We start from the raw sequence: 108871 nt of genomic DNA on the forward strand, positions 1-108871 counted from the left end.
AGGCCGCGGCGGGCGTCGCCGCCTTCGACGATGGGGGAGAGGTCAAGAACTGAGAACGGGGTCATGACGCCTAGATCGGGGCTGTGCGTCGCGGTTCAAGGGCGCGGGGTGCGGAACCGCAACCGGGTCGGGCGCTTTAAGACTCGAATCCTCATTACGGAGACCTTCGCCATGACGGACATCGATCCCAACAAGCCTGACGTGGATTGCGACGACGCAAGAGAGGCCGCCGACATGGGCGAAAAGCCGGATCTGGGGCACAAGGCGGACACGCTGATCGACGCCTTGGACGGGAGCGATTCGGGATCGGACACGCGGGCAGGATCGCTGCGGGGCGGATCCGCCTCGGGATCCGACGACGATCCCGATTCGCGTGAGATCAACGCGACCTTGGCGCAAGAGGGACGCGAGTCGGCCGACCCGGACTCACCGTCGGACGCAGACCCAGACGCCGTCGAGGGATCGGGCCGTCGTTTCGACGGTTCCGGCGGTGATCCGGCGGAAGGCGCGCGCGGCGACTGACGACGGCGCCTTGCTGACGCCGCACGCATGCGCCACGGTGGCGCTTCGACCAAATAGGTCTAGGGACGATCTCTCGATGACGCTTCGTTGGGCGGCAGCTGCCGCCGTGGTTCTTTTCTGTATCGCCGGATGCGACCGCACGGCCGAGCCGGCCGACGCGAAGCAGGCGCCCGATGCGGGCGCGCCTGTGGCGGTCGAGGAGACGCCGACGCCGGATCGTGTCGCGCCGTCAGACGACGCGTCTGTTGCGGCCGCACCTGCGATCGACGGCGCGCCGGCTTTCGCTGCGATTTATCCAGGCGCACAGGTCGATGGACAGCCGCTGCTGGCGGGCGGCGAAGCGGGCGCAGGCGGTCTGGTGACCTTCACCACCGACGCCTCGCCGGATCAGATCGTGGCCTTCTATCGCGAGCGGGCGGAGGCGGCTGGGCTGCGATCCGTCACCGGCATGAACCAGGGTGAGGCGCGGGCCTATGGCGCGGCGGGCGACCAGGCCAATGGGCCGTCGCTGCAGGTCGTGGCGGCGCCGACGGATGCGGGCGCGACCTCGGTCCAGCTGGGCTGGAGCGCAGGTCAGTGAGGCCGGTCGCCGCCCTGGGCGCGGCGACGGCGATCCTGCTGGTCGTCGGTTGCGCCGGCGCCTCGAAACCGGTCGTGACGATGCCGACTGAGGGATTTCTGGCCGAGGGGGCGATCGCGCGGCTGGCCGAGGCGGTCCCGCCGCCGCCTGCGGTCGGGTCGACCCAGGACCTGGCGGACAAGGCTGCCTCCGCGCGCTATGTCGCCCTGGAAGACAGTGATCGCTGGCTGCTGGCGACCTCCCATGCGGAACTGCGTCCGCCCCTGGCCCTGCAGCATTTCGACTGCGCTTTGGGCGTGCGACTGGGGTCGGCCGAGACGCCGGCGCTGGATCGGCTGATGGCGCGCGTGTTTCATGACGCGAACAGCGTGGCGGAACGGGTGAAGGCGCGAGCGGCGCGGCCTCGGCCCATCGGCGACGATCCCAACCGGCGCGCCTGTCAGGTCGTGAACGCGGCCGCGCGAAAAAGCGCCTCCTATCCCTCCGGCAGCGCCACCGTGGGCGCGGCCTATGGAGAGGCCTTCGCCGCGCTGGAGCCGGATCGGGCCGAGGCCGTGCGACGGATCGGCCATCAGATCGGCGTCAGCCGCCTGATCTGCGCCATGCATTATCCGACCGACGTGGCTGTGGGCGAAGAGATCGGCCGGGCCGTCGTCGTCGAGGTCGTGCAGACACCCGCCTTCCAGGCGGACGTCGCTGCAGCGCGAGCGGAACTGGAGGCCGCCCGTCGCAGCGGCCTGACCAACCCCGGCTGCGCGGCCGAACGCGCGGCCCTGGCGACCGTCCTGCCCTGACATGGCGCTGTGGCTCGCCCTGTCAGCCCTGGCGTTTCAGGCGTCGCCCGCCGACCGGCCCTGCACCGCGCAGGAAATCCGCGACCTGACCACGCCGTCGGACCGACCCTATCGCCTCAGGTGCCGCGCCGAACTGTCGGGCGTGGATATTCGTCGACGTGTCCTGATTGAGGGGGCGGAGGCGTCGGGTGCGTCGCTGGACTGCGGCGGGGGCGCCGTGCGGGCGCCCGGCCCGGCGACGACCGCTGCGCCGACCGTCGCCGTCTGGTCGCGGCAGGAGGGAGACCAGTGGTCGCGGCCGATCGATGTCGCGGTGCGCAACTGCACCGTCGTGGGCAATGTGCGCATCTGGGGCATGGGCGCCGGCGGGTCGATGCGCGACCTGCTGGCCTCGTCGCGCACCGCGAGCCATACGAAGGCTGCCCAGTCCGCGGCGCCGATCCGGGTCACCCTGGACCGGGTGCGGTTCGAGGGCGTGGGGACCATACCCCTCTATGTCGGGCCGGGGGTGACGCGCACGACGGTGACGCGGTCGACCTTTTCCGGCCGTTCGACGTCCACCGCCGTCTATCTGGACGCCGAAAGCGCGGGCGCGCTGATTCAGGACAATGATTTCGACATCCGCACCGGGCGCGAGCAGATCGCCGTGGACGGCTCGGGCGCCAATCGAATCGTCGGCAACCGGCTGGCCCTGGGCGGCAGGGGCGGGGTCTTCCTGTATCGCAACTGCGGCGAGGACGGGGTGATCCGGCACCAGACGCCGTCATATAATCAGATCACGGACAATGTCTTCACTGGGGCCGGCTGGCTGCGTCCGCGCGCGGTGGTGATCGGCTCACGCGAGGGCGGACGGCCCTATTGCGGCGACGACCGGGGCTGGCCGTTCGGCTCCAGCGTAGACAACGGCGACGGGGCGACGGGCAATGTGACGGCGCGCAACATCGTCCAACGGTGAGGCCTTTGGGCCGCACTTGCGCAAGCTCGCGGTTCGAGGCTGACTGAGCGCCTGATCGATCGGGGGATTTTGAGTATGCGGCTGGTTCTGTTTCTCGCGTCTCTTATCGCCGCCCTGGGGCTGGCCGTGATCGCCAGCCAGACGCCCGCGCCTCTGCCGGCCTCGACGCCCGCCGTCGGCTTTTCCGCCGAGCGGGCCGTGGTCGATGTGCGCCGCATCGCGCGCGCGCCCCATCCTGTCGGATCGGCCGAACATCAGCAGGTCCAGGCCTATCTGGTCCAGCGGCTGGCCGTGCTGGGGCTGCAGCCCAGCCTGCAATCCGGCGCCCTGTCGCCTGCGGCGGTGGCGCGGATCGTGAAGGATGGCGGCGACGCCAGCGCGCTGAGAGCCGTCAATATCGTGGGGGTTCTGCCGGGACGAGATCCTGGCCTGCCCGCCGTCGCCCTGATGGCCCATTACGACAGCGTGCCGAACTCGCCGGGCGCCGCCGACGACGCCACCGGCGTTGCGTCGATCCTGGAAGCCGTGCGGGCGATCAAGGCGCGGGGCGGGGTGGACAGGACGCTGGTCGTCCTGCTGACCGATGCGGAGGAGCTGAACCTGGACGGGGCGCGGGCCTTCTTCAGCGAGCATCCGTTGCGCGACCGCATTGGCGCCGTGATCAACCTGGAAGCGCGGGGCGGCGGCGGGCGCGCCATGATGTTCGAGACCGGACCCGGAAACGCCGAAACCATCGCCCGCTACGCCCAGGCGACGCGCAAGGCGACCGGGGGGCCGTCCAGCAACGCCCTGGCGATCTTCATCTATCGGCTGATGCCCAACGGCACGGATTTCACGGTGGCGGCGGGCCGCGAACTGGCGGGGATCAATCTGGCCTTTATCGGCCGCCCGGCCCAGTACCATTCGCCGTCCTCGACGCCCGACGCGCTGGACCAGGGCAGTCTGCAACATATCGGATCCCAGGCGCTGGAAACCGCCGACGCCTTCCTGCGCGCGCCGAGCCTGCCGCAGGCGACGCAGAATGCGGTCTATGCAGATGTGTTCGGCCTGTTCGTCGTGCATCACCCGCCGGTCGTCGGCTGGATACTGCTGACCATCGCCGGTCTGGCGACCGCCTTCGCCGCCTGGGGCGCGCGTCATGCGACGGGGATGAACGCGATGTCGGTGGTGCGGGGCGCGATGGGTGGCCTGTGGCTGCTGGCCAGCGCCGTGGTCGTGGGCCAGGCCGTGCGGGTGCTGGCCGGGCCGGTCGGCAGCCGGATCGATTCGGCCGAGACCTATTACACCCTGCTGCGCCGACTGCCGGTGCTGGAGATCGGCGTGGCGCTGGCGGTTGCGGGGCTGGTCATGGCTTTGGTTGCCGGACGGGGGCGGATCGGCCGCAGGGTCACGGCCGGGGTCGTCGCCGTCGCGGCGGTTCTGGCGACGGCACTCGGCGGTTTCAGCCCGCTGGTCGTCGGCGCGGCGGTGGTCGCTGTGGGGCTGAGCCCGTGGCCCTCGGGCGAGGACGAGACGCCCTGGGGCGGTTGGCTGGGCTTGATCGTGCTGGTGCTGATCCTGGGCGGGCTGGTCCAGGCCGTGGCGCCCGAGGCGGCCTTCCTGTTCCTCTGGCCCGGCCTGATCGCCGCGCTCGCCGCAGCGCTTGCGGCCGTGATCGGGGCTAGCCTGACGTCCTGGCGCGCCTTGATCCCGGCAGCGGTCGCGACGGTGGTCGTGGGCGGATGGCTGCTGGTGCAGGGGCACGGCGTGTTTCTCGGCGTCGGCATGGACCTGCCCGGCGCCTTGGGCCTGATCGCCCTGTTGGTGGTGCTGACGGCCCGGCCTCTGGCGCCGACATCGGCAGGGGAGGCGAGGGCGCTGAGCGTGCTCGCGGCCGTCTGTCTGATTGCCGGATGCGGTGTGGCATTGGCTGCGAGAGCCATCGCCTGACTGAACCGCCCTACGTCAGAAACGGTCGTGCTTTTTCGATGTTCTCGTTTTGATCAATGAGAACATCTTGTGAACCAGAACAAACCATGCACATAGTCGTCCTCACGAAACGGGGGCGGGTCCAGGCGGGTCTCTCCCAAGCTTAATGACGGGAATCATGGCAAGGGAGACGAAGGCAATGGCTTCACAGGCAGCACTCAAGTTGGTGGGCAAGGACGACGGCGACAAGCAACGCGCCCTGGAGGCGGCGATCGCGCAGATCGATCGCGCCTTCGGCAAGGGTTCGGTGATGAAACTGGGCAAGGGCGGGGTCGCCGACGTGATCCCCTCGGTGTCCACCGGATCGCTGGGTCTGGACATGGCGCTCGGCATTGGCGGGTTGCCGCGCGGACGGGTGATCGAGGTGTTCGGTCCTGAATCGTCGGGCAAGACGACCCTGGCCCTGCATACGGTGGCCGAGGTTCAGAAGGCCGGCGGCGTCGCCGCCTTCGTCGATGCGGAACACGCGCTGGATCCGGGATACGCTCAGAAGCTGGGCGTCAATCTGGACGACCTGCTGGTGTCGCAACCGGACACCGGCGAACAGGCGCTGGAGATCGTCGACACCCTGGTGCGCTCCGGCGCCGTGGACATCGTGGTCATCGACTCCGTCGCGGCCCTGACACCGCGCGCCGAAATCGAAGGCGAGATGGGCGACAGCCTGCCGGGTCTTCAGGCGCGTCTGATGAGCCAGGCGCTGCGCAAGCTGACGGCCTCGATCTCCAAGTCGAACTGCATCGTCCTGTTCATCAACCAGATCCGTCACAAGATCGGCGTCATGTATGGCTCGCCCGAGACGACGACGGGCGGCAATGCGCTGAAGTTCTACGCCTCGGTGCGTCTGGACATCCGTCGCACCGGCGCGATCAAGAACCGCGATGAGGTGGTCGGCAATACCACCCGGGTCAAGGTGGTCAAGAACAAGGTCGCCCCGCCGTTCCGCGAGGTCATCTTCGATATCATGTATGGCGAGGGCATCTCCAAACTGGGCGAGGTCATCGATCTCGGCGTCAAGGCCGGGATCATCGAGAAGTCGGGCAGCTGGTTCAGCTATGACTCGACCCGGATCGGCCAGGGCCGCGAGAATGTGCGCGAATTCCTGAAACAGAACCCCGACATCGCCGCCTCGATCGAGAAGGCGGTGCGGGCCTCGACCAACAAGATCGCCGACGAACTGCTGGGCACGCCCGAGCCGGACGAAGGTCAGGATCTCGAAGGCTGACACCAAGACAAGAGGCTGGTCGGCCGGGCGGACCTTTTCGGGTTCGCTCCGGCGTCGGCCCGGTCTTTTCACCCTACTCCGTCGCCCCAGCGACCCGCCACCGACCCCGCGAAGGGCGGCGGAGCGACCCGCTCGACCTCGTGTCGAGCGGGTCTTTCTTTTGTGGCCTATCGCGCGTTCGCGCTACTTGAGGCCAGATTCAGATACCCGCTCATCCCGGCGAAAGCCGGGACCCAGTTCTGTCGCTCGGCAGTGCGTTGGCTTGAGTGATTGGGCCAGAGGACGAGCCGGATAGCCCAAAGCACTGGGTCCCGGCTTTCGCCGGGATGAGCGGAAGAAAGACAGGCCAAACGAAAACGGGCGACCCGAAGGCCGCCCGTTCCGTTACTCAACGCTGTCCGCAGCCAATCAGGCGGCGGCCTTCTCCGGGGCGAACTTGCCGTAGAAGGTCTCGTTCTTGGCGGCCATGTCGCGCAGCAACTGCGGCACCTTGAACCGGTCGCCGTAGGTCGCGGCCAAGCGGTCGGCGGTTTCCACGAACTTGGCCAGGCCGATGCCGTCGATCATGCTGATCGGGCCGCCGGTCCAGGGCGCGAAGCCCCAGCCCAGAATGGCGCCCAGGTCGGCTTCGCGGGGGTCGTCGATGACGCCCTCGGCCCAGCAGCGGGCGACCTCGACGGCCTGGCGGTACAGCAGGCGCGTCTTCAGGTCGTCGATCTGGGCGAAGGCGGTGGCCTCTTCGGGCTTGTCGATGCCCTTGGTGGTCGGCGCCAGGTCGGCGAGACCCGCCCACAGGGTCTTGGGCTTCTGGTCATAGTCGTAGAAGCCCTTGCCGTTCTTGCGGCCGAACCGTCCGCCCTCGACCATGGTGGCGACGATCTGCTCGCCCTCGTTGGCGACATACTTGTCGCCCAGGTCCGCCCGGGTCTGTTTGGCGATCTTGTAGGACAGGTCCAGAGCGACGTCGTCGTGCATCTCCAGCGGGCCGCGCGGCATGCCGGTCATGCGACCGACATTGTCGATCAGGGCCGGGCCGTAACCCTCCTCCAGCATCGCCATGCCTTCCATCAGGAAGGTGGAGAAGCAGCGCGAGGTGTAGAAGCCGCGGCTGTCGTTGACGACGATCGGGGTCTTCTTGATCTTCAGCACATAGTCCAGCGCCTTGGCGATGGCGGCCTGACCCGTCTTTTCGCCCAGGATGATCTCGACCAGCATCATCTTGTCGACGGGCGAGAAGAAGTGGATGCCAATGAAGTCCGCAGGACGGACCGAGGCCTCGGCCAGGCCGGTGATCGGCAGGGTCGAGGTGTTGGAGCCGAACACGGCGCCTTCAGCCAATTGCGCCTCGGCGCGTTTGGTCACGTCGGCCTTGATCTCGCGGCTTTCAAACACGGCCTCGACGACCAGGTCCGAACCATTGATCAGCTCATAGTCGGTCGTCGCGGTGACCGAACCCAGCAGGGCGTCATACTTCTCCTGCGTCAGCTGGCCGCGCGACAGGCGCTTCTTCAGCAGTTCCTCGACATGGGCCTTGCCCTTGTCGGCGGCTTCCTGGGTCTGGTCGATCAGGATGGTCTCGATGCCGGCGAGCGCCTGAACATAGGCGATGCCGGCGCCCATCATGCCGGCTCCGATGACCGTGACCTTCTTCGGGTCCGACTTCGGAATGCCCGCCGGACGCACGGCGCCCTTGTCCAGTTCCTGCTTGGACAGGAACAGCGAGCGGATCATGGCCTGGGCCTGCGGCGTCATCAGGGTCTTGATGAAGTAGCGGGTCTCGATGCGCAGGGCCGCGTCCATCGGCACCTGGGCGCCTTCGTAGACGGCCTTCATCAGGTTCACCACGGCCGGATAGTTGCCGTAGGACTGTTTGCGCAGCATGGCGTTGCCGACCATGAAGTTCTGGATGCCGGCCGGGTGATAGGGGCCGCCGCCGGGCAGTTTGAACGACCTGTCGTCCCACGGCTGAACGGCCTTGCCGCCGTTCTTGATCCAGGCCTTGGCGGCCTCGACCGCCTGGCCCTTCTCGACCACTTCATGGACGATGCCGGCCCCCTTGGCGTCGTTGGGGCGGAAGGACTTGCCCTCGCTCATGGCCATCATGGCGTTCTGCACACCGACCAGGCGCGTCAGGCGCTGGGTGCCGCCGCCGCCGGGGAAGAGGCCGACCTTGATCTCGGGCAGGCCCAGCTGAATCTTGTTGTCGTTCTCGACCACGCGATAGTGGGTCGCCAGTGTGAACTCCAGCCCGCCGCCCAGGGCCAGGCCGTTGATCGCGGCCGCGATCGGCTTGCCTGAGGTCTCCAGCGCGCGGAAGGCGCCGTTCAGCTTCCAGCCGGCGTCGAACGCCTTCTGCAGGTCTCCGCCGCCCGACAGCACGCCGCCGGCCATGTCGCCGAGGTCCGCGCCGGCGCAGAAGCCCGAGGCCTTGCCCGAGGTGATGACTGCGCCCTTGATGGCGTCGTCGGTCTTGATGCGTTCGACCAGCTCGGGGATTTCCTTCATCACCGAAGAGGTCAGGGTGTTCATCGAACGGCCCGGCACGTCGAAGGTGATCAGGGCGATGCCGTCAGCGTCGACGTCGATCTTGAAGTTTTCCATGGGTGTGATCCTCAGACGCGTTCGATGACGGTGGCGGTGCCCATGCCGCCGCCGATGCACAGGGTGACCAGAGCCGTCGACTTGTTCGAGCGTTCCAGCTCGTCCAGGGCGATGCCGGTGATCATGGCGCCGGTGGCGCCCAGGGGGTGGCCCATCGAGATGCCGCCGCCGTTCACGTTCATCTTGGCGTGGTCGATGTTCAGGGCCTGCATGTAGCGCAGGACGACGGCGGCGAAGGCTTCGTTCAGCTCCCACACGTCGATGTCGTCGGGCGTCATGCCCAGCTTGCCCAGCAGTTTGCGGGTCACATATTCCGGACCGGTCAGCATGATCGACGGTTCCGAGCCGATCGAGGCGCCTCCCAAGATCTTGGCGCGCGGCTTCAGGCCCAGAGCCTGGCCGGCTTCAAGCGAACCGATCAGCACGCCGGCCGAACCGTCGACGATGCCGGACGAGTTGCCGGGGGTGTGGACGTGGTTGACGCGCTCGACCTCGGGGTAGCGCTGGTTGATCACGCCGTCGAACGCCATCTCGCCCATCATGGCGAAGGAGGGGTTCAGGCCGCCCAGGGCCTGCATGTCCGTGTTCGGACGAATGGTCTCGTCATGGTCCAGGATGGCCAGGCCCAGCTGATCCTTGACCGCCAGAACCGAGTTCTTGAACCGGCCCTCGGCCCAGGCCTTGGCGGCGCGCTTGTGGCTCTCGACCGAATAGGCGTCCACGTCGTCGCGGCTGAAGCCGTATTTGGTGGCGATCATGTCCGCGGACACGCCCTGCGGCACGAAATAGGTCGGGAAGGCCGACGACGGATCGGTGGGCCATGCGCCCATGTCCGAACCCATGGGCACGCGGCTCATGACCTCGACGCCGCCGCCAACGGCGAAATCGGCCTCGCCGGACTTCACCTTGGCGGTGGCCATGTTCACGGCTTCCAGGCCCGAGGCGCAGAAGCGGTTGACCTGAACGCCCGCCGTATATTGCGACCAGCCGGCCGAAAGCACCGCCGTGCGGGCGATGTCGGCGCCGAGTTCGCCCACGGGGGTGACGCAGCCCAGGATGACGTCATCGACCTTGGACGTGTCCAGATCGTTGCGGTCGCGCAGAGCCTCCAGAACCTGGGTGGCCAGGCTGAGGCCGGTGATCTCGTGCAGCGAGCCGTCCTTCTTGCCCTTGCCGCGCGGCGTGCGGACGGCGTCGTAGATATAGGCGTCAGCCATGGGAGTGCGTCTCCATCTTTGGCCCCATGCTCACCGCGCGGCGGTTCGCGACATGAGGGGCAGGCGGTTCCAAGCGTGCTCGCCAAGAACCCTACGTTTACGTCAACGTCAAGTAATAAGCCGCGTGATGCTGCGCCATGGGTCTGGTGTTTTTCGACTCAAGATGAGTTTCGACGCCGCTGGCGAGCGGACCGGCTCGGCTGTCGGTCCGCTCAGACTAAATCAGCGCGGCGGAATACGCGTCGCGCCGCCGGTTATCTTGCAGGCGTATTCCGTCTGGGGCCGGCCAGTTTGTAGGCCGGTCGGCGTCAGGATGCCCTGGCTGCGGGTGCATTCAGCCTCCAGCGCGTCCATGTCCTTCTGATAGCTGCTGACGCCGCCCATCGTGCCGCAAGCCGCCAGCAAAGGCAGGCTGATCGCGGCGGAGAGAATGAGGATACGCATGGCTCGGTGCTCCCTGGAGCGTCGATCCGCTCCGCATTGCCCCCCGGCGGCCGCAGATTACTGCGTCGCCGCCAACCTGACCAGCTTGCCGTTCTCCTCGTCGGTGATGGCCCAGACCGCGCCGTCGGCGCCGACCGCCACGTCGCGGACGCGTTCGCCCAAGTCGGTCAGCAGTCGTTCCTCGCCGACCACGCGATCGTTCTGGATCACCAAACGGGCGATGTGCTTCTCCTTCAGGCCCGCGACCAGCAGGTTTCCGTCCCAGCCGGGGAACATGGCGCCCTGATAGAAGGTCGCGCCGCCCGGCGCGATGACCGGATCCCAGTAATAGACGGGCTGTTCCGTGCCCGGCGCCTGGGTCGCGCCCGTATTGATCTGACCGCCGGCGTATTCGACGCCGTAAGCAGCGTCGGGCCAGCCGTAGTTCAGGCCCGGCTTGTCGATATTGACCTCGTCGCCGCCGCGCGTGCCGTGTTCGATGGTCCAGATCGCGCCCGTGCCGGGCTGAACGGCGATGCCCTGGACGTTGCGGTGGCCCAGGCTCCAGATCTCGGGCAGGGCGCCGGCGCGGTCGACGAAGGGATTGTCCTGAGGAACCGTGCCGTCGGCGTTGATGCGGATGGTCTTGCCCATGTGCGAGCCCAGGTCCTGGGCCTGGGGCCGCATCGGTTTGTCGGAACGTTCGCCCAGGGTGATGAACAGCTTGCCGTCGGGCGCGAACGCCAGCGACGAGCCGAAATGCTTGTCGCCGTCATAGATGGGCAGGGCGCGGAAGATGACCTGGACGTTCTCTACCCGCGATCCGTCGTCCGACAGGCGCGCGCGGGCGACCGAGGTGGCGTTGCCGCCCTGACGTGGTTCCGAATAGCTCCAGTAGATCATCCGATCCTGGGCGAAGCCGGGCCCGACGATCACGTCCAGCAGGCCGCCCTGGCCCTGCGCGTCGACGGCAGGCAGGCCCGCGACCGGCTCGCTGATCTGGCCTTGGGCAGTGATGATGCGCAGGCGGCCAGGCTTTTCCGTCACCAGCCAGCGGCCGTCGGGCAGGGCGGCGAGGCCCCAGGGGTGAACCAGGCCCGAGGCGACCACCATGTGGCTCATCGCCTGTTCGGTCTTCACGCCCGGTGCGCGTGTCTGACCGGCGAAGGCCGGTTGCTGATCGGGGTTGTTGGCCGGGCGGGTCTCCAGCGGGGCGCCAACCTGGGGCGGGGCGTTCGCGCTTTCGCCGTTCGCGCCACAGGCGGCGGCGAGGACAAGCAGGGACGTCGAGGCGGCGGCGACGATCAGGCGCATGGAGGGGCTCCGAGGTGAATAGGCGTTGGTTCGGGAACGGCGACGTCAGCGTTACCGTTCCGGCCCTGCGGCGTCTTGTGCCCTATCGCCGCACGATCTGCACCGAGACGACTTGAACCGCGCGCCCGACGGCGATATAGGCACGCCTCTTTCGCGCTGGCCCTCTGCCTCGCGTTGGCCCGGGACTGGGTAGCTCAGATGGTTAGAGCGGTGGATTCATAACCCACAGGTCGGCGGTTCGATCCCGCCTCCAGTCACCACTTTCCATGGCGAGAATACTCGTCAGGGCTCAGAGCGGTCCAGGATTAATGCCGACGATCCCGCGGTCATACTGAACATTGTTGCGGCTCTGGATTTCTTCCAATTCCTTGCGCTTGGCCTGGACCAGCGCAGCGTATTGTTCCGGCGTGTAGCAAATGGTTTGCTCCAGCCTGCGTCCCGTCAAGGCCCGCCGTTCGCAGACGCGACGTGCACGGGTCGGCGCTGGCTGCTCCGCCGCGCCGGCCTGGGGCGAAGGCGGCGTCGTGACAGGTGGTGTTTGAGCGGACGCTTGAAACGCTAGCGCGGCTGCTAAAATGATAGGTGTTGAGAACATGTCTTTCTCCCTGATCCGCCAAGCTCTCATGTCTTCGCTCGCCTGGCAAATCCACGGACCATCGACAGGGACTTATGGTTGCGGCGTCATTATCTTTACGACGGCTTAGCCGTTTGCGCTTGGGACATCGGGGCGCCGCGCCTCTGCCGCGCGCTTGTGACCGGGGTTGCGCTTGTGGGGGCGATCCGCTGCAACCTGAGCCGTCACATTGCGTTCCCGGTCGAGACCTTAACCTTGACCGGAGATCCGCCATGACGATCCGAACCAAAGCCTCGATGGCGGCCGTCGCCGCAATGACCCTGGGCGCCGCCGCCTGCACCCAGGCTGAGCAGGAAAAGACCGAAGCCCATGCCGAGGCCGCCGCCGACAAGACGGCGGACGTGGCGTCGCAGGCCGGTGAAGTGATCGAGGGCGGCGCGATGAAGGCGGCTCAGGCCGTCGAAACCGGCGCCGGGCATGTCGCGAACAAGCTGGAAGGCGAGCAGGCGGAGGCTGCGGCTGAAGGCAAGCCGGGCGCGATCAATCCCGCAACGGACGAGCGCGTCCCGGCCAAGAACTAGGCTCGGATCAGGCGGGAGGCGGTGCGCCGCCTTCCGCCAGCACCGCGTCGATCAGGGCGCGGGCCTGGACGCTGGACCAGTCCGCCTCGCCAGCCATTGTGGCGCGGATGCGGCCCTGGCGATCCAGGATGATCGTCTGCGGCATGGCGCCCTTGCCGGGAAACTCGAACGGCAGCTGGAAGCGGATGTCGCTGTAGAAGGGCAGGGGGGCGTGGTCGTCGAGGAAGCGTCTGGCCTCGGCCGCCGCTTCGGGCGTGGCGTCCACATTTATCGGCAGGACCACCAGATCCTCGTTCGCCTCATAGGCCCTGGCCAAGGCCTGAAGCGTCGGCATCTCCGCCTTGCACGGCGCGCACCACATGGCCCACAGGTTCACGATCACCACCTTGCCCTGGAAGGCCGAGAAGCGGACGGCTGTGCCGGTCCGGTCACGGAAGGCGTATTCGGGGGCGGTCTTGGCCTCTGCCGGGGTCGAAAGCGCCGCCATGGGGCCGACGGCGAACCGCGCCAGGTCGCTTTTTGGCGTTGCGACGGCGGTTGCGGCCTGTTCGACTTGCGCCTTCTGGCGATGATTGGCGTATAGCGACATCGCCATGCCGCCGGCGCCGGCGATGGTGCTGACGACCACGACCGCGCCCACGACCGCCCAGATCGCCTTTCTAGAGCCGCTCATGACTGAATCCACCTCTTCCGACGCCAAGCCATCCGGCGGTTCGACTGCGCCGGTGAAGCCCGCGGGTCAAGACATGTGGGGCGGACGCTTTTCGTCGCGCCCTGCCGAAATTATGCAGGCGATCAACGTCTCCATCGGCGTGGACCAGCGCCTGTGGCGTCAGGATCTGGCGGGGTCGCGGGCCCACTGTCGGATGCTGGCCAAGCAGGGGATCATCCAGCAGGCGGATGCCGAGGCCATCCTGGGCGGGCTGGACGCCATCGAATCCGAGATCGAGGATGGGACCTTCCCCTTCCGCGATCAGTTCGAGGACATCCACATGAATGTGGAGGCGCGCCTCAACGAACTGATCGGCGAGCCGTCGGGCCGCCTGCACACGGCGCGCAGTCGCAACGACCAGGTCGCCGTAGACTTCCGTCTGTGGGTGCGCGACGCCTGTGATCGCTCGGTGGCGCAGTTGAAGGCGTTGCAGGCCGCGCTGCTGGCGCGCGCTGAACAGCATGCCGGCGACCTGATGCCCGGCTTCACTCATCTGCAGACCGCCCAGCCTGTGACCCTGGGCCATCACCTGATGGCCTATGTCGAGATGTTCGGCCGTGATGCGGGGCGGTTCGCCGACGCGCGCGCCCGGATGAACGAAAGTCCGCTGGGCGCCGCGGCGCTCGCCGGCTCGCCCTTCCCCATCGACCGCCAGATGACGGCTGCGGAGTTGGGCTTCGACCGGCCGATGGCGAACTCACTGGATGCGGTGTCGGACCGGGACTTTGCTTTGGAGAGCCTGGCCGCCGCCTCGATCACGGCGGGGCATCTGTCGCGGTTGGCCGAAGAGATCGTGATCTGGATGACGCCGATGTTCGGCTTCGCTTCCCTGCCCGACGACCTCACGACCGGGTCGTCGATCATGCCGCAGAAGCGCAATCCGGACGCCGCCGAACTGGTGCGGGCCAAGACCGGCCGGATCATGGGCTCGCTGGTCGCCCTGTCCACCGTGATGAAGGGTCTGCCGCTGGCCTATTCCAAGGACATGCAGGAGGACAAGCCGCCGGTGTTCGAGGCCTTCGACGCCCTCGACCTGGCCCTGGTCGCCATGACGGCGATGGTGGCGGCGCTGCAACCCAATACCGAGCGTATGGCCCAGGCGGCGGGCGCGGGCTTCTCGACCGCGACGGACTTGGCCGACTGGCTGGTGCGCGAGCTGAACCTGCCGTTCCGCAAGGCGCACCATGTGACGGGCGCTGCGGTGAAACAGGCGGAAGGCCTGGGCGTGGATCTGTCGCAACTGCCGCTGGAAGAAATGCAGAAACTGGAGCCGGGCATCACCGAAGCGGTTTACAAGGTGCTGACCGCCCAGGCTTCTTGCGAAAGCCGTCAAAGCTATGGGGGAACCGCGCCGGAACAGGTCCGTGCGCGTATCGCCGACTGGAGAGCCCGCCTGTGAAAAAGACCCTGATCCTCGCGGGCGCGCTCGCCCTTCTGACTTCGGCCTGCGGTCGCATGGCCGATCTGGAATCGCCGGTGCGCCAGACCGAACGCGCGCCGCGCGACAGCCGTGCCCCGCATTTGCCCGAGCCGGCGACGATCAACCGCCCGTCCAGCAGCGTGCCGATCGATGGCGGCCCGTCCAACCCCATCGGCGCCGGCGCCGCCCAGAACGACCCGCGGTAACCGTTGCACCATTTCGACCTGAAGGACGGCGCCCTGTATGCCGAGGGCGTGCCGCTGGAGCTGATCGCGGACGAGGTCGGCACGCCGGCCTATGTCTATTCGACCGCGACGCTGAAGCGGCATTACGGCCTGCTGCGCGCCGCCGCCGACGCGCATCGCGACGCCCTGGGCGAGGCCCTGATCGCCTTTGCGGTCAAGGCCAACTCCAACCTGTCGGTGCTGGCGACCTTGGCGAAACTGGGGTCGGGGGCCGACACCGTGTCCGAAGGTGAAATCCGCCGGGCGCTGGCGGCCGGCGTGCCCTCCGACCGGATCATCTTTTCCGGCGTGGGCAAGACCGACGTGGAAATGGCCTTCGCCATCAGCGTCGGCGTGCGCCAGATCAATGTCGAATCCGGCGCAGAGCTGGACCGGTTGATCGCCATCGCCGCCATGATGGACACGGCCCCGGCCATCGCCGTGCGGGTCAATCCGAACGTCGGCGCCGGCGGCCATGCCAAGATCACGACGGGCGGCAAAAGCGACAAGTTCGGCGTGCCGGTCGAGGAGGCGATGGCGCTTTATCAGCGCGCCTCGGCCTCGCCCCACGTCACGCCAGTGGGGCTGGCCTGTCATATCGGCAGCCAGATCACCGACCTGGCGCCACTGGAGGCCGCCTTCAAGGTGCTGGCCCAGATGACGCGGGACCTGCGGGCCCAGGGTCATGCCGTGACGCGGCTGGACCTGGGCGGCGGGCTGGGCGTGCCCTATTCGGGTGGGACCGAACCGCCGTCGCCGGCCGAGTATGTCGCCATGGCGGCGCGAGTTTTGAACGGCCTGGATGTCGAGGCGGCGTTCGAGCCGGGGCGGTTGCTGGCCGCCAACGCCGGGGTGCTGCTGAGCCAGGTGATCCAGGTCAACGAACGCTCGGACGGGCGGCGTTTCCTGGTGCTGGATGCGGCGATGAACGACCTGATGCGACCGGCGCTGTACGACGCCTTCCACGACATCCAGCCGGTCAATCCGCGCGTGGGCGAGCGCCTGCCGCACGATGTGGTCGGGCCGGTGTGCGAGACGGGTGACACTTTCGCGCGTGATCGTGATTTGCCTCCGCTGGAGGCTGAGGACCTGATCGTCTTCACCGGGGCGGGCGCCTATGGCGCGGTGATGTCGAGCGAATACAACAGCCGACCCCTGGTCCCCGAGGTTCTGGTGGACGGCGATCAGTGGGCCGTGATCCGGCCGCGCCCGACCTATGAGGAAATGCTGGATCGCGAGCCGTTCGCCGACTGGCTTTAGGCGAGAATTGTTCTCGACCGTTATAAAGTAACACGCTATAGGGCCGCTCATGTCCCCCGGTCCCGAACAGTCCGTCATGCTTTCCCTGCTGGGCGGCGGCTTCGTCGCGGCCTTTCTGCATGCGGCCCTGCCGACCCACTGGCTGCCGTTTACGCTGGTCGGGCGGGCGCAAGGCTGGCGACCGTCGCGGATCCTGATGGCGGTGACGGCGGCCGGCCTGGCCCATATCGCCACGACGGCGGTGGTCGGCGGCCTGATCGTGGCCGCGGGCCTGGCGCTGGATCAGTGGATTGGAGGCGTGCTGCCTCATCTGGCGGCGGTGCTGCTGTTCCTGTTCGGCGCCTTCTATCTGGCCCGCGCGACCCTGAAGCGGCCCGCGATGGCAGGCGGCCCCGCTGTCGAGACGCCCGAGCCGGCGGTGTCGGACAAGGCCGCCTTCGTGGGTCTTGTCGTGATGATGGCGGTTTCGCCGGGCGAGGTTCTGTTGCCCATCTATCTGTCCTCGGCCTCGGCGGGCATCGGCGCGCTGGCGATGCTGACGGTGGTGTTTGCGGTCGGCACGGTCGCCGGCATGGCGACGTTCACGGCCCTGGCCAGCGCCGGCGCCTCGATCCTGCGACTGGAACGGTGGGCGAGATACGAGGGGGCGGTGCTGGGTGTGGCCCTGATCGTTCTGGGCCTCGTCGTCGCCATGCATCAGCACTGAGGCGACATTACATGATAACATTCAATGCGTTATCATGTATCAGCTTGGCTGTTCCGCCAAAGGGCGTATAGGCGAACCATGAACGCCGCACACGACCACGACCACGATCATGCCGACCATGGTCACGGAGATGGTCACTCCCACAGCCATCACGGACACAACCACGGGCATGGTGGCCACGGCCACGGCCCTGTGGACACCGGCGACTGGCGCTATGCCGTCGGCCTGGTGGTCAATCTGCTTTTCGTGGCGTGCGAGTTCGGCGCGGGTCTGATCGCGGATTCCACGGCGCTGCTGGCCGACGCAGGACATAATCTGTCGGACGTGCTGGGCCTGGCGATGGCGGGCGGCGCGGCCTGGCTGGCGCGGCGCGGGGCGCATGGGGCGGCGGGCGGTCGGCGGACCTATGGATTCGGCAAGGCGACGGTTCTGGCGGCCCTGGGCAATGCGCTGCTGCTGATCTTCGCCTGCGGGGCCATCGCCTTCGAGGCCGTGCGGCGCTTCAACGAGCCGGCGCCGGTCGGGTCGGGCGTCATCATGGCGGTGGCGGGCATCGGCTTCGTCATCAACCTGGGCACGGCGCTCCTGTTCATGAAGTCGCAGCACGACCTGAATGCACGCGGCGCCTATCTGCACATGATGGCCGACGCCGGGGTGTCGTTGGGCGTGGTGCTGGCGGGCGGGCTGATCATGATGACCGGCTGGTCGGTGGTCGATCCGCTGGTCAGCCTGGCGATCGTGGTCGTGATCCTGTGGTCGACCTGGGGGCTGCTGAAGGATTCGGTCAACCTGGCCATGGACGGCGCCCCGACAGGGGTGGACGTGCCGGCGCTGGAAAAGGCGCTGGTCAGCCTGCCGGGCGTGCGGGCGGTGCATGATCTGCACGTCTGGGGCCTGTCCACGACCGAGACGGCCCTGACGGCGCACCTGGTGCACGACCGCGAGGATGCCGCGGCCCTGATCGGTGAGGCGCAGGCCGTGGCGAAACATTACGCTATCGGCCACACGACCTTGCAGCTGGAGAACGAGCCGCTGCCCGATTGTCCGGGCTGCTAACCTTCTAAGCCTGGGCGAACGTCAGGGGCGCGCCCCAGAACTGGGACACCATCTCCGACTGCGGACCAGCCTGGCCGGTGGTCAGGAAGTCGCGACGGCCGCTGTCGCCCAGGTCGTATTCGGGATGCGCCTTGAAATACCGTTCCAGCGCGTCGGCGACCGCCTTGGGCTGTTCGATCAGCGCCGTTCCCGCCGGCAGGGCCTGGGCGAACAGTTCGGCGACGATCTCGTAGTGGGTGCAGCCCAGGATGGCTTTGTCGGGATGGCGGCCGATGCGGCGACGCAGGGCGTCGACGTGGTCGTCGATCACCACCTTCAGCTCCTCGCGCGGGGCGCCCAGCTCGATCAGGCCGGCCAGGCCGGGGCAGGGTTCGGAGAAGACGGCGATGTCCTCGCGCCGCTTGTCGATCTCGATCTCATAGACCCGGCTGATGGCGGTGGCGGCGGTGCAGAAGACGCCGGTGATGTCGATGGAGGCGACCTTTTCGCCCTCCTGCGGGCGCTCGGCCTCGAAGCTCCAGGGCTTGCCGGTCGCGGCCTCGATGGTCGGCACGATGATGCCCAGGATGTTGACCGGGCGGCCCAAACGCTCCCGCAGACCCGGCAGCCAGGTCTGTTGCAGGCGACGCAGTGCTATGGCGCTGGCGGTGTTGCAGGCCAGGACGACCACGGAGGCGCCGGCGTCGAACAAGCGCTCGCAGCCCGCCTTGGTCAGTTCGACGATGTCCTCGCCGCCCCGCCCGCCATAGGGGGCGTGGGCCTGGTCGGCCAGATAGACGAAGTCCCGTTGCGGAAACCGCCGGGTCAGTTCGCGGTGAACGGTAAGGCCGCCCACGCCGGAGTCGAAAACGCCAATAGCCATGGGCGCGCTTTAGAGCAGTGCGACGACGTATCCAACCGGCTTGGCGACAAGATTATGTCTGCATCAGGTGACGGGGCCGGTCAGTGCGCCTAAGTGTGTGGGCAATCATGATCTTCTTTCGGAGCATTCCATGCATAGACGCCAGCTTCTCATCGCGGGCGGCAGCCTGATGGCCCTGTCGGCCTGCGCCTCGACCGGCGCCGCCTCGGGCGGGTCCGCCGCCGCGCCGTCCGCCGCCAGCCTGGCCGAGGAAGCGCGCATCGCCCGCGCCGTCATGCCGACCCAGACGCCGCGCGCCGAGCTGCTGCAGGTCTGGACCGGCTCCTATGACGGGGTGCCGCCGTTCGACAAGGTGACGCCGGCCAAGCTGCGCGAAGCCATGCTGGAAGGCATCGAGCTGCAACGCGCCGACATCGCCGCCATCGCGAACAATCCCGAGGCCCCGACCTTCGCCAACACCATGGCGGCGCTGGAACTGGCGGGCGAGCCGCTGGACCGGGCGTCCAACATCTATTCGGTGATGACCTCCAACATCGGCGGCGAAGCCTATGACGCCGTCGATACCGAACTGTCGCCGATCCTCTCGGCCGCCTCGGACGAGATCACCTTCAACGAGAAGCTGTTCCAGCGGGTCAAGACCGTCGCCGACACCGCCGACGCGGCGGGCCTGAGCGCCCAGCAGAAGCGCCTGGCCGAGCGTCGTCGCGACGCCTTCATCCGTTCCGGCGCCAATCTGGATGCGGCCGGCAAGGCCGAGCTGGGCCGGATCAACACCGCCCTGTCCAACGCCTTCACCCGCTTCGGCCAGAAAGTCGTCGCCGATGAGAACGCCTGGACCCTGATTCCGAACGAAGCCGGTCTGGCGGGCCTGCCGGCCTCCAACAAGGCCGCCGCTGCGGGCGCGGCGCGCAGCCGCAACCTGCAGGGCTGGGCCATCCTGAACACCCGTTCGGCGGTCGATCCCTTCCTGACCTTCGCCGACGACCGGGCCCTGCGCGAGCAGGTCTGGAAGAAGTTCGTCAACCGCGGCGACAACGGCGACGCCAACGACACCAACGCGACCATCGCCGAGATCGTCAAGCTGCGCGACCAGCGCGCCAAGCTGCTGGGCTATCGCAACCATGCCGAACTGCGCATGCAGGACACCATGGCCAAGACCCCGGCTGCGGCTCAGGCCCTGATGGACCGCGTATGGGCGCCAGCCAAGGCCCGCGTCGCCGAAGAGGTCGCCGACATGAAGGCGATCGCCGGTTTCGACATCGAGCCGTGGGACTACCTCTACTTCGCCGAGAAGGTCCGCAAGGCCAAGTACGACCTGGATCAGAACGAGCTGAAGCCCTACTTCGAACTCAGCGCCGTTCGCGCCGGCTCGTTCGCCATGGCTGAGCGTCTGTATGGCTTCACCTTCAAGAAGCTGCCCAAGGGCACGGTCCCGACCTTCGAGCCGGACGTCGAGGTCTATGAGGTCCACGACAAGACCAGGGGCCGTCAGATCGGCCTCTACTACACCGACGACTACGCCCGTCCGGGCAAGCGTTCGGGCGCCTGGATGACCACCTATCGGTCGTTCTCGACGCTGGACGGCTCCAAGATCATCCTGGGTTCTAACAACAACAACTTCACCAAGCCTGAGCCGGGCGAGCCGGTGCTGATCTCGCTGGACGACGCCGAGACCCTGTTCCACGAGTTCGGCCACACCCTGCACTACTTCTCTTCGAACGTGACCTATCCGTCGTACGGCAACACGCCGCGCGATTTCGTGGAATATCCGTCGCAGGTCCATGAGCACTGGGTGCTGAGCCGCCCGATCCTGGACGGCTATCTGAAACACTATCAGACGGGTGCGGCCATGCCGCAGGCGCTGGTCGACAAGATCGAGGCCGCCGCCACCTTCAACCAGGGCTATGCGACGGTGAGCTATCTGTCTTCGGCCATCGTCGACATGGACCTGCACACGCAAGCCACGCCGCCGACCGACATCGACGCGTTCGAAAAGGCCAGCCTGGCGCGGATCGGCATGCCCAAGGAGATCGTGATGCGGCACCGCCTGCCGCAGTTCAATCACCTGTTCACGTCGGACGGCTATTCGGCGGGCTACTACAGCTACCTGTGGTCCGAGACGATGGACGCCGACACCTGGGCGTACTTCGAGGAGTCGGGTGACGTGTTCAATCCGGACATCGCCGGCCGCTTCAAGTCGATCATGCTGGCGCCCGGCAACACCACGGACCGTGCGGAAGCCTATCGCGCCTTCCGCGGTCGTGACCCGGACGTGGCGGCCCTGCTGAAGGTCCGGGGCTTCCCGGTATCTTGATCTTGGGCCTATCGCCCTTCGGGCTACTTGAGGCCCGAAAAGCGGCTTCGGCTTTGTGAAATGGGACGCCGTCGGATCATCCATCCGGCGGCGTCCTGCGTTTCAGGCCTCGAAGGCGACGCGACCGCGCGCGTATTCGGTTCGGGCGCGGTCGGGCAGGAGGGACATGGCTTCGTCTCGCACCTTGTCCATGCAGCTCAGCCGTTCGACGGGCAGGCGGCCGGTGCAGAGATTTCGCGCGACGCGCTGGATGCGGGCGTCGAACGTCGTCGCGCCGGCGCGGCTCGACAGGTCGAGGTCGCCGTAAGGGATGCGGGCTTCGATCGGGGCGGCGTAGGCGGCGCCGGCGGCGAGGAAGGCGGCGGTCGTCAGAGAGGCGATTCTGAGCATGATCCTGGTTCCATTTTTCCGCCCCTTGTCGTCCGAGGCAGGGAACGGTGACGCTGGATCGGATCGAAACGGCGAAGCTTCTGAGGCGGAAAGGCGGCGCTTTCATAAATCGACGTCATGACATTTCGGTCAGGATCGACGCCGCGATGAGCGCGCGGACGCGTCAGGCGCTTCAACTGGGGCCGTTCAGCCCCTAAGTCAGGGGCGGGCATCGGCCTGCTGGAGATTTCATGACCGTCGTCGCCTCCTACGTCTACCGCGACGGTCAGCGCGTGCGCGAGGCGCCTCTGACGCCCGAGGGTCTGGCGATTGAGCCGGGCGAGTTCGTCTGGGTCGGGCTCTACGACCCGACGGACGCCGAGATCGATGTCCTGGTGAAGCGGTTCAAGTTGCATCCTCTGGCGGTCGAGGACGCCCTGGTCGCGCACCAGATGCCCAAGGTCGAGGTCTATGGTCGCGAACTATTCGTGGTGGCGCGAACAGCCATGAAGATCGACGACCGCATCGCCTATGGCGAGACCCACGTCTTTGTCGGGGATGACCATGTGGTCAGCATCCGCCACGGTTCGGCGCGGTCGCACAATCTGTTGCGGGCGCAGCTGGAGGCGTCGCCGCTACAGCTCAAGAAGGGGCCGGATTTCGTCCTGCACGGCATTCTGGACTTCATCGTCGACGCCTATTCCCCCATCGTCGACGACGCTGAGGACAGCGTTCTGGAGATGGAGCAGCGGACGCTGGACGCCTTCCTGTCGCGGGTCGAGATCCGGCGGCTGTTCACCCTGCGGCGCGAACTGTTGAAGTTCCGGCGCATCCTGGGGCCGATGGAGGAGGTGGCGGGGCGTCTGCAGTCGCTGGATATGCCCTGTATCGACCCCGACGTGCGGCCCTATTTCCGCGATGTCAGCGACCATGTGCGGCGGGTGAACAGCCGGCTGGGCGGGCTGAACGACATCCTGTCGTCGGTGTTCGAAGTCGCCAATCTGCTGGAGCAGCAACGCCAGGGCCTGATCACCAGGAAACTGGCCGCCTGGGCCGCCATCCTGGCCGTGCCCACGGCCATCGCCGGCATCTATGGCATGAACTTCGAGCACATGCCCGAGCTACGCTGGGAATATGGATACTATGCGGCTCTGGGCGTCATCGCGGCGATCTGCGCGGCCCTGTACGTGACGTTCAAGCGTACGAAATGGCTGTAGGCGGCGAGATGCGCTGGCGCCCCTCGCCGTTACGCTTCAGCTGAGAACGAACAGATCGACGACCTGGGCGACCTGACGGTCGGCGCGCGGCGAACGCGCATAGTCGGTCTGACGCGCGCGCGGCAGTTCGCGCAGGGCTTCCTCGCGGATGAAGGTGAGGCAGCGACGTTGATCGACGGCCAGACGGCCGGTGCGACGCATGTCGCGGCACAGGCGAACGCCGGCCTCATCGACGCGGGTGTCGAAGGCCGCGGCGCCGGCGGCCGTGGACAGGTCCAGGTCGCCATAACGGATGTGGGCGTCCTGGGCCGTGGCGGGGGCGACGACGGCGGCGGACAGAACGGCGGCGGCGAAGAGGACGGGGGAGAGAACCTTCATCACTTAGCTCCTGAGGCGAAAAATTATCGCTCGAAGTGGCGACGAGGGCGCAATAGTCTTGTCCTGCGACGGGATGATGAGGGTTCAGCCGCCGATCCGCGACAATGGGATTAAATCGTCGTTACGGTCGCAGCGCCGTCACCCGCTGTTTCTCAATCCCGCCGCCACGCCGTTGATGGCCAGAAGGATGCCTTCGCGGACGCGGGGGTCGTCGTCGCCGGCGCGGCGGCGCCGGATTAGCTCGATCTGGACGTGGTTCAGCGGCTCGACATAGGGCATGCGCAGGCGGATCAGCCGGTCCAGCTCGGGCTGGCCGCCCAGCAGCTTGTCGTGGCCCGTGATGGCCAGGATGGCGTCGTGGGTGCGCTGCCACTCCTCGCGGATCTCGCCATAGATGCGGGCCGCCAGAGAGGCGTCGGGGACCAGGGTGGCGTAGCGGCGGGCGATGGTCATGTCGGACTTGGCCATGACCATTTCCATGTTCTGGACCAGGGTCTTGAAGAAGGGCCAAGCCTCGGCCATCGCCTTCAGCTCGCCCATGTCCTGACCCTGCACGGCCGAACCGAAGCCGAACCAGCCGGGCAGCATGACCCGGCTCTGCGACCAACTGAACACCCAGGGAATGGCGCGCAGATCCTCGATCCGCGTCGAGGCGGTGCGCGACGACGGGCGCGAGCCGATCTTCAGGTCGGCGATCTCGGCGATCGGGGTGGCGGCGCGGTAGTAGTCGACGAAGCCGTCGGTCTCATAGACCAACTGGCGATAGGCGGCCATCGAGCGGGCCGACAGGTCCGACAGGGTGGCGCCATGCTCGGCGGTGAAGGCGTGATCCGTCCCCTTGCCCAGCGAGGCCAGCATGGCGCCGCAGGTCAGGGCGTCGAGATTGCGCAGCGCGATCTCGGGCTCGCCATATTTGTTGGCGATGACCTCGCCCTGTTCGGTGGTGCGGATGCGGCCCTGGACCGTGCCTTCCGGCTGGGCCAGCACACCGGCGAAGGACGAGCCCCCGCCGCGCCCGACCGTGCCGCCGCGACCATGGAACAACTGGAGTTTCAGACCGTGCGCCTGCGTGACCTCGACCAGGGCGCGCGAGGCTTCGTGCAGTTCCCAGCCTGAGGTCAGATAGGAGCCGTCCTTGTTCGAATCTGAATAGCCGATCATCACCTCCTGCACCCCGCGCGCCTGGGCGACGGCGAGGGCGGACGGTTCCTGAAGCAATCGCTCAAGGGTCGGACGGGCGGCGCGCAAATCCTCGATGGTCTCGAACAAGGGGGCGGCCTGGATGGGACAGGCGGCGGGGTCTTCGGGCCGATAGAGGCCGACCTCCTTGAGCAGCAGATAGACCTCCAGCAGGTCCGAGGCCGCGTCGGTCTTGGACACGATATGGGTGCGGATGGCTTGGGGTCCGAAGGCGGCGAGCGAGGTCGCAGCCGCCTGAAGGATGGCGCGCTCCTTCAGCGTTTCGGGCTCATAGTCGGCATAGGGGCTGAACAGCAGCCGCGACGAGGCCAATTCCTTCGCCAGGATTTTCAGACGCCCTTCCTCGTCCAGCGCCAGATAGTCGGACTGAACGCCGGCGACCTTGAGCAGGTCCGCGACGACGCGTTCGTGGACGTCGGCGTTCTGGCGCATGTCCAAGGTCGCCATGTGGAAGCCGAAGACCTCGACCGCCGTGATCAGGTCGCTGAGCCGGTCGTCGGCGAAGACGCCGCCATGGTGCGAGACTAGGCTGTCGTGCAGGGTCTTCAGATCGGCCTCGAAGGCGTCGGGACCGGGATAGGGCTGGGCCTCGACGGCGGGACGGCGCGGCGCGGGGGCGTCACCCAACTTCTGGTGCGTGGCGGCGAGACGGGCATAGACGCCGGTCAGGGCGCGGCGATAGGGCTCGTCGGCGCGGTGGGGCGAGGGGTCGTGGGCGGCGTCGGCCAGGGCCTGAAGTTCAGGCGACACCTGGGCCAGTTCGGCGGCGAGACTGAGCTCGGCGCCCAGGGCGTGGACCTCCTCCAGATAGAAGGTCAATACGGCCCGCGCCTGGGTGCGGAAGGCGGCGGTCATGACGGTGGCGTCCACGTTCGGATTGCCGTCGCGGTCGCCGCCGACCCAAGTGCCGACCCGCATGAAGGGCTTCAAGTCCGGCGCGTCCAGCAGACGCCGCCAGGCCGACAGCTGCTTGGGCGCGACGTGCAGGAAGATGCGGTCGAGAAAGGAGACGACGGTGTCGATCTCGTCCTGCACCACCAGGCCCTGGGTGCGGACCAGGCGCGTGGCCCACAGGATGACGATCTGGCGACGCAGCGGCTCGGATACGGCGTCGAGCGTGCAGGCATCGCCGGCCTTGTCGCAGGCGTCGAGCAGGTCGGTGATGGCGGCGATCCGGTCGATGACGCTCTTTCGGCGCACTTCCGACGGGTGGGCGGTCAGGACAGGCGAGATCAGCGACTGGTCCAGCAGGGCGCGCACGGCCTCGCGGTCCACGCCCTGATCGGCCAACCGCTTCAGCGCGCCTTCGGGGGTGTCGGGCCGGGCGCCGGCCTCGGCCTGGCTTTGGGCCCGCCTGCGGGTCGAGCGGTCCTCGGCGATGTTGGCCAACAGGGAGAACAGGGCGAAACCGTGCGCCAGCCCGGCCGCCTGATCCACCGACATGGCGGTCAGCAGCTTCTCCAGCCGCTTGGCGGGATGCGAGGCCGGGTCGCGGTGATAGGCGATGGAGGCCTGGCGCACCGCCTCAACGTGGTCGAACAGGGCCTGTCCGCCCTCGTCGCGGATGATGTCGCCCAGAAGACCGCCCAGCAGTCGGACTTCGTCGCGCAGGGCGTCGTCGGCGGCGGGGCTGATCATGTGGAATATCCTTGGTCGGCACGGGGAGATCGGCATCTGGAAGTGCGAATGCGCCCGCGTCAACGCACGATCCGTGACAGCCGCGCGCAGAGATCCCCGCAGCGTTCATGGTGAACCCGCCGTTAGGGTTTCTTAACCGGCGCGGGGCGATGATGTCGGCGTAGGATTCCAGATCGGTTCCGCCCGTGCCCATGTTCGCCAAACGCCAATCCGCCCTCGCCGCCGCCGCCGGAGCCGCTCCGCGCGCAAAGGACGGCCCGAGCCTGACACCCGTCATCAATGCGCTGAAGAAGCCGCCGGTCGTGGCGGGCCTGGCCGGACTGTTCCTGCTGAGCACAAGCGCCCTGTTCCTGACGGTGCTGGGCGATCCCAAGGCCGGCACGCCCTCGGCCCATGTCGCGCTGGAGCGTGAGGCCCCTGCGGCGCAAGCCCCGGCCGTTGCGCCGACCGGGTTCGAGGCCTTCTCCATGGGAGCGATGGGGCTTTATCAGAATTTCGCGGGCGGCGGCGACCCGGCGGCGGGTGGCGATGCGGTCATCACCCTGCCGGATGGCGGCAGCGTGTCGGGCCAGGGCGCGCCCATCAGCGCTCCGGTCCATGCCGCCTCGCCCCTGGCCAAGGCCCCGATCGCGGGCCTGTCGCAGCCCGGCTCTAATGGCCCCCTGCCGATGATCGCGCCCGACGGCCGCGTCCCGGCCCAGGCCTATGCCCGACCCTTCCGTCCGAACGGCAAGCCGCGCGTGTCGCTGATCGTCGGCGGCCTGGGCCTGAATGCAGTGACGACCCGCGCGGCCATCGAACGCCTGCCGCCGGAAGTGACGCTCAGCTTCGTGCCCTATGCGGACAACCTGCAATCCTGGATCGACCAGGCGCGGGCGCAGGGCCACGAGGTCATGCTGGAAATGCCGATGGAGCCGACCGGCTATCCCGACAACGATCCCGGCCCCTATACGCTGCTGGCCGACGGCGGCGCGGACGATGTCGGCGCCAAGATGGATTGGCTGCTGGGTCGGGCCACCGGCTATTTCGGCGTGACCAACTATCTGGGCGACCGGTTCTCAAGCTCGGACACCGGCATGAACGCCTTCCTGGGGATCCTGCGTCAGCGCGGCGTCGCCTTCTTGGACGACGGTTCCTTCCAGCGGCGACCGGGCGCCTGGGCGCGGGCCAGCGCGGACCGCGTCATCGACCGGACCCAGTCGCCGGCCGCCATCATCGCCGCCCTGAACGGGCTGGAAGCCCAAGCCAAGCTGCGCGGCTCGGCCCTGGGGACCGGCTTCAGCTATCCGGTGACGGTCGAGGCCGCCGCCCGCTGGACCGCCGGTCTGGAGCAGCGCGGCCTGCAACTGGCGCCCGCCTCGTCCATGTCGATGCGGCCGGGTCGCTAGTGTCCGATCTCGACGCCTATCGGCCCAATGTCGGGGTCGTGCTGTTCAATCGCGACGGCTTGGTCTGGTACGGACAGCGCCACGCCACGCCCGGCCCGCATAACTGGCAGTTCCCGCAAGGCGGCGTCGATGCGGGCGAGGATCTGGAAGCCGCCGCCCGGCGCGAACTGCGCGAGGAGACGGGCGTGACCTCGGTCGCGCTGCTGGCGCGGACGGACGACTGGATCCTGTACGACTTCCCGCCCGAGGCCATGAACAACGCCAAGGCCTGGCGCGGCTTCAAGGGTCAGAAGCAGCAGTGGTTCGCCTTCCGCTTTACCGGCGACGAGGCCGAGATCGATCTGGCGGCCGACGACGATGTCGAGTTCGACGCCTGGCGCTGGGGGCCGTTGTCGGACGCCTGCGACCTGATCGTGCCGTTCAAGCGCCCGGCCTATGAACAGGTCGTCGCCGCCTTTTCGCATCTGGCGACATAGAAAAAGGGCGGCGCGAACGCCGCCCTTTCCTAGTTCGCATTGAAACGGCTTATGCCGCTTCGGCCTTGTTTTCAGCCTTGCCTTCGATCAGGGGCTGGCCGGCGCCGATCTCGATGCGGCGGGGCTTCAGCGCCTCGGGCAGTTCGCGCTTCAGCGAAATCGATAGCAGGCCGTTGACCAGGTTCGCGTCGGTGACGACGACATAGTCGGCCAGCTGGAAGCGGCGCTCGAAATCGCGCTCGGCCAGGCCGCGATGTAGATAGGTCTTCTGTGTCGCCGCGTCGTCGTTAGCGGTCTTGCGGCCGGTGACGGTGAGAAGGTTTTCCTTCACCTCGATATTCAGCTCGTCGGGGCCGAAGCCGGCGACGGCGATCTCGATGCGATAGGCGTTCTCGCCCGTGGTCTCGATATTGTAGGGGGGATAGCCCGTGTCCTGGCCGGTCGTGCGCGAGGCGCTTTCCAGCAGATTGGCCAGACGGTCGAAGCCGACGGCCGAACGGTACAGCGGGGTGAAATCATAGGTACGCATCAGCATCCTCCTGAGGATCAGCAAGGTTGAGCCGCCCGGCGGTTTGGCCCGGACGGTAGGGATGCAGTCCGACGACCCGAAACCGGCGCCGTCAGTCTGGAGAACCCGAAATCGGCGCTCTCGGGAGAAGAGATGGTGACCTGCAAAACCGCGTCAAGGGCGCGGCGGTGATGATTTTGCTTGCGTCAAATTGGCCTGCGTCTCGCGATCGTCATTTGCTCGGGCGCCGCGCCTGCCTATGGAGAAGGACCTGAACCCGGAGCCCCTGATCATGCGCCATGCCGTCTTCGGCCTCGCCGCCGTCCTGCTGTCCGCCGCCCCTGTCGTCGCCCAGCAGTCGCCCCAGACCGAAGGCGCGTGGACGCCGCCGCGTTCGGCCCTGTCCAGCGCCCTGCCGACCTTCGCCGAGGACACGGCCTTGCAGGCCGCGGTCGCCGCCGAGACCCGGCCCGCCGCCGACCGCGCGCGCGACGTCTATCGCCACCCCTACGAATCCCTGACCTTCTGGGGCCTGACGCCGGGCATGACGGTGGTTGAGATTGAGCCGGGCGGCGCCAGCTGGTGGCGGCATATCCTGGAACCCTATGCGGCTGCGACCGGCGGTCGCTATGTGCCCGTCAACCGCCCGCTGGAAGATATGGGTGTGCCTGAGGGCAGCGCAGACTTCATCCTGGTGGCGCGCGCCTTCCACAACTGGTCGCGCAACGACCGGACCCAACCCTATCTCCAGGCCTTCTTCAAGGCGTTGAAGCCCGGCGGCGTTCTGGCCGTCGAACAGCACCGCAGCGCCGAGGGGCTTAACGTCGCCGACGTGGCCTCGACCGGCTATGTCCCCGAAAGCTACGTCATTCACGAGGCCCGCAACGCCGGCTTCGTGCTGGAGGCGCGCAGCGAGCTGAACGCCAATCCCAAGGACGATCACGACCATCCGTTCGGCGTGTGGACCCTGCCGCCCATCCGTCAGTCGGCGGCGCGCAACGATCCGTCGGGCCGCACCCTGACGCCCGAGGAACGCGCCGCCTTCGACGCCATCGGCGAGAGCGACCGGATGACACTGCGGTTCCGCAAACTCGAATAAGGGATGTTGCGTTTTGACCAGGCCTGCGAACCTGATTAAGCCCAAGGGGTCAGGGTGCGTCGGACGCGGGTCCCGGCGTCCTGCGGGAGTTATGAATGGCTGATTGTCTGGCGAGCGCGGGCGGGTTTTCGCGTCGGTTCCTGCTGAGCGGCGCGACCGCGCTGGCGCTGACCGGCGTGGCGGCTTGCGGTCGCAAGGACGAAGCCGCCAAGACCCCCGAGGCGCCGCCCAAGCCCGCCGGCCCGGCGGAAGGGTCGTTGGAATGGGCGGTCGAGGGATCGTGGCGCAACGCCCAGGACAAGGCGCGCGACGCTTTCCGTCATCCGATGGAGACGCTGCGGTTCTTCGGGCTTCAGCCGCGCATGACGGTGGTGGAGTTCTGGCCCGGCAGCGGCTGGTACACCGAAATCCTGGCTCCATATCTGGCCAAGGGCGCCGGAACCTATGTCGCCGCCCTGTTCCCGGAAGGGCCGACCGCCGATCCGGCCCAGGCCGTGCTGAACACCGCCTTCCGCACGCGGTTCTCCAGCGACAAGAAACTGTATGGCGAGCCGCAGTTTACGGTGTTCGGGTCCGGCTCTGGCCCGGTGACCACGGCGGGGACGGCGGAACTGTGCCTGTTCATGCGCACCCTGCATGGCTGGATGGCGGCGGGCATCGCCGAAAAGGCTTTCGCCGACGCCTTCGCCGCCCTTCGGCCCGGCGGCATCCTGGGCATCGAGCAGCACCGGCTGTCGCCCGCCGAGGATCAGGATCCGGTCGCCGCCAACGGCTATGTGCAAGAGGCCTTCGTGCGCCAGCTTGCGGCTGAGGCGGGCTTCGTCTTCGTCGAGGCGTCGGAGATCAACGCCAATCCCGAAGACACCAAGGACCATCCCTTCGGCGTCGATACGCTGGCCCCCACGCGCCTGACGGCACCGCGCGGCCAGCCGGTCGATCCCGAGTTCGACCGATCCAAATACGAGGCGATCGGCGAGAGCGATCGCATGACCTTGAAGTTCAGGAAGCCCGAGTGAACCGCGCCCAAGCCTTCGCCGCCAACGCCCCCCTGATGGGGGTGCCCGGCGCCGCCTCGCCACCCGGCGGCAAGGGCGACTGGTTCCGCGGCGCAGGCGGGATGCGCCTGCGCGCCGGCCTGTGGAAGCCGTCTCACCTGAGCGCGGACAAGGTGCGCGGCACGGTGGTGCTGAGCCCCGGTCGCACCGAGCCGATCGAGAAATACTACGAGGTCATCGGCAACTTCCTGGCGCGCGGCTGGTGCGTGCTGACCCACGACTGGCGGGGGCAGGGGCTGTCGGCCCGTTTGCTGCCCGACCGGCTGAAGGGTCACGCCCGCGCGGTCGAGGAGTTTCTGGACGACTACAACCGCCTGCTGAACGCCTATGAGGACCAGTGCCCCAAGCCGTGGATCATGGTCGGGCATTCGATGGGCGCCTGCCTGAACCTGTTGACGCTGGAGAGCGGCGAGAGCCGGTTCGCGGGCGCGGTCCTGTCCAGCCCCATGCTGCGGATCAAGACCGGCAAGCGGTCGATGTGGTCGGTCAAGCTGGTGATGCGCTGGAACATCCGACATGGCCAGGCGGGCGACTATATCCTGGGCGATCCCGACGATCCGTTCGACCACAACTTCGCCGAGGACGCCCTGACCTCCGACGAGAGCCGATACGAGATGTGGCGCCAGCAGGTGTACGCCTGTCCGCACCTGGCCATCGGCGGCCCCACCTACGGCTGGCTGGCCTTTGCGCTGGATGCCGGCGAGCGGGCGCTCAAGCCCAAGGCGCTGAAGGCGGTCAAGGCGCCGGTGGTCATCGTCCAGGCCGACGCCGACGACGTGGTGTGGAAACAGACGAACCGCTGGGCCGCCAAACGCATCCCGCGCGGCCGCTATGTCGAGGTGGCTGGGGCCAAGCACGAGGTCATCATGGAGGCCGACGACCTGCGCGCGGTCTTCCTGAGCGAGTTCGACGCCATGGCCGACATGGTCGCCCCGACGGCGGATGCGGTCGTTGATCCGTCGGCCAGGACGGCGGACGTGACGGCGGTCTGAGCGCGCCTTCGGTCGTTCAGCCGAGTGCGGCCTGAGCGCGCCAGCGCCGGTCGATGGTCTGGGTGACGCCGCACAGCTGTAGGAAGGCGACCGCGACGCCGGCGTTCGTTTCTGACTTCACGAGCAGGGGCAGGACCAGCCATTCGCGCGGGAAACGCATCACCATTACGTCGTCGCTGGACCGCAGGTGCGGACAGTATTTCATCGACCGGTCGACGCATCGCCGATGCAGGGGCGCGATCGAGCCAGCGTCGATCATGACCCGGTCATCGGCGATGTCAGCGCGAACCTGGCCCCCGCGCGCTCGAAGCTGTCCGGCGCAGCGGCGTGTCGCGATCTGCGTCCAGCGATCACCCTGATCCGTCGGTTGGCCGCACATGGGGCACAGCATGCGCACGACGGTAAGCCGCTGGCGGACGAGATGATTTTTCGAATACTGGGGCTTGCCGCTTCCGGGATCGCTGGCCTGCATCAGAGCGAGACGTCCGCCGACCGTCTGGCAGGGCGCGGCGCCGACGATTTGCTCGCCGCTCCAACTGGTGACCCAGGGCACATCACTGCCGACGACCAGCGTGTAATGCCCCGACATCGAGCGCGTCCCCCAACCGCGATCACCTGACGCCGCTATTCGTCGGGCGTCAATACGTGTTGGTTTTCGAGGGCTTGGAGCTCAGATCGCCGCGCGTTTCAGGGTCACCAGGGCCTGGTCGATCAGGCGGGCGTCGCCGACGGCGAGGATCTGGCCGTTGTCGTCGGGGGCTGCGCCGCGCCAGTTGACGACCCGGCCGCCGGCGGCCTCGATCACCGGGACCAAGGCGGACCAGTCCCAGGGCTTGAGGCTGGTCTCGGCGACCAGATCCATCTTGCCCGCCGCCACCATGGCATAGGCATAGGCGTCGCAGCCCAGGCGGGCCAGGCGGGCGGTGGCGCGGACCTGGGTCCAGGCGCCCAGTTCGGCGCCGTTGAAGATGTCGGGGTCGGTGGTCGAGATGACGGCGTCGGTCAGCTTCTCGCACGCCCTGACGGCCAGGGGCATCTCGGTCTGGCCGCGCAGCAGGCGCGCGCCGGACGGGCCGCCGATGAAGATCTCGTCCAGATAGGGCTGGGCGATGACGCCGACCGTGGGCCTCCCGGCCTGACGCAAGGCGATCAGGGTGGTCCACAGCGGCAGGCCCGAGATGAAGGCGCGGGTGCCGTCGATGGGGTCCAGCACCCAGACGTGCTCGGCTTCCGGCCGGTCCTGGCCATATTCCTCGCCGATGACGCCGTGGTCGGGATAGCGGGCCGCGATTAGGCGGCGAATGGCGGCCTCGGCCTGTTTGTCGGCCTCGGTGACCGGATCGAAGCCGGCGGCGCCGCCCTTGTCCTCATGCCCGATGTCCGAGCGGAAGAAGGGCAAAGTCACGCGCGCGGCTTCGCGCGCCAGTTCGATGGCGAAGGCTTCGTATTCGGTCATGAGGCTCCCTTACCGCGCTTTCATCGGCTTGGGCGCCCCTCTGCGTTTCAGGCGGGGATATCCGTGTGCAGCGACTTGGCCAGGTCCAGCAGGCGACGGCGGGGCCGTTCGTCTAGCTGATAATAGGCCTGGATCAGGTCCAGGGTCTCCTTGCGCGAGAAGACCTCGCCGCCCTTGGGCAGGGGCGCGTCGTCTTCCATCGCTTCTGCGAGACCGTCGTAGAAATAGGCGACCGGCGTTTCCAGCGCCTCGGCCAGTTGCCACAGGCGGGCGGCCGAGATGCGGTTGGCGCCGCATTCGTATTTCTGGATCTGCTGGAAGCGGATGCCGACCTGGACGGCCAGCTGCTGCTGGGTCAGGCCCAACAGACGCCGGCGCCGACGCAGGCGGCGGCCCAGGTGCAGGTCGATGTCGGCGGCCATGGCCGTGATCCTCGTATCAACGTCTGTCCCGATGCGGGACGACACACGTCGATGGGGGCAATCGCCGTGCCGGATCGCGTCCGAGGCGAGTTCGGCAATATTGCGGCAAGCGAGCAATGACGACGCAACCGTATGGCTCGAGCTGCATTTACTGCAACAGCTTGGCTTTTACAGGAAGGAACCACAGCATGGGTTTGGGAATCATTGGTTGGCTCGTCATCGGCATCGTCGCCGGCTGGCTGGCTGAAAAGGTCATGGGTCGTAATCACGGCCTGCTCACCAATCTGATCGTCGGCGTCATCGGCGCCCTGATCGGCGGTTTCATCTCCGCCAACGTCTTCGGTACGCCGGTCGGCGGCTTCAACTTCGTGACGCTGATCGTGGCGTTTCTGGGCGCCTGCCTGCTGCTGTTCCTTCTGGGACTGGTCAAGCGTCGCGCTTGATCCGGCAATAGGCTGAAGACGAAAAGGGCGGCTCGAAAGAGCCGCCCTTTTTGCTGGGTGATTCCGCTCTTCCATTGCAGGCAAACGAAAGGGCAGTCGGAAAATCCGACCGCCCTTTGTCATTCAACCCTGAAAGGTCGGTTTATTGCGGCTCGGTGGGAGCCGGCGTCGCGGCGTCCGGCGCGGGCGTCATCGGCTCGCTCGTCGCCGGCTCGGTCGGCTCCGTGGTCGGCTCGCTCATCGTGTCCGGGCTCGGCGTCGCAGCAGGCGCGGCGGCCGGAGCAGGCGGTGCGCCCGCGATGGGGGCGGCGGCGTCGAACTCGGCCTTGGTGTAGGCCACGACCACGCCGGTCCCTTCTTGGCGGATGCCGCTCAGCGGCACGGCGCGAAGCTGGCCGTCGGCGCCGCGCACGGTGAGCTCCTGCTTGCCTTCGGCATTGGACTGAACGCCTTCCAGCTTGCCCAGTTCGCCGTCAGGACCCGCGACGCTCGAGCCGGGGTTCAGCGAAAGCGATTGCTGCGAGGACGCAGCGGCGGCAGGCGCAGCAGCCGGAGCGGGCGTGGCTTCTTGCGCCATAGCCGGCGCGGCGGTCATGAAGGCGGCGGCAGCGCCGGCCAGAAGAACAGTCTTGATGGTCATGGGAGAACGTCCCCGGTTACGCGAGCCCGACGCCCGCACCAGACCAAACTCGCCATGTTACGATATGTTTCACGCGCCTAGAAATGACCTCAGGACCGCCCCGGTTGGACGATTCTTGGTCTATGTTCGGGCACTTCCCGATTCGAGAGGCCAAGCTTGTCTAGCCGACCCAGGCATACGTCCGGTCTGATCCGCCGCCTTCTGGGCCTGGCCTATGAGCTGACGCCGCAGATCTTTGCGGTGCTGGCTTTCGGAGCGGGCGCCCTGATGCTGGTCTCGGCGGTGACGCCCGAGTTCGACGGACGGCTGCGCCTGTTGACCGGGGTGGTTTCGCCGATCCTGGTCGACCTGTCGCATTTTGTCGGAAGCATCGCGGGCTTCCTGCTGCTGATGCTGTCGGCGGGCCTATGGCGTCGCAGGCGGGGGGCCTACTGGGCGGCGCTGCTGGTGCTGGCGGCAGGGGCGGTGTTTTCGGTTCTCAAAGGCCTGGATTGGCAGCAGGCGACCGATCTGGCCATCGTCGCTGCCCTGCTGGCGCCCTGCCGCACGGCCTTCAATCGGCGTTCGCGGCTCAGCGAGCCGCTGCGGCCCAGCTGGTTGTTGCTGCTGACGGCGGTGGTGGCGGCCATGCTGTGGCTGGGCTTCTTCGCCTATCGCGATGTGGCCTATAGTGACGAACTGTGGTGGCGTTTCCTCAGCGATCGCCAGGCGTCGGGCTTCCTGCGGGCGGGGCTGGTGCTGGCGATCCTGACGCTGGTGGTGGCGGGACGTTCGCTGCTGAGTTCGCCGGGGTCGCATAGTCACGGCCCGGCCAGCGCCGCCGACATCGAACGCGCGACGGCGGCCCTGAAGGCGGCGAATTCGGCGACGCCCGAGGCCTGGCTGGCCATGCTGGGCGACAAGGCCCTGATGTTCAGCCCGTCGGGGTCCAGCTTCCTGGCCTACCGCGTGCGCGGTCGCCGCTGGATCGCGATGGGCGAGCCGGCGGGACTGAAGAGCGAGCGGCGCGAACTGCTGTGGTCCTTCGCGGAGACGGCCGACAGCTATGGCGGAGCCGCCGTCTTCTATTCCGTCAGCGAGGACGCGCTGGGCGATCTGGCGACCATGGGATTGGCTATGCGCAAGGTCGGAGAGACGGCGGTGATCGACGCCCACCAGTTCTCGTTGGAGGGCAAGAGCAAGCAGAACCTGCGCACGGCGATCAATCGCGCCGAGCGGGAAGGGGCGTCGTTCGAGGTGCTGCCGCCCGGATCGGTCGGGCCGATCGCGGGCGAGCTGAAGGCGATCTCGGACGCCTGGCTGGCCATGCATGAAGGCGCGGAGAAGTCGTTTTCGTTGGGGCGGTTCGACGCCGCCTATCTGGACCTGACGCCGCTGGCCGTCGTGCGCGAGGGCGGGAAGATCGTGGCCTTCGCCAATCTGCTGACGGCGCCGGACGAGGCGGCGGTGGATCTGATGCGGCACCATCCCGACGCGCCGCACGGGGTGATGGACTATCTGTTCATTCGTTGCGCCCAGTGGGCCAAGGCCGAGGGCCTGGCCAGTTTCGACCTGGGGATGGCCCCCTTGGCGGGGCTGGAGGATCGGCGCCTGGCCCCGGTGTTCGCGCGGGTCGGCGCCCTGGTGTTCGACGAAGGTGGGGCGCTGTACGGCTTCCAGGGGCTGCGCAGCTACAAGGCCAAGTTCGCACCCGACTGGCGCTCGCGCTTCATTGCGGCGCCGGTTTCGACGCCCTTGCCGCTGGCGCTGCTGGACGTCGCGCTGCTGACCAGCGGCGGCTGGCTGGGAATGCTGGGGCTGAGGAAGGGCTAGGTCAGCAGCGCCTTCAGCACCCCGTCCAGCACCGGACGACCGCGGGTGGTGGCGATCAGCCGGTCGTCCTGGAGCATCAGAAACCCGTCGGCGATCAGGTCCGCGACGGGCGCCCGCGTTGGCGACAGGTCCAGAGCCGAGAGCAGAACCGCGGGCGCGCCCTCGGTGGTGCGAAGGGCCAGCAGGAACCGCTCCTCGGCCGCATCGGCTGGAGGCTGTGCGTCGCGGTCCGACCAAGGTGCAGCGGCCGAAACCCCCGCGACATAGTCGGCGATGCGGCGATGGGCGACGGTCGCGGTCCTGACGCCGTCCAGCGTCAACCGTCCGTGGGCGCCGGGACCGAGGCCCAGATAGTCGCCGCCGCGCCAGACATGCAGATTGTGCGACGACCGGGCGGTCGGGCCACGCGCATGGTTGGACACCTCATAGGCGTCGAAACCGGCGGACGAGAGCACGTCCTGGGTGGTTTCATAAAGCGAGCCGGCGCGGTCCTCGTCCGGCGGCGTCAGGGTGCCGCGTGCAAACGCCCGACCGAAGGCGGTCGTGGGCTCTATGGTCAGCTGATAGGGCGAAACGTGTTCGAACCCCAGGGCCAGGGCCGTGGTCAGTTCGGCGGCCCAGTCTTCGGGCGTCTGGTCCGGTCTGGCGTAGATCAGGTCGATGGACAGGCGCTCGAAGGCGCGGCGGGCCAGATCGACCGCACGCAGGGCCTCGGCCGCCGAATGGTCGCGACCGAGGAATCTCAGGGCGGCGTCGTCCAGCGCCTGCACCCCCATCGACAGGCGGTTGATCCCGGCCTCGGCCAGGGCGGCGAAACGGCCGGCCTCGGCGTCGGTGGGATTGGCCTCCAGCGTGATCTCGATCTCGCCAATGGGCGGGAACAGGTCGCGCGCCGCCGCCACGATGCGGGCGACGGCCTCGGGAGCCATCAGCGACGGCGTGCCGCCGCCGAAGAAGATCGAGGCCAGTCGTCGCGGGCCGGTCAGAACCCTCTGCGCGCGCAGATCGGCCAGGATCGCCTCGACCAGCCCGGCCTGCTCCTCGGTCCGCCCCCGGTCGCGCACGACGTTGAAATCGCAATAGGGGCATATGCGCGCGCAATAGGGCCAGTGGACGTAGAGGCCGATGTCGGTCCCTGGATCGCGGGGATCAGTCAATCAGGGCGGCCTTCAGCTTGGCGAAGGCGCGGGTGCGGTGGCTGATGGCGTCCTTGGCCTGGGGCTCCATCTCGCCGAAGGTCAGATCGCCGCCGTCGGGAATGAAGAGGGGGTCGTAGCCGAATCCCCGGTCGCCGCGCGGCGGGAAGGTCAGCTGGCCGTGAACCTCGCCCTCGACCACCACGCAGGGACCGTCGGGCCAGGCGACGGCCAGGGCCGAGGTGAACCAGGCGGCCCGATCGGTCGCACCGATCTCTTCCAGCCGCTGCTCGACCTTTGTCATGGCGACCGCGAAATCCTTGCCCGGTCCGGCCCAGCGCGCGGAGAAGATGCCCGGCGCCCCGTCAAGCGCTGAGACCGACAGACCGGAATCGTCGGCCAGCGAAACCTCGCCCGACAGCTGGGCGGAGTGGCGGGCCTTCAGCATGGCGTTGCCGGCGAAAGTCGTCTCGGTCTCGTCCGGTTCAGGCAGATTCAACTGGCCTGCAGTGACGATCTCGTAATTTCCGCCCAGCAGCGCCGAGATTTCTGGGACCTTGCCGGGGTTATGAGTCGCGACGACGAGCCGCATCCCCTTGATAAGCTTGAGATTCATCGACGATCACGCCCCTGAAACAGTCTATTGCCAAATTTTAATATCGTTAAACGATATGTAACGTGCCTTTTCCGTCCGCACGGCCTATCTATTGATCGTCAGGAACGAGGTCGCAACGTTCATGACTTCCGCGAAAACGGAAATGATCATGCGATTAACAAATGCAAAGGGCGATAATCGCCCAAACAGGAAAGACGGAGAAATACCATGCACACGATGAACGCCTCGATGTGGCTCGACAAGGTCGGCGCTGCTTTTGTCGCCACCGTTCTGATCGCCGCCCTGCCGACCGCCTTGGTCGTCATTCTGTTCCAAGGCGTCTGATCTAGCCTTTTTCGATCAAGAGAGCTTTGACGACCAGCATGAAGACCGCGATGTATAGAGCCGCGCGCGGGTTCGCCGGACCCCGCGTGGCCATCGCCCCGCCTTCCCCGGCCTGAGATCAGAAAGACCATGCGCCTGCCGACGCCGCCAAATCCGCTGAAGCGAGGCGAGGCAAGCGCCATTAAGGGGCTCAGCGCCCTGCGCATTCCTTTCAAGGCGATGGGACCGGGCTCGGTCTCCAGCATGCTGAAGGTGGTGCTGGACGTCGCCTACATCCTGCTCTGGCTGATCACCGGCGTGCTGCTGCTGCTGGTGATCGCCGCGATCTTCATTCCCCTGGACAATGTGAACATCACCGTCAGCGGGGATTCCGGCGGCAAGCAATTGCCGCTGACGCGCACCCTGCTGCTGTTCGGCCTGGGCGCCGCGACGGCCTATTTCGGCGGCTTCATGCTGATCCTGCGCAGCCTGCGCCGCATCATTCGCACCCTGACCATGGGCGACCCGTTCCAGCCCGACAATGTGCGCCGTCTGCGCCAGATCGGTCTGACGCTCGCGGTCGTGACCGGCGGCGTCTGGGTGGCGCAGGGTTTCGTCGCCAAGCGGCTGGCGCCCGGCGTCATGGACCCGCAGGGGTTGGGCGAGCTGCTGACACCGATCTTTTCCGTGCTGATCGTCTTCGTGCTGGCGGAGGTGTTCCGCGAGGGCGCGCGCCTGCGCCGCGAATCCGAACTGACGATCTGAGCCGTTTCGAAGTAGGATTCCCGCATGGCCATCCGCGTCCAGCTCGACCGCGTCCTCGTGGAACGCCGCATGTCGTTGACCGAACTCGCCGACCGGGTCGGGGTGACGGTGGCGAACCTGTCGATCCTGAAGACCGGCAAGGCGCGTGCGGTGCGGTTCTCGACCCTGGACGCCCTGTGCCGCGAACTGGATTGCCAGCCCGGCGACCTGCTGGCCCATGAACCGGGTCCGGGAGACACGATCGAGGACGACGGCGACGCATGAGGCGAAAGGGTCCGAGCCGTGACGAGAACGGACTGACGCCCGAAGACCGTCGCATCTGGACCCGCGTCGCCGGATCGGTGGCGACGCCCAAGACGCGCAAGGCCGCCCGCGTCACGCCCGGCGCCGAGACCCCGCCCGAGATCGTCGTCACGCCGGTGGAACGCTCGCGTCCGCTGGCCAAGTCGTCGCCCAAACGCGTCGCCGCCGCGCCCCCGGTCGAAAAACGCGCTTCGCCCCCGCGTCCCAAGCCGGCGCCGGAGGATCTGGAGCCGCGTCGCAAGCAGCGGCTGTCGCGCGAACGCGATCCCATCGAGGCGCGCATCGACCTGCACGGTTTCGGCCGGTTCGAGGCCGAGGATCAACTGCGCGGTTTCCTGATCTCGTGTCAGACGCGCGGGATGCGCGCGGTGCTGGTCATCACGGGGCAGGGCCGGATGGGCGGCGGGGTCATCCGCTCGGCCTTTGGGGAATGGATGTCGTCGACCGCGCTACGCGGCGTCGTGTCGGGCTTCACCGTCGCCCACCAGCGGCACGGCGGAAACGGCGCCTTCTACGTCACCCTGAAACGTCAGACCTGACGCCCACGAAAAAGGCCGGATCCGCGCTGGCGGACCCGGCCTTTTCCAAAGCGACTTGTCTTCGGCCTATTTGGCGGCGATGGCGCCGGCCAGGATCACGTCGATCTGCTTGCCCATATGGTCCGACAGGGCCTGCGCGTCCCATTCGTCATAGGCGGCGCGGCGATAGTTCGACAGATAGGCGTCCCAGATCAGCTCGACCAGCAGGCGGCTGTCGGCGTCCTTGGACAGTTCGCCCTTGGCCACGGCGTCCTGCAGGATGCCGCCGATGGCGAGGAGCAGGTTCTTGGTCGCAGCGCGGGCGCGCATTTCGGCGGCCAGCGGTTGGAACCACGACCGGGCGACGATGGCCTGGAACAGGGGCAACTGGTCCAGCGACGAGTGGTAGCCGGCGCTGAGGGCGGTGACGAGGCGTTGGCGGACGGGCTCGCCCTTGGGGGCGGCGGCCTCGACCACTTCGGCCAGACGCGTCATGTCCTCGGTCAGGACGGCCTCGAACAGTTCGGCCTTGTCCTGGAAGTTGGCGAAGACGGCGCCGGTGGACATGCCGGCGCCCTTGGCGATGTCTCGGATGGTGGCGGGCTCATAGCCGCGCTCGGCGAAGAGCGAGCGGGCGGCGTCGAGAACCTTTTGTCGCGTGCGGATCTTGGCGGCCTGGCGCCGGTTCAGGCGGGGTTCGACGGCGAGGGTTGCGACAGTATCAGTCATAAATCAGGCTTTTACTCTACTTTAAGTCGCGGATGAGAGGGAGCATCCGCCGTCGACTTCAGGTGAATATCTCGGCCCGAGAGCGGGTCGGATGGGCGCTGCTGCTCCGAAGATGCAGGAATACGGAAGCCGCGCTTGCATCACGGAACCATGACGAAAATGGGTCCGCTTGGCGACCGTAGGTATCAGCCCCTAGTCTGGACTGGGGGCAGTTTTGGCCGGACGCACCGTTCGACGCAGCGCCCGGCTGGGGCGATTGCGGCGCTCGATCGGGGTTGCGGCCTGGAAGGCTTTGCGGAACTGGTCGCGCCGTTCGTGGATCGAGGCCAGCACCAGGCCCATGGGCACGCCCAGATCGACCAGGGTGTTTTCGGCCAGCTGAAGGCTGGCCTCGGTCGTCTCCGGCACGGCGTCGGTGACGCCCAGGCCATAAAGTCGCATGGCGTGCTGGTCGTCGCGGGCGCGGGCGATCAGGATCAGGTCCTCGCGCATCGACCGCGCGGCCGTGACCACCTCGTCCACCTTGGTCGGGGCGTCCATCGTCACGATCAGGGCGCGGGTGGATTGCACGCCGCAGTGCTGGAGCATCTCGCGGCGGCCGGCGTCGCCGTAGAAGACGTCGAAACCGTCGCGCCTGCCGGCCGAGACGATGCCGGGATCGGTGTCTAGGGCGATGAAGGCCTGGTCGTGCTCCTTCAGCATCTCGCCGATCAGCCGCCCGACGCGGCCGAAGCCGACGATGATGACGGCGCCGTCCGCCGCCTCCAGCGCTGGAAGATCAAGCGGTTGGCCGGCGGGCGCCGACTTGCGCGCCAGCCGCTGGCCCAGCAGGGCGAGCAGGGGAATGGAGAAGATACTGACCGTCGCCGACAAGGCCACGGTGTTGGTCAGTTGCGGCGGCGCCAGACCCTCGACCAGGCCTGTCGCGAAGACGACGAAGGCGAACTCGCCCGCCGGGGCCAGGACCAGGGCCGTCTCCAGCGCCGGCCGCGCGCCCAGGCCCCATAACCGCGCCAGGCTGAAGATGACGCCCGTCTTCACCACCGTCAGCGCCAAGGCCAGGCCGAAGACGCCGACGGGATCGGCGGCGATGGCGTCCAGGTCTAACCCCAGGCCGACGCCGACGAAGAAGACGCCCAGCAACAGGCCCTTGAACGGTTCGATGGAGACCTCGACCTCGCGACGGAACTCGGTCTCGGCCAGCAGCACGCCGGCTAACAGCGCGCCGATGCTCATCGACAGGCCGCTGGCCTGGGCAGCGAGGCCGGCGCCGACCACCACCAATAGGGAAGCAGCGACGAACAGTTCGCCGCCCTGATCAACCTTGCGGGCCTTGGCTACCGAACGGAACATCGGGCGCAGCACGACACGGCCCAACAGCACCATCAGCCCCAGGCCCAGCGCGGCCGGCACCAGGGTGAACAGGGCGCGCCCCAGCACGGCGGTGTCCAGCGCGCCGCCCTGCTGCGCCAGGGCCGCCAGGACGGTGACGGTGATCAGGATGGGGGCGACCGACAGATCCTGGGCCAGCAGGATGGCGAAGGTGGAGCGGCCGACCGTCCCTTTCAGCCGGCCGCGCTCGGCCAGGACCGGCATGACCACGGCGGTCGAGGACAGGGCCAAGCCCATCCCTAGCACCACAGCGCTGGCCAGCGTCTGACCCATCAGTAGGAAGCCGCAGGCCAGCACGGCCGTGCAAACCACGACCTGCATCAGGCCCAGGCCGAACACCAGCCGGCGCATGGCCCTCAGCCGTTCCCACGACAGCTCCAACCCGATCATGAACAGAAGAAAGGCGACGCCCAGTTCGGACAGCTGGGCCAACTGGCCCGGATCGCCGATGGTCAGCCACGACAGCCAGGGCATGACGTGCGCGAACCGGCCCAGTCCGTCCGGCCCCAGCAGCACGCCCGCCGCCAGGAAACCCAGCACGGGACTGATCTTCAGCCGGTTGACCAGGGGCACGATGACGCCGGCGGCGGCCAGAAAGACCACCAGATCCTTATAGTCCCCGCCCTGACCGTGCATCCGCCCTCCTCGTCTTAGCGTATGTGACCTTTATCCGCCGGCCGTGGCGAGAGGTCGCACGGCTTTCATGAACTTTTTTTAAGGCGACACCCCCTCGCGCGGGTCTAGGGTCCGGCCCGACCCGTCCGTTTCAGGGGCGGCTTCCAGGAATCCGTGATGAAAAGACTGCTTATCGGGGCTGCTGTCGGCGCCCTTCTTCTGCCCGCCAGCGCCGCCTTTGCGCAGGACGTCGGCCACGACCACGCCTGTATCGACGAGACCTGCTCGATCGTTTCGCTGTTCTCGGGCGAAGAGACGGCGGCGGGCTGGCAAGGCACCGAGGCGCCCCGTTACGGGACCTGGGGCTTCGACATGGCCGGCCGCGACACAGCGGTTAAGCCGGGCGACGACTTCTTCCAGTACGCCAACGGCAAGGCGCTGGAAAAACTGGTCATCCCGTCGGACCGCACCAGCTATGGCTCGTTCGCCCTGCTGCGCGAACTGTCGGACAACCGTATGAAGGAACTGGTGTTGGGCCTGGCGAACCGCACCGACCTGGCGCCCGGTTCGGACGAGGCCAAGGTCGCCGACGCCTATCGCTCCTACATCGACGAAGCGCGCATCGAGCAACTGGACGCCCAGCCGCTGCAACCCTATCTGGCCGCGATCCGCGCCGCCGACAGCCATGACAAGATGGCCGTCTATATGGGCCAGACGGTCGGCCGCTTCGGCTCGTCCTTCTTCGGCACCGGCATCACCATCGATTCCAAACAGCCGACCCGCTACGTCGTCTCGACGGGTCAGTCGGGCATCGGCTTGCCCAACCGGGACTATTATCTGGACGCCCGTTTCGCCGACAAGAAGGTCCTGTACGAGGCCTATGTCGCGCGCATGCTGGGTATGATCGGCTGGGCCAACCCAACCGAGACCGCCGCCCAGATCGTGGCCCTGGAAGGCAAGATCGCCGAGGCCCACTGGTCGCCGGCCGAGAACCGCAACCGCGACAAGACCTACAACGAGTTCACCATCGCCAAACTCGCCGAGGACGCGCCCGGCTTCGCCTGGCAGGCCTATTACGACGCCGCCGAACTGGGCGGCGTGCCGCGCCTGATCGTGCGACAGGACACGGCCATGCCCAAGATCGCGGCCATCTACGCCGAGACGCCGGTCGAGCTGTTGCAGGCCTGGGAAGCCTTCCACACCGCCGATGACATGGCGCCGATGATGTCCAAGCGCTTCTCGGACGCCCAGTGGGAGTTCCGCTCGCGCGATCTGTCGGGCCAGCCCGAGCAGCGCACCCGCGAAAAGCGCGCCATCTCCTTCGCCGAAGGTTCGCTGGGCGAGGCCACGGGCCGGCTTTACGTCGCTCAGTATTTCCCGGCCGAATCCAAGGCCAAGATGGAAGAACTGGTCGCCAATCTGCGCACCGCCCTGTCGCACCGGATCGAGACCCTGACGTGGATGGGGACGGAGACCAAGGCGGCGGCGCAGGAGAAGCTGCGCAAGTTCACGGTCAAGATCGGCTATCCCGAGAAGTGGCGCGACTATTCCGGCCTGGACATCCGCGCGAACGACCTGGTCGGCAACGCCGAGCGCCGGGGCCTGTTCGAGTGGAACTATGATCTGGCCCGCCTGAACGAGCCGGTCGACAAGTCGGAGTGGGGCATGACCCCGCAGACGGTGAACGCCTACTACAACTCGGCCAACAACGAGATCGTCTTCCCGGCGGCGATCCTGCAGCCGCCCTTCTTCGATCCGAACGGCGATGCGGCGGTCAACTATGGCGGCATCGGCGGGGTGATCGGCCACGAGATCGGCCACGGCTTCGACGACCAGGGCTCCAAGTCCGACGGCGACGGCGTGCTGCGCAACTGGTGGACGCCTGAGGACAAGGCCAACTTCGAGGCCCTGACCGCGCGTCTGGGTGCGCAATATGCGACCTATGAGCCGATCGTCGGCTACACCATCAATCCCGGCCTGACGATGGGCGAGAACATCGGCGACGCCTCGGGCGTGGCGGTGGGGCTTGAGGCCTATCACCTGTCGTTGAACGGCCAGCCGGCGCCGGTTCTGGACGGGGCGACGGGCGACCAGCGCTTCTTCTACGGCTGGGCCCAGGTCTGGCAGTCGAAGTATCGTGACGAAGCCCTGAAGCAGCAGGTCGCTACCGATCCGCACTCGGCCGCCCAGTTCCGGGTCATCGGCCCGCTGCGCAACGTGGACGCCTGGTACGACGCTTTCGACGTCCAGCCGGGCACGAAATACTATCTGACGCCCGAGGAACGCGTTCGCCTCTGGTAAGGCGACGCTTGTTCGAGAATGGAAAGGCCGGGGTTCGCCCCGGCCTTTTTCATATCGACAAGCACATGTCGAAACCTCGACTTCGCATCGACAATTTGTCGAGGTATTTCAGAGGCCGAGCTGGGCTCCAGACGCGAAAAAGCCCGCTGCGGGGGATACATCGCAGCGGGCTTTCGCGCTCTTTGCAGAGCGGACGTTTCCTCCCCGAAACGCCTTCGAGTGCTGCGCGCTTGAGCAACGCTTGCCCTCGAGTGAGTTCATTTGACGCATCGGCCCCGTCCGCGTCAACGGCGCGTTTCGCCCGAGTCGAACTTTCTTCGACTTATCGCTGATAACTCATCTTGGAGGCCCCTTATTATCGAAGCTTATTCGATAATGGATTTGATGGCTGCGACCAGGCCTTCGCGTGGGATTTTCATCTGGCCGGGGCGTTCGGCTTTCCAGGCGTCATTGTCGGTGATGGCCGCGGCGGCGGCGCGGCCGGCGTCCAGATCCTTAATGGTGACCTCGCCCGCCGCGATCTCGTCTCCGCCCAGGATGACGACGGCGGGGGCGCCGCGCCGGTCGGCGTATTTCATCTGGGCCTTCATGCCCGCGCGACCCAGATAAAGCTCGGCGGCGACGCCTGCGGCGCGCAGTTCGGCGACGGCGGTCAGATAATGGGCCATGTCGTCCTCGGAGAAGACGATGACCACGACGGGTCCGCGCACGGCGTCCTCGGCGCCGCGTCCGGCCGCACGTAGGGCCGAGGCCAGGCGCGAGACTCCGAAGGAGAAGCCGGTAGCCGGCGTGCTCTGGCCGGTGAAGCGCGCGACCAGATCGTCATAGCGGCCGCCGCCGCCGATGGAGCCGAAGCGGACCGGTCGGCCCTTGTCGTCCACGGTGTCTAGCAGCAGTTCGGCCTCGAACACGGCGCCTGTGTAATATTCCAGGCCGCGCACGATGGTGGGGTCGAACTTGACGGCGTCCTGGCCGACCGACATGGCGGCCAGCGCCCGGTCGATGGCGGCCAGTTCGTTCAGCGCCGCCTCGCCCGCCGCGCCCAGGTCACCGGAACGCGCGACGGCGTCCAGGGTCTGCGCCCGCGTCAGGCCGGGGGTGTTGGCCGAGGCCAGGAAGGCCTCGATGGCGGCGGTGACCTTGGTCGGCAGGCTGGCGCCCTTGGTATAGTCGCCGGACTCGTCCAGTCGGCCTTCGCCCAGCAGTTGGACGACGCCTTCCCAGCCCAGGCGGTCGACCTTGTCGATGGCGCGCAGGGCCGTCAGCCGCTGACCGGCCTCGGTCACGCCGCCGGCGTCGAACAGGCCGTCGAACAGCTTGCGGTTCGAGACGCGGATCTGGGCTTGGCCGGCGTCCAGGCCCGCGCTGGCCAGGCCTTCGCAGGCCATGGCGATGATCTCGGCGTCGGCCTCGGGCCGGTCGGAGCCGACGGTGTCGGCGTCGCACTGCCAGAACTCGCGGAAGCGGCCGGGGCCGGGCTTCTCGTTGCGCCACACCGGGCCATAGGCATAGCGGCGGAAGGGTTTGGGCATGGTCTCCCACGTCTGGGCCGCGAACCGGGCCAGCGGCGCGGTGTGATCGTAGCGCAGGGCCATCCATTCCCCCGGCTCATCCGACCCGGCGTCGTCCTGAAGCGCGAAGACGCCTTCGTTGGGGCGGTCGGCGTCGGGCAAGAATTTGCCTAGGGCGTCGGCATATTCGAAGGCTGGCGTCTCCAGCGGTTCGAAGCCCCAGCGCTCATAGACCTCGGACACGCGGGCGACGATGCGCCGCTCTGCGGTCAGGTCACGGCCGCGCTTGTCGGCGAAACCGCGCGGGTTGCGGGCAATGGGGCGGATCGGCGTGTCTGTGCTCATGGCGCGCGCTTAAGCCAAGGGGCGGGCCATCGCAAATTGCATGGGCTGCTGAAGCCATATGCGCCGGGTGGTCGAATGTCGGTCAGCGGACACAGGCGTTTGTTTACGCGTAGAGAAATCGTAATGGGGCGGAACCTGGGCACAGGCTTTCCGTTGTTGAGCGCCATGACGCCACACGCCGTTCTCGTATCCCGCACCTGCAACACGTCGGACCGACGCACCATCCGCTGGTGGGAGTGCGAACTGGTGGATACCGACGGGTCGCGACACATCCGCGATCAGGCCTTCTTCTCCATCGGCGAGGCGAAATCCTGGGCCTCGGCGCAGGGCTATCCGGTCAGCGACGACGCCGCGTCGTCGTCCGACGCCTGATGTCGCGTTCCGCGCCGACGGGCGTCCTGACGGCCGAAGCCTTCGACACGCCGCGCATCCTGCTGGCCGGCGCCGTCGATTATGCGATGTACGATCGGTTCCGCGATCAGCTGGCCGCCGCCCCCAAGACCGGGCTGACGGTGATCGAGCTGTCGACCCTGGGGGGAGATCCCGAGGTGGCGCGGATGATGGGGGAGGACGTCCGGTTCCAGAGCGACATCAATCCGTCGCGCCGGCTGGTCTTCCTTGGCAAGGCGGCCATCTATTCGGCCGGGGCCACCTTCATGAGCTTCTTCGCCACCCCGAACCGTTATCTGACGCGGGGCACGCGGGTGATGATCCACGAACGCAAGATGGACAAGGAACTGCACGTGATCGGGCCGCTGACCACCTGCGTCGCCTCGGTCCGGGCGATGTTGAACGAGCTGGAACACTCCATCGCCATCCAGAACGAGGGGTTCGAGAATCTGGTGCTGGGGTCCTCCGTCACGATGGAGGAGGTGCTGAAACGTGCGCCCGCCAACTGGTATATCGAGGCGCAGGAGGCCAAGGCGCTGGGCCTGATCGCTGACGTGATCTGACGCGGCGGCAGGATCAGGCGTCCAGCGTCTCCACTGTCAGATTGCCGTTGGTGTAGACGCAGATCTCGGCGGCGATCTTCATCGCCTTGCGGGCGACCTGTTCGGCGTCCAGCTCGGTTTCCTCGATCAGGGCGCGGGCCGCCGACAGGGCGTAGTTGCCGCCTGAACCGACGGCGGCGACGCCGTATTCCGGCTCCAGCACGTCGCCGACGCCCGTCACGGTGAAGATCGACGACTTGTCCGCCACCAGCAGCATCGCCTCCAGCCGACGCAGATAGCGGTCGGTGCGCCAGTCCTTGGCCAGATCCACGCAGGCGCGGGCCAGCTGGTCGGGATACTGCTCCAGCTTGGCCTCAAGCCGCTCGATCAAGGTGAAGGCGTCGGCCGTGGCGCCGGCGAAGCCCGCCAGCACCTTGCCGCCAGCCAGAACCCGCACCTTTCGCGCCGCGCCCTTGACGATAGTCGGTCCCATCGAGACCTGGCCGTCGCCGGCGATGACGGTGCGGCCGTTCTTGCGCACCGCCAGGATGGTGGTGCCGTGCCAGTCGGGGAAGTTCGAAGCGCTCTGTGTCATCCCCGTCAGATGGCGCGCCGGGCGGCGTGCATCAAGTCCGTGCCGGATTGGGATAACCGTGTCTTATTTTGACCCCAATAATGGCTAGAACGCACAATCCGCATCCATCAACACGCCTAATGAGGGCATTATCTTGCTTTATCGCGTCGTTTTCGTAAGCGAAATGATCGGCGCGACGGGCAGAGATGTTCAATCGGTCGCCGAAATCCTGGGCGCGTCAGAGCGCAACAATCGCCGCGACGAGATCAGCAGCGCCATGATGTTCCACGAGGGCGAGGCCGCCCAGATGGCGGAAGGCGCGCGCGGAGATCTGGACCGACTGCTGGCGCGCCTGTCGAGGGATCCGCGTCATCGCAACATCCGCATCCTCGAAGACCGTCCGGTGATGCAGCGCCGCATGCAGGATTCAGCCCGTCTGTGCGCGCTCACGGACATCCAGGCGCGCGACATTCTGTACGGGCGGCGATTGAGCGATCTGTCCTGTGCAGGACTGGAAAAGCTGCTGTCGTGCGAACACGTCAAGATGGCCGCCTGATCCGCCCCTGATCCGCCCCTGATCCGCCCTTGGGGCGGCGCCTTCTGTTAACCCCGATCGCCTAGCTGTCGCACGTCGGGCCCTGGCCCTGAGTTGCGTAAGAGTGGTTATGGCGTTGTTCCGTATTGTCTATGTCAGCGAGGCGACCGGGTCGGTCGGCTCCGGCCTCATGCCTCTGATCGACATCATCGGCGTGTCCGAACAGAACAATCGCCGCGACCATCTGACCGGCGTGCTGATGCGCCACGACGGGCGGTTCCTTCAGATTCTCGAAGGGGCGCGCGCCGATCTGAACCGCGTCATGGCGCGGGTGAGCAAAGACCGCCGCCACGACAATCTGTGCATTCTGTCGGACCAACCGATCTCGGAACGACTGTTTCCCGCCTGGGCCATGGGGCGGCTGGAAGCGACGCCTGAGGTCGAGGCTTTCCTGGCGACCGATATGACGCAGGCGGACGTCCCCGCCGAGGTGGATCGTCTGCTGGCGGGTCTGGTTCAGACGACGGCCGACGCCGTTTAGCGCGGCGCCCCTCGCGCACCGCCGTCGGGATGGCTAGATGAGGCGGTGATCTTTTCCGAAGACGAAGTCGAACGCTATGCGCGCCACCTCGTCCTGTCCGAAGTGGGCGGGCCGGGGCAGCAGGCGCTGAAGCGCGCGCGCGTGCTGATCGTCGGGGCCGGCGGCGTGGGCGCGCCGGCGGCGCTGTATCTGGCGGGGGCGGGCGTGGGGACGCTGGGTCTGATCGACGACGATGTGGTGGGCCTGTCCAATCTTCAACGGCAGATCGCCTTTTCCACGGTGGAGGTCGGCCGGCCCAAGGTCGAAGCGGCGGCGCAGAGGCTGGAGGGGCTCAATCCGCATGTGTCCGTCGAGACCTTCGGCGAGCGGCTGACGGCCGAAAATGCCCAGGCGCGGGTCGGGGCGTTCGACATCGTCCTGGACGGCACCGACGATTTCCAGACCCGGCTGTGGGTCAATGCGGCCTGCGTCGCGTCCGGCAAGCCGCTGGTGTCGGGCGCGCTGGGACGCTGGAACGGTCAGGTCGGAGTGTTTGCGGGCCGGCCCTGCTATCAATGCCTGACGCCTGAGGTTCCGCCGGATGCGGAAACCTGTTCGCGGGTCGGGGTGGTCGGCGCGCTGGCGGGCGTGATCGGGTCGATGGCGGCGCTGGAGGTCATCAAGCTGATCACGGGGGCGGGCGAGGCCCTGACCGGACGACTGCTGCTCTATGACGGTCTGGCGGGCACGGCGCGGACCGTGCGGGTGGGGGCTGACCCCTATTGTCCGGTCTGCGGCGACTGAGCCTCAGGCGGCCGTGGCGAAGCGGACGTCGGCCAGATCAAAGCCGGGCAGGGGTGCGGCGAAGCCCAGGGCGGGGTTGCTCAGCACCGTCACCAGCCGCTCGCCGCAATACAGATACAGGGTCTCGAACCCGACCCAGTTGCGGGCCACGCCTTCCAGCGCCTGATTGGCCGCCGTGTCGTGGATCGCGTCGAGGACGCAGATGTCCCGCACCGGAACGCCGGGCAGGTTGACGATGCAATAGTAGGAGTCCAACGCACGCTTCCTCAGACAGGTCGCCGGAAACGAAGCTCGCTCGCGGCGGTTCCTCCCCTGCCCGTGGTTTTCGACAGCCGTGTGAGTCCGGTCCGACAGACTTGTGAAAAAGGAGGCCCGATGGCCCGACGTCCCGCCTCGCCCAAACGCCTAAACGCCGCCAATCTGAGCGGGTTGGGAGCGGATCGCCTGGGCGAACTGCTGATGCAGGCGGCCGACGCGGACGCCCTCCTGAAGCGCAGGCTCAGGCTGGTGCTGGCGGCGGAGGCCGGACCGGACCTGCTGGCGCTCGAACTGGACAAGCGGCTGGCGACCATCGCCTCCAGCCGGGCGCGAGTGTCGTGGCGGAAACGGCCGGACCTGCTGAGGGATCTGGACATCCTGCGCGGGGGCATTGTCGATGATCTGGCCGTGGCGGCGCCGGGAGCGGCGCTGGAGCGGCTGATCGCCTGGTTCGATCTGTTTCGCGGCCTGGCGACGCGGGTCAAGGATCAGAAGGGGGAGTTGGCGGCCGCGTTCGAGACGGCGGCGCCCGATCTGTGGCGGATCGCCGAGGCTGCTGTTCAGGCGGATGACAAGGCCGTCGCGCCTCTGGCCCAGGCGGTGGAGCGCCAGCCGCTGGAATACGCCCGCTGGATCGGGGCGGGCGGCGATGAACTGACGGCGGACCTGGCCAGGCGGCTGCTGGACCCTCTGGACAAGACATTGAGCGTGCGCGGGATGCGGACCGTGATGCGACGGCTGGCCGACCGGGCGGGCGATCTGGATCTGTGGCTGTCGCTGACGACGCCGGAGGAGCGGGGCTCGCCGGATTTCGCGGCGGTGATGGCCAAGCGGCTTCTGGTCGCGGACCGCATCCCAGAGGCGCGACAGGCGCTGGAGGCGGCGCTGGCGCCCTCGGCGGGCAATCGGCGCTGGACGTTCGGGCGTTCGCCGCAAGCCGGCCCGCCGACCCTGACGCCGGCCTGGGAGGCGACCTCGATCGACCTGCTGGACGCCGAGGGCCGCAAGGACGAGGCGCAGGACCTGCGCTGGGCCATGTTCGAACGCGACCTGTCGGCGCCGGTGCTGAGGGCCTATCTGGCGCGCCTGCCGGACTTCGACGATGTCGAGGCGCTGGACCGCGCCCTGGCCCACGCCGCGACCCATGCGGATTTCGAGACGGCTTTGGGCTTCCTGATGGACTGGCCCGCGCACCGCGAGGCGGCCGCCCTGGTCGAGCGCCGCATCCGCGAGGTTCGCACGGCTCTGCCCTCGAAGGCGGACTGGGCGGCGCGGCTGGCGCAGAAATATCCGGACGCGGCCGAGCGGTTGCTGGCGTCGGCTTAAAGCATCGCTGGAATGACACGGTCCGGCGGGCGGTGGCCGTTCTGGTAGGTCATGATGTTGGCGATGACGCGGTCGCCCATGTCCTGGCGCGCTTCCAGGGTGGCGGAGCCTAGGTGGGGCAGCAGGACGACGTTGGGCTGGCCCAGCAGGCCGGGATGGATGTCCGGCTCGTTCTCGAACACGTCCAGGCCGACGCCGGACAGGGCGCGCATGGCGACGGCCTGGGCCAAGGCCGCCTCGTCGATCAGTTCGCCGCGCGCGGTGTTGATCAGGATGGCGTGGGGCTGAAGCCGGGCCAGACGTTCGGCCGACAGCAAATGATGAGTGTCCTTGGTCGCTGGACAGTTCAGCGAGACGATGTCCATCCGCGCCAGCATCTGGTCCAGGTCGTCCCAATAGGTGGCGCCCAGCTCTTCTTCGATCAGGGCGGGGACGGGCTTTCGGTTATGGTAGTGGACCTGAAGCCCGAAGGCCTTGGCGCGGCGGGCCAGGGCCTGGCCGATCCGGCCCATGCCGACGACGCCCAGCCGCTTGCCCCATAGTTTTCGCCCGCACATCCAGGTCGGGGTCCAGCCCTCGAACCGGCCCTCTGCGACAACCTGGGCGCCCTCGACGATGCGGCGGCTGACGGCCAGGATCAGGCTCATGGCCAGGTCGGCGGTGTCCTCGGTCAGGACGCCGGGGGTGTTGGTGACGATGATCCCGCGCGCCACGGCCGCGTCGATGTCGATATGGTCCACGCCGGCGCCGAAGTTGGCGATCATCTTCAACTGTTCGCCCGCGCCATTGATCAGTTCGGCGTCGATGACGTCGGTGATGGTGGGAACCAGGACCTCGGCGCGCTGGACGGCGGCCTGGAGCGCGGCGCGGTCCATTGGCTGGTCCTTGAGGTTAAGTTCGGCGTCGAACAGCTCGCGCATCCGCGTTTCCACCGCGTCGGGCAGGCGTCTGGTTAATACGACCTTAAGCTTGCGGGCGGACATTGCGGGCCTTGGTTTGCGGGCGGCGATTCAGACGGATCGAAAGCCCGCGCGACGGGTCGTTCCATTCAGTGTCTAGCAAAGCCGCCGCCATCTTCCAAAGCCTGCGACGCCGCATCGCCATCGTTCTCGCCGTTCTGGGCCTGGGCGTGATGGCCAGCGCGGGCGCGACCATGCCCGACGGGCGGCCCACGCCGACGGGGCTGGAGGTGCCGCGCTGGATTTCGCTGAAGTCCTCGCATGTGCGCGCCCGCCAAGGGCCGGGGCTGGACTATCCGATTCTGTGGGAATATCGCGCCGCCGGCCTGCCGGTGCAGGTGATCGCCGAGACGACGGAATGGCGCAAGATCTGCGACCCGGACGGCGCCGTCGCCTGGATCCACCGCACCGTGTCGTCGGGCCGCCGCTATGTCTTCAACACGACCGCTCAGGAAGTGCCGATCCGGTCGGGCCGATCCGAAACGGCCTCGGTGCGGGCGCGCCTGTCGCCCCGCGCCCTGGTGTCGCTGGACGAATGTGAAGAGGGCTGGTGCAAGGTCCGCGCGCGACGGCTGGAAGGCTGGGTGGCGCAGCGGGCGGTGTTCGGAACCCAGGAACGGGCGCTGTGCAACGCCAATCGGCCGGCGGGCACGGGCCGCAACTGAAGCCGCGCTGTTGAGCGAAGCGGCGCGGTCGTGTAACCCGCGCGCAACGCCTTAAGAAACGGAAGCGCCTTGACCCAGTCCCAATATCCTTCGTCCTTCGATCATGAGGCCCTGCTGGCCTCGGGCCGCGGCGAGCTGTTCGGTCCCGGCAATGCTCAGCTGCCCGCCCCGCCGATGCTGATGTTCGACAGGATCACGACGATCAACTCTGACGGCGGCGAGCACGGCAAGGGCTATGTCGAGGCGGAACTCGACATCAATCCCGAGCTCTGGTTTTTCCAGTGCCACTTCATCGGCGACCCGGTCATGCCGGGCTGCCTGGGCCTGGACGCCATGTGGCAACTGGTCGGTTTCTACCTGGGCTGGATCGGCGGGCCCGGCAAGGGCCGCGCCCTGGGCGTCGGCGAAGTCAAGTTCACCGGCCAGGTGACGCCGGACATCAAGAAGGTGGTCTACAAGATCAACCTGAAACGCGTCATCAACCGCAAGCTGGTCATGGGCATCGCCGACGGCGTGCTGGAGGCCGACGGCCAGGTCATCTACACCTGCAATGACATGCGGGTCGGCCTGTTCGGCGCCAAGGATGAGGCGGCGGGCGCTTAAGCCCCTATATAACCGCGAACAAGGCGGACGGTCTTCGGGCCAAGAAGCATTCGAGAAGGAAACACCATGCGTCGTGTCGTCGTCACCGGCCTGGGCATCGTCTCCTCCATCGGCCACGGCGCCGAAGAGGTCACCCAGTCTCTGCGCGAAGCCCGTTCGGGCGTCGTCCATGCCCCCGATCACGCCAAATACGGCTTCCGCAGCCAGGTCTGGGCGCCGCCCAAGATCGGCCCGTGGGAAGAACTGGTGGACCGTCGCGCGGCCCGCTTCCTGGCCAACGGCACGGCGTGGGCGCACATCGCCTTCGAAGAGGCGCTGAAATCGTCGGGCATGAGCGCGGACGAAATCAAGGACGACCGGATCGGCCTGATCGTCGGCGAGGGCGGCCCCTCGACCCAGGTCATCCTGCAGGCGGCGGCCACGACGGTCGAGCGCGGTTCGCCCAAGCGAATCGGCCCGTTCGCGGTGCCGAAGGCCATGGCGTCCGGCCCCTCGGCGGTGCTGTCGACCTGGTTCCAGATGCGCGGCGTCAACTATTCGATCAGCTCGGCCTGCGCGACGTCGGCTCACTGCATCGGCGCCGGGGTCGAACAGATCCAGTGGGGCAAGCAGGACGTGGTCTTCGCCGGCGGCTGCGAGGACATCGACTGGTCCATGTCGAACATGTTCGACGCCATGGGCGCCATGTCTTCCGACTTCAACGACAACCCGTCGGTCGCCTCGCGCGCCTATGACGTCAACCGCGACGGCTTCGTCATCGCCGGCGGCGCGGGCATCGTGGTGCTGGAAGAATACGAGCGGGCCAAGGCGCGCGGCGCGACCATCTATGCCGAGGTCACCGGATACGGCGCCAACGCCGATGGTCACGACATGGTCGCTCCTTCTGGCGAGGGCGCCCAGCGCTGCATGAAGATCGCGTTGGAACAGGCCGGCAATCCCCGGATCGATTACCTGAACCCGCACGGCACCTCGACCCCGGTCGGCGATTCCAAGGAGATGGAGGCCGTGCGCGCCATCTTCGGCGACCAGATGCCGATGATCTCCTCGACCAAGTCGCTGACGGGCCACTCGCTCGGCGCGGCGGGCGCGCAGGAAGCCATCTACTGCCTGTTGATGATGCAGAACGGCTTTGCGGCCGAGAGCGCCCATATCGAGACCCTCGATCCGGCGTTCGAGGGCATGCCCATCCTGCGTCAGCGTCATGAGGGCGAACTGACCCACGTCATGTCCAACAGCTTCGGCTTCGGCGGCACCAACGGCACGCTGATCCTGTCGAAGGTCTGACCCTCTACCGATGAACCGTCATCCCAGGGCCTGTCCCTGGGATCCAGACTCCCGGTGTTCGACGATGACGCACCCCGTGGATGGACCGGGAGTCCGGATCCTCGCCACAAGGGCGAGAATGACGACGTTTTTGCGCGCGGGACTGTCAATGGGGACGCCCGCGCCCGATCATGCCCAACTTGGCTGTTTACACGACCGATTCTCGCCCTTAAGAGCGTCGCCGTGACCCAGCCCCTGACCAAAGCGATGACCTCGAAAACCACCGGCTTCGGCGGGGCGGTTTCGGGTGTGCGCGAGGTCTGAAGCGCCGAACCCCGATCCCAAGCCCCGCCGATGCGCGGGGCGGTCGATCCGGCTGAACCCCGCGCCTCCATCCTTTCAGGAGACGCCTTTCATGTCCTTTTCCCCATCCAATCCGCCCCATATCGGCATCGTCGGCGCCACCGGCCTTGTCGGCGAGATGATGCGAGGGCTGTTAGCCGAGCGGAAATTCCCGCTAGCCTCGCTGCGCCTGTTCGCCTCGGCCCGGTCGGCCGGCAAGACCGTCCGCTTCGGCGAGACCGACATCGTGGTCGAGGACGCGGCGAGCGCCGACTACACCGGTCTGGACATCGTCTTCTTCTCGGCCGGCGGCGACACGTCCAAGGCCCTGGCGCCCAAGGTGGCGGCGGCGGGCGCAGTGGTGATCGACAACTCCTCGGCCTGGCGCAGCGACCCGGAGGTGCCTTTGGTGGTCGCCGAGGTGAACCCCCACGCCCTGGCCAACCTGCCCAAGGGGATCATCGCCAACCCCAACTGCACCACCATGGCCGCCATGCCGGTGCTGAAGCCGCTGCATGACGCGGCGGGGCTGAAGCGTCTGACCGTATCGACCTATCAAGCCGTGTCGGGCGGCGGGGTCGAGGGCATTCGGGTGCTGGAGGACCAGTCGCGTGCGACCGTGGGGCAGGGCGCGGCCCTGGCCCGCGACGGATCGGCCGTGGACTTCGGTGCGCCCGAGAAGTGGGTCGTGCCGATCGCCGCGAACGTGGTGGCCCTGAACTATACGCTGGACGAGGACGGCTATACGGACGAGGAACTGAAGCTGCGCGACGAGAGCCGCAAGATCCTGGAGATTCCCGGCCTGCCTGTGTCCGGCACCTGCGTGCGTGTGCCGGTCTTCACCGGCCACTCCCTGTCGATCAATGTCGAGTTCGAGCGTCCACTGTCGGCGGCCCAGGCGCTGGAGCTGCTGGGCCAGGCGCCGGGTGTGGTGGTGACGGCCGTGCCGAACCCGCTTGACGCCACGGGCAAGGATCCGGTCTTCGTGGGTCGCGTGCGTCCCGATCCGACGGTCGAGCACGGCCTGGCCCTTTTCGTGTCCAACGACAATCTGAGGAAGGGCGCGGCCCTGAACGCGGTCCAAATCGCCGAGGTTCTGGTCCAGCAGCGCGGCTGACCGGACAGCAGGCGGGGTTCAGTCGTAGCGCACGCCGCTGAGATAGAGCCCCGCCGAGGGGGCGACGGGGCCGCACCGGGCGCGGTCCTTCGCCTCCAGCGCCGCCTTGACGTCGTGGGCGGTCCAGCGGCCCAGACCCACCTCGACCAGGGTTCCGGCCATCGACCGGACCTGGCGATGCAGAAAGCTGCGCGCCTGAAACACCAGATGCACCTCCTCGCCGAAGCGGGAGACGCGGGCCACGTCCAGGGTGCGGACCGGCGACTTGGACTGGCAGCCCACGTCGCGGAAGGTGGTGAAGTCGTGATGCCCGACCAGAACCTGGGCCGCGTGGTGCATGGCCTCGGCGTCCAGGGGCTTCTTGACGTGCCAGACGCGGTCGCGCTCCAGCACCGGCTGGGGGCGGCGGTTCAGGATGCGGTACAGATAACCTCGGCCGGTCGCCGAGAACCGGGCGTGCCAATCGGGATCGGGCGCATAGTCCGCCGACAGGACGCAGACATCCTGTTTGACCAGATGGGCGTTCATGGCGTTCAGCACCGTATCAACGGGCCAGTCGCGTTCCAGATCAGCATGGATGACCTGGGCGGTCGCATGGACGCCAGTGTCGGTGCGGCCGGCGGCGGCGATGCGGATCCGCTCGCCCGAGAAGGCGTGTATGGCCGCCTCCAGTGCGCCCTGCACCGTCGGTTGGCCGTTCTGGGCCTGGAAGCCGTTGTAGGCCGTGCCGTCGTATTCGATCGTCAGCTTGTAGCGCGGCATCAGCCGAGCACGGTCCCGGCCGGCAGGGCGAATCCGCGCAGCATCTCGTCGGCCGATTGCGCCGCCTTGCCCTCGCGCTGAACCCGGATCAGACGCACGGCCCCGTCGCCGCAGGCCACGGTCAGGGCGTCGTCCAGGGTCTCGCCCGGCGCGCCCGATCCGTCCGTCAGGGCCGACAGCAGGGCCTTCACCCGCACAGGCCCCGTCTCTGACGGCGCTTCGAACCAGGCGCCGGGGAAGGGCGATAGGCCGCGGATGTGGACGTCCACCTCGGCGGCCGGGCGGGTCCAGTCGATGCGGGCTTCGGCCGGGGTGATCTTCTTGGCGTAAGTCGGCTCGCCGACCTGTTCCGACGGGGTGACGCTGCCGCGCTCGATGGCCGCCAGCGCACGCGGCCACAGGCCGGCGCCGACATGGGACATGCGCTCGGACATGGTGGCGGCCGTGTCGTCGGCGCGGATGTCCATCAGCTCGGTCAGCAGGATGGGGCCTTCGTCCAGGCCGACGCCCATCTGCATGATCTGGACGCCGGTCTGGGCGTCGCCGGCCATGATGGCGCGCTGGATCGGCGCAGCCCCGCGCCAGCGGGGCAGCAGCGACCCATGAAGGTTGAAACAGCCCAGGCGGGGCGCATCCAGCACCTCGGCCTTGAGGATCTGGCCGTAGGCGACGACGCAGGCGGCGTCGAGGTCCAGGCTCTGGAAGGCGGCGATGGCGTCGGGCGCCTTCATGCTCTCGGGCGTGAAGACGGGCAGGCCCATGGTCTCGGCGAAGGCATGGACCGGCGACGGCGTCAGCTTCTGGCCCCGGCCTTTGGGGCGTGGCGGCTGCGAATAGACGGCGACGATCTCGTGACCCGAGGCGATCAGCTCGGCCAGGGACGGCACGGCGAAGTCGGGAGTTCCCATGAAGGCAAGGCGCATGGGCACGCCTTTAGAGGTTTACTGCCAGCGGGTGAAGACGCCGCCGCCTTCGTCCCACTCGCCGCCAGCGTCCAGGGCGTCGTCGAAGTCGAGCAGCTTGTCCAGCAGCAGGCCCGCCACCACGCCCAGCAGGGCCACGCCGGCCAAAGTCGCGACGCCGGCGACGCCGATCTTCTGGCTGCGGGTCAGACGACGGCGGCCCGAGGAATCGATGATCAGCGATCGGCCGCGCGGAATGGACGGCGCGATGCGGCGCGCAGCGCGTTCGATACGTTCGGGGCGGACGATCTTGGTCATCAGGCGGCGATCCTGTCGCGGGCGGCCTTCTTGACCTTGGTCACGGCGCGATCCCGCTTGAGACGCGACAGGTGGTCGATGAAGAGCACGCCGTTAAGGTGGTCCATCTCGTGCTGGATGCAGACGGCGTAGAGGCCCTCTGCCTCTTCCTCCACCGACTGACCGTCACGGTTCAGATAGCGAATGCGGACGCGGGCGGGGCGTTCCACCTTGTCGAAATACTCGGGGATCGACAGGCAGCCTTCTTCGTAGGTGTAGAGCTCGTCCGAGGTCCACAGGATTTCCGGGTTGGCGAAGAAGCGCGGGTTCTTGCGCGCTTCGAACGCCTCGGGGGTGTCCTCTTCCTCGGTCTCGGGGATCGTGCCGTCGCGATCGCCCAGGTCCATGACGATGACCCGGTCCAAGGCGCCGATCTGAACGGCGGCCAGGCCGATGCCGGGTGCGTCGTACATGGTCTCCAGCATGTCATCCATCAGGGCGCGGACGGCGTCATCCACCGCCGCCACGGGTGTGGACACCTGCTTCAGGATCGCCAGGTCGGCGGGGAGGTCGATGGTGAGGATACGTCGGATGGCCATGGCCGGGGACGTAAGCCCGCCCCGGCCCAAGGTCAAGATTTTCGCCTATTCGTCGCCGCCCTATTCCTTGCCAGGAAGCGCGCGGGGTTTGCGGTGCTCGTCGATGGCGACATAGGTGAAAACGCCTTGGGTCACGCGGACGGACGCAGCCTGGGGCTGGCCCCGTGCCCGCTTCCAGGCCTCGACGTGGACGCGAATGGAGGTGCGGCCCGAGCCGATGACATGGGCGTAGATGCTGACCTCGTCGCCGACCGAAACGGGCTGATGGAAGACCATGCCGTCCAGCGCCACGGTGGCGCAGCGTCCGCAGGCCAGTTCGAACGCCGGGGTTGCGCCCGCCACATCCATCTGGGCCAGCAGCCAGCCGCCGAAGATGTCGCCTTCGGGGTTGGTGTCCGCCGGCATGGCGATGATGCGGCCGACGGGCTGGTACTCTGGCGGTTGTTCGGGGGCGTCGGACATGATGGAACCTGCTGTTCGGGGAGGCGGGCTCTCTAGCGCGGCTTGGCGGGCTTGTCGCCTTTGAGCGTCTTGACCCGCGTCGGCTGCGGCACGGACAGCGTCAGGCGGGATGTCCGCACGGCCTGGGCGTCACGCAGGGCCCGCCACGCCGCGCCCAGCTCCATCGCGGTCAAAAGATGATCCTGGGTCATGACCTCACGTCGAGACGCTCTCAGCGTTGCGACATCCGTCATGAGGCGCGACGCGGCGTGAAGGTCTTCGCGGTCTGATCTCGCGCCCAGATCCTGCAGCCGAGCGAACCGCCAGCCCTGTTCCGGCGGGTGTTCCAGCGTCAGGGCGAACCGCTCGGACGGCCCAAGGTCAGCGGACAGAAAGGTCCACTCCACGCTGTTGGGTTGGCGACGGTAGTGACCGGGCTGCGTCGGCAGACCGGCGGCGGCGTAGATGTCGAGGGCCCCGGCCTCGATCTCGTCCAGCGCCAGACTGAGGGCATCAGGCTCTGTGGGTTCGAGGTCGCCGGGACGTTCGAAAGGATCGGCGTGGTCGTCGGCAGGCGCGGCCGCGGACCTGCGTGAAAACAGACCCGAAAGCAGCGCCCGCCGTCTGGCCATGATCAGTTGTTCAGAGTGCTGGTCACCGACACGTCATAGACGACGCGGGTCAGGCTCTGAACGACCTCGAAGAATTTGCGCATCTCGGCGGCGCCGGCCAGCGGCACATAGATCACATCTTCCGGCATGACCTGCATGTTGGTGGCGGCGAAGACGTTGGCGGCGTCGCTGAAGTCCAACTCATAGACGACCGGCACGCCGCGCGGCGTGGCGGGCTGGCTGATGCCCAGGGCCTGGGCCACTTCGGGCCGTTCGAAGCGGAAGATCAGCACGCGTCGGGCGTTGGCGGTGTTGGTGTTCAGGCCGCCGACCTTGGACATGGCGCCGGTCAGGGTCATGGGGCCGGCCGGCATGTCGACCTGGGCCACGGCGTTCAGGCCGCCGAAGGTCGAGAAGCGGCGGGGCTTGTACTGGACATTGACCACGTCACCGCGTTGCAGGCGGACGTTCTCGCCGAACTCGGTCGTCACAGCCGACAAGGGGGCGGTGTAGGTCCGGCCCTCGCGCTGGATCGAGATGGTCAGATCGTCGGTGGTGCGGGCCGAACCGCCGGCCGCCGCGATGACGTCCAGGATGCGGTCGCTGTTGACGCCCAGGGGCGCACGGCCCGGCTGGCGCACGTCGCCCAGGACATTGACGGTGTTGGAGGCGTTGCCGGCGATGGACACCAGCACCTGCGGATTGGCGACCTTGCCGACCAGAGAGCGTCGGATCGCCGAGGCCGCCTGGGTCGAGGTCAGGCCCTGGACGCGAACCTGTCCGCCGAACGGAATGGCGACCGAGCCGGAGCGATCGACGACGGCGCCCGGCAAGGCCTGGTTGCCGCCGGACAGGGTCGTGTTCGTGCGGCTGGACGACGAACCGGAGCCCAAGGTTCCGCCGAACAGCGAACCGGAAGGATCAAAGATCGAGATCGCCAGGGTGTCGCCCTCGCCGATCACGTCGGCAGGCTGGTCGCTGGATCCGGCGGCCAGGGTGCCGAAGAATTGGGGTGGCACCTGTTTCATCCGCTCGGTGACCTCATAGGTCAGCGGCACCAGGGCATAGCTGCCCAGCGCGGAGGCGGTGGTGGCCCCGGCGTTGACTGAGGCGCCCGACGGTCCGTCGCGCGGCAGAGTGGAGCAGCCGCCCAGGATGGCGACGATGGCAAGCGGCAGAATGGTGCGCGTCATGAAGCTGGATAGCCCTTGTTCGCGGATTGATTACAAGCCTTTGGGCGCGCTCGCCAGAGGCTAGGCGTCTTCAAGACCGATGGCGTCGGCGACGATGCGGAAATGCCCCGGCCAGTCGGGCGCGACATAGGCCGGCGGCGGGGGCGGGGCCGTCTGCGTGGCCCGCTCGATGGCGGCCAGCCAGCCCAGGCCATCCAGCGGGTCGATCAGTTCGGCGTTCGGCGTCAGTTCGCGATGCGGCGCGATGTCGGAGGCGATCAGGGACAGGCCCATGGCGCAGGCCTCGACCGCCGGCAGGTCGAACCCTTCGACGGACGAGGGGGCCAGCACAGCACGCGCGCCGCGCATCAGACGCGCCAGAACGGCGTCGGACAGGTTGGAGGCCTGATGCACCACGCCCTGGAGATTGGGCGAGCGTTGCAAGTGGTCCAGCACCGCCTCGTTCTCCCAGCCGTAGCGACCGACCAGCACCAGGGACGGCGTCTTGTCGCCCAGTCGCTCCTCCAGCCGCCGCCACAGGGTCAGCAGCAGGGCCAGGTTCTTGCGCGCCTCGATGGTGCCGACGTGGACGAAATAGGGGCGGGGCGCCGCGACGGCGTCGCCAGCGACGAAGGCCGGCTCCAGCCCCAGATGGGCGACGTGGATTGGCGGCTGGGGCAGGCCCTCCCGCCCCGCGAAGGCGCGCAGTTCCTCGCCCGTATAGGCCGAGTTGACGATGATCCGGCTGGCGTGATGCAGGGTGTTGGCGACGCGGGCGTGGTGTTTCTCTCCGTCGCCAGGGCGGCAGAACTCGGGATGGGTCACGGGGATCAGGTCGTGGATCAGGACGACTCGCTTGATCCCTGCCGCTTCGAGCTCCTGAAGCGCCGTCGGGTCATGCAATGTGGTGTGGCCCACGTTCAGATAGAGGTCGGCCTGTGGCAAGGGCGTGGCGTGGCGGGAGCGAAAGAACTGCTTGAAAACACGGGCCTTGTCGGCGGGCTTCTCTTGAACGAGAGCGGGAGGCGCGCCCAGCACCGATTCAGCGGGTCGCGTATCTGAGGTCAGGGCCGCCAACAGGCGCTGCTCGTGCGCCAGGTCGGTGGGCGCGCTGGCGGCCCCGTTCCACTTGGCCCGCAGGTCGGTGACGAAACGTCGGAACCAGCCGATCTCGACGGCAACGAGCCGGTTCTTGCGACCGCGCACAGGAATGGTCGTCACGTTCGGCGAGGCCAGCAACCATTCGGCATAGGCCAGACAGACCCGATCCACGCCGGTCGGGGCGGAGCGGTCGGCCCGGCTCATCAGCCGGCTGGCGTCGTAGAAGATACGCATTTCAGGCGACGTAACCGGCCTGCATCAGTTCGGCGATATGGACGATGGCGGTGGGGCGTCCGTCCTCGACCACGAACAGATTAGCGATCTTGTTGGCGGTCAGCAGATCGACCACGTCGCTCATGCGGGCGTCCGGCTCGACGGTGATCGGGTTGGCGCCCATGATGTCGGCGGCCGTCAGGTTCGTGGTGTCGCGCTGGAAGGCGCGGCGCAGGTCGCCGTCGGTGACGATGCCCGCCAGGGCTCCGTCGTCGGTCAGCACGGCCACGGCGCCCTTTCGGCCCTCGGTGATGGCCGAGACGACTTCGCGGAAGTCGGCGTTCAGCGGGACGCTGGCCGGGACGGCGGCGTTGTCGCCCATCCATTCGCGCACGCTCTGTAAGCTCATGCCCAGGGCGCCGCCGGGATGGTGCAGGCCGAAGTCGATTGCGGTGAACTCGCGGCGATCCATCAGCACCATGGCCAGCGCATCGCCCAGGGCCAGCGCCATCAGGGTCGAGGTCGTGGGGGCCAGGCCGTTGGGACAGGCCTCTGCGACGCTGGGCATGGTCAGGCAGACGGCGGCGTTGCGGCCCAGGAAGCTGGCGGGGCGCTGGGTGATGGCGATGACGGGAATATTGTTGCGCTGGCAATAGATCAGCGGATCGCGCAGTTCGCGACTCTCACCCGAGTTGGATAGCGCCAGCAGAGTCACGTCGGGGCGCAGCATGCCCAGGTCGCCATGGCTCATTTCGGCGGGGTGGACGAAGAAGGCGTTTGTGCCGGTCGAAGCCAGGGTCGCGGCGATCTTGTTGCCGATATGGCCCGACTTGCCCATGCCGGTGACGACCACATAGCCCGGTCGGCTCATGATCACATCGACCGCGCGGGCCATCGAGACGTCGATCGAACGCTCCAAGGCTTCCAGCGCCTCGATGTTCAACCGGACGACCTCGCGGGCGCGATCAGTCATGACGGCGATGTCTTCGGGCGTGGAGTGGATGATCTCGGTCATGCTTTGACGGCCCGCAACCGGGCTCTCCTTCTTCGAGACGCGCGATCTGCCGTAATCGAAGATCGTACGCAACGCGTCCTTTCAGACGACTTTGTCGGTTTCGGGTCAACCTTTGCCGCATTGGCGCGTTACGGTGACGGGGAAGCCAACAAGAGAACTGATCGTCAATGCCGTCTCACGCCGGAGCCGCCGCGCTATTGCTCCCATCACCGCCCGTCGTCGCCGACGGGATCGCCCTGTTTCTGGACATGGACGGCGTGTTGGCGCCGATGGCGCCGACGCCGGATGCGGTCGTGCCGACGGTGCGCCGTACGGCGGCGCTGAAGGCGGTCGAGGCGCGGCTGTCGGGCCGGGTCGCTATCGTCAGCGGCCGCACCATCGCCGAGATCGACCGCATCTCCGACCACGCCCTGATGTCCGGCTCAGGCGTGCATGGGCTGGAGCGGCGGCTGAAGGACGGGTCGATCGAGCGCAAGACGGCCGATGCGGGGGTCGCCCAGGCGCTAGAGGCGTTCGAGGAATTCGCCGCCGACCGGCCGGGCGTGATCGTGGAAGACAAGGGCGTCTCGGTCGGCCTGCATTATCGCCAGGCCCCGGATCAGGCGGGCGCCGCCCAGGATCTGGCCGCCGCGCTTCAGGCCGAGACGGGTCTGACCTCGCAGCCGGGCCATATGGTGCTGGAGCTAAAGACGCCCGGCGCCGACAAGGGCACGGCCGTCACCGCCTTCATGCAGGAGGCGCCGTTCAAGGGCGCGGTCCCCGTAATGCTGGGCGACGATCTGACCGACGAATACGGGTTCGAGGCGGCGGCGGCCCTGGGCGGCTACGGCGTGCTGGTCGGCCCCGAGCGCGAGACGGCGGCGCGATACCGCCTGGACGATGTCGACGCCGTACTGACCTGGCTTGAAGCCGTAGCGAAGGCCTGAACCGATGAAGCCCAATCTGGACCTCTTTCCCATCGGCAACTGCGGCGTCAGCGCCCTGATCGACCGTCAGGGCCGCTTCGTCTGGGCCTGCGCGCCGCGCGTGGACGGCGACCCGGTATTCTCCGCCCTGATGGACGGCGAGACGCCCGAGCATGGCTTCTGGGCCATCGAGATGGAGGGGATGACGTCGATTGAACAGGCCTATGTCCGCAACACGCCGGTGCTGCGCACGGTGATGACGGCCGAGGACGGGTCAAGCGCCGAGATCATCGACTTCGCACCGCGCCATCCCAAACATGCCCGCACCTATCGCCCGCTGGCTTTCGCGAGGATGGTGCGGCCGCTGTCGGGCACGCCGCGCATTCGCGTGCGGTTGAGGCCCTCGACAGACTGGGGCGCGCGGCCGGCGCCCTATACCTCCGGCTCGAACCACATCCGCTATATGTGCGCCGACGTGACCTTCCGCCTGACGACCGATTGTCCGGTATCGCATGTGCTGGAGGAACGGGTGTTCCGGCTGGAACGGCCGCACGCCTTCTTCCTGGGGCCGGACGAAGGCTACGATCAGGACGTGGGTCACGGCGTGCAGGGCGCGCTGGATCGCACGGTGGCCTATTGGCAGGACTGGGTGCGCAAACTCTATCTGCCGCTGGACTATCAGGAGGCGGTGATCCGCGCGGCGATCACGCTGAAGCTGTGCGCCTATGAAGAGACCGGCGCCATCGTCGCCGCCATGACGACCTCGGTGCCCGAGTTCAAGGAGAGCGGGCGAAACTGGGACTATCGCTACTGCTGGATCCGCGACGCCTATTACACGGTGCGGGCGCTGAATAGGCTGGGTGCGGTGGACATCCTGGAGAACTACCTCGTCTATCTGAGGAACCTGGTCGACGATTCCGCCGGCGGCCACGTCCAGCCGGTCTATGGCGTGGGTCTGGAGCCCGGCATCGGCGAAAGCATCGTCGATTCCGTCGAGGGTTATCGCGGCATGAAGCCGGTGCGGATCGGCAATCAGGCGCACGAGCATCTGCAACATGACGTGTACGGACAGATCGTCCTGCCGCTGGTGCAGGCCTTCTACGACGCGCGCCTGCTGCGTCCTGGCACGCTCGAAGATTTCCATGCGCTGGAGACCATCGGCGAGCGGGCTTTCGCCATGCACGACCAGACCGACGCCGGCCTGTGGGAGTTCCGCACCATTGCGCGGGTCCACACCTACTCCTCCGTCATGTGCTGGGCGGCCTGCGACCGTCTGGCCAAGGCGGCCGACCATCTGGGCCTGCCGGATCGGGGCGAGTTCTGGCGCGAGCGGGCGGGGATCATCCGGGCAAGGATCGAGGCCGAGGCCTATCTGCCCGACGAGGGGCGGTTCGCCGCCAGCTTCGGCGGGCGCGAGCTGGACGCCTCCCTGCTGCAGATGACCGATCTGGGCTTCCTGGAGGCGCACGATCCGCGTCAGGTCGCCACCTTCGACGCCATCGAACGCGATCTGAAGAAGGGGCCGTTCCTGTTCCGCTATGTCGAGCCGGACGATTTCGGCGAGCCGGAGACGGCCTTCAACTTCTGCACCTTCTGGTTCATCGAGGCCCTGCACCAGAACGGCCGGATCGAGGAGGCGCGCACCATCTTCGAGGAGATGCTGAGCCGTCGGACGGCCGCTGGCCTGTTGAGCGAGGACATCTCGATCGACGACGGCGAACTGTGGGGCAACTATCCGCAGACCTATTCGCTTGTCGGGATCATCAATTGCGCCGTGCTGTTGAGCCGTTCGTGGACCGATGTGCGTTAGTATTTGGACCCCGGGGCTGGGGTCGCCGTTCGAAGTGAAGTCATGAGCCGCCTTATCGTCGTTTCCAACCGGGTCTCCGCCCCGACGGACCCCGCCGCCGGGTCCGCCGGCGGCCTGGCCATGGCCCTGTCCGCCGCCTTGCGAAAATACGACGGCCTGTGGTTCGGCTGGTCCGGCGAAACGATCGAACACTATACCGGCGAGGTGAAGATCGAGGACCGGGCCGGCGTCACCGTCGGCCTGGTCGATCTGGAAGCCCAGGACGTCGATGAATACTACAACGGCTACGCCAACAAGACGCTGTGGCCGCTGTTCCACCATCGCATCGACCTGGCGCAGTACGAGCGGTCGTACGGCGAGGGCTACGAGCGGGTGAACCGCCGCTTCGCCGAGGTGCTGGCCCCGCTGATCCAGCCGGACGACATGATCTGGATCCACGACTATCACATGATCCCGATGGCGCGGGACCTGCGCCGTCTGGGGATCAGAAACCGGATCGGCTTCTTCCTGCACACGCCCTGGCCCGCGCGTCAGTTGCTGGTGACCCTGCCGCATCACCGGCGGCTGGTGGAATCCATGTTCGACTTCGACCTGATCGGTTTCCATACCCAGGAATGGAGCGACCTGTTCACCGACTATGTGGTCTCCGAGGCTCAGGGCGAACTGGACGGGACCGGCGGGCTGGAGTGTTTCGGACGCAAGGTCCAGACCGGCGTCTTCCCCATCGGCATAGACGTGGACGGTTTCCTGGCGGCGCGGAACTCGACGCTGGGCGCGCGGACCTATGACCGAATGGCGGCGTCGTCGGCCTTCCGGTCGATGATGGTCGGCGTGGACCGGCTGGACTATTCCAAGGGGCTGGAGGAGCGGCTGCTCGGCTATGAGCAGTTCCTGCAGGACAACGCCTCGATGCGGGGTGAAGTCTTCCTGTTGCAGGTCACGCCGATCTCGCGCGACGATGTGGACAGCTATCAGGATATTCGCGCGCGGCTGGACGCCCTGGCGGGGCGGATCAACGGCGCCTTCGGCGACATGGACTGGCAGCCGATCCGCTATCTGAACCGCACCTATCGCCGGGATCAGCTGGCCGGCATCTATCGCGCGGCGCGGGTGGGCTTGGTCACGCCGCTGCGCGACGGCATGAACCTGGTGGCCAAGGAATATGTCTGCGCCCAGAACCCTGAAGATCCGGGCGTGCTGATCCTGTCGCGGTTCGCCGGCGCCGCTGAACAGATGGGCGAGGCCCTGCTGGTCAATCCCTACAGCCGTGAAGAGCTGTCGGACGCCATACAGAAGGCGCTGACCATGCCCCTGGCCGAGCGTATTCGGAAATGGGAATCCCTGATGGAGGTGGTGCGCGCCACCGACGTGGGCATCTGGCGCGACGACTTCGTGCGCGCGCTGCGCGCCGACGACACGACGGCCCAATCGACCCAGTGGGCTGGGGCGGCCTGAAGCTCAGCTCAGGTCGAAGGCCAGCATCAGGGTGCGCTGGGCCGGATTGAAGTTGTCGTCGGACAGGATGTAGAGGCGCGTCTTGCCACGACGCGTCTCGGCGGCGATGCCTTCGAAATTGTCGGTAGTGCCGGGCAGTTTCAGCTCGATCAGGATCGGCCCCAGGGTCCCGTCCGGGGCCATGCGACGCACACGAGCGCGCATGTCGATGGGCGCGCGATACAGGCGCTGAACCACGAACCATCCGTCGCCGGACGGATCACGATCCAGGCCGGTGATGCGATATTCGCTGTCGGGAATGGGCGTCTCGGGCGGAGCCATCACGACGGTGCAACGGGCCGCTGAACAGTCCCAGACGCCGCCCGCCTCGCCCGACACGCGCCAGCCGTTGGGCGCGACGGCCAGCCCCTCCATCCCGTCGTTTTCGGTGAAGGCGAAGTCGGGCGCCTGCATCGGCGTCGGCCGGGTCTTGAGAGCCGACAGCGGGCCATAGTTCCAGATCCGGTGGCGCCGTTCGAAACTGACCAGCAGATCGCCGGAGGGCGTGAGAACCAGGCCTTCGGCGTCTCCGTCCTGCTTGTCGGCAATCGCGCTGCCGTCTTCCAGCGTCAGGCGGCGCGAACGGAAATGATCCAGGCCGATCAGCCGCCCGCTGGCGTCCAGGCGGATGTCGCCGCGCACCAGATCGCCCGCATCCGACACGGTGACGAAGCCGCCATCACCGGTCAGCTTCAGGTCCGACAGACTGTGCAGGGGCGAGGTCGGGGCGGCGATGAGTTGCAGGCCCCCGGCGAAACTCACGCCGTCCGCCAACTGCGCCCCGCCGGGCAGGCCCAGGCTGACGCTTCTTAGTTCCGCGACCGCCGGCGTCCAGCCGTCTGACGACAGCGGATAAGGCTGGGGCGCGCCGAGCGAGGCGGCGCAGGCCGTCAGCGACAGCGCGATCCAGATGGAGGCCAGGCGGCCGAAACGGCTCATGCCGCCAGCTTCTTTCGCGTCCGTCGCGTAGGACCTGCCGCGCCTTCGTTCTCGAACAGTTCGGCCAGCTTCTCGGTCATGGCGCCCGCCAGCTGTTCCACGTCCACGATGGTCAGGGCCTTGCGATACCAGCGGGTCACGTCGTGGCCGATGCCGATGGCCAGCAGTTCGACGGGCGAGCGGTCCTCAATCTCGGCGATGACCTGGCGCAGGTGCTTGTCCAGATACAGGGCCGCGTTGGCCGACTGGGTCGAGTCGTCCACCGGCGAGCCGTCGGAGATGACCATCAGGATACGCCGCTGCTCGGTGCGAGCCAGCAGGCGATTGTGCGCCCATTGCAGGGCCTCGCCGTCGATGTTTTCCTTCAGCAGGCCTTCGCGCATCATCAGGCCGAGGTTCTTCTTGGCCCGGCGCCAAGGCGCGTCGGCGGCCTTGTAGATGATGTGGCGCAGGTCGTTCAGACGGCCGGGGCTGGCGGGCTTGCCGGCGGTGATCCAGGCCTCGCGGCTCTGGCCGCCCTTCCAGGCGCGGGTGGTGAAGCCCAGGATCTCGACCTTGACGCCGCACCGTTCCAGGGTGCGCGCCAGGATGTCGGCGCAGACCGCCGCCACCATGATCGGTCGCCCGCGCATGGAGCCTGAGTTGTCCAGCAACAGGGTGACGACCGTATCGCGGAACGGGCTCTCGCTCTCGGCCTTGAACGACAGGGGGGCGGTGGGGTCGGTGACGATCCGCGTCAGCCGCGCGGTGTCCAGCATCCCCTCTTCCAGATCGAAGACCCAGGAGCGGTTCTGCTGGGCCAGCAGACGGCGTTGCAGCTTGTTGGCCAGGCGCGAGACGACGCTGGACAGGATGGCGAGCTGTCCGTCCAGCAGGGCGCGCAGCCGGTCCAGCTCGACCGGATCGCACAGGTCGGCGGCGTCCACCACCTCGTCGAAGGCGGTGGTGAAGACGCGGTAGAAATCGACCGCGCGGCCGTCGTCGGCCGTCTGCTGGCGGTTGGGCTGCTGGCCTTCCTGCAGTTCGGGGCCTTCGTCGGAGCCTTCGCCGTCGGGATCGGCGGGCGCACCCTCGGGGCGGCTCTCGCGTTCTTCTTCCGAGGACTGATCGTCGGCGTCGCCCTCCATCGACTGGGAGCCCTCGCCGCCGTCCTCTTCGTCTTCCTCGTCCTGATCGTCGTCGGCGGCCGGATCCTGGGGATCAGGTTCCTCGTCGCCGGGATCTTCGGATGAATCCTCGCCGCGCCCGTCGCCGGGGTCCAGATCCAGAGCGCGCAGCACCTCGCGCATCTTCAGCGCAAAGCCTTCCTGGTCGCCCGCCGTGCCCGCCAGGGCGTCCAGCTTGGCGCCCGCCTTGGCCTCGATATTGGCGCGGACCAGATCCAGCATGGCCTTGGCGCCGTCGGGCGCAGGACGCCCGGTCAGCCGCTCGCGCACCAGAAGCGCCACGGCCTCGGACATCGGCACTCGTTCCGGCTCGTTGATGCGCAGGGCGCCGGTCTTTTCCAGGCGGGTGATCAGGGCGGCGCCCAGGTTGTCGCGCACCCCGGCCAGATGTTCCGAGCCGAACGCCTCGACCCGCGCCTGCTCGACCGCGTCGAACACCTCGGCTGCCTTGGTGTCGACGGGCCGCATCTTGGCGTTCACCGCCCCGTCGTGATTGGCCAGCCGCAGCGCCAGCCGGTCGGCCTGGCCGCGCAGGGAGGCGCTCTCGGGACCCGACGGATCGCGCGGCGGATGGGGCAGGGTCAGGACGCCGTTCGACAGCTTGGGACCGTCGGACCCGAACAGGACCTCCAGCTCGGGCTGTTCGGCCAGGGCCCGCGCGGCATGACCCAGCGCGCGTTTGAAGGATTCGGCGGGAGTATCCGGGGCGGCCATGGCCCTCAGTTAATCCCTTCGCGCCTGCGATAAAAGCGCCGTCAGCCGCCTTTTCGAATCGGCACCCGACGGCCGTAGGTCAGACAGCGCCAAACCCACTCCAGCGGCCCCATGCTGAACCGTGACAACCACAGCGGCGACCAGACCAGTTGCAGCGCCCAGACGCCCAGGACCAGGCCCCACATCTGCACATAGTCCACCTGTCCGAACAGGCGCGGGCCCCACGGCATGTAGAAGATCGTCGTCATGATCAGGGTCTGGGTCAGATAGTTGGTGAAGGCCATCTGGCCCACGGGCCGCAGCGCCGCCGTGATCCACGCCAGACCTCGCGTCGTCGCCAGCACGATCAGGCTGACATAGGCCAGGGTGACGAAGATCGGGAAGGAGGCGACCGCCCCCGCCAGGCCGCGCGTCGGGTCTGTGTTGGGCACCGCCATGGCCTCGGTCCATTCCAGCACGCCCAGCAGGGCCAGCACCGCCCCGCCCACGGCGATCAGCGCCGCATAGACCCATGTCGGCGCCCGGCCGCTGAAGAACCCCGACTTGAACAGCCCCATGCCCAGCATCATCAGGGCCACGGTTGAGAAGACGAACATGGTCAGGCTGGCCCCTTGCAGGAACATCCAGCTCTGAAGGTTCTGGCCCATTGCCCCGGCCCAGCCGCTGCGATAGGCGGCGATGGCCTCGGCGACCATGGCGGCGGTGTATTGCGGCTCGCCCTGGCCCATGGCCTCGGTGACCGCGGGCGGGCCGGCGACCATCATCCAGGTAGCGATGGCCTGCATCGCACCCAGCGCCAGGGTCACGCCCAGGCCGACGCCGATCAGCGTCTTTGCCCGCATCGACCGCATCAGCATCACGAACAAAGCCGACCAGGCGTAGAGCAGCAGGACGTCGCCGTACCAGAAGGCCAGGCCGTGGATCAGGGCGATGACCGCGAGCCAGAACAGGCGTCGCCGCAGCAGCCGCCCCCGCGCCGGATCGCCCCGCTCGCCCCCGACCAGAAAGACCGAGGCGCCAAACAGCATGGAGAACAGGGTGATGAACTTCTGGTGGAAGAAGACGTCCACGGTCCAGCGCGCCACGGCGTTGGCGCCCGTCACTGCAAACGGGCTCAGGCTCGCGTCGTCATAGACCATGAAGGGCAGGGCGAACGACACGACGTTGACCGCGAGGATGCCCAGCACCGCCAGGCCCCGCATCACGTCCAGGCTGGCGATACGCGATGTCGGCTCGACGGGCGACAGGACGGGCGGGTCGATGGTCATGCGCGGATCCCCCAATCCCCTGAACTGGCCCGTGACGCCGATGTCAGCCTTTCGGCATCAGCCCCAGTCGGTCCTTGACTGCGGGCCGGGCCTCGAAGGCGATGAAGGCGGCGCACAAACCTGCCCACAGGGCGTAGCTGACGCCCACGATCATCGCTATGGGCAGGCCGCCGACGCCATAGATCAGCAGCGTCGTCTCGGTGGCGCCCAGGGCCTGCATGAAGTCGCCGGCCTCGATCCACCCCATGACGCTCATGCCCAGGGCGACGACGATCTGGACCAGGGCCGCCGCCAGGCCGCCATACATCATGAAGCGCCAGACCACGCCTAGTCGCGTGCCGGGGCGGCCGTCGCGCTTGCGCTCGTTCAGGATACGATACAGGGCCAGCGGCGCGGCGATCAGGCCGATCAGCATCACCACCAGCCGCCAGTCCATGTCGCGTCCCGGCATGAAGGCGTGGGGTCGCCAGAACAGCAAGGTCAGCCACAGCGGCGGCCAGGCGGCGCCCGCCAGACAGGCCAGCACCGGATACAGCGGCGCCGGACGTGCGGCGATGGTCGCCTGACCCGGCAGGTCGGAATAGCTCTCGAACCGGCTCATCGTGTCGGCGCCGGCGTGTCGCCGGAATAGTCGTAGAAGCCGCGTCCGCTCTTGCGGCCCAGCCAGCCGGCCTCGACATATTTCACCAGCAGCGGGCAGGGGCGATATTTGCTGTCGGCGAGGCCATCGTACAGCACGTTCATGATGGCCAGGACGACGTCCAGACCCATGAAGTCCGCCAGCTCCAGCGGGCCCATCGGATGGTTGGCGCCCAGGCGCAGCGCCTTGTCGATAGAGGCGACGTCGCCTACCCCCTCGTACAAGGTGAAGATCGCCTCGTTCATCATCGGCACCAGGATGCGGTTGACGATGAAGGCGGGGAAGTCCTCGGCGTCCGTGGTCGTCTTGCCCAGGCTCTCGGCGAAGGCGACGGCGGCGGAATGGGTCTCGGCCGAGGTGGCGATGCCGCGCACGATCTCGACCAGTTTCATGATCGGCGCCGGCTTCATGAAGTGCAGGCCCACGAACCGATCCGGCCGGTCGGTCGAGGACGCCAGGCGGGTGATCGAAATCGAGGATGTGTTGGACGCCAGCAGGGTCTGCGGCCCCAGATGCGGCAGGACCTGCGCATAGATGGCCTTCTTGACCGCCTCGTCCTCCAGCGCGGCCTCGATGACCAGGTCGGCGCCGGCGACGGCGTCGGCCATCACGTCGCTGACGGCGATGCGGGCAAGGGCCGCGTCGGCGGCGGCCTGATCGATCAGGCCGCGCGCCACATGGCGCGACAGGCTGGCCGCGATCTCGCCCTGCGCCAGCGGCAGGCGGTCGGCGACGACGTCATAGAGCCGGACCGAATAGCCCCCGAGCGCCACCGCCTGGGCGATGCCTGCGCCCATCTGTCCGGCGCCCAGAATGGCGACTGTGGTGATCGTGGTCATGAACCGTGGTCGAAAGTGGTCGGGCGGGCACCTTAGGAAGGTCGGGGCGCGGCGCAAGAGCGGATCGGCGCCCCGATGTCAGATTTCCGCCCGCCGTGTCGCCTCAGCCCAGCAACTGAACCAGAGCCGGCGCCGCCGTGCGGTTGAACAGCACGCTGATGAACTGAAGCAGCAGGATGACCACGATGGGCGAGATGTCGATGCCGCCCAGGTTCGGAATGATGCGGCGGAACGGCTCCAGCAGGGGCGCAGTGACCCGATCCAAGAAGGTCCCGACCGAATAGACGAAGCGGTTGCGATAGTTGACGACGTCGAACGCCACCAGCCAGCTCAATATGGCCTGGGCGATGATGAACCAGATCATCAGACTGATAATGGCGTTGATCAACCAGACGATCGCGTAGCCCATGAACCGTAACTCCTGCTTGGATCGGCGCTTCTAGCGTGTTCGCACCCCGTCCGACAACGGCTGTCTCCGACCTGCGCCGATTGCGCGCACAAGCCCGTTGACACCACGCCTGCCCGCCTTCTATGTCCGCCTCGCCTGTAAACCCGATCCCACGCTGGAAACGGGGCCGTAGCTCAGTTGGTAGAGCGCGTCGTTCGCAATGACGAGGTCAGGGGTTCGACTCCCCTCGGCTCCACCAGGCGGTACATAAGTCATTGATCGGCTTGTGAATGTAGCGAAATCAGCCACTTAGATATGCCGAAGCGCCCTGTGTCTGCTACACATGGAGCAATGACTGACATGCCTACAGGACTGATCCGACGGGGCGGCGCTTACAGCCTTCGGCGTCGCGTGCCGATGGATTTGATCGTCGTGTACGACGGTCGAAAGGAGATTGTTCGGGCGCTAGGGACGAACGACTTTGCGGAAGCGAAACGCAGCCATGCTCGGCTATGGGTGGAGCTTGATGAGGAGTTTGAAGCGCGCCGCGCTACTCTAGCCGTCGATCCGGATGCGCATATCAAACGCAAGTTGGCCGAGATCAGACCGCTCCTGGCCCGCAACGCCAATCGCGACGAGCCCTCCGCTGAAGAGATAGAGTGCCAGATTGAGGAGGCTCAGTTCTCTCTCCGTATGTGTCTGGAGGAGGAAGGCGAATACGAAAGACGCGAACTGCCGCGTCAGCGATTGCTTGCCCTGCTCTCAGTGCCCAACCATCTTCTCACCCCTGAAGAACAGGCGCTCAAAGACCTCATCAGTGACGCGCGTTTTGACGTGGAGAAAGCCAAGAGCGCATTGGCGAAACGGCCTGAGCCGGTTCAAAGCCCTGTGCCTGCGAGACTGCCGCCAGCGCGAAGGACAGCAGGCATAGGCGCGTCCTTTGACGACCTCATAGCGGGGTGGGAGAGGGATCGGAGCCCTCAGGTCCGGACGGTCGCGGCGCACAAAGCAGTCGCTCAATGGTTTGTCGATCGAACGGGCGTCTCCAACGTTCGGCTGGCTACTGCCGATGACGTTCGAACTTTCCGAACACGCCTGATTGAGGAGGGGCAGACCGCCGCGAACATACGGACGAAGCTAAGCAGACTGCGGACGCTGTTTGGCTATGCCTGTGAGGAAGGCATTATCGACACCAACCCAGCGGCCAACATCAGACCACCCGCCGATAAGCGCCCCGGAAAGGCTCGACTTCCGTGGTCAGCGGACGACCTCAACATTCTCTTCTCCGGCCCCATTCACTCGGCTGGCTCGCGCCCGATACGCGGCAGAGGTGAAGCTGCTTACTGGCTGCCACTTCTAGCCTTGTTCAGCGGGGCGCGGTTGGAGGAACTGGCTCAGCTTAGGCGGGGCGACATCAGAGAGGAACCCTATGAGGTGGACGAAGAGACTGACGGCCTCGCGTGGTGCATCGACATCAACACCGGCCCGGATGGAAACAACCATGTGAAGAACGCCGGAGCTATCAGGCTGATCCCGCTCCATCCCACCCTGATCAATCTTGGGTTTTTGAAGTACGCTCAATCCAACAGCGACCCGAATGCGCTGCTGTTCCCAGACTTGAAACCCAACGGCGAGGATCGACACGGAGCGAAGTGGGGCGAATGGTTCAGTACTTACCGAAGATCAATCGGTCTGAACGACAGCCGGAAGGTTTTTCATTCCCTCAGACACACGTTCAAGGATTACTGCCGGGGTAGCAAGCTTGAGGAGCGGGTTCAGCGGCAGTTGATGGGGCATGCGCCTATTGATGTCGGAGACACATATGGCGTCGGGTTCGGCTATGCGGATTTGGTGTCTGGGATACGGGCTTACCGGGTTCCTCGCCTCGCCACCATTGCGCCACCGGCTTCGTCACTTGGGTAGATTGGTTCGCAGCGTTCGGGACGTCAGAGCTCAATACAGATTAGGGGTGTCTGCGGGAGCCCTTCTTTTCACGTCGATCCCCATCTTCCTGGTCGCCTATTTGGACGGCTCGACCCTGCCTCCCTGACCATAGATTGGATGAGTTGCGCGTGGGCTACCGCCTTTCCCCCTGAGTTAATCCCGGGAAATAGATATGCGAAACTGCATACCTATCTCAGGGATCATACTTTGGGGGGAAGGCGGGCCTTCGTAGGCCTGACCATGAGTTGGATCGAGCGCTGCGTAGGGAACCGCCGGTCGCGGCTGGCATGAGCCAACATTTCCCGTGCGACCGTACCTCTGATGGAGGCCTCCGCCTTTCGGCGGCGCAACTAAGTGCATGTGTCTCTGTCTGTATGGGTACCAAAACAACCAACCCACAGCCTGCGATGGTTCGGCTAGCAAACTAGGTTTTTCGATCAATCGGCCTGATGCGAACAGGGTGAAGTGGTTCGCCCAACCCGCGAGAAAATTGTCTGCCAACCGTACAGTCCCGGAGCTACAGCGACAGCCCGCGTCGGGCGTGGCAGGCAGTCTGAAACTCTAGAGCCCACCCCGGCGCAGCAAGTCCGACGCAGTACACCCAAGCGCCTGGGCGATCTTCAAAACGTTCAATAAGGTAACGTTCCGCTCGCCGCGTTCGATCTTCCCCATATGCGATCGATCAATGCCGGACGCGTCAGCTAACGCCTCTTGCGACAGGGCGACTTCACGGCGGCGTGTCAGGATAGCCGCGCCCAGCTTCGGCAACGCCCCCTCGCCATCAGACTTTCCAGACACCCTCGCCATGCATTGAGAGGTCTGGCGTTGCGGCATTTGAGGCCACGGTATTTACGACCCATTCAGGCATACGTATGGTTCGCGCTAGGAGGACTTTATGGGCATTGTTTCTTGGATCGTGCTGCTGGTGCTGCTTGGCTTCATCGGCCTCATTGCCAAGCGCTGGTATGACGACATCGTACTGGATCACGCATTTCGTGGTCTCTTCGTAGAGACGCGCACAAAGCTCACGGCGTCTCACGTTGCGGGTCTCATCCATGAGATGGAGACCTTTGACGAGCTTGAGCGGATTGCCGTCCTAGAGGGAATGGCACCTCAAGCGGCGGCACGGATCAAGAAACGCGCAGCAGTGAGGAGTATGGCCGCGCACCTTCGCGTGAACGCAATGCTACCGGGCTAACTCGTCACCCCGACCCGAAGTCGTTCGGTGGTGTCTCGAAAAAATCCGGTCCGTCGTGCAGTCTGGGCGCGACGCCCTGTTCAAGCCAACGCCGCGCTGCCGTTCTTATCCAGAGCGACGGCGCAGTAACGCTTCACGGTCGCGGGAGAGATGCCGAACTTGCGCGCTGTGTCGCCGATGGAAGCCCCGTTTTCCCGCCGCCACAGAGCCACCGCAGCGCCGTCATGAGCAGCGGGCCGCCCAAGGCTCTCTTTGCCCCTGTGGGTGCGCCCTGTGGCTGCTAGTGAGGCACGGGCCACGTCGCGCCCTGCCCGTGTCCGCTCGGCAATCCGCTGCCGCTCCATGTCAGCAACTTGAGCCAGGACGGCGAGGATCAGTTCGCCGACACCTCGGCCTATTGGACCCAAGCCATGCACGTGAACGATCACGTCCATCTCGATCAGTTGGCGCACGGTCGCCTGAACATCCAGCGCATCCCGTCCGAGGCGGTCTACCGCATAGACGTATAGCGCGTCGCCACTCCGCACCTTGGCCAACAGGTCTGAGAAACCGGGACGAGTTGCGGCGGGCGTTGCACCACTCACACCCTCGTCGCTGAACTCTTGATCAAAGCCCCCGCCTAGCGCTGCGCGTTGGGCTTCGATGCTCTGGTCGCCGGTGCTGACGCGGTAGTAGGCAATGCGGTGCATAGGTGGCTCACAAGTTAGAGGGGGCTCTAACTTGGCTCATAACCCCGGCTCACAAGCGCCGTCAAGATAACTTATGAGCCATAGCGCATAACTTACAACTTTTGACCCTCGATACATATTCTGAATAGAAGCGTTGGCGCACGTTAGGCGGGGGGGTGTGAGGGGGTAAATGAAGCCGCCTCACTCCCATCTCCCGTCTGACATAGGTTGATGATTTTCTCATCCTGATTTGATCTCTAGATCAGGACCGATATGTCCAGTTCTTCACCACCATTCTGGTGGATCTCACCGATCCGTTCTCGCTCCCTATCAAGGGTATCTCGTATCTTGCGTTGAATAAGGTTCTCAGGCATCCCGCCGTTCAATTCTCGCACTTTCTCGGCGGCTGCCAAGAGCTCGGGAGGAATGGCATCCCGTAGAGACGTAGTGAATATCCTCGACGTGCTTGCCTCAGAAGATGTAATGCGATCCCGAGCTGGCCCGAACGCCAGATACTTCATCATGTAGTCTAGGGATATGACGGGCGAGAAGCCGATCTCTTTCCAAATGTCTCTATCAAGCTTGTCTTTAAGCTTGTAGGCCGCTGTATCAAGAGTAAGCCACCAACAGCTATGCCCTAAACCAGATCGCTGGCGGTTCTTTTTACGCTCGCCGATGACGGTTATGCAGTTCTCAGCGTCATGCCTAGCGAGCAAATCGCTCGTATGGTTCATTGCGCCTTTGTCGCGCCGACGATTACCGTGGACTTCCTGCCAATACGAATAAATTGACCTGACCAGATCGGGCGATACCAAATCTTCTGGACCCGGATTTTCCACATATATGTTCATGCGCTCGAAATAATCTTCCAGATCGCGCAGCGGATCGTAAGAGCCCATGAACCTCTCAATCCAAGATGCGAACTTTCCTGACTGGCCTCCGTTTAATATGTACTTAGTGTAAACGAACGGCACCCCTCCGAACCATTGCTCTGATCGTGATTTCATTACGCAGATTTCAAGGTGGTGCCGTACTTCTTCGATTACTCCTGGCGTTACGTACATCTTTGCCGACGCCTTTGAGAGTTGCTCGAACATGCCGGTGAAAGGTCGATCGTCAGTGGGGGCTGTAGTTTCGGCGATGACAGGAAGTAAGACGCTAGTGTCTAGCCACAGCTCTCCCTGCCTAAACAGTTTATTTGTTGCCTTCTGTACGTCCGGTGTTTCGCTTAGGAATGCAAACAATGTATAGCTATCTGATAATATGCGGAGATAATTCCGCGTCGCATCAGACGGGTTGTTCATCAAAGAAATGCACGCGGTCCGGATGAACTCAGACTGATTTCTTCCCCCAACTAGACCCGAGGGAGCTGTGCTTGATATAGCTGAACGTAGGTCGTCATCGTGAAGAACTATATCTATGTCTGAGCTTAGAGATTTAACGAACTCGTCGCCGCGTGAAACGAAGTACTTCTCAATTACCGCCTGCACGCATTCCGTAAAGCGGGTTAAATCAGATATGACAATGCTCTCGGAGGCCGCAACGATATCTCGTACATCGGCCTCAAGCGCGCTCTGCATCAAGAGGAGGCGAGCTGCGCGATCTTTTATAGACACCGCCTCATCATGGCTAAGGTGGTATTCTGAACCATTGGCCCATTCAGAAATGGCGTTCTTCTTTAGTCGAAGGAGGGCGCTATCAATAAATGGTTTTAGCTGATGGACTTCATATCTCGGTAGGAACCGTACCACCCTTTCATATATCTCCTGGCGGGAGGCCCTATTATCTCTGTTGGTTCCCGCTAATGCAGCCTTCACCAGAGCGTCGAAACATGATCGTGTCAGATTTTTTCCGCTCTCCTCGTCTTCTCGTTGCATTTCAAGATAGAAAAGAGCTGTCTGCGCTTCAGACGGTGAAAAGACGGACTTCGGTTTTGGTGCCAATCCTTTTGCCGACAGTAAGGGATCGACCATCGCAATCGCTAATTGCTCAGCTGCTGCCGACCTATTCGTATCCAAGTTAGCTCTATCTAGAAACCACGTAATGTCTCGAATATCGAGAGATACACCCTTCTTAGACATCTCTCGCTTTACGGCATCGCCCTTCGCGCCGATTGTCTGATTTGTGAGGTATATTAATTCTCTCACTTCAGAGAAATTTTCCTCCAGACGCTTCATGGTCGCCCGTATTTTAGCACCCCACTCTCCTGTCACGGAGAACTGGAAAGCAACATTGAGTTCGCCCTCTTGATTGAAGAGCTCGCTGTCTCGCCCCCCATCGCCTGATGGCGCGGCCATCGACCGGACGTTATCGAACTCAGACGCTAGGAAGGTGGACGCGAGCCGTTCGAACTTATCCCAGTCCGGATAATTCAGCCTTTGCAGCGCTAGTTCGAAGCGGTCTCGCGAAATCGTCATGTCACCCTGCCAGTAAATACCGAGCTTTGGTTACAACCAAAGAAAGCTCAAGCACAACTGTTAGGTATGCAATCACGGGTCGCTGCCATTGTGGAAGCCCGCTGATGCCCCATCCCGAATGTTACCGCTGGCTCGATCATCAAGCGAGTGCTACACAAAGCTCCCACACAGGCGGACAGTGATGCTGTGTAAGTGACTGATTTTGCACGGAGAGAGGGGCCTCCCCTCGGCTCCACCAGGCGTCCTGGAATCCAGCCTTAGTTGCCGCGGTAGGTGCTGTAGCCGTAGGGGCTGACGACGACGGGGACGTGGTAGTGGATGCTGGGGTCGCGGACCTGGAACACCACGTCGATCTCGGGAAAGAACGGTTGGGCGTCAGTGTCGCCATAGTGCGACATGTCGAACGTCAGCTTGTAGGTGGCGGCCTGGGTCGTGACCTGATCGCCGAATGACCGCACCCGGCCGTTCTCGTCTGTGCGGGCGGATGCAAGTTGGCGCCAGCTGCCGTCGCCTTCCCTGATCTCCAGGGTCACGGGCACGTCGCGGCCGCCAACGCCACGCGCCAGATCGAGGACGTGGGTCGAAATAGTCTCGGCGGAGGCCGATCCTGCGGAAATCAGAAGGGCGGACAGGGCGGCAAGCGCTGCGATACGCATAGGATGGTCCTTAGAGGCTGATCATTGGGGGTTCGGCATGAGGCGGGCGTTCAATGCTGCGTCGGCCGAACCAATGCCAGGTCGTAGCCAAGGGCGCGGGTGCGGGCCAGGATGGCGTCGCGGGTTTGGGGCGAGGGCTGGGCGGTGCGGCTGAGCAGCCAGAGATAGCGGCCGGACGGTTCGCCGACGATGGACCAAGAATAGTCGTCGGCGTGATCCAGCACCCAATAGTCGCCGAGGTAGAAGGGGCCGAAGAAGGACACTTTCAGCCTGGCGTTGTCGCTGCCCTCGACCACCTTGGCCTTGCCCTCGGAGGTCTTGACCGGACCGGTGGTGGAGCCTTGGCGGCAGGTGTTCAGCACCCCGACCAGACCGTCGTCGCGCACGGTATATTGGGCGGTCACGCCCTCGCAGCCGCGCTCGAACCCGTTCTCGTAGCGCCCGATCTCGTACCAGAGACCGGCGTAGTGGTTCAGATCGACCGCCTTGGTCGGCTGGGGCACGGTGGCGTTGCCGACGGGGCCGCGTTGCAGGGTGGCGCAGGCGCCCAGCGCCAGGGCGGCGCCGGCGAGAAGGGCGATGGAAATCTTGCATGCGTTCGACATGGCGGCTGAACGAGGTTCCGGGTCGCCGGTTCCTGCGGCTGCGTCGGTGGAGTCACCGTAGAGAGATATACCCCCGCTCGATGATGCGGCGGAGCGCCTCGTAGGCTTCGGCGAGTTCGTCGTAGGCGGTGCGGGCGGCGGTCAGGCGGGCGACCTGATCAGGCGTCACGGCCGAGCCGGAGTGGGCCAGGCGCAGCGATTCGGCCACCCATTTGGCGCGGGCCGTGGCGGTCATGACCGCCAGTTTTTGCAGGGACGAGGCATCGACGCCGGTCAGGGCCTGGCCGATCACCTCCTTGTTGGCGATGTAGGCAGCGTAGTCGATCTGTTCCAGTTGGCCGCGCAGGCGGCGCTGTTCCTGGGGATCGGTGTCCTGCGGCTCGAAATGATCGCTATGTCGGCGGATGCTCGACGTCATTTTGGTCGACATGGGCGAGCCCTCCCCGGCCTGTCCTGGCGGCTGATGGCGACCGCTCAGGCATGAAGGTGCGTCGTGTCGGTTAACGCCGCGTTGCGCCGGGCAGGCAGGCGTCCGATATCCGGGGCTGAAAATCGAAGCCGGAGATCGATCATGGACCTGAAACTGGACCGCAAGCGCGCCCTGATCTGCGGCGGATCCTCCGGCCTGGGCCGCGCCGTGGCGACGGCCCTGGTCGCCGAGGGGGCGCATGTCGCCCTGTTGTCGCGCGATGCGGAAAAGCTCCAGGCCGTGGCGGATGCGCTGAACGCGGCCGGGCCGGGCAAGGCGGTCGTGGTCACGGCGGACCTGGCGGACCACGCGGCGCTGTTGAAGGCGGCGGACCTGGCTGAGGAGTTGCTGGGCGGCAATATCGAGATCCTGTTGAACAACACAGGCGGGCCGCCGCCGTCGGGGGTGTCGGGTCTTGAGCCTGCGGTGTGGCGCGATCATTTCGAATCGATGGTGCTGTCGATCTTCCGCCTGACCGACCGGGTGTTGCCGCGCATGCGGGCGGCCGGCTGGGGGCGGATCCTGAACGTCGCCTCGATCACGGTGGTGGAGCCGTCGGCGGCGCTGGGCGTGTCCAACACCCTGCGGGCCTCGGTCGCCGCCTGGGCCAAGACGCTGGCGAACGAGGTCGGACCGGACGGGGTGACGGTCAACACCCTGTTGCCGGGGCGGATCGACACGCCGCGCATCGAACGCCTGGACCAGGCGGCGGCCGAGCGCACCGGGGTCACGCCGCAGGAGGCGCGAGCCGAATCCGTCAAGTCCATCCCCGTCGGCCGCATCGGCACGACCGAGGAGTTCGGCGCCACCGCCGCCTTCCTGGCCAGCCCGCTGGCGGCCTATGTCACCGGGTCGCTGATCCGGCTGGACGGCGGGGCGATCAAGGCGATCTGACCGTACCGGCGGGCGAAGGGCGACGACGCAAAACGCCGCCGAAGGCCACGCGGCTGCGGCCGTAATCCAGGGTGATGCGGCTGAACCGGCTCAGGATGTCGGCGCCCAGCAGCAGGGCCGGCTGGTCGATCAGGCCCATGACCTGAAATACATGCAGGTCGGCGAACAGCAGCGGGGTCGGTCCCAGCGACCGTCCCGCCACCCGCATGGCCGGGGCCGTGCCCGTCTGCGCCGTCACCGCGCCGCCAACGATGCCGACCATGCGCACGGGCCGCGATGGGTCGGTGGTCTGGCCGATCCCGGCCGACCGCATCAGCGCCAGATTGCCGATGGAATATTGAGCGCCGCTGTCGATGAAGGCGGCGACCTCGACGCCCGCCACTTCGATACGGGTTAAAATCAGTTGGCCGAACCGACCGCGATGGCCGGCGACGAGGACGTCCTGCTGACGAAGCCGCGTGCCGTCGGCGCTGGTCGTCAGGGCGATGCTGGTCGAGCCCGAGGGCGACAGGGCGACCTGGCGCGCATTGACGTCCAGCGTCAGGCGAAAGCGCGACAGCAGGTCGAGCCCCAGCAGGCCGTCGGCGCCCAGGGCGGCGCGGGGGAAGACCGGCAGGGTCAGGTCGGTGAAACGCCGCCGCCCGATCTCGATCTGTGCGATTTCGACGGTCGGGGTGACCTCGGCCGCGGTGATACCATGGACGACGAGCGAGGGACCGGACGGTAGTATCAGAGCCTGCGCCAGCTCGGCCGAAAGCGCGCTGCGTTCGGCGCCGGTGTCGATGACGAACACCTGCTGGGCGCCGCCGTTCAGACGCACCGCCACGCCCATCCGCGTCAGGAGGTTTTGCAAAAGCCGGACCTGATCGGGCGGCGGCTCCAACGGAGCAGCGGTCTGGGCGGAAAGAAACGGGACAGCCGCCAGCAGGCTCAGCGCCTCGCGCCGCGACGACGTGAAAATTGCCCCTTCGCCAACTGCAAGGCGCACCCGCCCATCCTCCTCAGGCCTTCACCGGGGTGGTGCACGTTAGGCGCTTTCGGCGAAGGGGATGAGACATATTCTTGTCGGCAGCGTCTTGGTGCAGCGGCGTTCGTTCAGCCGAGCAATCAACGTGATCTGGTCAATCCGAGGTTGCCGGCGTATCGTCGGGATCGAACCCCGGAGGATGTAATGCTGACCTTGCTCATGCTGGCCTTGTCTGATCCTGCGGCCATGACGCCTTCGACGGCCATGATCGACCATGGCGCGGTTCGGATCGTTGCGGTGGCGAACCAAGGTGCGGAGCCTTGCGGCGCTCCCCTGATTCAGGCCCAGCAAGGCAGCGGCGACCGCGCCATGACGCTGGACCGCTCTCTCGATGACGGTCAGGCGCGGCGTTATCTGCTGCTGGATCGGCGCGATCGGAACAACTGCCCCTTGCCGATCAGCTATGCGATCCCCGATCAGCCGCGCGCCCTGGGCCGCGAGTTCGGCCCGACCGTGTCGGTGACGCCGCCCCGTCCTTCACGGCCGGGTCAGTAGGCTAGTCCGGGACCGGGGTGACCGGCGGCTTGTCCGCCAGCACGGCCTCCAGGTTCGCCATCATCAGTTCGGCCATGGCGTTGCGGGTCTCGATGGTGGCCGAGGCGACGTGGGGCGTCAGGACGCAGCGGTCGCTGTCGATCAGAGCCTGGGGCACGTTCGGCTCGTCGGCGAACACGTCCAGGCCCGCGCCGCCTAGTTTGCCCGAGGTCAGGGCGGCGACCAGGGCGTCCTGATCCACCACCTCGCCGCGCGCGACATTGATCAGCACGCCGGTCGGACCCAGGGCCTCCAGCACCTCGGCCGAGACCAGGCCGCGCGTCGAGGCGCCGCCCGGCACGATCACGATCAGCACATCGACCTGGGTCGCCAGATCGACCAGGTTCGGCACATGCCGCCACGGCGCATCCGCGACCGGATTGCGGGTGTGATAGGCGAGGCTTCCGGCGAAGGGCTCCAACCGACGGGCGATAGCCTGACCGATCCGGCCCAGACCCAGCAGGCCGTAGCGCAGGCCTGCGGCGCTGCGCGACAATGGCGGCGGCCCGTCCGAGACCCAGCGTCCGGCGCGGACATAGGCGTCCATGGCCGGCAGTCGACGCAAGGTCCCCAGGGCCAGCAGCAGGGCCAGGTCAGCCACGTCCTCGTTCAGGACATCGGGCGTATGGGTGACGATCACGCCGCGCGACCGGGCGTGGGCGACGTCGGTCAGATCATAGCCGACGGCGTGGACCGAGACGATCTTCAGCGCGGGCAGGGCGTCGATCAGTCGGGCGTCCACGGTCGCGGCGCCAGAGGCGGCGACGCCGACGATGCGGTCGGCGACCTCGGGCGAAGGCAGGCCGTCCGGGCCGGGACGATGCAGCGTCCAGCCCAGGCCGGGCGCGCGTTCGGTCAGCATCTTGTCGGCGAGGGCGGGCAGGCCGATGGCCAGGATGTCTATGGTCATTGCGCCGTTCTAGGCGCGAGGATGGGCGGCCGCATAGGCATTCAAAAGTCTATCCGCATCGACGCCGGTGTATTTCTGGGTCGTCGACAGGCTGGCGTGGCCCAGCAGTTCCTGGATCGAACGCAGGTCGGCGCCGGCGCCCAACAGATGGGTCGCAAAACTGTGGCGCAGGGCGTGGGGCGTTGTGCGTACGGGCAGACCCAGCCGACCGCGCAACCGCTGGACCGAGGCCTGGACGTGACGGGGGCTGAGCGGACCGCCGCGTCGGGCGCGGAACAGGGCGTCTGAGGGCTGAAGCGGGAAGGGCAGCAGGGCCAGATAGACGTCCACCGCCGCGCGCACGGCGGGCAGGATGGGGGCGATCCGGGTCTTGGAGCCCTTGCCGACGATGCGCAGGGTCTCGCCCAGGGGCGCGTCGGCGCGGACCAGCGACATGGCCTCCGAAATCCGCAGGCCGCAGCCGTAGAGCAGGGTCAGCACCGCCCGGTCGCGTGCGGCCTCCCACGGTTCGGCGTCGGGATCGGCGTCCGGTTCGGCCAACAGCCCGCGCGCCTGATCCTCGGTCACCGGACGGGGCAGGGAGGGCTTGACCTTGGGGCCACGCACCAGGGCCAGTTGCGGGGCGGGCGTGTCCAGCCGCCGGTCGAGGAAGGCATGAAATCCGCGAATGGCCGACAGGCTCTGGCTCAAGGACCGGGCCGCCAGCGGATGATCGCCAGACCGCCGCTCGGCCATGTGGGCGCGGACCTCGGCGGCGGTGATCGTGCCCATGTCTTTCAGCGACAGGGTCTCGCCGCGATGGCGTTCGAGAAAGGCGACATAGAGCCGACCGATGTGGCCATAGGCCTCCAGCGTGCGCGGCGACAGCCGACGCTCGTGCGCCAGATGGTCGAGCCAGGCGCGCAGGGCGTCGGGGGCGGCAGTCAGTTCAATACCTTTCAGTTCAGGACGGGCCATCGCTCGGCCATCCGCTCCGTCACCCGCGCCAGGAAGGCGGCCAGTTCGCAGCCCATGTTCGGGGTGAAGCCTTCCGGCTCGGGCGAACCGAAGGCGCAGATGCAGGGGCGGGGCGGTCCGCCGGGCGTCAGGTGCGGGGCCATGCGGACCAGGGCGATGGACCTCACCTGATCCTCGGTCGCGCCGAAGAAGTTCAGACCGGGGATCATCGGACCCAGCCAGGTCAGGCCGTGTTCGCCCAGCAGGTTGTCGACGTCGCCCTCTTCCAGCGCGCGCCAGCCGAAGGGCACGCCGCCGGGCTTTTCCAGGGCGATGGCGGCGCCGGCCAGGCCGAACCGCCCCTGCGCCGCCGCGTCCAGCCGCCGGGCCAGGTCGGAATGGTTCTTGGCCTCCATCAGGTCCAGGGTCGCCACATGGGTCTGGGTCTGGGCGGCGAAGTTGGCGCGGGCGATCAGTTCGATCTCGCGCCGGGCGCCGGTCTCGCGCTCGACCACGGCCTCAAGCCGCGTCAGGGCGGCGGCGCCGAACTCGACCACGTTGCGGCCGTGCGGACGCAGGCCGATCTCTTCCAGCAGGGAACGGTCGTCCAGCAGGGTCTGGGGATGGGTCTGCAGCCAGCCGCGCACGTCGGGCCAATGCAGGCCGTCGCCCACATGGGGCGTTGCGTCCGATTCCGACGTTTCGAAAAGGTCCAATGAGCCGCTCAAACAGACCTCTCCAGGAAACGCGATGCTACAGAATGGACTGACCCGTCTTGGCCCAGTCCGCCACGAAGGCATCAAGACCCTTGTCGGTTAACGGGTGGTTCACCAGGGCCTTGAAGGTGTCGGCGCCGAAGGTGGCGGCGTCCGATCCGGCGACGGCGGCGGCGGCCACATGGGCGACATTGCGCAACGACGCGGCCAGGATCTGGGTGTCGAAACCGTGCACGTCATACAGGACGCGGATTTCTTCCAGCAGGCCGATGCCGTCGGCGCCGTTGTCTTCCAGCCGGCCGACGAAGGGCGAGACGAAGGTGGCGCCGGCCTTGGCGGCCAGCAGGGCCTGGGCGGCCGAGAAGCACAGGGTGACGTTGGTCTTGATCCCCTTGTCGGAGAAGACGCGGCAGGCGCGCAGGCCGTCCCAGGTCAGGGGCAGTTTCACGACCACGTTCGGGGCGATGGCGGCGAGCTTGTCGCCCTCCTTGACCATGGTCTCGAAATCGAGCGAGACGGCCTCGGCGGAAATCGGCCCCTCGACCAGGGCGCAGATTTCGGCGATGACCTCGGCGATGTTCCGACCCGACTTGGCGATCAGCGACGGATTGGTGGTAACGCCGTCCACCATTCCGGTGGGGACCATGTCCTTGATGACGGCGACGTCGGCGGTATCGAGAAAGAGTTTCATGGGCAGGGCTTTTAGCGTCACCGAAGAGCGGATGCGACTCCCTTTCTCCTCCCCATCGCTCGCGATGGGGAGGTGGCGCGGCGCGTCTTCGCGTCGTGACGGAGGGGTTCTTGCCGCACGGCAGGCGCCTGTGATGCGGCAAGAACCCCTCCACCGCTTCGCGGTCCCCCTCCCCATTGCATGGGGAGGAGAAGACGAGTGAAAGTCGCCTCGGTCCTCATTCCACTGCCGGTGCCGGAAGCCTTCGATTACGAGGTTCCCGAGACGCTGACCCTGGCGCGCGGCGATCAGGTCGCCGTGCCGCTGGGGCCGCGCCTGATGCGGGGCATCGTGTCCGAGGTGTTCGAGACGACGGGATCGAACCGGCGGCTGAAGGCGGTGGACAGTCTGCTGGACGATCCGGCCCTGCCGTCGCGCGTGGTGGATTTCGTCGAATGGGCCGGGCGTTGGACTTTGTCGTCGCCGGGCGAGATGGCGGCGACGGCGTTGAAGGGCCTGCGGGCGCCGCGTCCCCGGCCGGAACGTCGGGTGCGGCGGGTAGGCGAGCGGGCGCCGTCGCGGGCCACCCCGGCGCGAACGGGCGTGCTGGAGGCCGTGGGCGAGCGATCCATGAAGGGGGCCGATCTGGCGCGGGCGGCGGGCGTGTCGTCGGGCGTGGTCAAGGGCCTGATCGACGAAGGCGTGCTGGAGGTCATCGAGATCGCGGCCGAGGCGGCGTTCGACCGACCCGATCCCGACCATGCACCCGCATCGCTGAACGGGGATCAGGCGGCGGCGGCGACAGCCCTGGCGGACGGCGTGACCGGCGGCGGTTTTCGTCCCTTCCTGCTGGACGGGGTGACGGGGTCGGGCAAGACCGAGGCCTATCTGGAGGCGATCGCGCGGGTGCTGCGGGCCGATCCGGCGGCGCAGGTCCTGATCCTGCTGCCCGAGATCGCCCTGACCCAGGCCCTGATCGAGCGGATCACGGCCCGGTTCGGCGCGGCCCCGGCCGAATGGCATTCCGGCGTCGCCCCGCCGCGACGCCGCCAGGTGTGGGAGGCGGTGGTCGCCGGTCGGTGCAACATCGTGGTGGGGGCGCGGTCGGCCCTGTTCCTGCCCTTCATCGACCTGCGCCTGATCGTGGTGGACGAGGAGCACGACGGCTCGTTCAAGCAGGAAGAGGGACTGGTCTATCACGGCCGCGACCTGGCGGTGGCGCGGGCGCGGATCGAGGGGGCGGCGGTGGTCCTGGCATCGGCGACGCCATCGCTGGAGACGCTGTGGAACGCCCAGAGCGGGCGTTACGACTGGCTGAAGCTGGGCGCGCGGCACGGGACGGCGGTCATGCCGGACATCGCCCTGCTGGACCTGCGTCAGAATACGCCCGATCCCCAGACCTGGCTGTCACAACCCTTGCGGCTGGCTATCGGCGAGACCTTGCTGCGGGGCGAGCAGACCCTGCTGTTCCTGAACCGGCGCGGATACGCGCCCGTGGTCCTGTGCCGCGCCTGCGGGCACCGGCTGACGGCCCCGGACACCGACAGCTGGCTGGTCGAGCATCGCTATACCGGGCGGCTGGTCTGTCACCTGACCGGCTTCTCCATGGCGCGGCCCAAGCTGTGCCCGTCGTGCGGGGCCGAGGATTCGCTGGTCTCGGTCGGGCCGGGGGTGGAGCGGGTCGAGGAAGAGGTGCGACAGCTGTTCCCCGAGGCGCGGACGGCGGTCTTCAGCTCGGACACCGCGCCCGACGCCCGGTCGGCGCGCGCGCTAATCCAGCGGATGACCGACGGCGAGATCGACATTCTGGTGGCCACGCAAGCCGCAGCCAAGGGGCACAACTTCCCGCGCCTGACCCTGGTCGGGGTGGTGGATGCGGATCTGGGCCTGCGCGGCGGCGACCTGCGGGCGGCCGAGCGGACCTATCAGCTGCTGGCCCAGGCGACGGGTCGGGCGGGGCGGGCGGATCGGCCGGGGCGGGCCATTTTGCAGACCTGGACGCCCGAACATCCGGTGCTGATGGCGCTGGCGGCGGGCGACCGGGACGCCTTCGTCGAGGCGGAGATGGCCGAGCGTGAGGCGGCGTCGTTGCCGCCTTACGGCCGGCTGGCGGCGATCATCCTGTCCAGCGAGAATGCCCAGGCGGTGGAGAAGACGGCCAACGACCTGGCCCAGGCCATTCCCAACGCCGAGCGGCTGGAGGTCTATGGCCCCGCCGATGCGCCGCTGGCCCTGGTGCGGGGACGCCGGCGCAAGCGGCTGCTGGTACGGGCCGACCGCGACGTGAACATCCAGGCCTTCTTGCGGGCCTGGTTGGCGCGGGTGAAGGTTCCGGCCTCGGTCCGCCTGACGGTGGACGTGGATCCCTATTCGTTCTTGTAGGCGCTCAGGCCGCCATGACCGTGCCGAGCAGCACGCGGGCGCCGGGGCGGCCCAGGGTGGCGTTGGTCGCGGCCTGAAGCTCGGCCGACAACTGGTCGATATTGGGCACGGCGCCGGGACGCAGACCGTTGGCGAAGCGCTGGGCGGCGGTGTTGTAGGCGGCGCGAAGACGCGGGGCGGACTGCTGGGCGCGGATGCGAAGGGCGGCGTCGGGCACATCGACGCCCGTCTCGATGGTCAGCACCCCGCGACGGCCGCTGGCCTGGATGATCGAGGCGGTGATGACCGGCAGGCGGAAATAGGTGTCGGCGGACGCAGCCCCGCCGCCGCTCGACGAGGCGCGAGCCGTCGATGAGGCGGCGGCCGTCGCGACGACGGCGAGACCGAGAAGGGCGCGGCGTTCCATGCCGTGAGGTCTAGCGGCCATGGTTTAAGAAACTGCTGAGGCCAGATCGCATAAGGATATCTTTATGTGTTTGTTGATACTTGGCGCTCGCCGGGCTATGAGGCCCCAAATCTTCTTGCGGCTCGGAGCCCTGACATGACCGACTACATCGTTCGCGACATCACCCTTGCCGACTGGGGCAACAAGGAAATCGAGATCGCCGAGACCGAAATGCCGGGCCTGATGGCTCTGCGCGAGGAGTTCGGCAAGGACCAGCCGCTGAAGGGCGCCCGCATCGCCGGCAGCCTGCACATGACCATCCAGACGGCGGTTCTGATCCAGACGCTGGAAGCCCTGGGCGCCGACGTGCGCTGGGCCTCGTGCAACATCTTCTCGACCCAGGACCACGCCGCCGCCGCCATCGCCGCGGCCGGTACGCCGGTCTTCGCCACCAAGGGCGAGACGCTGGAAGAATACTGGGACTACGCCCACAAGATCTTCGAATGGGCCGACGGCGGCTATCCGAACCTGATCCTGGACGACGGCGGCGACGCGACCCTGCTGACGGTCCTCGGTCCCAAGGCCGAGAAGGACATCTCGGTCCTGGCCAACCCGCAGAACGAGGAAGAAGAAGCCCTGTTCGCGGTGATGAAACGCTACATCGCCGAAAAGCCCGGCTTCTATTCGGCCATCCGCGACGCCATTGGCGGCGTGTCGGAAGAGACGACCACGGGCGTTCACCGTCTGTATCAGATGGCCGAAAAGGGCGAGCTGCCCTTCCCCGCCATCAACGTCAACGACAGCGTCACCAAGTCCAAGTTCGACAACCTTTACGGCTGCCGTGAATCGCTGGTCGACGCGATCCGTCGCGGCACCGACGTCATGCTGTCCGGCAAGGTCGCCGTGGTCTGCGGTTATGGCGACGTGGGCAAGGGCTCGGCCGCTTCGCTGCGCCAGGGCGGCGCCCGCGTGATCGTGACCGAGATCGACCCGATCTGCGCCCTGCAGGCCGCGATGGAAGGCTATGAGGTCCAGACGCTGGACGACAGCGCCGGCCGCGCCGACATCTATGTGACCACGACCGGCAACAAGGACGTCATCACTGTCGAGCACATGCGACAGATGAAGAACAACGCCATCGTCTGCAACATCGGTCACTTCGACTCGGAGATTCAGGTCGCCGGCCTGAAGAACTTCAAGTGGGACGAGATCAAGCCGCAGGTCCACCACATCGAGTTCCCGGACGGCAAGAAGATCATCCTGCTGTCGGAAGGCCGTCTGGTGAACCTGGGCAATGCGACGGGCCACCCGTCCTTCGTGATGTCGGCGTCCTTCACCAACCAGACGCTGGCCCAGATCGAGCTGTGGACCAACGCCAAGGCCTACGACAACAAGGTCTATACCCTGCCCAAGCACCTGGACGAGAAGGTCGCCATGCTGCACCTGGCCAAGCTGGGCGCCAAGCTGACCGTCCTGACCAAGGACCAGGCCGACTATATCAACGTGCCGGTCGAAGGCCCGTTCAAGACGGATCACTATCGTTACTGAGACCCTCGAACCGAGGGGCCTGTCATGACGAGGGCGTCGTTCGACGTCCTCGTCGTGGGGGCAGGGGCGGCCGGGATGATGGCCGCGATCGAGGCCGGGCGGCGCGGACGCCGGGTGCTGGTCGTCGATCATGCCGACCGGCCGGGCGAGAAGATTCGCATCTCGGGCGGCGGGCGCTGCAACTTCACCAATCTGGGCTGCGGACCGGCGAACTTCCTGGGCGAGAATCCCCGGTTCGCGACCTCGGCCCTGCGCCGCTATACCCAGCACGACTTCATCAAGCGCATCGACAGGGCCGGGATCGCCTGGCACGAAAAGACGCTGGGCCAGCTGTTCTGCGACGACAGCGCAAAACAGATCGTCCGTATGCTGACGGACGACATGGCGGCGGCGGGCGCGACCCTGAACATGAAGACCGGCGTGGAGCAGATCGCGCGGTCGGGCGACGGCTGGTCGGCGACCCTGTCGGACGGATCGCAGGTCGCGGCGCCGTCCCTGGTCGTGGCGACGGGCGGCAAGTCGATCCCCAAGATGGGCGCCACCGGCTGGGCCTATGAGGTCGCACGCCAGTTCGACATTCGCGTCACCGAGACGCGGCCGGCCCTGGTGCCGCTGACGTTCGAGGCGGGCCTGCTGGAGACGCTGGTTCCGCTGGCGGGGGTGGCGGTAGACGTCTCGGTCGCCTCGGCGCCCGATGGGGCCAAGGCGCGCAAGGCCAGCTTCAACGAGGCCATGCTGTTCACCCATCGTGGCCTGAGCGGGCCGGCCATTCTTCAGATCAGCTCCTATTGGCGTGAGGGCGAAGCGGTGGTGGCCTCGATGGCGCCGGGCCGCGACGTGTTCGAGGAGCTGAAGGCGGCCAAGGCGGCGAATGGGCGCCAGGCCGTGCATACGGCGCTGGGCCATGTGGTGCCGCGTCGGTTGGCCGAAAGCCTGTGCGTACGTGAAGGCGCGTCGGGCAATCTGGCGGACCTGTCGGACAAGGTGCTGAGGCGGCTGGATCAGGCGGTCAACGCCTGGGCCGTCAAGCCGGTCGGGTCGGAGGGCTATCGCACCGCGGAGGTCACGCTGGGCGGGATCGATACGGCGGCGCTGGACCAGCAGACGATGCAGGCCAAGGCCGTTCCCGGCCTGTATTTCATCGGCGAGGCGGTGGACGTGACCGGCTGGCTGGGCGGCTATAATTTCCAGTGGGCCTGGTCGTCGGGCTGGGCGGCCGGGCAGGTCTGCTAGGCTGGACGCCAACCGAATTGCACTCGGGAAAAACAGCGCAACGGGGTGTAATTTCAAAGTCAGGCGACTGATTCACAAGGATAAATCCTGAGCCGGAAATTGCACCTGTGCAATCAAGTGCAATCTCCTCGCCAGGTTTGGCTCCTGGAAAAACAGGCCAACGGGTTCGGGTGGGTTCGGCAGCGATGTCAAAGACCGGGACGGGATCATAACCCCTATCCACATCGTGACTGGTCGATTGCCGCTGCTGGTCCTCAAGTCCCTGAAAAGGCGTCGGTTCGTTGGCGTGTATGCGATGGCTGGCAGCCATGACCCATCGAAGGTCGTGCCTGCGGCCCCGCGACGCATGGCGGCGGGGCAGGGCGGCGCCTAGCTTGAGGGAGCGGAACGGGCCCCTCTGGCGTCGTTGCGGTCTGGCGTTCCCCCTTCCTTGCGCCGGGCTGTGCGACGCGATGTCGGACCGCACGGGTGCGTCGATGCGATGGGGCTTTCTCCCCTCCTGGCCCGTCGTATCGACCACCCGATCCTGATCCTTCGACCGGAGCCCGAAATGCCTCTTCTGATGTGCCCCAACGACAATGCCGCCATGCAGACGCTGGAGCGCAACGGCGTGCAGTTCGACATGTGCCCCGACTGCCGCGGCGTCTGGCTGGATCGCGGCGAGCTGGAAAAACTGATGGCCGCCGCCGTCGAGGAGGGCCGCGCCTCTGCGCCGGTCGCGCCCGCGCCCCAAGCCTATGCCCCGCCGGTTCAGCCGCAGCCGCAGCAATACGCCCAACCTCATCCCCAACCCCAGCCGTGGGGTGGCGCGGCGCCGCAGCCCTATCGCGACGACCGGGGCTACAAGAGCGACAAATACCGTGACGGCCGGTATCGCGACAACGAGCATGGCTACAAGAAAAAGAAGCGCGACAGCATCTTCGATATCTTCGACTGAGCAGCCCAAATTCCGTCACCCTCGGGCTTGGTGTGGATCAGGCGGCGAGACCCGCCGCCTGCATCAGGCCCTTCAGGGCGGCGACGCTTTCGGGCGCGGCCGACAGGGCGGTGCGGACGTCCGGCGCGCGCAGAAGCTTGATCGCTTCCGACCGGGCGCGGTCGGCCGCTGGACCCAAGGGGCCAGCCTCCCCCACCGCCAGTTTCAGCAGGGCCGCCAGCTTCTGGGGCGCAGAGACCGGGGCGCGGACGATCTGGGCGACCAGGTTGGCGTCGGCCTCCAGATTGGCGCCGACGGCGCCGATGGCCTCGGCGATCTGGGTCTGGTCGTGTTCGCCCAGATGGGCGGCGCGGACCGCGCGTTGCAGCCGCGCCAGGGTCGCCAGTTTCTGTGACGCGCTGGGGCCGCCGGGTGTGGCCTGACGCATCTCGGTCTCGAACCGCAGCGAGCCGATACAGGCGCTGAGCCAACGGGCGGCGGCGCGCTTGTTGGCCCCGCCGGTGACGTTCTCGCACAGCCGGGTCAGTTGCTCGGCCTCGGCCAGGACGGTCGGGCAGGGGTTGACGTAGGCGCCGACGAAGTCCGCCGTGACCAGGCTCTTGGAGCGTTCGACGAAGGCGGTCTGAACCTCTTCCAGCGTCAGCAGGCGGCCGGCCGAGGATGTCAGGGCCATGGCCAGCAGCCGCAGAATGTCGATCTCGCCCACCGGATCGGCGGGGCGAAGTCGGCGCGGGCTGGTCAGTTCGCGCGTCACCAGACGGGCCAGGGACGCGGCCAGAAGCGGGAAGTCGCCGGCCGCCAGATGCACGCCCAGGCGCGCGGCCGGACCATCCACATCGGGCATCATCAAAGCGAGGCGCGGGTCCATGCGCAGCAGGCCGTCCATCTCGGCCGGCGCCACCATCCGCACGATGGCCGCCAGATTGGCCCCCTGATCCAGCGACGGGCCGAGGATTTCGGTCAGATTGGTGCGCATCGCCAGCATCTCCGCGACAATCTGTTCGACCACCACCACGACCAGGGCGCGGGGCGGGCCATCGGCGGGGGCCGCGTCCATCAGATCCATCAGCGCGCCCAGCCGCTCGCGCGCGCCGCGTCGATCCTTCAGGGCGCCGGCGACGACGCCGCCCATGCTGAAGGCGCGATCCGAGGACCCGGCCAGACGGTGGGCCAGGTCGGCGATGGAGCGGTCTTCCAGAGCGGGGAACATGCCGTCGCGGCCGGCCTTGCGCAGGCGCGCCATGCCCTGTTCGACCAGCTTTTGATAATGGCGCACGACGCCGTGGACGTCCTGGCCGGTGGCCTGACTTTCGGGGACGGCGACCTTCTGGATGGCGTGCTGAAGTTCGACGCCCGAGGCCTCCAGCCTTTCGGCCACGTCGGGGCGGTGCAGCAATTCGAAGGCGGTGACGCCCTCGCGCTTCAGCCAGTCCTCCAGCGCCCGGCCGATCAGGGCGCGGGCGTGGGGGGAATAGAGTTCGGTCGGGCCGCTGCAGGCCGGGCGCAGCGTCGGGTCGGCGACCTTCTTCTTTTTCTCTTCCGGCGCGCCCAGGGTCAGGATGGTCAGGGAGCTGAACTCCATCGTGTCGGGGTCCAGCGTCTCCTTGGTGACGCGCGAGGCGACGGCGAGGCGGTCGTTCAACTGGTCTTCGGCGGTCTCGATGGCGTGTTTGCGGTCTTCGGTGGCGATCAGCAGGGTCCAGGCGGACGGCGCGCTCTTGCGGACATAGACTTCGTAGTGGATCGGACCGGCCATGGCGCCACCCTGGCGCGCAAGGCTTTAAGGGGAGGTTTGCAGAGGCGAATTTGGCGCCGCGTTGAAATGGGCGGGGCGACGAACCATCTTGGGCGTTCGCGCGCTGTTGGAGGTTGTGGATCGAATTCCCTTCTGCCCGCCGGGCTCCAGCCCTAATGTGACCGCGATCGAACGGTTACGCTTGTTGCGCGTTGTCGTTCGCGAGAACGCAAGTTCAGGAGAAGACAGACTTGGCCAACATTACCCTGATCGATGACGACGAGAACATCGTGGCGTCCGTATCGCTGGCGCTGGAAAGCCATGGCCACAAGATCACCGCCTATCACGACGGCGCATCGGGCCTGGCCGCGCTGGAAGCGTCGCCGCCCGATCTGGCCATCCTGGACGTGAAGATGCCGCGCATGGACGGGATGGAGGTGCTGCGTCGCCTGCGCCAGACCTCGCAGATCCCGGTCATCATGTTGACGTCCAAGGACGAGGAGATCGACGAGATCCTCGGCTTCAACCTGGGCGCCGACGACTATATGCACAAACCGTTCAGCCAGCGGCTGCTGATCGAACGGGTCAAGGCCCTGCTGCGTCGCACCGGCGCAGACGGCGGCGAGCCGGAGACGGCGGCTGAGGTCTCGGGCCGGGCGATCAAGCGCGGCAAGCTGTCGATGGACCCCGCGCGTCACGAATCGACCTGGGAAGGCAAGCCGGTCAAGCTGACGGTGACCGAGTTCCTGCTGCTGCAGGCCCTGGCCCAGCGGCCCGGCTTCGTGAAGAGCCGCGACAACCTGATGGACGCCGCCTACGACGATCAGGTCTATGTCGACGACCGCACCATCGACAGCCACGTGAAGCGGATGCGCAAGAAGTTCCGCGCCGTGGACAACGAGTTCGACGCGATCGAGACCCTGTATGGCGTCGGCTACCGCTACCGCGAGAGCTGACCTTCCGGGCGGGCGCGAGCCCGACGAGGAGCCTGTGCGCCGGCCGTTGTTCCGCTTCGGCGGATCGCGGCTGGGCGGCTTCATCCTGGCCCTAAACCTGCTCAGCCTGCTGATCCTGTTCGGCGGGGCTCTGGCCCTGAACGAATGGCGGCAAGGGCTGATCGAGGCGCGCCAGGAATCGCTGAGCGTCCAAGCCGAACTGCTGGCCAACGTGCTGCGCGAGGAGGGGGTGACGCGGGGCGAGCCGACGCCCGAGCTGGATCCGATCCGCGCCTCGCTGTGGCTGACCGACCGGTTCATCCCGGCGGGCCAGCGGGTCAGGCTATATGACATCAACGGCCTGTTGCTGGTGGACAGCTATCAGGTGACCGAGGCCATCGGCGGGCAGCCTCTGCCCGACGCCAATCCGGCCGGCGCCCCGACGCCCGACAGCGCGGCGGCGAGCATCGTCTCAGAACGTCGCGTCGCCCGCGCCGACAGCGAACTGGCCGCCGAGGTCTCGGCCGCGCTGGAAGGCGCGCCCCAGGCGACCCTGCGCCGCAATGAATCCGGCGACCGGGTGGTGTCCGTCTCCATCCCCGTGCGCCATGTGCGCCAGGTGCTGGGGGTGCTGACGGTCGAATCCGGCGACGTGGACGAGATCCTGAGCGCCCAGCGGCGCGCCCTGGTGCCGTTCGCCCTGGTGGCGCTGGGCGTCAACCTGCTGGCCTCGCTGCTGCTGCATCTGTTCGTGGCGCGGCCGATCATGCGACTGTCGGCGGCGGCGGATCAGGTCAAGCTGCAACGCGCGCGCGCCATCTCCCTGCCGGATCTGGAGGATCGCAAGGACGAGATCGGCGACCTGGCGCGGTCGCTGGAATCCATGACCGACACCCTGTCGACGCGGATGGACGCCATCGAACGGTTCGCGGCGGATGTGTCGCACGAGATCAAGAACCCCCTGACCTCGATCCGTTCGGCGCTGGAGACCCTGCCGCTGGTCAAGACCGATGCGCACCGCGAGAAGCTGACGGCCCTGCTGCAACAGGACGTGCGGCGGCTGGACCGGCTAATCACCGACATCTCCAATGCGTCGCGGCTGGATGCGGAGCTGTCGCGGGACCGGCCGCGCCCGGTGGACGTGAACCGGCTGCTGGCCGACATCGTCGGCATCTATGAGACGACGGCCAAGCCCGGAGACATTCCGGTGACCTTCACGGCGCCCGAGCAGCCGCTGCGGGTCATGGGGCGCGACGGGCCGCTGGGGCAGGTGTTCCGAAACCTGATCGACAACGCCCGCTCGTTCAGTCCGGCCGGGGGCGTAGTGAAGGTGACGCTGGAAGAGACGACGGACGACCTGCCGATCCGGGTCCGGGTCGAGGACCAGGGGCCGGGCATTCCAGCCGAGAACCTGGAGACGGTGTTCGAGCGCTTCTACACCTCGCGGCCCAAGGGGGCGGCGTTCGGGTCGAACTCGGGCCTGGGCCTGTCCATCGTGCGCCAGATCGCCGAGGCGCATGGCGGACGCGTCCATGCCGAGAACCGTCCCGACGGCGGCGCCCGGTTCGAGATTGTCTTCCCGGCGGTCGGCCGCAGGGCATGAGGATGGAGCCGCCCGTCCACGCCACCACGGTCGCCATTCGGCGCCGGGGCGAGTGGCAGGGGGTGATGATTCTGGGGCCGTCGGGCGTGGGCAAGAGCGATCTGGCGCTGCGGCTGATCGGGCGCGGCTGGCGGTTGATCAGCGACGACTACACCCAGGTCTGGACGTCGGGCGGGGCGGTTCATGCCTCGGCGCCCGCCTCGATCACGGGTCGAATCGAGGTTCGCGGGGTCGGAATCGTGTCCGCAGCGACACGCCCCCTGGCCCGCGTGGTGCTGGCCGTCGCCTGCGTGCCGGAGGCCGTCGAACGGCTTCCAGAGCCGCAGACGCGGGCTTTCGCGGGGGTGGACCTGCCCCTGCTGGCGCTGGACCCCCGACCCGCTTCGGCCGTCGATGTGGTCGCAGTCGCGCTGGAGACGCTTTGAAACCCTGAGCGACGGGTCTATGACACGCCCCTTGCGGTCCAAAGAGGGCGGCGTCCGGCCTCCCTTGCCGGGCGGGGGAATGCCTGGGACGGTTCGGGGCGGGATGCGAGTGAAGTCCTCATGATCGGTCTGGTGATCGTCACCCACGGCGGGCTGGCGTCCGAATTTCTCTCCGCCATGGAGCATGTGGTCGGCCCGCAGCGCGGCGTCGCGGCCATCTGCATCGGGCCGGACGACGACATGGAGCGTCGGCGTCGCGACATCGTGGACGCCGCGGCGGCCGTGGACGACGGCGACGGCGTCATCCTGCTGACCGACATGTTCGGCGGCACGCCGTCGAACTTGGCCATTTCGGTCATGGAACAGACCCACGCCGAGGTCATCGCCGGGCTGAACCTGCCCATGCTGATCAAACTGGCCAGCGTGCGCGGCCGCGAGACGCTGGAATCCTGCGTCGCCCATGCGCAGGACGCCGGGCGCAAATACATCTCCGTCGCGTCCTGGGTGCTCGCAGGCGAAAAATGACCGTCACCGCGACCCTGAACATCTGCAACACCCGGGGCCTGCACGCCCGCGCCTCGGCCAAGTTCGTCAAACTGGCCTCCAGCTTCGAAAGCGAGATCCACGTCACCCGCGACGGTGTGACGGTGGATGCCCGCTCGATCATGGGCCTGCTGATGCTGGGCGCCGGCATCGGCTGCAGCATCGACGTCTCCGCCGAAGGTCCGGACGCCGAAGAGGCCATGGAAGCTCTGACCGACCTCGTCGCACGGAAGTTCGACGAGGATCAGTAGAGGGCCGTCACCCTCAGGGTCTGACAGCGGCATTCCAATCATCTGTTTTAGGATGGGTGGCGGAACTCCACTTCACCGATAGTTTTCAACTTGGGGTTCACGCTTTTGGAGGATGGTTCCTCCATGGCGATTTACAGCTCCCAGGCCAGAACGCTGGCCAAGGCCAATCCATTTCAGAAGTTCGCCAGCGTGGAAGCCGCGCGTTTTGGTGTCGAAGAAGGCGCGGCAGGCTTTTACGCCATCGCGATCACACACGTCTTTTCGGCAATCTACGCGTGGCGGTTTCCGTTCAGTACGCTTGTCACCCGAGACCCGAACACAACAGCGCCCCTTCTCCTTGTTCTGGCCGCCGTCGCAATGGTGGGAGGCTTTTACCTTCGTGCTGTGCCTAATCGCTTCGTTGCTCTCGGGATGACAGCATGGGCGATTGTCGGCCTTGCGTATCCCTTCACCAGATGGATTTATGGCTGGGCTGCTTTTTCCGCGTTCAATCTAGTGGGTGTTCTGGCCGGTATTCTGGCGACGCGAGCCGCCTTTGCGCTGGTTGAACTTCGCAAGGCGCAAGCAAAGTGAGCTTTCGCAACCGGCCTGAGCGGATGGTCGCAGCGGCTTGGAATTGGACGCGGCGTTGATGAGTCGCCGCACATTGATGTGGGCGTTTTCGCCCCTTTGCCTTCTGGCTCTTGCGTCTTACGCCCCAGCTGGAGACCCCAAACCTGGAGATATCGTAAAGCCGGGGCGACCCCGCTTGTCGATTACCAAGCCTCAAGGTTTGGTGGAGCAGAGCCTCTACGAATATGTCCCCGGCGGTCATCGGACTACGGGGAAGAGAATACGCTTCCGACTGCCTCCTGTCATGGTTTTGCCTGACGCGACGCCCGGCCCGAGGATGCGGCTGCTCATCAATATTTCTGCGGTAAACGGCTCTTCGCCCGCCGACGACGATATCAACGTCCTTATGTATAGTGATGATGTCGGCGGAAACATCGGTTTTCACAACATTGGTGATTTTAATCACTCATTTGACGGGTTCGGATACCCTGTCGAGAACGGTCTCTTGCTAGATCCCCAATCATGTAACGTTGATCGATACCAAGCGACGAAATTTTCGTCCTCTCAGAAATCCGCTCTTATCGCTGCCGACATGGCCGCCGACGGCGATCCTGCGGCCGATACCTTCATCGTTGGTTATCCCAAGGGCGCTGATGCGTACCAAGCTGTGGGGGGCTGTTTAGAAGCGAGAGTAAACTGCGCCCTCCAGTCCAGCTACAGGGGTTGGCCGATCTATATTTCCTTCAAGAAGACGGATGCGTGCGGGGTGATCGAGATCATCAGACGCGTCCGCGCCTCTCTGGACCGGTATTTAGTCGACGAGACCCCGCGCGGGCCTGCGTATGCCGATACCCGTTGGACCCCGGTTACTGATCGCTGGAGAGACTGATTATGAGGTTTCTAGGATTATCCATCCTTGGTCTATTGGCGGCGTGTTCCTCTCCAGCCAGCCCTCAACCGATCAACCAAGGACCAGCAACCAATGCTGAAATCGAAAGCCATCTCAAGGATCGTCTGAGAGATTTGGCGACTGCCTATCCTGAGGCCGAGCTTTCAGCATTTGCGTTTTCGACCGACAGACGCACGATTTGCGGGCTTGTCACATCGCCAGGAGAAACGCCGATGGTGTTCATATCGAGCGACACGAATCCGGACACGGTTGAGGATAGGCCGCTCGGAATCCCCAATCTGGGGCGGGTAGGCAACTGGTCTCACGAGCGGAACCAGTCTGCCCAAGCTCGGGTGCAGCGACAGTGCGCAGCCCAAGGCGTGGCTGTGAGACCGTAAGATGAAGTTTGGCGCTTTGACTGGGATCTGCTGATCAGCAAAACACATCAAGGTCCTGACGCATCAATTTTCCCGAGGATGACGGAGTGGGGCGCTACAGCCCCAGCGCCCTACGGATGTCGCGCCAGTCGACGTATTTGAAGTTCTGCGTTCCCACGTCGTTGACGTCGTCCTGGATCACGACCAGGCCCTCGGGGAAGGGGCCGACCGGGCCGCTGGCGGCGGCCAGGCCATCCGTGCCGGTGATGCCGTCGACCGCGCCGTCGACGACCTTGAACCGGCCTTTATATTCCGGCGCAGCGCCGTCGATGCGCCAGACGGGGAAGGTGGAATCGCCCTGGCTGGAGGCGATCAGGTAGCGGCCCGAGGCGTCGGTGATGGTGGTCAGGCCCTCGGCGTCGGCGACCAGAATGTCCTTGGCGATGGGCTGGATCAGGGTGCGGGCCGCGCCCGACGCCGGGTTCAGGCCATAGCGCCACAGGCCGACGTTTTCCTCGTTGATAAAGAGGGCGTCGGTGGCTTCGTCGGCGGCGCAGCCTTCGGAGATCGTGCCGATCTCGGCGCGGCGGACCTCGCGGGCGGCGGGCTTGCCGTCGGCGCCGACGCTCAGGATGAACTGGCGCAGTTCGCCCTCATGGCCGACCAGGATGGCGTGGACCTCGGCCCCGCGACGCGCAAAGCAGAAGCCATAGGGCTCGATCACGTCGGTGGCGACGGCGCCCCAATAGCGCACGCCGTTCTGGCCGGTCCCGGCCGGGTCGAAGGTGTAGAGCGAGATGCCGGTCTTGCCCGGCGTGCGGTCGCTGGCGCCCAGCACCACCTGCGGGCGGCCGCCCACCGACAGGCCCTCGACCACATCGACGTTGTTCAGCAGGCCCTCGGGCAGGAACTGCAGGATCTGGCCGTCGAAACCATAGATATAGAGGCCGGACTTCTTGTCCGTGCCGGCGACGAAGCCGGGTGTTTGTTTGCCCATCACTGTGACGGGCGTGGCGCTGGCCCAGACGGCGGGGTCGTCGGCGGCGTCCTGGCCCGCCGTGCCGACCGACGGCGTTTCCAGCACGGCCTGGACCGGCGCGCCGGGGCCGACGAAACCTTCGCCCTCGCCCTGGAAATCGACCTCGTGCGTGGCGCAGGCGGCCAGAAGCGACATTATGGCGCAGGCGGCCAGCAGGCGGGTGGTCGAGCGGTGCATTTTTAGTCCCCGAAATGGTCTGAAGGCGTCCTGTCGTGAAGGAGCCACGCCGGTCAACGGCGCGACCATGACGGTTGGGCGTCGTTTCGATGACTGATGATCCGTCATGGGATCGATCGTCGCCGTCCTGTCCGAAATTCGCGAAGTTCACGTCGCGGAACCGTCGCTTACGCGTCGTCGCCAAACGTTAATCGGGCCCCCCATCGGCTGAAGCGAAACGTCGCTCGCCGAAGGGGACCTATGACATGAAACTGAACCTGCTGATGGGCGCAGCCTTTGCGCCGATGATCCTGGCGCCGCTGGCCCTGCCTGCGCATGCCGATGTCGCCGTCACCTCGGCGTCCGCCGCCGTTGCGGGCGACGTGATCTATGGCCGCGTGACCAACGCCGCCGGCTCGCCTCTGCCGGGCGCGGAAATCCTGGTGCGCGGCACCGGCCAGCGCGCCGTGACCAACACCCAGGGCGAGTTCACCCTGCCGGCCGCCGGCGGCCAAGTGGTGCTGGACGTCCGCTACCTGGGCCTGCCCTCGACCAGCCAGACGGTCATGACGACGCCGGGCGAGGGCGCCAATGTCGCCATCGTCCTGGGCGTCCAGTCTGCGACGGACGTGGCCGACGTGGTCGTGACCGGGGTGATCACCGACGGCGTCGCCCGCTCGCTGAACCAGCAGAAGAACGCGCAAGGCACCGTCAACGTCCTGTCGGCCGACGCCATCGGCCGCTACCCCGATCCCAACGTCGCGGAATCGCTGCAACGCGTCCAAGGCATCGCCATCCAGCGCGACCAGGGCGAAGGCCGCTACATCAACGTGCGCGGCGCGCCGTCGTCCTTCACCGCCGTGTCGGTGGACGGGGTTCAGGTTCCCGCCGTCGATCCCGGCACCCGCGCCGTCGATCTGGACACCCTGCCCAGCGACATCGTCGCCAACATCGAGGTCTCCAAGACCTTGCTGCCCAGCCAGGAAGCCGATTCCATCGCCGGCGCCGTCAACATCAAGACCCGTTCGCCGTTCGACACCCGTCGCCTGGCGCTCAGCGGCTATGCCGGCGGCAGCTATAACGACTACGGCGGCTCGGACACCCGCGCCGCCGCCACGGCGTCCAACGTCTTCGGCCCGAACGAGACCTTCGGCGCGCTGTTGTCCGTCAGCTATTCCGAAACCAACCGCCGTCCCGACAACGTCGAGAACGCCTGGGTCAAGGAAGAGCAGAACGGCGCCGACGTCTTCGTGCTCGAAGAGACCCTGTTCAAGGATTACGAGACCAAGCGCACCCGCCAGGCGGTGACCGGCGCCCTGGAATGGCGTCCGAGCGACGACTTCCGCGCCTATGTGCGGGGTTCGTTCGCCCAGTTCGAGGATGACGAGTACCGCAACACCCTGGGCCTGATCTATTCGGACGGCACGCTGCAACCCGGCGCCACGAACACGACGGCGACCTACACCGGCGCGCGCATCACCCGCCAGGTCCGTCATCGCACCCAGAAGAACGAGATCACCACCCTGGTCGCGGGCGGCGAAAAGACGTTCGACAACGGCGCCGTGTGGGACGCCAGCCTGTCGTGGGCAGACAGCGAGCAGACCTATCCCAACCGCAACGAGCTGCTGTATCGCTCCAGCGCCACGACGCTGAGCTACAACACCGCCGATCACTATATGCCGACCTATTCGATCTTCACCGATCCGGCCGGCTTCTATCGCAACCCCGCCAACTTCACCTTCCGCGAGAACACCTTCCGCGAGAACACGACCAAGCAGGAAGACGTCGCCTTCAAGACCAACTTCGAACTGCCCAGCCAGTTCGGCGGCCGTGAAGTGACCTGGAAGTTCGGCGCCAAGTTCAACACCCGCGAGATCAACGCCGATGAGCAGCGCTATCGCGGTCGCACGCCGGCTGTGCCCAACCCCGGCACTCTGGCGTCGTTCCTGAGCGACCGTCCGTCGCGCAACTATGACTATGATCTCGGCTTCAAGTTCGACGCCGGAAAAGTGGACGACTATTTCGCCGGCGCGCGCGCCACGTCGCCGATCCGCCTGCCCGACTCGATCGCGGCCGATTACACCGCCCAGGAAGACATTCTGGCCGGCTATGCGCAGGCGCGCTTCGATATCGGCGCGAATAATGTCGTCGTCGGACTGCGCGTCGAGAACACCAAGTTCGACGGCGAGGCGGCGGCCCTGATCGACAACGACGGCACCGATCCGTTCGAGATGGCCAAGGTCAGCCGTGACGACACCGAGTTCTTCCCGAACCTGACGGTGCGCCACACCTTCTCGGACAACCTGATCGGTCGTTTCGCCCTGACGCGCTCGATCTCGCGGCCTGAGTTCAATCAGATCGTTCCGCGTCGCATCGAGGAAACCGATGGGTCGAACATCTCCTACGAGATCGGCAACCCGGACCTTCAGCCGACCCTGTCGAACAACATCGATGCGGGTCTGGAATACTATTTCAACAGCCTGGGGGTCGTGTCGGCCAACGCCTTCTACAAGGACCTGACCGACTATCGCTACATCCTCAAATACACCGAAGATTTCGGTGTGGACGGCGAGGCGGACTTCGAAACCCCGATCAATGCGCCTGACGGTCATCTGGCGGGCCTGGAGCTGAACCTGCAGCAGAAGTTCGACTTCCTGCCGGGACTGCTGTCGGGCTTTGGCGTCTTCGCCAACTACACCTGGACCGACGCCGAGATCAAAACGGCCCAGTCCTATGGCGGTCGCGACACCTTCTCCCTGCCGGGCCAGTCGGACAGCAACTATAACGCCGCCCTCTTCTACGAGATGGCCGGGTTCAGCGCGCGCCTGTCCTACACCAAGCGCGGCGACTATCTGGAAGAGATCAACGCCGACGACGCCGATCTGGACCTCTATGTCGAGGGCCGCGAACAACTGGACTTCACCGCCAGCTATGACTTCGGCAATGGGGTGGAAGTGTTCGGCGAGGCCAAGAACCTGACGGACAGCGCAGGCGTTCGCTACTACGGCTCGCGCGAGCGGACCTATGAGTACGAGAAGTTCGGCTACAACGTCTTCGTGGGCGTGCGCTTCAAGCTCTAGGGGCGCCGACCGAACGTGATCGAAGGGGCCGGGCGGCGACGCTCGGCCTTTTTTCGTGGCTCGCACCTCTGCAATTGGTCGAAACGCGGCCCCATATGGGGTCCAGCGGTTGACCCGTGCGGGGTCGGCGCTAGTGTCCGCGCGCCTTTCCCCGCGCGCCAGAAGACCAGAGGATACCATGGCCGAAGCCACCGCCGCCTACGACGTCGTCATCATCGGCGGAGGCCCTGGCGGCTATAACGCCGCGATCCGTGCGGGCCAGCTGGGCTTGAAGGTCGCCTGCGTCGAGATGCGTTCGACCCTGGGCGGCACCTGTTTGAACGTCGGCTGCATGCCGTCCAAGGCTCTGCTGCATGCCTCGGAACTGTGGAACGCCGCCAATACCGAGTTCGCCAAGATCGGCATCGAGGTCCAGCCCAAGCTGAACCTGGGCCAGATGCACAAGTCCAAGGACGAGAGCGTCACCGCCCTGACCAAGGGGATCGAGTTCCTGTTCAAGAAGAACAAGGCCGACTGGATCAAGGGCCGTGGCAAGATCGTCGGCAAGGGCAAGGTCGAGGTGACCGCCGCCGACGGTTCGGTCCAGACGCTGGACGCCAAGAACATCGTCATCGCCACCGGCTCTGAGCCGACCCCGCTGCCGGGCGTCGCCTTCGAGGACGGCAAGGTGATCGACTCTACCGGCGCTCTGTCGCTGCCGGCCGTGCCGAAAAAGCTGATCGTGGTCGGCGCCGGCATCATCGGCCTGGAGCTGGGTTCGGTCTGGCGCCGTCTGGGCGCGGAAGTGACCGTGGTCGAGTTCCTGGACCGGATCACGCCGGGCATGGACACCGAGGTCGCCACCGCCTTCCAGCGCACCCTGACCAAACAGGGCATGAGCTTCAAACTGGGCGCCAAGGTCACGGCCGCCAAGTCGGTCAAGGACGGGGTGGAGCTGACGGTCGAGCCCTCGGCCGGCGGCGCGGCGGAAACGATCAAGGGCGACGTCGTCCTGGTCGCCATCGGTCGTCGTCCCTACACCGACGGCCTGGGTCTGGAGAGCGTCGGCGTGACGCCGGACAAGCGCGGCTTCATCGACCATGACCACTTCAAGGTCGCGGATGGCGTGTGGGTGATCGGCGACGTGACCCACGGCCCGATGCTGGCGCACAAGGCGGAAGAGGACGCGGTCGCCGTGATCGACACCATCGCCGGCAAATACGGCCACGTCGACTACGCCCTGGTCCCCAGCGTCGTCTACACCTTCCCCGAAGTGGCCTGGGTCGGTCAGACCGAGGACCAGCTGAAGGCCGCTGGCGTCGCCTACAAGAAGGGCAAGTTCCCGTTCGCCGCCAACAGCCGCGCCAAGATCAACCACGAGACCGACGGTTTCGTGAAGGTGCTGGCCGACGCCGCCACCGACAAGGTGCTGGGCGTGCACATCATGGGCCCGCAGGCCGGCGAGATGATCCACGAAGCCGCCATCACCATGAGCTTCGGCGGCGCGTCGGAAGACATCGCCCGCACCTGCCACGCCCACCCGACCCGTTCGGAAGCCGTCCGCCAGGCGGCCATGGATGTCGAAGGTTGGATGATGCAGGCCTGATCCGGCGCCGCGTCGAAAGGCGCGGGCCTTCAGGACCAGAAAAAAGGCCCGGTCGCTTTGCAGCGGCCGGGCCTTTTGCTGTTCGGCGGGAGGGGCGTCAGGCGGCCCAGGCGGTCTCGCGGCCGAGTGCCCCGCTGCCATTGGTTTGGCGACCCGTCTCGATGCGGAAGCGCGACATCAGTTCGGCCAACTGCTCGGCCTCGTGGCTGAGGGCCTGGTTGGCGGCGGTGGTCTGTTCGACCATCGCAGCATTTTGTTGAGTGGTCTGGTCCATCTGGTTCACGGCGACATTGACCTCGGCCAGACCCACCGCCTGTTCGCGAGCGGAGGCTGCGATCTCGGCGGCCAGCAGGTTGATGTCCGCGACCTGGCTGATCAGGGCGGTCAGGGCGCCGCCGGTCTGGGACACCAGCCGGGCGCCTTCGCCGACGCTGGCGCTGGAGGCCGCGATCAGGCCCTTGATCTCGCGCGCGGCGTCGGCCGAACGCTGGGCCAGGGCGCGCACCTCGGAGGCGACGACGGCGAAACCGCGACCGGCCTCGCCGGCACGGGCGGCCTCGACCCCGGCGTTCAGGGCCAGAAGGTTGGTCTGGAAGGCGATCTCGTCGATGACGCCGATGATCTCGCCGATGCGGCCCGAGGTGCTCTCGATCTGGCCCATGGCGGCGGTGGTGTCGGCGATGATCCGCTCGCGCTCCTCAGCGCCGCTGCGGGCCTTGGCGGTGATGCCGGCGGCGGACTGGGCGCCCTCTGCGGTCTTCTTCACCGTGACGGTGATCTGATCCAGGGCGGCGGCGGTCTCTTCCAGAGCGGCGGCCTGCTGCTCGGTGCGGCGCGACAGGTCGTTGGTGGCGGTGGTGACCTCGGCCGTGCCGGAGCGCATCGCCCCGACCAGTTCGATGATGTCGCCCATGGTCGCCGTCAGGGTGTCGGCGGCGGCGTTGTAGTCGTCCTTCAGCTTCCTGCTGCGCTCGGCGAAGGTGGTGGTGATGCGATAGGTCAGGTCGCCGCGGGCCAGGGCCGCCAGGCCGTCGCCCAGGGCCTCGACCACGACGGCGTCTTCGGCGGCCAGGCGTTCGCGTTCGGCCTCGCTGGCCAGACGCGTGGTGCGGGCGGTCTCGCGCATGGTTTCGGCCTCGGTCTCTGTTTCCTTCTGGCGCACGGCGGCGTCGCGGAAGGCGATGACGGCGCGCGAGATCTGGCCGATGTCGTCGCCGCGCGAGACCCAGGGGGCGTCGAAGTCGGTGCGGCCCTGGCGCAGGGCCTCCATCCGGTCGCACAGGCCTTTCAGCGGCGAGAACATCCGGCGCGACACATAGAGGCAGGCGCCTAGCGTCAGCAGGGCCACGACCAGGCCACAGGCGAACAGGGCGATCATCATATGGTTCACCGAGGCCATGAAGTCGGCCTTGGGAATGCCGACATACAGGACGCCGATAGTTTCGCCCGCCGCCGTCTTGATCGGG

109 protein-coding genes and 2 tRNA genes (2 of these 111 cut by a window edge) are annotated in these 108871 nt (G+C 66.7%); 57 read left to right on the forward strand and 54 right to left on the reverse strand.

Features of this window, described 5'->3' with window-relative positions; genetic code table 11:
• A protein-coding gene (locus tag CHRYSEO8AT_RS07075) for an LLM class flavin-dependent oxidoreductase (protein ID WP_159848315.1) crosses the window boundary here: on the reverse strand, positions 1 to 65 show its 5' portion. It extends 940 nt beyond the left edge of the window; only the first 65 of its 1005 coding nucleotides appear in the window; its start codon is at positions 63 to 65; the stop codon falls past the left edge of the window.
• Positions 66 to 171: 106 nt separating this feature from the next.
• Here CHRYSEO8AT_RS07075 and CHRYSEO8AT_RS07080 point away from each other — a divergent pair, with 106 nt between their 5' ends.
• From CHRYSEO8AT_RS07080 to recA, 6 genes are all read left to right on the forward strand, one after another.
• On the forward strand, positions 172 to 522 hold the full coding sequence (locus CHRYSEO8AT_RS07080) for a ribonuclease (RefSeq protein ID WP_236547454.1): 351 nt from the start codon (positions 172 to 174) through the stop codon (positions 520 to 522).
• 76 nt (positions 523 to 598) lie between these two features.
• On the forward strand, positions 599 to 1102 hold the full coding sequence (locus CHRYSEO8AT_RS07085; RefSeq protein WP_159848318.1) for a hypothetical protein: 504 nt from the start codon (positions 599 to 601) through the stop codon (positions 1100 to 1102).
• Complete coding sequence (locus tag CHRYSEO8AT_RS07090) at positions 1099 to 1896, forward strand: PA-phosphatase (RefSeq protein ID WP_159848321.1); 798 nt, start codon at positions 1099 to 1101, stop codon at positions 1894 to 1896. Before CHRYSEO8AT_RS07085 ends, CHRYSEO8AT_RS07090 begins: the two co-directional genes overlap by 4 nt.
• Position 1897: 1 nt before the next feature.
• Positions 1898 to 2851 (forward strand): right-handed parallel beta-helix repeat-containing protein, encoded by a 954-nt coding sequence (locus CHRYSEO8AT_RS07095; protein WP_159848324.1) that lies wholly within the window; start codon positions 1898 to 1900, stop codon positions 2849 to 2851.
• Between the two features lie 75 nt (positions 2852 to 2926).
• A complete protein-coding gene (locus CHRYSEO8AT_RS07100; protein WP_159848327.1) occupies positions 2927 to 4780 on the forward strand; it encodes a M20/M25/M40 family metallo-hydrolase in 1854 nt (617 codons plus the stop codon).
• A gap of 178 nt (positions 4781 to 4958) precedes the next feature.
• Positions 4959 to 6041 carry a recombinase RecA gene (gene recA / locus CHRYSEO8AT_RS07105; protein ID WP_159848330.1) on the forward strand — a complete coding sequence of 361 codons (1083 nt, stop codon included), beginning with the start codon at positions 4959 to 4961 and terminating at the stop codon, positions 6039 to 6041.
• A 408-nt stretch (positions 6042 to 6449) separates the two neighbouring features.
• Here recA and CHRYSEO8AT_RS07110 read toward each other — a convergent pair whose 3' ends face one another.
• The 4 genes from CHRYSEO8AT_RS07110 to CHRYSEO8AT_RS07125 all read right to left on the reverse strand — a co-directional run bounded on the left by CHRYSEO8AT_RS07110 (position 6450) and on the right by CHRYSEO8AT_RS07125 (position 11596).
• Positions 6450 to 8642, reverse strand: coding sequence for a 3-hydroxyacyl-CoA dehydrogenase NAD-binding domain-containing protein (locus CHRYSEO8AT_RS07110; RefSeq protein WP_159848333.1), 2193 nt, complete (start codon positions 8640 to 8642; stop codon positions 6450 to 6452).
• Positions 8643 to 8653: 11 nt separating this feature from the next.
• The gene (locus tag CHRYSEO8AT_RS07115) at positions 8654 to 9859 is read right to left on the reverse strand and encodes an acetyl-CoA C-acetyltransferase (RefSeq protein ID WP_159848336.1); all 1206 of its coding nucleotides are present in this window, start codon (positions 9857 to 9859) and stop codon (positions 8654 to 8656) included.
• Between the two features lie 222 nt (positions 9860 to 10081).
• Positions 10082 to 10303 carry a hypothetical protein gene (locus CHRYSEO8AT_RS07120; protein WP_159848339.1) on the reverse strand — a complete coding sequence of 74 codons (222 nt, stop codon included), beginning with the start codon at positions 10301 to 10303 and terminating at the stop codon, positions 10082 to 10084.
• Positions 10304 to 10360: 57 nt separating this feature from the next.
• On the reverse strand, positions 10361 to 11596 hold the full coding sequence (locus CHRYSEO8AT_RS07125) for a PQQ-dependent sugar dehydrogenase (protein ID WP_159848342.1): 1236 nt from the start codon (positions 11594 to 11596) through the stop codon (positions 10361 to 10363).
• A 183-nt stretch (positions 11597 to 11779) separates the two neighbouring features.
• Between CHRYSEO8AT_RS07125 and CHRYSEO8AT_RS07130 the strand changes: the two genes are divergently transcribed.
• Positions 11780 to 11856, forward strand: a tRNA-Met gene (locus CHRYSEO8AT_RS07130).
• Positions 11857 to 11885: 29 nt separating this feature from the next.
• On the opposite strand, the gene CHRYSEO8AT_RS07135 is transcribed toward CHRYSEO8AT_RS07130, so the two are convergent.
• On the reverse strand, positions 11886 to 12191 hold the full coding sequence (locus CHRYSEO8AT_RS07135; RefSeq protein ID WP_159848345.1) for a hypothetical protein: 306 nt from the start codon (positions 12189 to 12191) through the stop codon (positions 11886 to 11888).
• Positions 12192 to 12442: 251 nt separating this feature from the next.
• Between CHRYSEO8AT_RS07135 and CHRYSEO8AT_RS07140 the strand changes: the two genes are divergently transcribed.
• Entirely contained in the window at positions 12443 to 12751 is a 309-nt protein-coding gene (locus CHRYSEO8AT_RS07140; RefSeq protein ID WP_159848347.1) for a hypothetical protein, read from the forward strand.
• Between the two features lie 7 nt (positions 12752 to 12758).
• Here CHRYSEO8AT_RS07140 and CHRYSEO8AT_RS07145 read toward each other — a convergent pair whose 3' ends face one another.
• On the reverse strand, positions 12759 to 13424 hold the full coding sequence (locus CHRYSEO8AT_RS07145; RefSeq protein ID WP_159848350.1) for a TlpA disulfide reductase family protein: 666 nt from the start codon (positions 13422 to 13424) through the stop codon (positions 12759 to 12761).
• Between CHRYSEO8AT_RS07145 and argH the strand changes: the two genes are divergently transcribed.
• From argH to CHRYSEO8AT_RS07170, 5 genes are all read left to right on the forward strand, one after another.
• A complete protein-coding gene (gene argH, locus CHRYSEO8AT_RS07150; protein WP_370514231.1) occupies positions 13423 to 14862 on the forward strand; it encodes an argininosuccinate lyase in 1440 nt (479 codons plus the stop codon). The two genes, CHRYSEO8AT_RS07145 and argH, sit on opposite strands and share 2 nt — an antisense overlap.
• Entirely contained in the window at positions 14859 to 15089 is a 231-nt protein-coding gene (locus CHRYSEO8AT_RS07155; protein WP_159848353.1) for a hypothetical protein, read from the forward strand. The genes argH and CHRYSEO8AT_RS07155 overlap by 4 nt, the downstream gene beginning before the upstream one ends.
• Positions 15090 to 15092: 3 nt before the next feature.
• Entirely contained in the window at positions 15093 to 16367 is a 1275-nt protein-coding gene (lysA, locus tag CHRYSEO8AT_RS07160) for a diaminopimelate decarboxylase (protein WP_159848356.1), read from the forward strand.
• 49 nt (positions 16368 to 16416) lie between these two features.
• A complete protein-coding gene (locus tag CHRYSEO8AT_RS07165; RefSeq protein ID WP_159848359.1) occupies positions 16417 to 17073 on the forward strand; it encodes a hypothetical protein in 657 nt (218 codons plus the stop codon).
• A gap of 78 nt (positions 17074 to 17151) precedes the next feature.
• Positions 17152 to 18129, forward strand: a complete 978-nt coding sequence (locus CHRYSEO8AT_RS07170; protein WP_159848362.1) for a cation diffusion facilitator family transporter — start codon at positions 17152 to 17154, stop codon at positions 18127 to 18129.
• A 4-nt stretch (positions 18130 to 18133) separates the two neighbouring features.
• Here the strand turns inward: CHRYSEO8AT_RS07170 and CHRYSEO8AT_RS07175 are convergent, their stop codons facing one another.
• Positions 18134 to 18991 carry a glutamate racemase gene (locus CHRYSEO8AT_RS07175; protein WP_159848365.1) on the reverse strand — a complete coding sequence of 286 codons (858 nt, stop codon included), beginning with the start codon at positions 18989 to 18991 and terminating at the stop codon, positions 18134 to 18136.
• A 130-nt stretch (positions 18992 to 19121) separates the two neighbouring features.
• Here CHRYSEO8AT_RS07175 and CHRYSEO8AT_RS07180 point away from each other — a divergent pair, with 130 nt between their 5' ends.
• Positions 19122 to 21305, forward strand: coding sequence for a M3 family metallopeptidase (locus CHRYSEO8AT_RS07180; RefSeq protein ID WP_159848368.1), 2184 nt, complete (start codon positions 19122 to 19124; stop codon positions 21303 to 21305).
• A gap of 102 nt (positions 21306 to 21407) precedes the next feature.
• Here the strand turns inward: CHRYSEO8AT_RS07180 and CHRYSEO8AT_RS07185 are convergent, their stop codons facing one another.
• Positions 21408 to 21695 carry a UrcA family protein gene (locus tag CHRYSEO8AT_RS07185; RefSeq protein ID WP_159848373.1) on the reverse strand — a complete coding sequence of 96 codons (288 nt, stop codon included), beginning with the start codon at positions 21693 to 21695 and terminating at the stop codon, positions 21408 to 21410.
• Between the two features lie 230 nt (positions 21696 to 21925).
• Between CHRYSEO8AT_RS07185 and CHRYSEO8AT_RS07190 the strand changes: the two genes are divergently transcribed.
• Positions 21926 to 22891, forward strand: a complete 966-nt coding sequence (locus CHRYSEO8AT_RS07190; RefSeq protein WP_159848376.1) for a magnesium and cobalt transport protein CorA — start codon at positions 21926 to 21928, stop codon at positions 22889 to 22891.
• 36 nt (positions 22892 to 22927) lie between these two features.
• Here CHRYSEO8AT_RS07190 and CHRYSEO8AT_RS07195 read toward each other — a convergent pair whose 3' ends face one another.
• Together CHRYSEO8AT_RS07195 and ppc are read right to left on the reverse strand one after the other, a co-directional pair.
• The gene (locus CHRYSEO8AT_RS07195; RefSeq protein WP_159848379.1) at positions 22928 to 23269 is read right to left on the reverse strand and encodes a UrcA family protein; all 342 of its coding nucleotides are present in this window, start codon (positions 23267 to 23269) and stop codon (positions 22928 to 22930) included.
• A gap of 138 nt (positions 23270 to 23407) precedes the next feature.
• Entirely contained in the window at positions 23408 to 26107 is a 2700-nt protein-coding gene (ppc, locus tag CHRYSEO8AT_RS07200; RefSeq protein WP_159848382.1) for a phosphoenolpyruvate carboxylase, read from the reverse strand.
• 191 nt (positions 26108 to 26298) lie between these two features.
• Between ppc and CHRYSEO8AT_RS07205 the strand changes: the two genes are divergently transcribed.
• The gene (locus CHRYSEO8AT_RS07205) at positions 26299 to 27495 is read left to right on the forward strand and encodes a divergent polysaccharide deacetylase family protein (RefSeq protein WP_159851647.1); all 1197 of its coding nucleotides are present in this window, start codon (positions 26299 to 26301) and stop codon (positions 27493 to 27495) included.
• Positions 27495 to 27971, forward strand: coding sequence for an RNA pyrophosphohydrolase (locus tag CHRYSEO8AT_RS07210; protein WP_159848385.1), 477 nt, complete (start codon positions 27495 to 27497; stop codon positions 27969 to 27971). The genes CHRYSEO8AT_RS07205 and CHRYSEO8AT_RS07210 overlap by 1 nt, the downstream gene beginning before the upstream one ends.
• A gap of 49 nt (positions 27972 to 28020) precedes the next feature.
• Here CHRYSEO8AT_RS07210 and CHRYSEO8AT_RS07215 read toward each other — a convergent pair whose 3' ends face one another.
• Positions 28021 to 28500 carry an Hsp20 family protein gene (locus tag CHRYSEO8AT_RS07215; protein ID WP_159848388.1) on the reverse strand — a complete coding sequence of 160 codons (480 nt, stop codon included), beginning with the start codon at positions 28498 to 28500 and terminating at the stop codon, positions 28021 to 28023.
• 271 nt (positions 28501 to 28771) lie between these two features.
• On the opposite strand from CHRYSEO8AT_RS07215, the gene CHRYSEO8AT_RS07220 reads away from it, so the two are divergent.
• The 3 genes from CHRYSEO8AT_RS07220 to CHRYSEO8AT_RS07230 all read left to right on the forward strand — a co-directional run bounded on the left by CHRYSEO8AT_RS07220 (position 28772) and on the right by CHRYSEO8AT_RS07230 (position 31625).
• Entirely contained in the window at positions 28772 to 29578 is an 807-nt protein-coding gene (locus tag CHRYSEO8AT_RS07220; RefSeq protein WP_201304377.1) for a class I SAM-dependent methyltransferase, read from the forward strand.
• Positions 29579 to 29673: 95 nt separating this feature from the next.
• Entirely contained in the window at positions 29674 to 30594 is a 921-nt protein-coding gene (locus tag CHRYSEO8AT_RS07225) for a class I SAM-dependent methyltransferase (RefSeq protein WP_159848394.1), read from the forward strand.
• Positions 30591 to 31625 carry an alpha/beta fold hydrolase gene (locus CHRYSEO8AT_RS07230; RefSeq protein ID WP_159848397.1) on the forward strand — a complete coding sequence of 345 codons (1035 nt, stop codon included), beginning with the start codon at positions 30591 to 30593 and terminating at the stop codon, positions 31623 to 31625. The genes CHRYSEO8AT_RS07225 and CHRYSEO8AT_RS07230 overlap by 4 nt, the downstream gene beginning before the upstream one ends.
• A gap of 16 nt (positions 31626 to 31641) precedes the next feature.
• Here CHRYSEO8AT_RS07230 and CHRYSEO8AT_RS07235 read toward each other — a convergent pair whose 3' ends face one another.
• The 3 genes from CHRYSEO8AT_RS07235 to CHRYSEO8AT_RS07245 form a co-directional block, all read right to left on the reverse strand.
• A complete protein-coding gene (locus tag CHRYSEO8AT_RS07235; protein WP_159848400.1) occupies positions 31642 to 32214 on the reverse strand; it encodes a hypothetical protein in 573 nt (190 codons plus the stop codon).
• An 81-nt stretch (positions 32215 to 32295) separates the two neighbouring features.
• A complete protein-coding gene (gene hisN / locus CHRYSEO8AT_RS07240; RefSeq protein ID WP_159848403.1) occupies positions 32296 to 33081 on the reverse strand; it encodes a histidinol-phosphatase in 786 nt (261 codons plus the stop codon).
• 47 nt (positions 33082 to 33128) lie between these two features.
• Complete coding sequence (locus CHRYSEO8AT_RS07245) at positions 33129 to 33512, reverse strand: helix-turn-helix domain-containing protein (RefSeq protein ID WP_159851648.1); 384 nt, start codon at positions 33510 to 33512, stop codon at positions 33129 to 33131.
• A gap of 179 nt (positions 33513 to 33691) precedes the next feature.
• On the opposite strand from CHRYSEO8AT_RS07245, the gene CHRYSEO8AT_RS07250 reads away from it, so the two are divergent.
• Positions 33692 to 33946 (forward strand): GlsB/YeaQ/YmgE family stress response membrane protein, encoded by a 255-nt coding sequence (locus CHRYSEO8AT_RS07250; RefSeq protein ID WP_087121181.1) that lies wholly within the window; start codon positions 33692 to 33694, stop codon positions 33944 to 33946.
• Positions 33947 to 34088: 142 nt separating this feature from the next.
• Here the strand turns inward: CHRYSEO8AT_RS07250 and CHRYSEO8AT_RS07255 are convergent, their stop codons facing one another.
• Positions 34089 to 34586 (reverse strand): hypothetical protein, encoded by a 498-nt coding sequence (locus CHRYSEO8AT_RS07255; protein ID WP_159848406.1) that lies wholly within the window; start codon positions 34584 to 34586, stop codon positions 34089 to 34091.
• Between the two features lie 156 nt (positions 34587 to 34742).
• Between CHRYSEO8AT_RS07255 and CHRYSEO8AT_RS07260 the strand changes: the two genes are divergently transcribed.
• Complete coding sequence (locus CHRYSEO8AT_RS07260) at positions 34743 to 36398, forward strand: GNAT family N-acetyltransferase (protein ID WP_159848409.1); 1656 nt, start codon at positions 34743 to 34745, stop codon at positions 36396 to 36398.
• Here CHRYSEO8AT_RS07260 and hemW read toward each other — a convergent pair.
• Together hemW and rdgB are read right to left on the reverse strand one after the other, a co-directional pair.
• Complete coding sequence (gene hemW, locus CHRYSEO8AT_RS07265) at positions 36395 to 37555, reverse strand: radical SAM family heme chaperone HemW (protein ID WP_159848412.1); 1161 nt, start codon at positions 37553 to 37555, stop codon at positions 36395 to 36397. The two genes, CHRYSEO8AT_RS07260 and hemW, sit on opposite strands and share 4 nt — an antisense overlap.
• Positions 37548 to 38150, reverse strand: a complete 603-nt coding sequence (gene rdgB / locus CHRYSEO8AT_RS07270; protein WP_159848415.1) for an RdgB/HAM1 family non-canonical purine NTP pyrophosphatase — start codon at positions 38148 to 38150, stop codon at positions 37548 to 37550. The genes hemW and rdgB overlap by 8 nt, the downstream gene beginning before the upstream one ends.
• Before the next feature lie 453 nt (positions 38151 to 38603).
• Here rdgB and CHRYSEO8AT_RS07275 point away from each other — a divergent pair, with 453 nt between their 5' ends.
• The 3 genes from CHRYSEO8AT_RS07275 to CHRYSEO8AT_RS07285 are packed head-to-tail and all read left to right on the forward strand — an operon-like array spanning position 38604 to position 40060.
• Positions 38604 to 39218, forward strand: coding sequence for a DUF2975 domain-containing protein (locus CHRYSEO8AT_RS07275; protein WP_159848418.1), 615 nt, complete (start codon positions 38604 to 38606; stop codon positions 39216 to 39218).
• A 24-nt stretch (positions 39219 to 39242) separates the two neighbouring features.
• Entirely contained in the window at positions 39243 to 39482 is a 240-nt protein-coding gene (locus tag CHRYSEO8AT_RS07280) for a helix-turn-helix transcriptional regulator (protein ID WP_159848421.1), read from the forward strand.
• Positions 39479 to 40060 carry a Smr/MutS family protein gene (locus CHRYSEO8AT_RS07285; RefSeq protein ID WP_159848424.1) on the forward strand — a complete coding sequence of 194 codons (582 nt, stop codon included), beginning with the start codon at positions 39479 to 39481 and terminating at the stop codon, positions 40058 to 40060. Before CHRYSEO8AT_RS07280 ends, CHRYSEO8AT_RS07285 begins: the two co-directional genes overlap by 4 nt.
• A 66-nt stretch (positions 40061 to 40126) precedes the next feature.
• On the opposite strand, the gene CHRYSEO8AT_RS07290 is transcribed toward CHRYSEO8AT_RS07285, so the two are convergent.
• A complete protein-coding gene (locus tag CHRYSEO8AT_RS07290; protein WP_159848427.1) occupies positions 40127 to 40768 on the reverse strand; it encodes a TetR/AcrR family transcriptional regulator in 642 nt (213 codons plus the stop codon).
• A gap of 192 nt (positions 40769 to 40960) precedes the next feature.
• The gene (locus CHRYSEO8AT_RS07295; protein ID WP_159848430.1) at positions 40961 to 42796 is read right to left on the reverse strand and encodes a cation:proton antiporter; all 1836 of its coding nucleotides are present in this window, start codon (positions 42794 to 42796) and stop codon (positions 40961 to 40963) included.
• Between the two features lie 156 nt (positions 42797 to 42952).
• On the opposite strand from CHRYSEO8AT_RS07295, the gene CHRYSEO8AT_RS07300 reads away from it, so the two are divergent.
• Positions 42953 to 45076, forward strand: a complete 2124-nt coding sequence (locus CHRYSEO8AT_RS07300; protein WP_159848433.1) for a M13 family metallopeptidase — start codon at positions 42953 to 42955, stop codon at positions 45074 to 45076.
• A 365-nt stretch (positions 45077 to 45441) separates the two neighbouring features.
• Here CHRYSEO8AT_RS07300 and hisS read toward each other — a convergent pair whose 3' ends face one another.
• A complete protein-coding gene (hisS, locus tag CHRYSEO8AT_RS07305; protein WP_159848436.1) occupies positions 45442 to 46932 on the reverse strand; it encodes a histidine--tRNA ligase in 1491 nt (496 codons plus the stop codon).
• 165 nt (positions 46933 to 47097) lie between these two features.
• On the opposite strand from hisS, the gene CHRYSEO8AT_RS07310 reads away from it, so the two are divergent.
• Positions 47098 to 47304, forward strand: coding sequence for a hypothetical protein (locus CHRYSEO8AT_RS07310; protein ID WP_159848439.1), 207 nt, complete (start codon positions 47098 to 47100; stop codon positions 47302 to 47304).
• Entirely contained in the window at positions 47304 to 47885 is a 582-nt protein-coding gene (locus CHRYSEO8AT_RS07315; RefSeq protein ID WP_159848442.1) for an ATP-dependent Clp protease proteolytic subunit, read from the forward strand. Before CHRYSEO8AT_RS07310 ends, CHRYSEO8AT_RS07315 begins: the two co-directional genes overlap by 1 nt.
• A gap of 13 nt (positions 47886 to 47898) precedes the next feature.
• Here CHRYSEO8AT_RS07315 and hslV read toward each other — a convergent pair whose 3' ends face one another.
• Positions 47899 to 48459 carry an ATP-dependent protease subunit HslV gene (gene hslV, locus CHRYSEO8AT_RS07320; protein WP_159848445.1) on the reverse strand — a complete coding sequence of 187 codons (561 nt, stop codon included), beginning with the start codon at positions 48457 to 48459 and terminating at the stop codon, positions 47899 to 47901.
• Positions 48460 to 48592: 133 nt separating this feature from the next.
• Here hslV and CHRYSEO8AT_RS07325 point away from each other — a divergent pair, with 133 nt between their 5' ends.
• From CHRYSEO8AT_RS07325 to CHRYSEO8AT_RS07335, 3 genes are all read left to right on the forward strand, one after another.
• On the forward strand, positions 48593 to 48994 hold the full coding sequence (locus tag CHRYSEO8AT_RS07325) for a BLUF domain-containing protein (protein WP_159848448.1): 402 nt from the start codon (positions 48593 to 48595) through the stop codon (positions 48992 to 48994).
• Between the two features lie 109 nt (positions 48995 to 49103).
• Positions 49104 to 49514: a BLUF domain-containing protein gene (locus CHRYSEO8AT_RS07330; protein ID WP_159848450.1), complete on the forward strand. Its 411-nt coding sequence runs from the start codon at positions 49104 to 49106 to the stop codon at positions 49512 to 49514.
• Between the two features lie 45 nt (positions 49515 to 49559).
• Positions 49560 to 50297 carry a molybdopterin-synthase adenylyltransferase MoeB gene (locus CHRYSEO8AT_RS07335; RefSeq protein ID WP_159848453.1) on the forward strand — a complete coding sequence of 246 codons (738 nt, stop codon included), beginning with the start codon at positions 49560 to 49562 and terminating at the stop codon, positions 50295 to 50297.
• A gap of 3 nt (positions 50298 to 50300) precedes the next feature.
• Here CHRYSEO8AT_RS07335 and CHRYSEO8AT_RS07340 read toward each other — a convergent pair whose 3' ends face one another.
• Complete coding sequence (locus CHRYSEO8AT_RS07340) at positions 50301 to 50552, reverse strand: hypothetical protein (protein ID WP_159848456.1); 252 nt, start codon at positions 50550 to 50552, stop codon at positions 50301 to 50303.
• Positions 50553 to 50672: 120 nt separating this feature from the next.
• Here CHRYSEO8AT_RS07340 and CHRYSEO8AT_RS07345 point away from each other — a divergent pair, with 120 nt between their 5' ends.
• A complete protein-coding gene (locus tag CHRYSEO8AT_RS07345) occupies positions 50673 to 51881 on the forward strand; it encodes a DUF6880 family protein (protein WP_159848459.1) in 1209 nt (402 codons plus the stop codon).
• On the opposite strand, the gene CHRYSEO8AT_RS07350 is transcribed toward CHRYSEO8AT_RS07345, so the two are convergent.
• On the reverse strand, positions 51878 to 52864 hold the full coding sequence (locus CHRYSEO8AT_RS07350; protein WP_159848462.1) for a D-glycerate dehydrogenase: 987 nt from the start codon (positions 52862 to 52864) through the stop codon (positions 51878 to 51880). The two genes, CHRYSEO8AT_RS07345 and CHRYSEO8AT_RS07350, sit on opposite strands and share 4 nt — an antisense overlap.
• A gap of 68 nt (positions 52865 to 52932) precedes the next feature.
• Here CHRYSEO8AT_RS07350 and CHRYSEO8AT_RS07355 point away from each other — a divergent pair, with 68 nt between their 5' ends.
• The 4 genes from CHRYSEO8AT_RS07355 (at position 52933) to CHRYSEO8AT_RS07370 (ending at position 56830) form a co-directional block, all read left to right on the forward strand.
• Positions 52933 to 53505: an SH3 domain-containing protein gene (locus CHRYSEO8AT_RS07355; RefSeq protein WP_236547455.1), complete on the forward strand. Its 573-nt coding sequence runs from the start codon at positions 52933 to 52935 to the stop codon at positions 53503 to 53505.
• A gap of 69 nt (positions 53506 to 53574) precedes the next feature.
• Complete coding sequence (fabA, locus tag CHRYSEO8AT_RS07360; protein WP_159848465.1) at positions 53575 to 54108, forward strand: 3-hydroxyacyl-[acyl-carrier-protein] dehydratase FabA; 534 nt, start codon at positions 53575 to 53577, stop codon at positions 54106 to 54108.
• 66 nt (positions 54109 to 54174) lie between these two features.
• Positions 54175 to 55392 (forward strand): beta-ketoacyl-ACP synthase I, encoded by a 1218-nt coding sequence (gene fabB, locus CHRYSEO8AT_RS07365; RefSeq protein ID WP_159848468.1) that lies wholly within the window; start codon positions 54175 to 54177, stop codon positions 55390 to 55392.
• 394 nt (positions 55393 to 55786) lie between these two features.
• The gene (locus CHRYSEO8AT_RS07370; protein WP_159848482.1) at positions 55787 to 56830 is read left to right on the forward strand and encodes an aspartate-semialdehyde dehydrogenase; all 1044 of its coding nucleotides are present in this window, start codon (positions 55787 to 55789) and stop codon (positions 56828 to 56830) included.
• Between the two features lie 18 nt (positions 56831 to 56848).
• Here the strand turns inward: CHRYSEO8AT_RS07370 and truA are convergent, their stop codons facing one another.
• Genes truA through CHRYSEO8AT_RS07415 form a run of 9 tightly spaced genes read right to left on the reverse strand, consistent with a single transcriptional unit; the run spans position 56849 to position 63943 of the window.
• Entirely contained in the window at positions 56849 to 57592 is a 744-nt protein-coding gene (gene truA / locus CHRYSEO8AT_RS07375) for a tRNA pseudouridine(38-40) synthase TruA (RefSeq protein WP_159848484.1), read from the reverse strand.
• The gene (gene fmt, locus CHRYSEO8AT_RS07380) at positions 57592 to 58515 is read right to left on the reverse strand and encodes a methionyl-tRNA formyltransferase (protein WP_159848486.1); all 924 of its coding nucleotides are present in this window, start codon (positions 58513 to 58515) and stop codon (positions 57592 to 57594) included. Before fmt ends, truA begins: the two co-directional genes overlap by 1 nt.
• 18 nt (positions 58516 to 58533) lie before the next feature.
• Positions 58534 to 58812, reverse strand: coding sequence for a hypothetical protein (locus CHRYSEO8AT_RS07385; protein ID WP_236547456.1), 279 nt, complete (start codon positions 58810 to 58812; stop codon positions 58534 to 58536).
• Positions 58812 to 59390 carry a peptide deformylase gene (gene def, locus CHRYSEO8AT_RS07390; protein WP_159848488.1) on the reverse strand — a complete coding sequence of 193 codons (579 nt, stop codon included), beginning with the start codon at positions 59388 to 59390 and terminating at the stop codon, positions 58812 to 58814. Before def ends, CHRYSEO8AT_RS07385 begins: the two co-directional genes overlap by 1 nt.
• Positions 59391 to 59450: 60 nt before the next feature.
• Entirely contained in the window at positions 59451 to 59852 is a 402-nt protein-coding gene (locus CHRYSEO8AT_RS07395) for an acyl-CoA thioesterase (RefSeq protein ID WP_159848490.1), read from the reverse strand.
• A gap of 32 nt (positions 59853 to 59884) precedes the next feature.
• Positions 59885 to 60463 carry a hypothetical protein gene (locus tag CHRYSEO8AT_RS07400; RefSeq protein ID WP_159848492.1) on the reverse strand — a complete coding sequence of 193 codons (579 nt, stop codon included), beginning with the start codon at positions 60461 to 60463 and terminating at the stop codon, positions 59885 to 59887.
• Positions 60464 to 60465: 2 nt separating this feature from the next.
• Positions 60466 to 61635 (reverse strand): polysaccharide biosynthesis/export family protein, encoded by a 1170-nt coding sequence (locus CHRYSEO8AT_RS07405; protein ID WP_159848494.1) that lies wholly within the window; start codon positions 61633 to 61635, stop codon positions 60466 to 60468.
• Between the two features lie 60 nt (positions 61636 to 61695).
• Positions 61696 to 62949 carry a glycosyltransferase family 1 protein gene (locus CHRYSEO8AT_RS07410; RefSeq protein WP_159848496.1) on the reverse strand — a complete coding sequence of 418 codons (1254 nt, stop codon included), beginning with the start codon at positions 62947 to 62949 and terminating at the stop codon, positions 61696 to 61698.
• A gap of 1 nt (position 62950) precedes the next feature.
• Complete coding sequence (locus CHRYSEO8AT_RS07415) at positions 62951 to 63943, reverse strand: SIS domain-containing protein (RefSeq protein ID WP_159848498.1); 993 nt, start codon at positions 63941 to 63943, stop codon at positions 62951 to 62953.
• Positions 63944 to 64110: 167 nt separating this feature from the next.
• Here CHRYSEO8AT_RS07415 and otsB point away from each other — a divergent pair, with 167 nt between their 5' ends.
• The 3 genes from otsB to CHRYSEO8AT_RS07430 are packed head-to-tail and all read left to right on the forward strand — an operon-like array spanning position 64111 to position 68113.
• Entirely contained in the window at positions 64111 to 64869 is a 759-nt protein-coding gene (gene otsB / locus CHRYSEO8AT_RS07420; RefSeq protein ID WP_236547457.1) for a trehalose-phosphatase, read from the forward strand.
• A 4-nt stretch (positions 64870 to 64873) separates the two neighbouring features.
• Positions 64874 to 66658: a glycoside hydrolase family 15 protein gene (locus CHRYSEO8AT_RS07425; protein ID WP_159848500.1), complete on the forward strand. Its 1785-nt coding sequence runs from the start codon at positions 64874 to 64876 to the stop codon at positions 66656 to 66658.
• A 42-nt stretch (positions 66659 to 66700) separates the two neighbouring features.
• Positions 66701 to 68113, forward strand: a complete 1413-nt coding sequence (locus tag CHRYSEO8AT_RS07430; protein WP_159848502.1) for a trehalose-6-phosphate synthase — start codon at positions 66701 to 66703, stop codon at positions 68111 to 68113.
• 3 nt (positions 68114 to 68116) lie between these two features.
• Here CHRYSEO8AT_RS07430 and CHRYSEO8AT_RS07435 read toward each other — a convergent pair whose 3' ends face one another.
• The 6 genes from CHRYSEO8AT_RS07435 to CHRYSEO8AT_RS07460 form a co-directional block, all read right to left on the reverse strand.
• Positions 68117 to 69091: an esterase-like activity of phytase family protein gene (locus CHRYSEO8AT_RS07435; RefSeq protein ID WP_159848504.1), complete on the reverse strand. Its 975-nt coding sequence runs from the start codon at positions 69089 to 69091 to the stop codon at positions 68117 to 68119.
• Positions 69088 to 70971, reverse strand: a complete 1884-nt coding sequence (gene cobT / locus CHRYSEO8AT_RS07440) for a cobaltochelatase subunit CobT (protein WP_159848506.1) — start codon at positions 70969 to 70971, stop codon at positions 69088 to 69090. The genes CHRYSEO8AT_RS07435 and cobT overlap by 4 nt, the downstream gene beginning before the upstream one ends.
• A 41-nt stretch (positions 70972 to 71012) precedes the next feature.
• Positions 71013 to 72239, reverse strand: coding sequence for a DUF418 domain-containing protein (locus CHRYSEO8AT_RS07445; protein ID WP_159848509.1), 1227 nt, complete (start codon positions 72237 to 72239; stop codon positions 71013 to 71015).
• Positions 72240 to 72282: 43 nt separating this feature from the next.
• A complete protein-coding gene (locus CHRYSEO8AT_RS07450; RefSeq protein ID WP_159848512.1) occupies positions 72283 to 72840 on the reverse strand; it encodes a phthalate transporter in 558 nt (185 codons plus the stop codon).
• Entirely contained in the window at positions 72837 to 73718 is an 882-nt protein-coding gene (locus CHRYSEO8AT_RS07455) for a 3-hydroxybutyryl-CoA dehydrogenase (protein ID WP_159848515.1), read from the reverse strand. Before CHRYSEO8AT_RS07455 ends, CHRYSEO8AT_RS07450 begins: the two co-directional genes overlap by 4 nt.
• Positions 73719 to 73821: 103 nt before the next feature.
• The gene (locus CHRYSEO8AT_RS07460) at positions 73822 to 74127 is read right to left on the reverse strand and encodes a YggT family protein (protein WP_159848518.1); all 306 of its coding nucleotides are present in this window, start codon (positions 74125 to 74127) and stop codon (positions 73822 to 73824) included.
• A 162-nt stretch (positions 74128 to 74289) separates the two neighbouring features.
• Between CHRYSEO8AT_RS07460 and CHRYSEO8AT_RS07465 the strand changes: the two genes are divergently transcribed.
• Together CHRYSEO8AT_RS07465 and CHRYSEO8AT_RS07470 are read left to right on the forward strand one after the other, a co-directional pair.
• A tRNA-Ala gene (locus CHRYSEO8AT_RS07465) sits at positions 74290 to 74365 on the forward strand.
• 92 nt (positions 74366 to 74457) lie between these two features.
• Positions 74458 to 76029, forward strand: a complete 1572-nt coding sequence (locus CHRYSEO8AT_RS07470) for a DUF6538 domain-containing protein (RefSeq protein ID WP_159848521.1) — start codon at positions 74458 to 74460, stop codon at positions 76027 to 76029.
• A 582-nt stretch (positions 76030 to 76611) separates the two neighbouring features.
• Here CHRYSEO8AT_RS07470 and CHRYSEO8AT_RS07475 read toward each other — a convergent pair.
• The gene (locus tag CHRYSEO8AT_RS07475; RefSeq protein WP_370514232.1) at positions 76612 to 76884 is read right to left on the reverse strand and encodes a helix-turn-helix domain-containing protein; all 273 of its coding nucleotides are present in this window, start codon (positions 76882 to 76884) and stop codon (positions 76612 to 76614) included.
• A 61-nt stretch (positions 76885 to 76945) separates the two neighbouring features.
• Between CHRYSEO8AT_RS07475 and CHRYSEO8AT_RS07480 the strand changes: the two genes are divergently transcribed.
• Complete coding sequence (locus tag CHRYSEO8AT_RS07480) at positions 76946 to 77248, forward strand: hypothetical protein (RefSeq protein WP_159848524.1); 303 nt, start codon at positions 76946 to 76948, stop codon at positions 77246 to 77248.
• Between the two features lie 80 nt (positions 77249 to 77328).
• On the opposite strand, the gene CHRYSEO8AT_RS07485 is transcribed toward CHRYSEO8AT_RS07480, so the two are convergent.
• From CHRYSEO8AT_RS07485 to CHRYSEO8AT_RS07505, 5 genes are all read right to left on the reverse strand, one after another.
• Complete coding sequence (locus CHRYSEO8AT_RS07485; RefSeq protein WP_159848527.1) at positions 77329 to 77937, reverse strand: recombinase family protein; 609 nt, start codon at positions 77935 to 77937, stop codon at positions 77329 to 77331.
• A gap of 236 nt (positions 77938 to 78173) precedes the next feature.
• Positions 78174 to 80333, reverse strand: a complete 2160-nt coding sequence (locus CHRYSEO8AT_RS07490) for a hypothetical protein (RefSeq protein WP_159848530.1) — start codon at positions 80331 to 80333, stop codon at positions 78174 to 78176.
• A gap of 257 nt (positions 80334 to 80590) precedes the next feature.
• Positions 80591 to 80989, reverse strand: coding sequence for a hydroxyisourate hydrolase (gene uraH / locus CHRYSEO8AT_RS07495; protein ID WP_159848533.1), 399 nt, complete (start codon positions 80987 to 80989; stop codon positions 80591 to 80593).
• Positions 80990 to 81039: 50 nt separating this feature from the next.
• Positions 81040 to 81594: a lipocalin family protein gene (locus tag CHRYSEO8AT_RS07500; protein WP_159848536.1), complete on the reverse strand. Its 555-nt coding sequence runs from the start codon at positions 81592 to 81594 to the stop codon at positions 81040 to 81042.
• 52 nt (positions 81595 to 81646) lie between these two features.
• Positions 81647 to 82024 (reverse strand): hypothetical protein, encoded by a 378-nt coding sequence (locus tag CHRYSEO8AT_RS07505; RefSeq protein WP_159848539.1) that lies wholly within the window; start codon positions 82022 to 82024, stop codon positions 81647 to 81649.
• 141 nt (positions 82025 to 82165) lie between these two features.
• On the opposite strand from CHRYSEO8AT_RS07505, the gene CHRYSEO8AT_RS07510 reads away from it, so the two are divergent.
• A complete protein-coding gene (locus CHRYSEO8AT_RS07510) occupies positions 82166 to 82957 on the forward strand; it encodes an SDR family oxidoreductase (RefSeq protein ID WP_159848542.1) in 792 nt (263 codons plus the stop codon).
• On the opposite strand, the gene CHRYSEO8AT_RS07515 is transcribed toward CHRYSEO8AT_RS07510, so the two are convergent.
• Positions 82944 to 83945 (reverse strand): pepsin/retropepsin-like aspartic protease family protein, encoded by a 1002-nt coding sequence (locus CHRYSEO8AT_RS07515; RefSeq protein ID WP_159848545.1) that lies wholly within the window; start codon positions 83943 to 83945, stop codon positions 82944 to 82946. The two genes, CHRYSEO8AT_RS07510 and CHRYSEO8AT_RS07515, sit on opposite strands and share 14 nt — an antisense overlap.
• A gap of 183 nt (positions 83946 to 84128) precedes the next feature.
• Between CHRYSEO8AT_RS07515 and CHRYSEO8AT_RS07520 the strand changes: the two genes are divergently transcribed.
• Complete coding sequence (locus CHRYSEO8AT_RS07520; RefSeq protein WP_159848548.1) at positions 84129 to 84479, forward strand: hypothetical protein; 351 nt, start codon at positions 84129 to 84131, stop codon at positions 84477 to 84479.
• Position 84480: 1 nt separating this feature from the next.
• Here CHRYSEO8AT_RS07520 and CHRYSEO8AT_RS07525 read toward each other — a convergent pair whose 3' ends face one another.
• From CHRYSEO8AT_RS07525 to fsa, 4 genes are read right to left on the reverse strand one after another with little or no spacing between them, the layout of a single operon-like run.
• Positions 84481 to 85428: an NAD(P)-dependent oxidoreductase gene (locus tag CHRYSEO8AT_RS07525; RefSeq protein ID WP_201304378.1), complete on the reverse strand. Its 948-nt coding sequence runs from the start codon at positions 85426 to 85428 to the stop codon at positions 84481 to 84483.
• Between the two features lie 9 nt (positions 85429 to 85437).
• Positions 85438 to 86385, reverse strand: a complete 948-nt coding sequence (locus CHRYSEO8AT_RS07530; protein WP_201304379.1) for a tyrosine recombinase XerC — start codon at positions 86383 to 86385, stop codon at positions 85438 to 85440.
• Positions 86367 to 87080 carry a DUF484 family protein gene (locus CHRYSEO8AT_RS07535; protein WP_159848551.1) on the reverse strand — a complete coding sequence of 238 codons (714 nt, stop codon included), beginning with the start codon at positions 87078 to 87080 and terminating at the stop codon, positions 86367 to 86369. The genes CHRYSEO8AT_RS07530 and CHRYSEO8AT_RS07535 overlap by 19 nt, the downstream gene beginning before the upstream one ends.
• 37 nt (positions 87081 to 87117) lie before the next feature.
• A complete protein-coding gene (gene fsa, locus CHRYSEO8AT_RS07540; protein ID WP_159848554.1) occupies positions 87118 to 87771 on the reverse strand; it encodes a fructose-6-phosphate aldolase in 654 nt (217 codons plus the stop codon).
• Between the two features lie 180 nt (positions 87772 to 87951).
• On the opposite strand from fsa, the gene CHRYSEO8AT_RS07545 reads away from it, so the two are divergent.
• Positions 87952 to 90132, forward strand: a complete 2181-nt coding sequence (locus CHRYSEO8AT_RS07545) for a primosomal protein N' (protein WP_236547458.1) — start codon at positions 87952 to 87954, stop codon at positions 90130 to 90132.
• 4 nt (positions 90133 to 90136) lie between these two features.
• On the opposite strand, the gene CHRYSEO8AT_RS07550 is transcribed toward CHRYSEO8AT_RS07545, so the two are convergent.
• Positions 90137 to 90538 carry a Tat pathway signal protein gene (locus CHRYSEO8AT_RS07550; RefSeq protein ID WP_159848560.1) on the reverse strand — a complete coding sequence of 134 codons (402 nt, stop codon included), beginning with the start codon at positions 90536 to 90538 and terminating at the stop codon, positions 90137 to 90139.
• A 135-nt stretch (positions 90539 to 90673) separates the two neighbouring features.
• On the opposite strand from CHRYSEO8AT_RS07550, the gene ahcY reads away from it, so the two are divergent.
• From ahcY to CHRYSEO8AT_RS07565, 3 genes are all read left to right on the forward strand, one after another.
• Entirely contained in the window at positions 90674 to 92065 is a 1392-nt protein-coding gene (gene ahcY / locus CHRYSEO8AT_RS07555) for an adenosylhomocysteinase (RefSeq protein WP_159848563.1), read from the forward strand.
• A gap of 24 nt (positions 92066 to 92089) precedes the next feature.
• Positions 92090 to 93298, forward strand: a complete 1209-nt coding sequence (locus CHRYSEO8AT_RS07560) for an NAD(P)/FAD-dependent oxidoreductase (RefSeq protein WP_159848566.1) — start codon at positions 92090 to 92092, stop codon at positions 93296 to 93298.
• Positions 93299 to 93848: 550 nt separating this feature from the next.
• Positions 93849 to 94235 carry a zf-TFIIB domain-containing protein gene (locus CHRYSEO8AT_RS07565; protein WP_159848569.1) on the forward strand — a complete coding sequence of 129 codons (387 nt, stop codon included), beginning with the start codon at positions 93849 to 93851 and terminating at the stop codon, positions 94233 to 94235.
• Between the two features lie 37 nt (positions 94236 to 94272).
• Here the strand turns inward: CHRYSEO8AT_RS07565 and CHRYSEO8AT_RS07570 are convergent, their stop codons facing one another.
• Positions 94273 to 95991, reverse strand: coding sequence for a hypothetical protein (locus CHRYSEO8AT_RS07570; protein WP_159848572.1), 1719 nt, complete (start codon positions 95989 to 95991; stop codon positions 94273 to 94275).
• A 230-nt stretch (positions 95992 to 96221) separates the two neighbouring features.
• Here CHRYSEO8AT_RS07570 and CHRYSEO8AT_RS07575 point away from each other — a divergent pair, with 230 nt between their 5' ends.
• From CHRYSEO8AT_RS07575 to CHRYSEO8AT_RS07605, 7 genes are all read left to right on the forward strand, one after another.
• Positions 96222 to 96926, forward strand: a complete 705-nt coding sequence (locus tag CHRYSEO8AT_RS07575; protein ID WP_159848575.1) for a response regulator transcription factor — start codon at positions 96222 to 96224, stop codon at positions 96924 to 96926.
• Entirely contained in the window at positions 96895 to 98508 is a 1614-nt protein-coding gene (locus CHRYSEO8AT_RS07580) for an ATP-binding protein (RefSeq protein WP_159848578.1), read from the forward strand. Before CHRYSEO8AT_RS07575 ends, CHRYSEO8AT_RS07580 begins: the two co-directional genes overlap by 32 nt.
• Before the next feature lie 2 nt (positions 98509 to 98510).
• Positions 98511 to 98933 (forward strand): HPr kinase/phosphorylase, encoded by a 423-nt coding sequence (locus tag CHRYSEO8AT_RS07585; protein ID WP_236547459.1) that lies wholly within the window; start codon positions 98511 to 98513, stop codon positions 98931 to 98933.
• Between the two features lie 120 nt (positions 98934 to 99053).
• Positions 99054 to 99458: a PTS sugar transporter subunit IIA gene (locus CHRYSEO8AT_RS07590; RefSeq protein WP_159848584.1), complete on the forward strand. Its 405-nt coding sequence runs from the start codon at positions 99054 to 99056 to the stop codon at positions 99456 to 99458.
• Positions 99455 to 99727 (forward strand): HPr family phosphocarrier protein, encoded by a 273-nt coding sequence (locus CHRYSEO8AT_RS07595; protein ID WP_017506134.1) that lies wholly within the window; start codon positions 99455 to 99457, stop codon positions 99725 to 99727. The genes CHRYSEO8AT_RS07590 and CHRYSEO8AT_RS07595 overlap by 4 nt, the downstream gene beginning before the upstream one ends.
• A 123-nt stretch (positions 99728 to 99850) precedes the next feature.
• Positions 99851 to 100300 (forward strand): hypothetical protein, encoded by a 450-nt coding sequence (locus tag CHRYSEO8AT_RS07600; protein ID WP_159848587.1) that lies wholly within the window; start codon positions 99851 to 99853, stop codon positions 100298 to 100300.
• A 316-nt stretch (positions 100301 to 100616) separates the two neighbouring features.
• Positions 100617 to 101168, forward strand: coding sequence for a hypothetical protein (locus CHRYSEO8AT_RS07605; protein ID WP_236547460.1), 552 nt, complete (start codon positions 100617 to 100619; stop codon positions 101166 to 101168).
• Positions 101169 to 101660: 492 nt separating this feature from the next.
• Here the strand turns inward: CHRYSEO8AT_RS07605 and CHRYSEO8AT_RS07610 are convergent, their stop codons facing one another.
• A complete protein-coding gene (locus CHRYSEO8AT_RS07610; protein WP_159848593.1) occupies positions 101661 to 102761 on the reverse strand; it encodes a phytase in 1101 nt (366 codons plus the stop codon).
• 245 nt (positions 102762 to 103006) lie between these two features.
• On the opposite strand from CHRYSEO8AT_RS07610, the gene CHRYSEO8AT_RS07615 reads away from it, so the two are divergent.
• Together CHRYSEO8AT_RS07615 and lpdA are read left to right on the forward strand one after the other, a co-directional pair.
• Positions 103007 to 105820 (forward strand): TonB-dependent receptor, encoded by a 2814-nt coding sequence (locus CHRYSEO8AT_RS07615; RefSeq protein WP_159848596.1) that lies wholly within the window; start codon positions 103007 to 103009, stop codon positions 105818 to 105820.
• A 178-nt stretch (positions 105821 to 105998) separates the two neighbouring features.
• Complete coding sequence (lpdA, locus tag CHRYSEO8AT_RS07620) at positions 105999 to 107405, forward strand: dihydrolipoyl dehydrogenase (RefSeq protein WP_159848599.1); 1407 nt, start codon at positions 105999 to 106001, stop codon at positions 107403 to 107405.
• A gap of 97 nt (positions 107406 to 107502) precedes the next feature.
• Here the strand turns inward: lpdA and CHRYSEO8AT_RS07625 are convergent, their stop codons facing one another.
• On the reverse strand, positions 107503 to 108871 hold the 3' portion of the coding sequence (locus tag CHRYSEO8AT_RS07625; RefSeq protein WP_159848602.1) for a methyl-accepting chemotaxis protein. Its footprint extends 464 nt past the window's final position; the window shows 1369 of its 1833 coding nt (coding positions 465-1833); its start codon lies beyond the right edge, outside the window; its stop codon occupies positions 107503 to 107505.

This window comes from Brevundimonas sp. G8, assembly GCF_902506205.1.
Classification (GTDB): Bacteria; Pseudomonadota; Alphaproteobacteria; order Caulobacterales; family Caulobacteraceae; genus Brevundimonas.

Excerpts from the sequence above, each read along its gene's own strand:
- CHRYSEO8AT_RS07080 (WP_236547454.1), top strand. The coding sequence starts at position 172 with ATGACGGACATCGATCCCAACAAGCCTGACGTGGATTGCGACGACGCA.
- CHRYSEO8AT_RS07085 (WP_159848318.1), top strand. The coding sequence starts at position 599 with ATGACGCTTCGTTGGGCGGCAGCTGCCGCCGTGGTTCTTTTCTGTATC.
- CHRYSEO8AT_RS07095 (WP_159848324.1), top strand. The coding sequence starts at position 1,898 with ATGGCGCTGTGGCTCGCCCTGTCAGCCCTGGCGTTTCAGGCGTCGCCC.
- CHRYSEO8AT_RS07100 (WP_159848327.1), top strand. The coding sequence starts at position 2,927 with ATGCGGCTGGTTCTGTTTCTCGCGTCTCTTATCGCCGCCCTGGGGCTG.
- recA (WP_159848330.1), top strand. The coding sequence starts at position 4,959 with ATGGCTTCACAGGCAGCACTCAAGTTGGTGGGCAAGGACGACGGCGAC.
- CHRYSEO8AT_RS07110 (WP_159848333.1), bottom strand. The coding sequence starts at position 8,642 with ATGGAAAACTTCAAGATCGACGTCGACGCTGACGGCATCGCCCTGATC.
- CHRYSEO8AT_RS07115 (WP_159848336.1), bottom strand. The coding sequence starts at position 9,859 with ATGGCTGACGCCTATATCTACGACGCCGTCCGCACGCCGCGCGGCAAG.
- CHRYSEO8AT_RS07120 (WP_159848339.1), bottom strand. The coding sequence starts at position 10,303 with ATGCGTATCCTCATTCTCTCCGCCGCGATCAGCCTGCCTTTGCTGGCG.
- CHRYSEO8AT_RS07125 (WP_159848342.1), bottom strand. The coding sequence starts at position 11,596 with ATGCGCCTGATCGTCGCCGCCGCCTCGACGTCCCTGCTTGTCCTCGCC.
- CHRYSEO8AT_RS07135 (WP_159848345.1), bottom strand. The coding sequence starts at position 12,191 with ATGTTCTCAACACCTATCATTTTAGCAGCCGCGCTAGCGTTTCAAGCG.
- CHRYSEO8AT_RS07140 (WP_159848347.1), top strand. The coding sequence starts at position 12,443 with ATGACGATCCGAACCAAAGCCTCGATGGCGGCCGTCGCCGCAATGACC.
- argH (WP_370514231.1), top strand. The coding sequence starts at position 13,423 with ATGACTGAATCCACCTCTTCCGACGCCAAGCCATCCGGCGGTTCGACT.
- CHRYSEO8AT_RS07145 (WP_159848350.1), bottom strand. The coding sequence starts at position 13,424 with ATGAGCGGCTCTAGAAAGGCGATCTGGGCGGTCGTGGGCGCGGTCGTG.
- CHRYSEO8AT_RS07165 (WP_159848359.1), top strand. The coding sequence starts at position 16,417 with ATGTCCCCCGGTCCCGAACAGTCCGTCATGCTTTCCCTGCTGGGCGGC.
- CHRYSEO8AT_RS07170 (WP_159848362.1), top strand. The coding sequence starts at position 17,152 with ATGAACGCCGCACACGACCACGACCACGATCATGCCGACCATGGTCAC.
- CHRYSEO8AT_RS07175 (WP_159848365.1), bottom strand. The coding sequence starts at position 18,991 with ATGGCTATTGGCGTTTTCGACTCCGGCGTGGGCGGCCTTACCGTTCAC.
- CHRYSEO8AT_RS07180 (WP_159848368.1), top strand. The coding sequence starts at position 19,122 with ATGCATAGACGCCAGCTTCTCATCGCGGGCGGCAGCCTGATGGCCCTG.
- CHRYSEO8AT_RS07185 (WP_159848373.1), bottom strand. The coding sequence starts at position 21,695 with ATGCTCAGAATCGCCTCTCTGACGACCGCCGCCTTCCTCGCCGCCGGC.
- CHRYSEO8AT_RS07190 (WP_159848376.1), top strand. The coding sequence starts at position 21,926 with ATGACCGTCGTCGCCTCCTACGTCTACCGCGACGGTCAGCGCGTGCGC.
- CHRYSEO8AT_RS07195 (WP_159848379.1), bottom strand. The coding sequence starts at position 23,269 with ATGAAGGTTCTCTCCCCCGTCCTCTTCGCCGCCGCCGTTCTGTCCGCC.
- ppc (WP_159848382.1), bottom strand. The coding sequence starts at position 26,107 with ATGATCAGCCCCGCCGCCGACGACGCCCTGCGCGACGAAGTCCGACTG.
- CHRYSEO8AT_RS07205 (WP_159851647.1), top strand. The coding sequence starts at position 26,299 with ATGTTCGCCAAACGCCAATCCGCCCTCGCCGCCGCCGCCGGAGCCGCT.
- CHRYSEO8AT_RS07215 (WP_159848388.1), bottom strand. The coding sequence starts at position 28,500 with ATGCGTACCTATGATTTCACCCCGCTGTACCGTTCGGCCGTCGGCTTC.
- CHRYSEO8AT_RS07220 (WP_201304377.1), top strand. The coding sequence starts at position 28,772 with ATGCGCCATGCCGTCTTCGGCCTCGCCGCCGTCCTGCTGTCCGCCGCC.
- CHRYSEO8AT_RS07225 (WP_159848394.1), top strand. The coding sequence starts at position 29,674 with ATGGCTGATTGTCTGGCGAGCGCGGGCGGGTTTTCGCGTCGGTTCCTG.
- CHRYSEO8AT_RS07235 (WP_159848400.1), bottom strand. The coding sequence starts at position 32,214 with ATGTCGGGGCATTACACGCTGGTCGTCGGCAGTGATGTGCCCTGGGTC.
- hisN (WP_159848403.1), bottom strand. The coding sequence starts at position 33,081 with ATGACCGAATACGAAGCCTTCGCCATCGAACTGGCGCGCGAAGCCGCG.
- CHRYSEO8AT_RS07250 (WP_087121181.1), top strand. The coding sequence starts at position 33,692 with ATGGGTTTGGGAATCATTGGTTGGCTCGTCATCGGCATCGTCGCCGGC.
- CHRYSEO8AT_RS07255 (WP_159848406.1), bottom strand. The coding sequence starts at position 34,586 with ATGACCATCAAGACTGTTCTTCTGGCCGGCGCTGCCGCCGCCTTCATG.
- rdgB (WP_159848415.1), bottom strand. The coding sequence starts at position 38,150 with ATGAATCTCAAGCTTATCAAGGGGATGCGGCTCGTCGTCGCGACTCAT.
- CHRYSEO8AT_RS07275 (WP_159848418.1), top strand. The coding sequence starts at position 38,604 with ATGCGCCTGCCGACGCCGCCAAATCCGCTGAAGCGAGGCGAGGCAAGC.
- CHRYSEO8AT_RS07280 (WP_159848421.1), top strand. The coding sequence starts at position 39,243 with ATGGCCATCCGCGTCCAGCTCGACCGCGTCCTCGTGGAACGCCGCATG.
- CHRYSEO8AT_RS07285 (WP_159848424.1), top strand. The coding sequence starts at position 39,479 with ATGAGGCGAAAGGGTCCGAGCCGTGACGAGAACGGACTGACGCCCGAA.
- CHRYSEO8AT_RS07290 (WP_159848427.1), bottom strand. The coding sequence starts at position 40,768 with ATGACTGATACTGTCGCAACCCTCGCCGTCGAACCCCGCCTGAACCGG.
- CHRYSEO8AT_RS07295 (WP_159848430.1), bottom strand. The coding sequence starts at position 42,796 with ATGCACGGTCAGGGCGGGGACTATAAGGATCTGGTGGTCTTTCTGGCC.
- CHRYSEO8AT_RS07300 (WP_159848433.1), top strand. The coding sequence starts at position 42,953 with ATGAAAAGACTGCTTATCGGGGCTGCTGTCGGCGCCCTTCTTCTGCCC.
- hisS (WP_159848436.1), bottom strand. The coding sequence starts at position 46,932 with ATGAGCACAGACACGCCGATCCGCCCCATTGCCCGCAACCCGCGCGGT.
- CHRYSEO8AT_RS07310 (WP_159848439.1), top strand. The coding sequence starts at position 47,098 with ATGACGCCACACGCCGTTCTCGTATCCCGCACCTGCAACACGTCGGAC.
- CHRYSEO8AT_RS07315 (WP_159848442.1), top strand. The coding sequence starts at position 47,304 with ATGTCGCGTTCCGCGCCGACGGGCGTCCTGACGGCCGAAGCCTTCGAC.
- hslV (WP_159848445.1), bottom strand. The coding sequence starts at position 48,459 with ATGACACAGAGCGCTTCGAACTTCCCCGACTGGCACGGCACCACCATC.
- CHRYSEO8AT_RS07330 (WP_159848450.1), top strand. The coding sequence starts at position 49,104 with ATGGCGTTGTTCCGTATTGTCTATGTCAGCGAGGCGACCGGGTCGGTC.
- CHRYSEO8AT_RS07345 (WP_159848459.1), top strand. The coding sequence starts at position 50,673 with ATGGCCCGACGTCCCGCCTCGCCCAAACGCCTAAACGCCGCCAATCTG.
- CHRYSEO8AT_RS07350 (WP_159848462.1), bottom strand. The coding sequence starts at position 52,864 with ATGTCCGCCCGCAAGCTTAAGGTCGTATTAACCAGACGCCTGCCCGAC.
- fabB (WP_159848468.1), top strand. The coding sequence starts at position 54,175 with ATGCGTCGTGTCGTCGTCACCGGCCTGGGCATCGTCTCCTCCATCGGC.
- CHRYSEO8AT_RS07370 (WP_159848482.1), top strand. The coding sequence starts at position 55,787 with ATGTCCTTTTCCCCATCCAATCCGCCCCATATCGGCATCGTCGGCGCC.
- truA (WP_159848484.1), bottom strand. The coding sequence starts at position 57,592 with ATGCCGCGCTACAAGCTGACGATCGAATACGACGGCACGGCCTACAAC.
- fmt (WP_159848486.1), bottom strand. The coding sequence starts at position 58,515 with ATGCGCCTTGCCTTCATGGGAACTCCCGACTTCGCCGTGCCGTCCCTG.
- CHRYSEO8AT_RS07385 (WP_236547456.1), bottom strand. The coding sequence starts at position 58,812 with ATGACCAAGATCGTCCGCCCCGAACGTATCGAACGCGCTGCGCGCCGC.
- def (WP_159848488.1), bottom strand. The coding sequence starts at position 59,390 with ATGGCCATCCGACGTATCCTCACCATCGACCTCCCCGCCGACCTGGCG.
- CHRYSEO8AT_RS07395 (WP_159848490.1), bottom strand. The coding sequence starts at position 59,852 with ATGTCCGACGCCCCCGAACAACCGCCAGAGTACCAGCCCGTCGGCCGC.
- CHRYSEO8AT_RS07400 (WP_159848492.1), bottom strand. The coding sequence starts at position 60,463 with ATGGCCAGACGGCGGGCGCTGCTTTCGGGTCTGTTTTCACGCAGGTCC.
- CHRYSEO8AT_RS07405 (WP_159848494.1), bottom strand. The coding sequence starts at position 61,635 with ATGACGCGCACCATTCTGCCGCTTGCCATCGTCGCCATCCTGGGCGGC.
- CHRYSEO8AT_RS07410 (WP_159848496.1), bottom strand. The coding sequence starts at position 62,949 with ATGCGTATCTTCTACGACGCCAGCCGGCTGATGAGCCGGGCCGACCGC.
- CHRYSEO8AT_RS07415 (WP_159848498.1), bottom strand. The coding sequence starts at position 63,943 with ATGACCGAGATCATCCACTCCACGCCCGAAGACATCGCCGTCATGACT.
- otsB (WP_236547457.1), top strand. The coding sequence starts at position 64,111 with ATGCCGTCTCACGCCGGAGCCGCCGCGCTATTGCTCCCATCACCGCCC.
- CHRYSEO8AT_RS07425 (WP_159848500.1), top strand. The coding sequence starts at position 64,874 with ATGAAGCCCAATCTGGACCTCTTTCCCATCGGCAACTGCGGCGTCAGC.
- CHRYSEO8AT_RS07430 (WP_159848502.1), top strand. The coding sequence starts at position 66,701 with ATGAGCCGCCTTATCGTCGTTTCCAACCGGGTCTCCGCCCCGACGGAC.
- CHRYSEO8AT_RS07435 (WP_159848504.1), bottom strand. The coding sequence starts at position 69,091 with ATGAGCCGTTTCGGCCGCCTGGCCTCCATCTGGATCGCGCTGTCGCTG.
- cobT (WP_159848506.1), bottom strand. The coding sequence starts at position 70,971 with ATGGCCGCCCCGGATACTCCCGCCGAATCCTTCAAACGCGCGCTGGGT.
- CHRYSEO8AT_RS07445 (WP_159848509.1), bottom strand. The coding sequence starts at position 72,239 with ATGACCATCGACCCGCCCGTCCTGTCGCCCGTCGAGCCGACATCGCGT.
- CHRYSEO8AT_RS07450 (WP_159848512.1), bottom strand. The coding sequence starts at position 72,840 with ATGAGCCGGTTCGAGAGCTATTCCGACCTGCCGGGTCAGGCGACCATC.
- CHRYSEO8AT_RS07455 (WP_159848515.1), bottom strand. The coding sequence starts at position 73,718 with ATGACCACGATCACCACAGTCGCCATTCTGGGCGCCGGACAGATGGGC.
- CHRYSEO8AT_RS07460 (WP_159848518.1), bottom strand. The coding sequence starts at position 74,127 with ATGGGCTACGCGATCGTCTGGTTGATCAACGCCATTATCAGTCTGATG.
- CHRYSEO8AT_RS07470 (WP_159848521.1), top strand. The coding sequence starts at position 74,458 with ATGACTGACATGCCTACAGGACTGATCCGACGGGGCGGCGCTTACAGC.
- CHRYSEO8AT_RS07475 (WP_370514232.1), bottom strand. The coding sequence starts at position 76,884 with ATGCCGCAACGCCAGACCTCTCAATGCATGGCGAGGGTGTCTGGAAAG.
- CHRYSEO8AT_RS07480 (WP_159848524.1), top strand. The coding sequence starts at position 76,946 with ATGGGCATTGTTTCTTGGATCGTGCTGCTGGTGCTGCTTGGCTTCATC.
- CHRYSEO8AT_RS07485 (WP_159848527.1), bottom strand. The coding sequence starts at position 77,937 with ATGCACCGCATTGCCTACTACCGCGTCAGCACCGGCGACCAGAGCATC.
- CHRYSEO8AT_RS07490 (WP_159848530.1), bottom strand. The coding sequence starts at position 80,333 with ATGACGATTTCGCGAGACCGCTTCGAACTAGCGCTGCAAAGGCTGAAT.
- uraH (WP_159848533.1), bottom strand. The coding sequence starts at position 80,989 with ATGCGTATCGCAGCGCTTGCCGCCCTGTCCGCCCTTCTGATTTCCGCA.
- CHRYSEO8AT_RS07500 (WP_159848536.1), bottom strand. The coding sequence starts at position 81,594 with ATGTCGAACGCATGCAAGATTTCCATCGCCCTTCTCGCCGGCGCCGCC.
- CHRYSEO8AT_RS07505 (WP_159848539.1), bottom strand. The coding sequence starts at position 82,024 with ATGTCGACCAAAATGACGTCGAGCATCCGCCGACATAGCGATCATTTC.
- CHRYSEO8AT_RS07510 (WP_159848542.1), top strand. The coding sequence starts at position 82,166 with ATGGACCTGAAACTGGACCGCAAGCGCGCCCTGATCTGCGGCGGATCC.
- CHRYSEO8AT_RS07520 (WP_159848548.1), top strand. The coding sequence starts at position 84,129 with ATGCTGACCTTGCTCATGCTGGCCTTGTCTGATCCTGCGGCCATGACG.
- CHRYSEO8AT_RS07525 (WP_201304378.1), bottom strand. The coding sequence starts at position 85,428 with ATGACCATAGACATCCTGGCCATCGGCCTGCCCGCCCTCGCCGACAAG.
- CHRYSEO8AT_RS07530 (WP_201304379.1), bottom strand. The coding sequence starts at position 86,385 with ATGGCCCGTCCTGAACTGAAAGGTATTGAACTGACTGCCGCCCCCGAC.
- fsa (WP_159848554.1), bottom strand. The coding sequence starts at position 87,771 with ATGAAACTCTTTCTCGATACCGCCGACGTCGCCGTCATCAAGGACATG.
- CHRYSEO8AT_RS07545 (WP_236547458.1), top strand. The coding sequence starts at position 87,952 with ATGGGGAGGAGAAGACGAGTGAAAGTCGCCTCGGTCCTCATTCCACTG.
- CHRYSEO8AT_RS07550 (WP_159848560.1), bottom strand. The coding sequence starts at position 90,538 with ATGGAACGCCGCGCCCTTCTCGGTCTCGCCGTCGTCGCGACGGCCGCC.
- ahcY (WP_159848563.1), top strand. The coding sequence starts at position 90,674 with ATGACCGACTACATCGTTCGCGACATCACCCTTGCCGACTGGGGCAAC.
- CHRYSEO8AT_RS07560 (WP_159848566.1), top strand. The coding sequence starts at position 92,090 with ATGACGAGGGCGTCGTTCGACGTCCTCGTCGTGGGGGCAGGGGCGGCC.
- CHRYSEO8AT_RS07565 (WP_159848569.1), top strand. The coding sequence starts at position 93,849 with ATGCCTCTTCTGATGTGCCCCAACGACAATGCCGCCATGCAGACGCTG.
- CHRYSEO8AT_RS07570 (WP_159848572.1), bottom strand. The coding sequence starts at position 95,991 with ATGGCCGGTCCGATCCACTACGAAGTCTATGTCCGCAAGAGCGCGCCG.
- CHRYSEO8AT_RS07580 (WP_159848578.1), top strand. The coding sequence starts at position 96,895 with ATGGCGTCGGCTACCGCTACCGCGAGAGCTGACCTTCCGGGCGGGCGC.
- CHRYSEO8AT_RS07585 (WP_236547459.1), top strand. The coding sequence starts at position 98,511 with ATGGAGCCGCCCGTCCACGCCACCACGGTCGCCATTCGGCGCCGGGGC.
- CHRYSEO8AT_RS07590 (WP_159848584.1), top strand. The coding sequence starts at position 99,054 with ATGATCGGTCTGGTGATCGTCACCCACGGCGGGCTGGCGTCCGAATTT.
- CHRYSEO8AT_RS07595 (WP_017506134.1), top strand. The coding sequence starts at position 99,455 with ATGACCGTCACCGCGACCCTGAACATCTGCAACACCCGGGGCCTGCAC.
- CHRYSEO8AT_RS07600 (WP_159848587.1), top strand. The coding sequence starts at position 99,851 with ATGGCGATTTACAGCTCCCAGGCCAGAACGCTGGCCAAGGCCAATCCA.
- CHRYSEO8AT_RS07605 (WP_236547460.1), top strand. The coding sequence starts at position 100,617 with ATGCGGCTGCTCATCAATATTTCTGCGGTAAACGGCTCTTCGCCCGCC.
- CHRYSEO8AT_RS07610 (WP_159848593.1), bottom strand. The coding sequence starts at position 102,761 with ATGCACCGCTCGACCACCCGCCTGCTGGCCGCCTGCGCCATAATGTCG.
- CHRYSEO8AT_RS07615 (WP_159848596.1), top strand. The coding sequence starts at position 103,007 with ATGAAACTGAACCTGCTGATGGGCGCAGCCTTTGCGCCGATGATCCTG.
- lpdA (WP_159848599.1), top strand. The coding sequence starts at position 105,999 with ATGGCCGAAGCCACCGCCGCCTACGACGTCGTCATCATCGGCGGAGGC.